General features: G+C 45.9%; 115 protein-coding genes, 7 tRNA genes, 3 rRNA genes and 2 pseudogenes (1 of these 127 running past the window's edge). 95 read left to right on the forward strand and 32 right to left on the reverse strand.

Features of this window, described 5'->3' with window-relative positions; genetic code table 11:
• Window positions 1-391: 391 nt before the first annotated feature.
• Window positions 392-859, reverse strand: coding sequence for a hypothetical protein (locus ICN44_RS06585; protein ID WP_216263240.1), 468 nt, complete (start codon window positions 857-859; stop codon window positions 392-394).
• Between the two features lie 173 nt (window positions 860-1032).
• Here ICN44_RS06585 and ICN44_RS06590 point away from each other — a divergent pair, with 173 nt between their 5' ends.
• On the forward strand, window positions 1033-1515 hold the full coding sequence (locus ICN44_RS06590) for a hypothetical protein (protein WP_216263241.1): 483 nt from the start codon (window positions 1033-1035) through the stop codon (window positions 1513-1515).
• Here ICN44_RS06590 and ICN44_RS06595 read toward each other — a convergent pair.
• The 3 genes from ICN44_RS06595 to ICN44_RS06605 all read right to left on the reverse strand — a co-directional run bounded on the left by ICN44_RS06595 (window position 1505) and on the right by ICN44_RS06605 (window position 2552).
• Window positions 1505-1813 carry a hypothetical protein gene (locus tag ICN44_RS06595; RefSeq protein WP_216263242.1) on the reverse strand — a complete coding sequence of 103 codons (309 nt, stop codon included), beginning with the start codon at window positions 1811-1813 and terminating at the stop codon, window positions 1505-1507. The genes ICN44_RS06590 and ICN44_RS06595 overlap by 11 nt on opposite strands.
• 11 nt (window positions 1814-1824) lie before the next feature.
• Complete coding sequence (locus ICN44_RS06600; RefSeq protein WP_216263243.1) at window positions 1825-2157, reverse strand: hypothetical protein; 333 nt, start codon at window positions 2155-2157, stop codon at window positions 1825-1827.
• 98 nt (window positions 2158-2255) lie between these two features.
• The gene (locus ICN44_RS06605; protein ID WP_216263244.1) at window positions 2256-2552 is read right to left on the reverse strand and encodes a hypothetical protein; all 297 of its coding nucleotides are present in this window, start codon (window positions 2550-2552) and stop codon (window positions 2256-2258) included.
• 690 nt (window positions 2553-3242) lie between these two features.
• Between ICN44_RS06605 and ICN44_RS06610 the strand changes: the two genes are divergently transcribed.
• Window positions 3243-3680, forward strand: coding sequence for a DUF6641 family protein (locus ICN44_RS06610; protein ID WP_216263245.1), 438 nt, complete (start codon window positions 3243-3245; stop codon window positions 3678-3680).
• A 114-nt stretch (window positions 3681-3794) separates the two neighbouring features.
• Entirely contained in the window at window positions 3795-4250 is a 456-nt protein-coding gene (locus ICN44_RS06615; protein ID WP_215284318.1) for a hypothetical protein, read from the forward strand.
• A 223-nt stretch (window positions 4251-4473) separates the two neighbouring features.
• On the opposite strand, the gene ICN44_RS06620 is transcribed toward ICN44_RS06615, so the two are convergent.
• Genes ICN44_RS06620 through def form a run of 7 tightly spaced genes read right to left on the reverse strand, consistent with a single transcriptional unit; the run spans window position 4474 to window position 11753 of the window.
• Window positions 4474-5157, reverse strand: coding sequence for a response regulator (locus tag ICN44_RS06620; RefSeq protein WP_216263246.1), 684 nt, complete (start codon window positions 5155-5157; stop codon window positions 4474-4476).
• Window positions 5158-5159: 2 nt separating this feature from the next.
• Window positions 5160-7469 (reverse strand): ATP-binding protein, encoded by a 2310-nt coding sequence (locus tag ICN44_RS06625; RefSeq protein WP_216263247.1) that lies wholly within the window; start codon window positions 7467-7469, stop codon window positions 5160-5162.
• Window positions 7466-8047 (reverse strand): DUF4390 domain-containing protein, encoded by a 582-nt coding sequence (locus ICN44_RS06630; protein WP_255537473.1) that lies wholly within the window; start codon window positions 8045-8047, stop codon window positions 7466-7468. The genes ICN44_RS06625 and ICN44_RS06630 overlap by 4 nt, the downstream gene beginning before the upstream one ends.
• Window positions 8044-9360, reverse strand: a complete 1317-nt coding sequence (gene rsmB, locus ICN44_RS06635) for a 16S rRNA (cytosine(967)-C(5))-methyltransferase RsmB (protein WP_216263248.1) — start codon at window positions 9358-9360, stop codon at window positions 8044-8046. The genes ICN44_RS06630 and rsmB overlap by 4 nt, the downstream gene beginning before the upstream one ends.
• 1 nt (window position 9361) lies before the next feature.
• Window positions 9362-10228 (reverse strand): zinc metalloprotease HtpX, encoded by an 867-nt coding sequence (htpX, locus tag ICN44_RS06640; RefSeq protein WP_216263249.1) that lies wholly within the window; start codon window positions 10226-10228, stop codon window positions 9362-9364.
• Window positions 10229-10230: 2 nt separating this feature from the next.
• Window positions 10231-11229, reverse strand: a complete 999-nt coding sequence (gene fmt, locus ICN44_RS06645) for a methionyl-tRNA formyltransferase (protein WP_216263250.1) — start codon at window positions 11227-11229, stop codon at window positions 10231-10233.
• 8 nt (window positions 11230-11237) lie between these two features.
• Entirely contained in the window at window positions 11238-11753 is a 516-nt protein-coding gene (gene def, locus ICN44_RS06650) for a peptide deformylase (protein ID WP_216263251.1), read from the reverse strand.
• A gap of 71 nt (window positions 11754-11824) precedes the next feature.
• Here def and dprA point away from each other — a divergent pair, with 71 nt between their 5' ends.
• Both dprA and ICN44_RS06660 read left to right on the forward strand, forming a co-directional pair.
• Entirely contained in the window at window positions 11825-12499 is a 675-nt protein-coding gene (dprA, locus tag ICN44_RS06655; RefSeq protein ID WP_216263252.1) for a DNA-processing protein DprA, read from the forward strand.
• 221 nt (window positions 12500-12720) lie between these two features.
• Complete coding sequence (locus ICN44_RS06660) at window positions 12721-15393, forward strand: DNA topoisomerase III (protein WP_216263253.1); 2673 nt, start codon at window positions 12721-12723, stop codon at window positions 15391-15393.
• Window positions 15394-15452: 59 nt separating this feature from the next.
• Here the strand turns inward: ICN44_RS06660 and mnmC are convergent.
• From mnmC to rpmH, 7 genes and pseudogenes are all read right to left on the reverse strand, one after another.
• Window positions 15453-16454: pseudogene (gene mnmC / locus ICN44_RS12330) on the reverse strand (FAD-dependent 5-carboxymethylaminomethyl-2-thiouridine(34) oxidoreductase MnmC); the annotation flags it as partial.
• 48 nt (window positions 16455-16502) lie between these two features.
• Window positions 16503-18368 carry a phosphoenolpyruvate carboxykinase (GTP) gene (locus ICN44_RS06665; RefSeq protein WP_216263254.1) on the reverse strand — a complete coding sequence of 622 codons (1866 nt, stop codon included), beginning with the start codon at window positions 18366-18368 and terminating at the stop codon, window positions 16503-16505.
• A 90-nt stretch (window positions 18369-18458) separates the two neighbouring features.
• Window positions 18459-19820, reverse strand: a complete 1362-nt coding sequence (gene mnmE / locus ICN44_RS06670) for a tRNA uridine-5-carboxymethylaminomethyl(34) synthesis GTPase MnmE (protein ID WP_216263463.1) — start codon at window positions 19818-19820, stop codon at window positions 18459-18461.
• Window positions 19821-19863: 43 nt separating this feature from the next.
• Window positions 19864-21537, reverse strand: a complete 1674-nt coding sequence (gene yidC, locus ICN44_RS06675) for a membrane protein insertase YidC (protein ID WP_216263255.1) — start codon at window positions 21535-21537, stop codon at window positions 19864-19866.
• Window positions 21538-21543: 6 nt separating this feature from the next.
• Window positions 21544-21786 (reverse strand): membrane protein insertion efficiency factor YidD, encoded by a 243-nt coding sequence (yidD, locus tag ICN44_RS06680; protein ID WP_216263256.1) that lies wholly within the window; start codon window positions 21784-21786, stop codon window positions 21544-21546.
• Window positions 21787-22104: a ribonuclease P protein component gene (rnpA, locus tag ICN44_RS06685; protein WP_255537474.1), complete on the reverse strand. Its 318-nt coding sequence runs from the start codon at window positions 22102-22104 to the stop codon at window positions 21787-21789. It abuts the gene before it with no gap.
• 8 nt (window positions 22105-22112) lie between these two features.
• Complete coding sequence (rpmH, locus tag ICN44_RS06690; RefSeq protein ID WP_011903922.1) at window positions 22113-22247, reverse strand: 50S ribosomal protein L34; 135 nt, start codon at window positions 22245-22247, stop codon at window positions 22113-22115.
• A gap of 222 nt (window positions 22248-22469) precedes the next feature.
• Here rpmH and dnaA point away from each other — a divergent pair, with 222 nt between their 5' ends.
• The 26 genes from dnaA to priA all read left to right on the forward strand — a co-directional run bounded on the left by dnaA (window position 22470) and on the right by priA (window position 49121).
• Window positions 22470-23897, forward strand: coding sequence for a chromosomal replication initiator protein DnaA (gene dnaA / locus ICN44_RS06695; protein WP_255537475.1), 1428 nt, complete (start codon window positions 22470-22472; stop codon window positions 23895-23897).
• 264 nt (window positions 23898-24161) lie between these two features.
• The gene (gene dnaN, locus ICN44_RS06700) at window positions 24162-25277 is read left to right on the forward strand and encodes a DNA polymerase III subunit beta (RefSeq protein WP_216263257.1); all 1116 of its coding nucleotides are present in this window, start codon (window positions 24162-24164) and stop codon (window positions 25275-25277) included.
• 11 nt (window positions 25278-25288) lie between these two features.
• Complete coding sequence (gyrB, locus tag ICN44_RS06705) at window positions 25289-27787, forward strand: DNA topoisomerase (ATP-hydrolyzing) subunit B (RefSeq protein ID WP_216263258.1); 2499 nt, start codon at window positions 25289-25291, stop codon at window positions 27785-27787.
• Between the two features lie 3 nt (window positions 27788-27790).
• The gene (locus tag ICN44_RS06710) at window positions 27791-28285 is read left to right on the forward strand and encodes an SET domain-containing protein (RefSeq protein WP_215358805.1); all 495 of its coding nucleotides are present in this window, start codon (window positions 27791-27793) and stop codon (window positions 28283-28285) included.
• A gap of 11 nt (window positions 28286-28296) precedes the next feature.
• On the forward strand, window positions 28297-28512 hold the full coding sequence (locus tag ICN44_RS06715; protein ID WP_216263259.1) for a DUF3717 domain-containing protein: 216 nt from the start codon (window positions 28297-28299) through the stop codon (window positions 28510-28512).
• Between the two features lie 105 nt (window positions 28513-28617).
• Window positions 28618-29385 (forward strand): ABC transporter ATP-binding protein, encoded by a 768-nt coding sequence (locus ICN44_RS06720; RefSeq protein ID WP_216263260.1) that lies wholly within the window; start codon window positions 28618-28620, stop codon window positions 29383-29385.
• A complete protein-coding gene (locus ICN44_RS06725) occupies window positions 29382-30086 on the forward strand; it encodes an ABC transporter ATP-binding protein (protein WP_216263261.1) in 705 nt (234 codons plus the stop codon). The genes ICN44_RS06720 and ICN44_RS06725 overlap by 4 nt, the downstream gene beginning before the upstream one ends.
• A gap of 22 nt (window positions 30087-30108) precedes the next feature.
• Window positions 30109-31332 (forward strand): ABC transporter substrate-binding protein, encoded by a 1224-nt coding sequence (locus ICN44_RS06730; RefSeq protein WP_216263262.1) that lies wholly within the window; start codon window positions 30109-30111, stop codon window positions 31330-31332.
• Between the two features lie 18 nt (window positions 31333-31350).
• Window positions 31351-32271, forward strand: a complete 921-nt coding sequence (locus ICN44_RS06735) for a branched-chain amino acid ABC transporter permease (protein ID WP_216263263.1) — start codon at window positions 31351-31353, stop codon at window positions 32269-32271.
• Between the two features lie 2 nt (window positions 32272-32273).
• Window positions 32274-33203: a branched-chain amino acid ABC transporter permease gene (locus tag ICN44_RS06740; RefSeq protein ID WP_215358811.1), complete on the forward strand. Its 930-nt coding sequence runs from the start codon at window positions 32274-32276 to the stop codon at window positions 33201-33203.
• 115 nt (window positions 33204-33318) lie between these two features.
• Window positions 33319-34056 (forward strand): TSUP family transporter, encoded by a 738-nt coding sequence (locus ICN44_RS06745; RefSeq protein ID WP_216263264.1) that lies wholly within the window; start codon window positions 33319-33321, stop codon window positions 34054-34056.
• Window positions 34057-34162: 106 nt separating this feature from the next.
• Window positions 34163-36085: a tRNA uridine-5-carboxymethylaminomethyl(34) synthesis enzyme MnmG gene (mnmG, locus tag ICN44_RS06750; RefSeq protein ID WP_216263265.1), complete on the forward strand. Its 1923-nt coding sequence runs from the start codon at window positions 34163-34165 to the stop codon at window positions 36083-36085.
• Window positions 36078-36746, forward strand: a complete 669-nt coding sequence (gene rsmG, locus ICN44_RS06755) for a 16S rRNA (guanine(527)-N(7))-methyltransferase RsmG (protein ID WP_216263266.1) — start codon at window positions 36078-36080, stop codon at window positions 36744-36746. The genes mnmG and rsmG overlap by 8 nt, the downstream gene beginning before the upstream one ends.
• Window positions 36747-36764: 18 nt before the next feature.
• On the forward strand, window positions 36765-37535 hold the full coding sequence (locus tag ICN44_RS06760) for a ParA family protein (protein WP_216263267.1): 771 nt from the start codon (window positions 36765-36767) through the stop codon (window positions 37533-37535).
• A 24-nt stretch (window positions 37536-37559) separates the two neighbouring features.
• Entirely contained in the window at window positions 37560-38453 is an 894-nt protein-coding gene (locus ICN44_RS06765; protein ID WP_216263268.1) for a ParB/RepB/Spo0J family partition protein, read from the forward strand.
• Window positions 38440-38934: an ATP synthase subunit I gene (locus ICN44_RS06770; protein ID WP_216263269.1), complete on the forward strand. Its 495-nt coding sequence runs from the start codon at window positions 38440-38442 to the stop codon at window positions 38932-38934. Before ICN44_RS06765 ends, ICN44_RS06770 begins: the two co-directional genes overlap by 14 nt.
• 34 nt (window positions 38935-38968) lie before the next feature.
• The gene (gene atpB / locus ICN44_RS06775) at window positions 38969-39859 is read left to right on the forward strand and encodes a F0F1 ATP synthase subunit A (RefSeq protein ID WP_216154285.1); all 891 of its coding nucleotides are present in this window, start codon (window positions 38969-38971) and stop codon (window positions 39857-39859) included.
• 42 nt (window positions 39860-39901) lie between these two features.
• Window positions 39902-40168, forward strand: coding sequence for a F0F1 ATP synthase subunit C (atpE, locus tag ICN44_RS06780; RefSeq protein WP_028818346.1), 267 nt, complete (start codon window positions 39902-39904; stop codon window positions 40166-40168).
• Window positions 40169-40231: 63 nt separating this feature from the next.
• Entirely contained in the window at window positions 40232-40702 is a 471-nt protein-coding gene (locus tag ICN44_RS06785; protein ID WP_216263270.1) for a F0F1 ATP synthase subunit B, read from the forward strand.
• 1 nt (window position 40703) lies between these two features.
• A complete protein-coding gene (locus tag ICN44_RS06790; protein WP_216263271.1) occupies window positions 40704-41240 on the forward strand; it encodes a F0F1 ATP synthase subunit delta in 537 nt (178 codons plus the stop codon).
• A gap of 45 nt (window positions 41241-41285) precedes the next feature.
• The gene (atpA, locus tag ICN44_RS06795; RefSeq protein ID WP_072582050.1) at window positions 41286-42827 is read left to right on the forward strand and encodes a F0F1 ATP synthase subunit alpha; all 1542 of its coding nucleotides are present in this window, start codon (window positions 41286-41288) and stop codon (window positions 42825-42827) included.
• 17 nt (window positions 42828-42844) lie between these two features.
• On the forward strand, window positions 42845-43714 hold the full coding sequence (atpG, locus tag ICN44_RS06800; protein ID WP_216263272.1) for a F0F1 ATP synthase subunit gamma: 870 nt from the start codon (window positions 42845-42847) through the stop codon (window positions 43712-43714).
• A gap of 55 nt (window positions 43715-43769) precedes the next feature.
• Window positions 43770-45170 carry a F0F1 ATP synthase subunit beta gene (atpD, locus tag ICN44_RS06805; RefSeq protein ID WP_216263273.1) on the forward strand — a complete coding sequence of 467 codons (1401 nt, stop codon included), beginning with the start codon at window positions 43770-43772 and terminating at the stop codon, window positions 45168-45170.
• Window positions 45171-45191: 21 nt separating this feature from the next.
• Entirely contained in the window at window positions 45192-45608 is a 417-nt protein-coding gene (locus ICN44_RS06810; protein ID WP_215299186.1) for a F0F1 ATP synthase subunit epsilon, read from the forward strand.
• A gap of 6 nt (window positions 45609-45614) precedes the next feature.
• Complete coding sequence (gene hemE / locus ICN44_RS06815) at window positions 45615-46736, forward strand: uroporphyrinogen decarboxylase (protein ID WP_216263274.1); 1122 nt, start codon at window positions 45615-45617, stop codon at window positions 46734-46736.
• Between the two features lie 264 nt (window positions 46737-47000).
• Window positions 47001-49121 (forward strand): primosomal protein N', encoded by a 2121-nt coding sequence (gene priA, locus ICN44_RS06820; RefSeq protein WP_216263275.1) that lies wholly within the window; start codon window positions 47001-47003, stop codon window positions 49119-49121.
• Window positions 49122-49134: 13 nt separating this feature from the next.
• Here priA and gcvH read toward each other — a convergent pair whose 3' ends face one another.
• Entirely contained in the window at window positions 49135-49527 is a 393-nt protein-coding gene (gene gcvH, locus ICN44_RS06825) for a glycine cleavage system protein GcvH (protein WP_255537477.1), read from the reverse strand.
• A 79-nt stretch (window positions 49528-49606) separates the two neighbouring features.
• On the opposite strand from gcvH, the gene ICN44_RS06830 reads away from it, so the two are divergent.
• Window positions 49607-50251 carry an MBL fold metallo-hydrolase gene (locus tag ICN44_RS06830; RefSeq protein ID WP_216860480.1) on the forward strand — a complete coding sequence of 215 codons (645 nt, stop codon included), beginning with the start codon at window positions 49607-49609 and terminating at the stop codon, window positions 50249-50251.
• Between the two features lie 36 nt (window positions 50252-50287).
• On the opposite strand, the gene ICN44_RS06835 is transcribed toward ICN44_RS06830, so the two are convergent.
• From ICN44_RS06835 to ICN44_RS06845, 3 genes are all read right to left on the reverse strand, one after another.
• Window positions 50288-50473, reverse strand: a complete 186-nt coding sequence (locus tag ICN44_RS06835; RefSeq protein WP_041396810.1) for a hypothetical protein — start codon at window positions 50471-50473, stop codon at window positions 50288-50290.
• Window positions 50474-50513: 40 nt separating this feature from the next.
• The gene (locus ICN44_RS06840; RefSeq protein ID WP_370624881.1) at window positions 50514-51656 is read right to left on the reverse strand and encodes a fatty acid desaturase; all 1143 of its coding nucleotides are present in this window, start codon (window positions 51654-51656) and stop codon (window positions 50514-50516) included.
• An 82-nt stretch (window positions 51657-51738) separates the two neighbouring features.
• Window positions 51739-51814, reverse strand: a tRNA-Arg gene (locus ICN44_RS06845).
• Between the two features lie 104 nt (window positions 51815-51918).
• Between ICN44_RS06845 and ICN44_RS06850 the strand changes: the two genes are divergently transcribed.
• On the forward strand, window positions 51919-52146 hold the full coding sequence (locus ICN44_RS06850; protein WP_255537478.1) for a hypothetical protein: 228 nt from the start codon (window positions 51919-51921) through the stop codon (window positions 52144-52146).
• Between the two features lie 52 nt (window positions 52147-52198).
• Here ICN44_RS06850 and rsmI read toward each other — a convergent pair whose 3' ends face one another.
• Window positions 52199-53092, reverse strand: coding sequence for a 16S rRNA (cytidine(1402)-2'-O)-methyltransferase (gene rsmI, locus ICN44_RS06855; protein ID WP_216263277.1), 894 nt, complete (start codon window positions 53090-53092; stop codon window positions 52199-52201).
• 104 nt (window positions 53093-53196) lie between these two features.
• On the opposite strand from rsmI, the gene ICN44_RS06860 reads away from it, so the two are divergent.
• The 3 genes from ICN44_RS06860 to ICN44_RS06870 are packed head-to-tail and all read left to right on the forward strand — an operon-like array spanning window position 53197 to window position 54856.
• A complete protein-coding gene (locus ICN44_RS06860; protein WP_216263278.1) occupies window positions 53197-53799 on the forward strand; it encodes a phosphoheptose isomerase in 603 nt (200 codons plus the stop codon).
• 34 nt (window positions 53800-53833) lie between these two features.
• Entirely contained in the window at window positions 53834-54484 is a 651-nt protein-coding gene (locus ICN44_RS06865; RefSeq protein ID WP_216263279.1) for a BON domain-containing protein, read from the forward strand.
• 18 nt (window positions 54485-54502) lie between these two features.
• Window positions 54503-54856: a c-type cytochrome gene (locus tag ICN44_RS06870; protein WP_216263280.1), complete on the forward strand. Its 354-nt coding sequence runs from the start codon at window positions 54503-54505 to the stop codon at window positions 54854-54856.
• 9 nt (window positions 54857-54865) lie between these two features.
• Here ICN44_RS06870 and ICN44_RS06875 read toward each other — a convergent pair whose 3' ends face one another.
• Window positions 54866-55522: a GNAT family N-acetyltransferase gene (locus ICN44_RS06875; protein WP_216263281.1), complete on the reverse strand. Its 657-nt coding sequence runs from the start codon at window positions 55520-55522 to the stop codon at window positions 54866-54868.
• A gap of 483 nt (window positions 55523-56005) precedes the next feature.
• On the opposite strand from ICN44_RS06875, the gene ICN44_RS06880 reads away from it, so the two are divergent.
• From ICN44_RS06880 to dsbD, 53 genes and pseudogenes are all read left to right on the forward strand, one after another.
• Window positions 56006-57538: ribosomal RNA gene (locus ICN44_RS06880) — 16S ribosomal RNA — on the forward strand.
• Window positions 57539-57596: 58 nt separating this feature from the next.
• Window positions 57597-57673, forward strand: a tRNA-Ile gene (locus ICN44_RS06885).
• A 30-nt stretch (window positions 57674-57703) separates the two neighbouring features.
• A tRNA-Ala gene (locus tag ICN44_RS06890) sits at window positions 57704-57779 on the forward strand.
• Between the two features lie 267 nt (window positions 57780-58046).
• Window positions 58047-60920: ribosomal RNA gene (locus ICN44_RS06895) — 23S ribosomal RNA — on the forward strand.
• Window positions 60921-61026: 106 nt separating this feature from the next.
• A 5S ribosomal RNA gene (gene rrf, locus ICN44_RS06900) occupies window positions 61027-61140 on the forward strand.
• The 16S, 23S and 5S rRNA genes sit together here with 5 tRNA genes alongside, the layout of an rRNA operon.
• 105 nt (window positions 61141-61245) lie before the next feature.
• Window positions 61246-61330, forward strand: a tRNA-Tyr gene (locus ICN44_RS06905).
• A gap of 5 nt (window positions 61331-61335) precedes the next feature.
• A tRNA-Gly gene (locus tag ICN44_RS06910) sits at window positions 61336-61409 on the forward strand.
• A 21-nt stretch (window positions 61410-61430) separates the two neighbouring features.
• Window positions 61431-61505, forward strand: a tRNA-Thr gene (locus tag ICN44_RS06915).
• Between the two features lie 64 nt (window positions 61506-61569).
• Entirely contained in the window at window positions 61570-62760 is a 1191-nt protein-coding gene (gene tuf, locus ICN44_RS06920; RefSeq protein WP_071464430.1) for an elongation factor Tu, read from the forward strand.
• A 27-nt stretch (window positions 62761-62787) separates the two neighbouring features.
• Window positions 62788-62863: transfer RNA gene (locus ICN44_RS06925), tRNA-Trp, on the forward strand.
• A gap of 20 nt (window positions 62864-62883) precedes the next feature.
• The gene (gene secE, locus ICN44_RS06930; protein ID WP_215321267.1) at window positions 62884-63261 is read left to right on the forward strand and encodes a preprotein translocase subunit SecE; all 378 of its coding nucleotides are present in this window, start codon (window positions 62884-62886) and stop codon (window positions 63259-63261) included.
• Window positions 63262-63268: 7 nt separating this feature from the next.
• The gene (nusG, locus tag ICN44_RS06935; RefSeq protein ID WP_216263282.1) at window positions 63269-63841 is read left to right on the forward strand and encodes a transcription termination/antitermination protein NusG; all 573 of its coding nucleotides are present in this window, start codon (window positions 63269-63271) and stop codon (window positions 63839-63841) included.
• A gap of 162 nt (window positions 63842-64003) precedes the next feature.
• The gene (gene rplK, locus ICN44_RS06940) at window positions 64004-64435 is read left to right on the forward strand and encodes a 50S ribosomal protein L11 (RefSeq protein ID WP_068320088.1); all 432 of its coding nucleotides are present in this window, start codon (window positions 64004-64006) and stop codon (window positions 64433-64435) included.
• Between the two features lie 2 nt (window positions 64436-64437).
• A complete protein-coding gene (gene rplA, locus ICN44_RS06945; RefSeq protein WP_071464433.1) occupies window positions 64438-65139 on the forward strand; it encodes a 50S ribosomal protein L1 in 702 nt (233 codons plus the stop codon).
• Between the two features lie 238 nt (window positions 65140-65377).
• A pseudogene (rplJ, locus tag ICN44_RS06950) lies at window positions 65378-65890 on the forward strand (50S ribosomal protein L10); the annotation flags it as partial.
• 165 nt (window positions 65891-66055) lie between these two features.
• Window positions 66056-66430 carry a 50S ribosomal protein L7/L12 gene (rplL, locus tag ICN44_RS06955; protein WP_011901893.1) on the forward strand — a complete coding sequence of 125 codons (375 nt, stop codon included), beginning with the start codon at window positions 66056-66058 and terminating at the stop codon, window positions 66428-66430.
• Window positions 66431-66656: 226 nt separating this feature from the next.
• Complete coding sequence (gene rpoB / locus ICN44_RS06960; RefSeq protein WP_216263284.1) at window positions 66657-70757, forward strand: DNA-directed RNA polymerase subunit beta; 4101 nt, start codon at window positions 66657-66659, stop codon at window positions 70755-70757.
• 1 nt (window position 70758) lies between these two features.
• On the forward strand, window positions 70759-75021 hold the full coding sequence (rpoC, locus tag ICN44_RS06965; protein ID WP_215362448.1) for a DNA-directed RNA polymerase subunit beta': 4263 nt from the start codon (window positions 70759-70761) through the stop codon (window positions 75019-75021).
• Between the two features lie 177 nt (window positions 75022-75198).
• Window positions 75199-75579: a 30S ribosomal protein S12 gene (gene rpsL / locus ICN44_RS06970; RefSeq protein ID WP_072582063.1), complete on the forward strand. Its 381-nt coding sequence runs from the start codon at window positions 75199-75201 to the stop codon at window positions 75577-75579.
• 161 nt (window positions 75580-75740) lie between these two features.
• Window positions 75741-76211 (forward strand): 30S ribosomal protein S7, encoded by a 471-nt coding sequence (rpsG, locus tag ICN44_RS06975; RefSeq protein ID WP_011901897.1) that lies wholly within the window; start codon window positions 75741-75743, stop codon window positions 76209-76211.
• A gap of 27 nt (window positions 76212-76238) precedes the next feature.
• A complete protein-coding gene (gene fusA, locus ICN44_RS06980) occupies window positions 76239-78341 on the forward strand; it encodes an elongation factor G (protein WP_072582064.1) in 2103 nt (700 codons plus the stop codon).
• Window positions 78342-78391: 50 nt separating this feature from the next.
• Window positions 78392-79582, forward strand: a complete 1191-nt coding sequence (gene tuf, locus ICN44_RS06985; RefSeq protein WP_071464430.1) for an elongation factor Tu — start codon at window positions 78392-78394, stop codon at window positions 79580-79582.
• Window positions 79583-79716: 134 nt separating this feature from the next.
• The gene (gene rpsJ / locus ICN44_RS06990) at window positions 79717-80028 is read left to right on the forward strand and encodes a 30S ribosomal protein S10 (protein WP_011901899.1); all 312 of its coding nucleotides are present in this window, start codon (window positions 79717-79719) and stop codon (window positions 80026-80028) included.
• A gap of 196 nt (window positions 80029-80224) precedes the next feature.
• On the forward strand, window positions 80225-80881 hold the full coding sequence (gene rplC, locus ICN44_RS06995) for a 50S ribosomal protein L3 (protein WP_072582122.1): 657 nt from the start codon (window positions 80225-80227) through the stop codon (window positions 80879-80881).
• 11 nt (window positions 80882-80892) lie between these two features.
• Window positions 80893-81513, forward strand: a complete 621-nt coding sequence (gene rplD, locus ICN44_RS07000) for a 50S ribosomal protein L4 (RefSeq protein ID WP_011901901.1) — start codon at window positions 80893-80895, stop codon at window positions 81511-81513.
• Window positions 81510-81824 (forward strand): 50S ribosomal protein L23, encoded by a 315-nt coding sequence (rplW, locus tag ICN44_RS07005; protein ID WP_072582065.1) that lies wholly within the window; start codon window positions 81510-81512, stop codon window positions 81822-81824. The genes rplD and rplW overlap by 4 nt, the downstream gene beginning before the upstream one ends.
• Before the next feature lie 2 nt (window positions 81825-81826).
• Window positions 81827-82657, forward strand: coding sequence for a 50S ribosomal protein L2 (gene rplB, locus ICN44_RS07010; protein ID WP_216263285.1), 831 nt, complete (start codon window positions 81827-81829; stop codon window positions 82655-82657).
• A 20-nt stretch (window positions 82658-82677) separates the two neighbouring features.
• Window positions 82678-82956, forward strand: a complete 279-nt coding sequence (rpsS, locus tag ICN44_RS07015) for a 30S ribosomal protein S19 (protein WP_046329379.1) — start codon at window positions 82678-82680, stop codon at window positions 82954-82956.
• A 7-nt stretch (window positions 82957-82963) separates the two neighbouring features.
• A complete protein-coding gene (rplV, locus tag ICN44_RS07020) occupies window positions 82964-83296 on the forward strand; it encodes a 50S ribosomal protein L22 (RefSeq protein ID WP_202816811.1) in 333 nt (110 codons plus the stop codon).
• A gap of 8 nt (window positions 83297-83304) precedes the next feature.
• Window positions 83305-84132 carry a 30S ribosomal protein S3 gene (rpsC, locus tag ICN44_RS07025; RefSeq protein WP_216263286.1) on the forward strand — a complete coding sequence of 276 codons (828 nt, stop codon included), beginning with the start codon at window positions 83305-83307 and terminating at the stop codon, window positions 84130-84132.
• Between the two features lie 2 nt (window positions 84133-84134).
• Window positions 84135-84548 carry a 50S ribosomal protein L16 gene (gene rplP, locus ICN44_RS07030; RefSeq protein ID WP_011901907.1) on the forward strand — a complete coding sequence of 138 codons (414 nt, stop codon included), beginning with the start codon at window positions 84135-84137 and terminating at the stop codon, window positions 84546-84548.
• A gap of 14 nt (window positions 84549-84562) precedes the next feature.
• On the forward strand, window positions 84563-84757 hold the full coding sequence (gene rpmC / locus ICN44_RS07035; protein ID WP_068320118.1) for a 50S ribosomal protein L29: 195 nt from the start codon (window positions 84563-84565) through the stop codon (window positions 84755-84757).
• Window positions 84758-84769: 12 nt separating this feature from the next.
• Window positions 84770-85039, forward strand: coding sequence for a 30S ribosomal protein S17 (rpsQ, locus tag ICN44_RS07040; protein WP_216263287.1), 270 nt, complete (start codon window positions 84770-84772; stop codon window positions 85037-85039).
• A 183-nt stretch (window positions 85040-85222) separates the two neighbouring features.
• Window positions 85223-85591 (forward strand): 50S ribosomal protein L14, encoded by a 369-nt coding sequence (gene rplN / locus ICN44_RS07045; RefSeq protein ID WP_072582069.1) that lies wholly within the window; start codon window positions 85223-85225, stop codon window positions 85589-85591.
• Window positions 85592-85600: 9 nt separating this feature from the next.
• Window positions 85601-85909 (forward strand): 50S ribosomal protein L24, encoded by a 309-nt coding sequence (gene rplX / locus ICN44_RS07050; protein WP_011901911.1) that lies wholly within the window; start codon window positions 85601-85603, stop codon window positions 85907-85909.
• 16 nt (window positions 85910-85925) lie between these two features.
• Window positions 85926-86468 carry a 50S ribosomal protein L5 gene (gene rplE, locus ICN44_RS07055; protein ID WP_046329383.1) on the forward strand — a complete coding sequence of 181 codons (543 nt, stop codon included), beginning with the start codon at window positions 85926-85928 and terminating at the stop codon, window positions 86466-86468.
• A 9-nt stretch (window positions 86469-86477) separates the two neighbouring features.
• Complete coding sequence (rpsN, locus tag ICN44_RS07060; RefSeq protein ID WP_011901913.1) at window positions 86478-86783, forward strand: 30S ribosomal protein S14; 306 nt, start codon at window positions 86478-86480, stop codon at window positions 86781-86783.
• Window positions 86784-86807: 24 nt separating this feature from the next.
• Window positions 86808-87203 carry a 30S ribosomal protein S8 gene (gene rpsH / locus ICN44_RS07065; protein WP_011901914.1) on the forward strand — a complete coding sequence of 132 codons (396 nt, stop codon included), beginning with the start codon at window positions 86808-86810 and terminating at the stop codon, window positions 87201-87203.
• 10 nt (window positions 87204-87213) lie between these two features.
• A complete protein-coding gene (gene rplF / locus ICN44_RS07070; protein WP_215358832.1) occupies window positions 87214-87747 on the forward strand; it encodes a 50S ribosomal protein L6 in 534 nt (177 codons plus the stop codon).
• Between the two features lie 13 nt (window positions 87748-87760).
• Window positions 87761-88114 carry a 50S ribosomal protein L18 gene (gene rplR / locus ICN44_RS07075; RefSeq protein WP_046329386.1) on the forward strand — a complete coding sequence of 118 codons (354 nt, stop codon included), beginning with the start codon at window positions 87761-87763 and terminating at the stop codon, window positions 88112-88114.
• Window positions 88115-88132: 18 nt separating this feature from the next.
• Window positions 88133-88651, forward strand: a complete 519-nt coding sequence (rpsE, locus tag ICN44_RS07080) for a 30S ribosomal protein S5 (RefSeq protein WP_011901917.1) — start codon at window positions 88133-88135, stop codon at window positions 88649-88651.
• 24 nt (window positions 88652-88675) lie between these two features.
• Window positions 88676-88864, forward strand: coding sequence for a 50S ribosomal protein L30 (gene rpmD / locus ICN44_RS07085; RefSeq protein ID WP_046329387.1), 189 nt, complete (start codon window positions 88676-88678; stop codon window positions 88862-88864).
• A 27-nt stretch (window positions 88865-88891) separates the two neighbouring features.
• Complete coding sequence (rplO, locus tag ICN44_RS07090) at window positions 88892-89332, forward strand: 50S ribosomal protein L15 (protein WP_071464448.1); 441 nt, start codon at window positions 88892-88894, stop codon at window positions 89330-89332.
• A gap of 17 nt (window positions 89333-89349) precedes the next feature.
• The gene (gene secY, locus ICN44_RS07095; RefSeq protein WP_216263288.1) at window positions 89350-90687 is read left to right on the forward strand and encodes a preprotein translocase subunit SecY; all 1338 of its coding nucleotides are present in this window, start codon (window positions 89350-89352) and stop codon (window positions 90685-90687) included.
• A 4-nt stretch (window positions 90688-90691) separates the two neighbouring features.
• Window positions 90692-90910 (forward strand): translation initiation factor IF-1, encoded by a 219-nt coding sequence (infA, locus tag ICN44_RS07100; protein ID WP_068320132.1) that lies wholly within the window; start codon window positions 90692-90694, stop codon window positions 90908-90910.
• A gap of 35 nt (window positions 90911-90945) precedes the next feature.
• Window positions 90946-91062: a 50S ribosomal protein L36 gene (gene rpmJ / locus ICN44_RS07105; RefSeq protein ID WP_012357167.1), complete on the forward strand. Its 117-nt coding sequence runs from the start codon at window positions 90946-90948 to the stop codon at window positions 91060-91062.
• 24 nt (window positions 91063-91086) lie between these two features.
• Entirely contained in the window at window positions 91087-91452 is a 366-nt protein-coding gene (rpsM, locus tag ICN44_RS07110) for a 30S ribosomal protein S13 (RefSeq protein WP_071464450.1), read from the forward strand.
• A gap of 18 nt (window positions 91453-91470) precedes the next feature.
• A complete protein-coding gene (gene rpsK / locus ICN44_RS07115; RefSeq protein WP_011901923.1) occupies window positions 91471-91878 on the forward strand; it encodes a 30S ribosomal protein S11 in 408 nt (135 codons plus the stop codon).
• Between the two features lie 118 nt (window positions 91879-91996).
• On the forward strand, window positions 91997-92620 hold the full coding sequence (rpsD, locus tag ICN44_RS07120; protein ID WP_011901924.1) for a 30S ribosomal protein S4: 624 nt from the start codon (window positions 91997-91999) through the stop codon (window positions 92618-92620).
• 23 nt (window positions 92621-92643) lie between these two features.
• The gene (rpoA, locus tag ICN44_RS07125; RefSeq protein ID WP_215321281.1) at window positions 92644-93624 is read left to right on the forward strand and encodes a DNA-directed RNA polymerase subunit alpha; all 981 of its coding nucleotides are present in this window, start codon (window positions 92644-92646) and stop codon (window positions 93622-93624) included.
• Window positions 93625-93640: 16 nt separating this feature from the next.
• Window positions 93641-94033 carry a 50S ribosomal protein L17 gene (gene rplQ, locus ICN44_RS07130; RefSeq protein WP_072582073.1) on the forward strand — a complete coding sequence of 131 codons (393 nt, stop codon included), beginning with the start codon at window positions 93641-93643 and terminating at the stop codon, window positions 94031-94033.
• Between the two features lie 69 nt (window positions 94034-94102).
• Window positions 94103-94453 carry a divalent-cation tolerance protein CutA gene (gene cutA / locus ICN44_RS07135; protein WP_216263289.1) on the forward strand — a complete coding sequence of 117 codons (351 nt, stop codon included), beginning with the start codon at window positions 94103-94105 and terminating at the stop codon, window positions 94451-94453.
• The gene (gene dsbD, locus ICN44_RS07140; RefSeq protein WP_216263290.1) at window positions 94450-96129 is read left to right on the forward strand and encodes a protein-disulfide reductase DsbD; all 1680 of its coding nucleotides are present in this window, start codon (window positions 94450-94452) and stop codon (window positions 96127-96129) included. The genes cutA and dsbD overlap by 4 nt, the downstream gene beginning before the upstream one ends.
• A 17-nt stretch (window positions 96130-96146) precedes the next feature.
• Here dsbD and hemB read toward each other — a convergent pair whose 3' ends face one another.
• Both hemB and yihA read right to left on the reverse strand, forming a co-directional pair.
• Window positions 96147-97181 (reverse strand): porphobilinogen synthase, encoded by a 1035-nt coding sequence (hemB, locus tag ICN44_RS07145; protein ID WP_216263291.1) that lies wholly within the window; start codon window positions 97179-97181, stop codon window positions 96147-96149.
• Window positions 97159-97824 carry a ribosome biogenesis GTP-binding protein YihA/YsxC gene (gene yihA / locus ICN44_RS07150; RefSeq protein ID WP_216263292.1) on the reverse strand — a complete coding sequence of 222 codons (666 nt, stop codon included), beginning with the start codon at window positions 97822-97824 and terminating at the stop codon, window positions 97159-97161. The genes hemB and yihA overlap by 23 nt, the downstream gene beginning before the upstream one ends.
• A 114-nt stretch (window positions 97825-97938) precedes the next feature.
• Between yihA and ICN44_RS07155 the strand changes: the two genes are divergently transcribed.
• Window positions 97939-98664, forward strand: a complete 726-nt coding sequence (locus ICN44_RS07155; protein ID WP_216263293.1) for a cytochrome c — start codon at window positions 97939-97941, stop codon at window positions 98662-98664.
• A 72-nt stretch (window positions 98665-98736) separates the two neighbouring features.
• On the opposite strand, the gene lysA is transcribed toward ICN44_RS07155, so the two are convergent.
• Together lysA and ICN44_RS12415 are read right to left on the reverse strand one after the other, a co-directional pair.
• A complete protein-coding gene (lysA, locus tag ICN44_RS07160; protein ID WP_216263294.1) occupies window positions 98737-100035 on the reverse strand; it encodes a diaminopimelate decarboxylase in 1299 nt (432 codons plus the stop codon).
• A complete protein-coding gene (locus ICN44_RS12415) occupies window positions 100035-100226 on the reverse strand; it encodes a lipoprotein (protein ID WP_215358843.1) in 192 nt (63 codons plus the stop codon). The genes lysA and ICN44_RS12415 overlap by 1 nt, the downstream gene beginning before the upstream one ends.
• A 2-nt stretch (window positions 100227-100228) precedes the next feature.
• Here ICN44_RS12415 and cyaY point away from each other — a divergent pair, with 2 nt between their 5' ends.
• A complete protein-coding gene (gene cyaY, locus ICN44_RS07170) occupies window positions 100229-100651 on the forward strand; it encodes an iron donor protein CyaY (RefSeq protein ID WP_255537479.1) in 423 nt (140 codons plus the stop codon).
• Here the strand turns inward: cyaY and aroB are convergent.
• Genes aroB through ICN44_RS07190 form a run of 4 tightly spaced genes read right to left on the reverse strand, consistent with a single transcriptional unit; the run spans window position 100648 to window position 104130 of the window.
• Entirely contained in the window at window positions 100648-101730 is a 1083-nt protein-coding gene (gene aroB, locus ICN44_RS07175; RefSeq protein ID WP_255537519.1) for a 3-dehydroquinate synthase, read from the reverse strand. The genes cyaY and aroB overlap by 4 nt on opposite strands.
• 16 nt (window positions 101731-101746) lie before the next feature.
• A complete protein-coding gene (locus ICN44_RS07180; protein WP_215321288.1) occupies window positions 101747-102271 on the reverse strand; it encodes a shikimate kinase in 525 nt (174 codons plus the stop codon).
• A gap of 12 nt (window positions 102272-102283) precedes the next feature.
• On the reverse strand, window positions 102284-103405 hold the full coding sequence (locus ICN44_RS07185; protein ID WP_255537480.1) for a secretin and TonB N-terminal domain-containing protein: 1122 nt from the start codon (window positions 103403-103405) through the stop codon (window positions 102284-102286).
• Window positions 103402-104130 (reverse strand): hypothetical protein, encoded by a 729-nt coding sequence (locus tag ICN44_RS07190; protein ID WP_216263296.1) that lies wholly within the window; start codon window positions 104128-104130, stop codon window positions 103402-103404. The genes ICN44_RS07185 and ICN44_RS07190 overlap by 4 nt, the downstream gene beginning before the upstream one ends.
• 105 nt (window positions 104131-104235) lie before the next feature.
• On the opposite strand from ICN44_RS07190, the gene ICN44_RS07195 reads away from it, so the two are divergent.
• The 4 genes from ICN44_RS07195 to ICN44_RS07210 form a co-directional block, all read left to right on the forward strand.
• On the forward strand, window positions 104236-106572 hold the full coding sequence (locus tag ICN44_RS07195) for a penicillin-binding protein 1A (RefSeq protein ID WP_216263297.1): 2337 nt from the start codon (window positions 104236-104238) through the stop codon (window positions 106570-106572).
• A 12-nt stretch (window positions 106573-106584) separates the two neighbouring features.
• Window positions 106585-107289, forward strand: a complete 705-nt coding sequence (locus ICN44_RS07200; RefSeq protein WP_216263298.1) for a transposase — start codon at window positions 106585-106587, stop codon at window positions 107287-107289.
• A 194-nt stretch (window positions 107290-107483) separates the two neighbouring features.
• Window positions 107484-112229, forward strand: a complete 4746-nt coding sequence (locus tag ICN44_RS07205) for a glutamate synthase-related protein (protein WP_216263299.1) — start codon at window positions 107484-107486, stop codon at window positions 112227-112229.
• Between the two features lie 47 nt (window positions 112230-112276).
• Window positions 112277-113489, forward strand: partial view of a glutamate synthase subunit beta gene (locus tag ICN44_RS07210; protein WP_216263300.1) — the 5' portion only. Its footprint extends 251 nt past the window's final position; only the first 1213 of its 1464 coding nucleotides appear in the window; it begins with the start codon at window positions 112277-112279; its stop codon lies beyond the right edge, outside the window.

Raw genomic sequence — 113489 nt, forward strand, 5'->3', positions numbered from 1 at the left:
TCAAAATCCCAACGATTTGGGTCTCTGTAAATCGTGACTTCTTCATATTGATTCTCCTGTTGTAAATACTGCCATAAACAACAGAAAACTCAACTTTTTAAATGTACGAATCTAAGGGGATACTACACAGTATGTTTTCTTGTATTTGGTTTGGGCAACCGAAAAAGGAAATAGCAAGAGTCCTTCAATTTCAAAGACTTAGTAGAAAAATATAATTTATCGTGACTTATCTTATATTTATTCGTGGCAGAAAAGCCACGACGTATTTAAAAGCCCTGTAAGCGTCTATTTAAGTGACGCTACTACTTGGGCATTCACTTCTGGCATTGCGCCGCTTATACGAAGGTTTTGATGCTAAATCAGATAAGGTTCTCAACCACGCTGATGGGTTTTAGTATTTTACGTAAAACATTAAACGGATAATCACAAAACAAAAAAGTGTTAATCCAAGTATTGTGCCAAACAAATTGGCATAGAAAACATCAGCTTTTTGACTGCTTGCCTTGTAATTTATTTGTTTGCGCAAAAAATCTTTGAAGCTAATTATTCCTAAACTTACTGGCATTAATAGTTCTTTATAAACTGTTACTGCAGTTACCAAAACAGCAAGCCTGATAGCAATATTTAAGACAAGCTCATACTTATCTTGAGTTCCTAAGAGCCACGTGATGGAGGACATAAAAATTAAAAATAAAAAAATTATGCATGTTACTTTTAAATTTTTTTTGATAGAAGTAGCTACTAATTTTTCATTTTTCTCATCCCTATCGAGCGTTGGAAATTTATTTCCACAACTGGGGCAAATTTCAGCCTCTTCGGAGCAAGGGTTATTACATTCTTTGCAAGGTGATAAAGGCATTTCTTACTCCTTAATTTTTAACATTACCGCTTTAATAGTTGCATCAGTAAATCCTTTTCATGCAAGACTAACATTGTGCCCATATTAACGATTAGATAGCCACATAGCCTGAAAAATGTGACTATTATTTATATTAATATAATTGTAATAACTTTAAATTAAGAAAGAGTTGTATGAAAGATAATCTCATGGCGTGGTTGGGTGCCATTCTGTTTTTTGTAATTTTAGGGGCTGTTAATTCTTTATTAGGGCCTTTGTTTGCTCTCCTGAGTATTGTAATTTTACCGGCTGTTACTTTTCTAATACTCTTAAGAAGAAATAGTAAATCCAAAGAAGAGTTTTATGAGGACTTAAGATATACGGTGAGAAAAATATCTAATTTTATGAAAAGTTTGCCGGAAGCTTTTTACTCGCAGGCACTTGGATGTTGTATTCTTGCAATCGGCGCTTTCTTTTATTTAGTAACTTGGGATACTGAAAATTTAATTAATAATAGTAGCGTAGATGCTTTTACAAAGTTACTTTTACTCAATTATAAAACTCACGTGCAATTTTTTTTAGGAATTGTTTTTTTAGTGCTATATGGTATCCACACCATAATTAAGAAGCTTAATGAAATTTTAAAAAAGTGCAATGAGGGCGATATCAAGAATTAGGAAGGGGCAAAATGGGTGAAAAGATAAATTTTAAAAAATAAACTTCGCCAACAGTGGCAAGCATAACAAATATGATGCCAACAAAAGCCCCCAAAAGCCCGGTGCTTTCCTCAGAGCCAGGTTGGTTAATATCAAACCTAGAATCTTTTATTACTAAATTTATTACTTTGGGCATAATTTTAAGATTCCAACCAAACAAAATAAACATACAAATAAAAAATCCAATAATTCCAAATAAAGGCAGATGGCTGGTAACGTCTAAATCTAAAATTTTGTTTAGTATTTCTCTCACCGTCAATTCATTCCCCTTTATTTTTTAACATTACCGCTAAAACAATGACTAATTATAAATCCATATTCACTGGGCTTTATATCTTGTCTCGTAAATACTAAACAATTATTTTTTTTATCTCGCCCTTTATCCCAAAAGGCGCAACCATAGCTTTGAATAAACTTACCGCCGTGCTTTTTATCGTAGGTTATACCTTTACATACCTCGGTAACGTCTTCAAAGTCTTCCCACGTAATAGTTGTTCGATTTGTGAATTTATGCTTATTGTCAATATAAAATTCAGGATTTTCCCCCGCCATTGCTAACAGAGAAAAATTTACAGTAACAATTATCAGGAAGATTTTTTTCATAAAAATCATTTTAAAACCTCTATTTTCTTTGCCCGCGAAAAATTGTAGTCAGTTACTTACAGAAACGCGGGCTTGATTTTTTACCTATACCCCCACCCTTACCAGCCCTTTACTGTAGGCGCTTGAGGAGCTTGCCTTGGAAAATTTAAATTTGTATTGGGCGGAGTTGTTATTGGCGCTGTGACTGTGCCAGTGTAATTTCCCTGGGGGCTGTAAAAATTAGTTTGTCCGCTATCCACTTGGGACGAGCCTTGAAGTTGTCCAGTAACGTTATAGACATTAGTTACTCCACTTGGCGAAGTTTGTGAGTAGCCCTTGTATGCCCCATTGCTGTTATATATTGCCTGTGCGAATACATTCCCAGTGAAAAACAAAAGTACATAAGCAAGCTTCATAAGTGTCCCTTTAATAGACGCACTTTCATTCTAATAGCATTAAGTATGAAGGCGAACTACATTCGCCTGTGTTTCGCTTGTGCTCACACATTTCTTTCTTCTTTATTGATTTTCTCCAGATTCAACCTACACTGAGCCTTAAGCAACAGGCTCAGTAATAGGAAAGGACTTTCTCCGAGTTCTTTACTACTCCACTTAGGGCACAACCAAATTGGTAAGGGCGGTTTCGCTGTCTCCTTTTATGTGCGGCTGTAAAACGCAACAATGACAAAAGCAATAAGTGGCTACCTTTGTCTTGTTTGAAAGTTGCTGTGTAAGCAGGGCTTTTTCGTGACTTAATGTCTCTATGCTGAATATTCTCGTGTCAATTGGCAAGCAACTCCAATGGCGTCCTGTAAAGGATAGTGACAACAAGTCTCTGCTACTTTTCAGAATTTCCGTCCCTATGAACACGGCTGACTAGGTTTAGGGTGACATAACAATGGAGTGTCACAGCTCACTTAAGTAGTAATTAATGGCAACACAGAACTTTTCTTTGTCCTGCTGTCAAAGTTATTTAGCTAAACCTAATAAAAGAATGCTAAATGTGGCAAGAATTATTAGGTTTAAACAGGTATTGGCAAAAAGAGGTTGTCCAAACCAAAACTCCGAAATTACTGTGTGAGTACTCAACACACAAAGGAGAATGACATGAGTACATTAAACAGTTTGAAATTCACAACAGCTAAGCGTCCAACCTCATTGCCGCCTATTCAACATAGACGCAATAAGCTAAGCAAAAAACTTTGGGAGCAAATGCAACTTGCCAAGGCACAGCAGAATGGAGAAACGTTTCATACCAAACGCTTTAAAACCGTACGCGACATTGACGGCGCTAGTAAAACTATTGAAATGCAAAAAATGGTACGTCCTTGGTGGTTTATTGCTGAGAGTGGAAAAGTTTGTCTTAACATTAAATACGGCACGAAAGTTTTAGAAATACAAAAAGGGAAACCTAGTGTAGAAATTTCAAATCCAGCAGAGTTGTTAACTGTTTTAGAAGTTATCAAACGTGCAGTAGAGGCGGGAGAAATGGATAGTCAAATTGAATTGGCTAGTGGCGCAGTCCGTGCGAGGTTTGGCAAGTGATTGAAATGGGGCTAATACTTTTAATAGTGTTAGCCCTTTTTCTTTTTGAAGAGTAAGCGTCTATTAAATGGACGCTTTAGTTGTCTCTCGCTAAATATAAGAAAAGGAGACAGTATGAAAATTCGTGAAATTGCAAACGCACAAGAGCAAATAGGGCTATTGAAATTAATAATGGATAAAACGTGGGAGGCTCTTGCTACCCAAGCACGTCAGCAAAGCCAACAGAAGGCTTCTACCAAGCCCCCAGCAACTAAAGCACGTACCCCCAAGCCTACCCACGTACCCCAACCCAAAAAACTCCCAGCACGAGCTAACCCCCAGCAACTAAAACAGCTACCCCTACAACAAAAGCCAATAGCCCCTAGAGCCCAGCCAGCTAAGGCTTCCACGCTAGGCAGGGCTTTGCCAACAACCCAAAGAGCGTCTTACGGCGCAAAAGACGTGTTTATTCCGCAGAGAAGTAGCGCACTAGAAAAAGAGAAGGAAGGTGACGACGCGCATAGTAAAAATACTATGGGGCAGAATGTAAACTACGTTTCAAATAAATTGCATAACGGAAATATTTTTTAGGGCTGTCCTACACTTTGTGCCACGCTAAAAAACAACCGCGCTACAAGCTCCATGTGCGGTGAAGAAACAACGGCAGTAGGTTTTTTTTCAATCCTCTGCTCTACCGACTGAGCTACCAGGCCAAGACTTGGAATTATAACGAATTGGCTTGGATCATCTTCAAATTTGCTTAGTAGCCCGTGATTTCTGGGTTTTGTGGTATTTGCCCTTATTGGGTGGTCGCCTAGCTCTCGCCCTTATTGCGCGAGGTATCTATTCCCAAGGCCTTCAGTTTGCGATACAAATGGGTTCGCTCTAGACCTGTGTACTCTGAAATCTTGGTCATACTGCCGCCCATGATTTGCATTTGATGTTCAAAATACGCCTTCTCAAACAAATCTCTTGCCTCCCTCAAAGGAAGATCAAAGTACGTTTTTGCAATCCCACTAATGTATTCGCCCTCAACAGCTGGGGCAGCCGATTCGGAAACCACCTGCTTTGGCGTGACAACGGAGTTGGCGCTCGACTGAACGGCTCTCACCTGTTCTGGCTCTACATATTTAGGAGAACTCTCCAGGGCCTTGCTAACCGTCTTTAAAAGCTTTTGTAGAGCAATCGGTTTTTCTAAAAAATTGAGTGCGCCAATACGAGTGGCCTCAACTGCAGTGTCAATCGTTGCGTGCCCAGACATCATTACTACTGGCATCGTGAGCTGGCCAGTATTGGACCACTCCTTTAACAATGTAATGCCATCGGTATCGGGCATCCAAATGTCTAACAAGACTAAGTCAGGGCGCATTTGTTCGCGAATAGTGCGCGCCTGTACCGCGCTTTCTGCAGCGTACACAGTATGGCCTTCATCAGTGAGAATCTCATTGAGAAGCTCACGAATTCCCATCTCGTCATCAACAACCAAAATACTAGCCATGCTTATGCTGCCTCTTTTGCTAGATTCATAAACAATATTGACACTTTCGCACCAACCACTTCTTCACCCTGCATGCGGTTCCGAATTTCAATTTTGGCCGAGTGATCATCAATGATTTTCTTCACTACCGCCAAACCCAGACCCGTGCCTTTGCTCTTTGTTGTGACGTAAGGTTCAAAGGCTCTTGCCAATATCTTAGCTGGAAATCCAACACCACAATCACTTATTGTTAATCGCACAGCATTTTGAGCTATGCCATTATGCTCACCATAAGGGACCAACTCTGTCTTAACCTCTACCGGGCTGGCGGGATTGGGCCCTTCAAGGGTGGCGTCTTGCGCATTTTGTAGCAAGTTATGGATTACCTGTCTTAGTTGTGTGGGATCCCCCATGATCTCTGGGCAATGAGGATCCAACTGCGTGCGCAATGGACTGCCCTCGTATAGACCCAAAATTTCAGAGGTGAGCGTATTGATGGAAACGGGCTTGAGTTGTGGGGTTGGCGTCTTCGCAAAATCCCTAAAATCATTCACCATTTCTTTCATAGCTTGCACCTGACCAATGATGGTTTCAGTGCTGCGATTAATCATTTCCTCTTGCTCTGGGCTCAACTTGCCTGCAAGCTTATGCTGCAATCTTTCTGCGGAAAGCTGAATAGGCGTTAGAGGGTTTTTAATTTCGTGAGCAAGGCGTCTAGCAACTTCACTCCAAGCGATAGATCTTTGTGCGCTCACCACATCAGTAATGTCATCAAAAACAACCATGCGTAAATCGCCAGTTAGCTCTGTGCCACGCACGAACAGGGTCACACCTAATTCATTTTCAAATTCATTTGTAGTGTGTAGTTGAATTTGTTTTTGCCAAACGGGCGCATTAGTTGGCGCGGTCTTTTGTTCCGCATCTCCCTCGCCCAGAACTGCGAGCTTCATAGTAGAAAAGCCTTCTTTGATGGCTCCTTCAAACTCCAATAGGGCCGGGCTAATGCCAAGGGGCTTTCCATCTAGTAGAGTAAGGTCCTGACCAAAAATACGATCTGCGCCCGCATTACTAGAAACAACGTTGTAGTTTTTATCGAAAATGCATACACCCGCAGTAAGACTGCCCAATACGCGCTCTAAGAATGCCTTGGACTCTTGCAAAGAAGTGCGGGTGTCAGCCAGCTGCCTGGTCATGACGTTAAATTGCCGCGTAAGCATGCCAAGCTCATCACCAGTATCAAGTTCTGGTTTTGGTGACAAATCTCCCTGCGCAACTGCCTGGGTACCCCTCAGCAGCATTAGGAGAGGGCGTGCAAGCTGCCTACCTAACATCAGCGCCAAAGTAATGGCTACGAAAACTGCAAAGAAAAGGGTAAGCGTTAATGTGCCCACAAACATCTTACGAAGGCCAGTGCGCCCCAACGCTTTCTCTTGATACTCACTATATGCAGACTCCACAGCAAAAATGTTTTTTGCCAACGGGGTTGGTATGTAGCGTACTAGCTGTAAAAAATATTTGTCTTCAGTATCTTTGCCAGAATCTACTTTGTTGTGAACAGATTTTTTTCGTATAACAGGAACAATGGCTCTGATTCGATAGCCACGTTGACCGCCTTCCACTTCAATTTGGTCTAAAAAGGTCATGCCCTTCTTGCTAAACGCTTCTGCAACCACGTCGGCACTAGGCGCAGGAAAGTATTTTTTAGGCTTTAGCTCGCTAGTGAAAATCAAATTGCGTTGCATATTGAAGAGGTCGACCTCTTGAATGCCAAATTGATTACGAATTTTCATCACTGTTGCAGCCACCTGCTCAGCGGAGGTACCCGATGGAATTTGAACGATCTGCTCGGCAATGAAATTACCCTCACCCAAAATTTCTTCTTGGGCTACTCGCAAAGTAACGCGTCCCAACTCTAAACCGGAGTTCAGTGCCGTCTCCACTTTGACGTCAAACCAAGTCTCAATGCTGCGGGACACAAACTGTAATGAAACGCCATACAAAATTAAGCCCGGAACAATTCCGACTAAAGCAAAAATCATTGCCAACTTTGCAATCAAGCGCGTGCCAAAGTGGCCGCGATACCAGCGCACGGCGATAACAGCCACCAAAATCAAAATAACCAGAGTTAAGCAAATCCCAATGACTACATTGGCTGCATAGAGCCAAATAAAGTAGTTATCAAAAAATTCTGTATTGGATGAGGCAATCGCCAATAAAACTAAAAGTAATAAAGCAAAGGCGCCGATCACACCAATCGTGATCGGAATGATTTTTTTACTCCAAGCTTTGGAAGTAAAAAAGCCTGGGTCTAGCATGGCCGCTATCGATCTCATCGCTTAATTAAATTAGGGCCATTAGGAGAAAATGGGAATCGATACCAATCGCTTGACACATTCCAGTCGCGGTTATTGAGTGCGTTTACTTGAAATGGTTTTGGTAGTTTACTAAGATCCAAGCTCATTCGCATGCTGGCTGTATAAGATTTACTGGTATCTAGTTGAGCGCCTTCAATGACTCGCCACCCACCAATACTCCCCACTGCCTGCAATGCCTCTGGCATAGTTTTGGCAGAAAAGGTAAAGCCCTCTGAAGCAATTCGGTACTGCTGCGTCAATGGCTGATAAGAAAGACGGGTCTGCCTTTGCACAAGCACAGATTTTTCATCAAACCAATACCAACGCGATCGCATTAAATCAAACTCCGTTTGGAAATACAGAACAACGCCTTTTTGCACTGCGTCTTCTAGTCCGGGAGATAGCTCAATCTGAAAAGTGGCATTGAGAAGCCAGTCGTTATCCGCCTTCTCCAACTCAAAGGATTTAATTTTGATTCCTTCGGCGCTAACGGTTGTTGAAAAAATACCCAACACCATCAATAACAAAAAGAGTAATTGTTTAATTCTTCGGCTCATGGCCCATTTTTCTTAAACAAAGCATAGTAAAAACCGTCGTTTAGCTCACCTGGCAAAATCTGGCCTGGAGCGGCTAATCGTACCGCATTGGAGTGCTGCTCAGCAAACCAAACAGCCTGCTCCTCGCCCTCCTCAGGAAATATCGAGCAAGTGACGTACAAAAGGATGCCCTCCACTTGGAGCATCTTCCACGCTTGATTCAAAATGGCTCGCTGTCTTTCTTGCAGCGCCCGGATATCTGCTTCGCGCCTTAAAAATGGAATATCAGGATGTCGCGACACTATTCCAGAAGCTGAGCAGGGGGCATCAAGCAGAATCTTGTCAAAACGAACGCCATCCCACCAAGCCGCCTTGGAAGCATCGCCGCGTAACACGCAGACTTTGTCAGATTGCAAACGAAGGCGGTCTAGGTTGCCGCCAATTTTTCCAATGCGCTCGCCGTCTAACTCTAGGGCGCGCATTTCACAATCTGCAAGCTCCAATAGATGCGCAGTTTTCCCACCGGGAGCAGCACAGGCATCTAATACCAACTCTCTATCCTGGGGGTTTAATAAGATCGCGGCCAGTTGTGCGCCTGCATCTTGCACAGACACAGCACCAGTATAAAAACCTGGCAAGTCTGACACGGGAACCGCTTCAGGCAACAAGAGAGCGGAAGGCAACTTAACACCAACCAATTCATCTATTGGTATTGATAAAATTCCGGCCTCAGATAATAAGGATTGATATTGCTCACGCGTATATTGCCTTTGATTTACACGCAAAATTAATGGTGCGCGCTTGGCCTGTTGAAACAAAATGGATTGCCATGCTTTGGAGTAATTGCGCTTGAGGTTTGCTCGCCACCAAGCAGGTACATACATTGGAATTGGATCAGGCGGAAAATGCTTCTCACCCTCTGGCGGATGCACTACAAGACTTACCTTGCGTAATACCGCATTCACTAAACCTTTGGCATACATGGTTTCGTCATATTCGCCACAGGCTTTCACTGCCTGATCCACAATCGTGTGGGCTGGATAGCCCTTGCTCTCCGTTGGATCTTGTAAAAATAAGGCAATCGCGACACTGAGCAAATGATCTACTTCAGGAGGCGGAGTCTTTGGAATAAATTGCTTGATGAATTCATGAGAGCGCACCCATTTGCGGAGCGCATCAAAGCTCAGACTCTGAACGATTGGGCGTTCATATGCTTCCAGCTGATCCAGAACTTCTGTAAGCGATCTTCCGCTCATGACCTCGCTTACCGCTTGTGCAGCAATCGTGATTGCTTCAGAGAGCGGGAGACTGCGTGGTGTTTTTTGATCAGTCAAATTAATTTGCTCCGGGATATACCCCGTTTTTAGCCATACTCATTAAACGTGCCACCCGCTCTTCAGTTGGTGGGTGGGTTGAAAATAGTTGCGCAAGACCGCCAGCACTCAAGGGGTTAAGAATCATCATCTGCGCTGTTTCAGGATGCTGTTCAACCGCTTGAAACGGAATGCCTTGCGCGTAGTTATGAATTTTTTCTAGTGCCTGCGCTAGTGCCTCAGGATCAGCACTTATTTCGGCGCCACCGCGATCAGCTTCGTATTCTCTTGCGCGAGAAATACTCATTTGAATCAAGCTTGCTGCGATCGGGGCCAAAATTGCCACCATCAAGCTGGCTATTGGATTATTGGGTCTACCCTCAGAATCGCGCCCACCAAAGAACATGGCAAAGTTAGCCAATGCAGAAATGGCTCCCGCCATAGTGGCGGCAATAGTCGAAATCAAAATATCACGATGGCGAACGTGGGCAAGCTCATGCGCCATCACACCCCGTAGTTCACGATTTGAGAGAATTTTCAGAATGCCTGTTGTTGCGGCAACCGAAGCATGGTCTGGATTGCGCCCTGTTGCGAAAGCATTAGGAGCATCTTCATTAATTAAAAATACTTTAGGCATCGGCAAGCCAGCCTTCTCCGACAACTCTTTAACGAGTCCGTAAAACTGGGGGGCAGATCTTTCATCAATCTGTTGAGCATTAGTCATCTTCAGAACCATGGTGTCGGAAAACCAATAGCTGAAAAAATTCATTCCAACAGCCAGCACCAAAGCCATCAACATGCCCTGTTCGCCGCCCAACATACCGCCAACCACAATAAAGAGTGCCGTAATTGCTGCCATCAAAACAGCAGTCTTTGCAAAATTAAACATTTCTACTCCTTTGTTTGAAAGCACAACAATTTTTCACCAACAACAATCGGCTGCAAGCACGTTTTGGCATCTATTTTTTTACCGCCCGATTTTTGCATCTCTAAGACCTCAAGCACCTCTTCACCACACTGTATATATGCGCCCTTATTACTAAAACCAAGCACCTCGCCCGCTCTACCGATGGCGCTTACAGATTTTGGGTCTGCAAGTCTTGAATTCCAAAACTTCACAGCCAGTCCATTGAGATTGCTACTTGCCCCTGGGAAGGGATTAAGGGCCCTAATGCGCAGATCAATTTCTTTGGCAGTGAGAGTCCAATCGATCTCCGCCTCACTCTTCAGTATTTTTTCAGCATAGGTAATGCCATCTTTTTCTTGAGGTACTCGAGATAAATCTTTGCCTTGCTCTAAAGTATTTAAAACATCCACTATCAATTTTGCGCCAAGATCTGCTAAGCGATCATGTAAGCTTGCGCTCGTTTCATCACGAGCAATTTCAAGATCAGCAACCAAAACAGTATCTCCGGTATCCAAGCCGACATCCATTTGCATAATGCAAACGCCCGTTTTGGCATCGCCTGCTTCAATTGCTCGCTGAATTGGTGCTGCACCACGCCAGCGCGGTAACAGAGAGGCATGAATATTAAAGCTGCCGTGTCTTCCTGCTCTCTCGCTTATATCTAAAATCTCTTGGGGCAAGATCAAGCCATAGGCCACCACCACCATGGCATCAAAATCAATGGAGGATAAGCGCTCATTAGCAGCTGCAGCTTGAGCTCGCTTTTGCGGATCTGCACTAGTGAGCCGCAACGTCTCTGGTTGGAGCACGGGAATATTTTTTTGCAAAGCAAACTCTTTAACTGGGCTTGCCTGAAGGTGCATGCCCCTGCCGGCACGGCGATCGGGCTGCGTTAAAGCCAAAACAATTTCATGACCAGCATCGTAAATTGCGCGCATCGCTTGCGCAGCAAACTCAGGAGTTCCAGCAAAGACGATTTTCATTCGGGCGCTTAGCGCTGACCTACTAATTCTTTTGCGCGCTTCTTCATTTTTTGTGAGATACGAGTTCTTTTAAGTATGGATAAATACTCAACAAACACCTTGCCTTGCAAATGGTCTAACTCATGCTGCAAACAAACTGCCAATAAACCATCAGCCTCTAGTTCGAATTCTTTACCGTCAACATCTAAAGCCTTCACTCGAATCTCGGATGGTCTTTCAACTTCGTCATAAAACTCGGGAACAGATAAACAACCCTCACGCCAAGATTTTGTTTCAGAGCTTGCCCAAACAATTTCTGGGTTGATAAAAACCATTAATTCGTTTTGTCCATCAGACACGTCAATCACCACGATGCGCTCATGAATATCTACCTGCGTCGCAGCTAAGCCAACGCCGGGAGCTTCATACATAGTATCTGCCATATCGGCGACAATTTTTTTAATGCGAGCGTCCACTTGCTCCACCGGTTTAGCAACCTTGTGCAAGCGTGGGTCTGGGTAACAAAGAACGGATAACAAAGCCATATAGGAATTATCCAACAGAGCTATCAGTCTGTCCTGATTGCCGCAATTCCCCCAAAGAACAAAATTGATTTATGCAAACATCACCAGTACCTAATGCCGTTCTCCAAATCGATCGTCAGAGCCATCATTACCCAAGTCGCCTCCGTGATTTATATGATCCCCCAGGGTGTCTTTATATATATGGAAACATTCATCTTCTGAAAAGACCCATGATTGCGATCGTAGGCTCAAGAAACGCCAGCCCTGAAGGTTTAAAAAATGCATGTCTGTTTGCTCAAGCATTATCGAAAGCGGGCGCCTTGATCGTTTCTGGCCTAGCAAGGGGGGTCGACAGTGCCGCCCACCGAGCCGCCATTGAGCTTGGACCCAATCATTACACTGCGGCAATATTAGGAACCGGCATAGATGTCGTCTACCCCCGGCAAAATATTGGACTATCTCAAGCCATTAGCCAGCAGGGAGTATTGGTGTCTGAGCTCCCTCTGGGGTCGGGACCGAAAGCATGGCACTTTCCTAGAAGAAATCGCATTATTGCCGCTTTAGCGCTTGGTGTCGTTGTAATAGAGGCGGCGGAAAAGTCAGGCTCCCTCATCACTGCACGCCTGGCCGCAGACCTTGGAAGAGAGGTTTTTGCCCTCCCTGGGCCCATCCAAAGCACAAATTCTGCCGGCTGTCATTTGCTTATTCAGCAAGGCGCAAAACTAGCCTTTAGACCGGATGATGTTCTGGAAGAGCTTTGTTTTTAAGCAAAATATCATTTAAACAGCCTAAAAAGGGGTTTTTATCTTAAAACCGGGGGTATCGACCCTCCCAAAACTGGCCAAAAATAGCGGTTTTTGGACTTTTCCCAATTTATCGGTTAATAATAAAAAAGGGGTGTGCAATTGGCTAAGTCCGGTTTTGGTATAAATTGGCCATCCGTTTTACCCCAAAAACATCATTTCTAGCTCAAATTTAGGCATAACGCGTGGCAACTAAAGCAACTACCAAAAAAAGCAGCCCAAAGACTACCGCCGGGGATCACCCTAAGGCGCTCATCATTGCAGAGAAGCCTTCTGTTGCCAATGACATTGCTAAGGCCTTGGGCGGCTTTACAAAGTATGAAGATTATTTTGAGAGCGATGAATTCCTAATCTCTTCCGCGGTTGGGCATTTATTAGAAATTGCTGCCCCCGAAGAATTTGACGTAAAACGCGGCAAATGGTCATTTGCCAACTTGCCGGTGGTGCCGCCATATTTTGATTTACGTCCGATTGCAAAAACTGAGTCACGCCTCAAGGTTTTACAAAAGCTCATTAAGCGCAAAGACGTTACTGCCCTCATTAATGCTTGTGACGCGGGACGCGAGGGCGAGTTAATTTTCCGCCTAATTGCGCAACACGCAAAGGCATCGCAATCTATTCAGCGCTTATGGTTGCAATCGATGACTCCAGCCGCCATTCGCGAAGGCTTTACCAACTTACGCAGCGATGAAGATATGAAGCCTCTTGCTGATGCGGCTCGTTGTCGCTCAGAGGCAGACTGGTTGGTTGGCATTAATGGCACGCGCGCAATGACTGCCTTTAATAGCAAGAGCGGCGGCTTCTTCTTAACGACTGTAGGTCGTGTGCAAACTCCAACGCTTTCTATTGTGGTGGAGCGCGAAGAGCTCATTCGCAAGTTCATCTCTAAAGATTACTGGGAAGTGAAGGCTGAATTTATCGCTGCTGCTGGCGTGTATGAAGGCCGCTGGTTTGACCCTAAATTCAAAAAGGATGCTGCCGAGCCCGACGCACGTGAGAACCGCCTATGGAGTGAGGCTGCAGCTCAAAGTATTGTGGCTGCATGCCGCGGCAAAAAAGCAAGTGTGACTGAAGAAGCCAAGCCTGCTACACAGCTTGCTCCTCAGCTATTTGATTTAACTAGCTTGCAACGTGAAGCAAACGCGCGTTTTGGATTCTCTGCAAAAAATACATTAGGTCTTGCACAGGCTTTATATGAGCGCCACAAAGTATTAACCTATCCACGCACCGACGCAAAAGCGCTTCCTGAAGACTACCTCGATACCGTTAAACAAACCATGGAGAACCTTGCTGAGCATTCGCAAGAATATCGTGCTTTTGCTAAACAAATTTTGAAGGGTGACCCAAAGGATCCCAAGGCCAAGGCTGGCTATGGTTGGGTAAAGCCAAACAAACGAATTTTTGATAACTCTAAAATTTCTGATCACTTTGCGATCATCCCAACATTAGAAACGCCTAAAACTTTAAGCGAGCCCGAAGCCAAGCTCTACGACTTGGTTGTGCGTCGTTTCTTGGCCGTGTTTTATCCTGCCGCAGAGTTCCGAGTGACCACACGCATTTCCGAGGCGTCCGGACACCACTTTAAAACCGAAGGTCGTGTGCTTGTAAACCCTGGTTGGCTAACGGTTTACGGCAAATCCAATCAAGCAGACGATGAACTCGTTCCCGTCCAAGAGGGTGAGGCCGTACAAACTGAGTCTATTGCAGCTGTGCCATTGAAAACCAAGCCGCCAGCACGCTATACAGAAGCAACCTTACTCTCTGCAATGGAAAGTGCGGGTAAGTGGGTTGATGATGATGACATGCGCGAAGCGATGGCTGAAAAGGGATTGGGTACACCAGCAACTAGAGCTGCCATCATCGAAGGCCTGCTGGCTGAAAAATACATGGTGCGCGAAGCTCGTGAGATGATTCCAACTGCAAAAGCCTTCCAACTAATGACTTTGTTGCGCGGCTTAGATGTTGAAGAGTTAACTCGCCCTGATCTCACTGGTAGCTGGGAGAACAAACTTTCTCTCATCGAGCAGGGCAAGATGAATCGCGATACTTTCATGCAAGAGATCGCGCAAATGACTCAGCGCATCGTCAAGCGTGCTAAAGAATACGATAGCGATACCATTCCAGGCGACTACGCTACCATGACCACGCCATGCCCACACTGTAAGGGTCCGGTAAAGGAAAACTATCGACGTTTTGCCTGTGAAAAGTGCGGCTTTACGATTAGCAAAACACCTGGTGGGCGCGCATTTGAATATCCTGAAGTTGAAGAGTTGTTGCGTGAAAAAATCATCGGACCTCTGCAAGGTTTCCGCAGCAAAATGGGGCGTCCATTTGCCGCAATTATTAAATTAAGCGAAATTCCAGAGGATGACAAAGATTATCCAAATGCGGGTTTCAAACTTGAGTTTGATTTTGGCAACACGCAAGATGATGAGACTGAAGCCGTCGATTTCACGGGCCGTCTAGCGCTAGGCGTTTGTCCAAAGTGTTCGGGCGCAGTATATGAAGATGGCATGCGTTACGTTTGTGAAAACAATACTGGCCCCAATAAATCATGTGATTTCAAAACCGGAAAAGTAGTTCTACAACAAGAGGTCTCGCCAGAACAGGTTCAGAAGTTGCTGAAAGAGGGCAAAACAGATCTTCTAACTAACTTTAAGTCAAACCGCACTGGCCGTGGCTTTAAGGCCTATTTAGCGCTAGATTCTGCCGGCAAAATTGGTTTTGAATTTGAGGCTAAAGCGCCTAAGGCTGAAGGCGCCGCTCCCGCAAAGAAACGAGCGGGCGCAAGTGCAGCGACTAAGTCTGCAGCAAAACCTAAGCGCGCAAGCAAAGCAAAGTCATCCTCTAGCAGTTGAGCTGTAATCAGCTTAGCCGCTAGAGCGGACCACAAAATTCCTCTCGAGCCCAAGGCAGTAGCTAAAAATATTCCTGGGCGCTGAGGAAGTGCGCCGATGATTGGTAAACGATCGCCGGCGACACAACGAATGCCCACAAACTCTCCAGACTTCATTAACGAAGAAAGATTACCTTCTTCGTAATCCACTAAGCGCTTAGCCTGCTCACGATTGAAGTCATCACTGCTTTCTCTTGGTGAGAGTTCATCCTCTCCCTCATCGAAACTAGATCCAACAATCCATTGATAACTGCCATCATCAAGTCGCTTGGCTGGCAAACAATATCCATCTCCAGAGATGCCAACCTGAGGTAATTTTTTGATCCAAGGGTCATCTTTCCGAACCGTGAAAATGCTCAACTGGCCGCGCACAGGCCTTAAGGGCAAACGAATACCGATACTATTCATAAGATCTTTTGCTTCCATGGCGCAGGCCACTACAACTTGATTTGCTGTCACAATCAGATTGTTTGAGGCATCAAATAAATGCCACTGATTCCTGAGCTCTTCTAAGCGCGCGATGCGCGTGTTCCACACACAAGTTAATCGCCGTTGTTCGTGTAACAACTCCTTGCTTGTTTCATGCAAATTTAAACCGGCGCCACGCGGCAACCAAATACCGCTTTGTTCAACTCCACAAAACTGTTTAGCCTCTTGAGCATCCATTGCAATGGCCATGTCTTCATCAAGATTCAATGAATGGAGATGCTCTTCTGTTGCAGCTCGATCAAAAGTTTTATCTTTTTTGGTCGGCTGAAATATCCCGTGTTGCCGCCACACATTTTTCCAGCGCGCTTCTGCTAGTAGAAATGCAAGGCGCGTTAAACGCAATAAACGGGGAGACCCTTTGCCAATATGCGGATGTGCGATGGCGTAAGCATGGCTTGAACAAGCAGTGGCTGGGGATGGTGCGGCGTCAATAATACAAACTGCTTGGCCGCGCTCAAGCAACTCATTTGCAATGGTTGCCCCACAAATGCCTGCCCCAATCACCACTATTTCATGGTGTTGGGGTTTGGTCATTGATTAAGTCTTGATAAAACGCTTGATATTGCTAAAGGCTTATGAAGCTTAAGCATTCAGGCGTTGTTCGATCTTGGAGCGAGTTTCTTTCATCTCTTTTGGCAAGCGATCGCCAAGATGCTCGAACAATTCTGTGTGCAGCTTAAGCTCATTCTTCCAATCATCAATTCCAACGGTGATCGCTTTAGTGAACTTTTCTGCGGAATAGTCGAGGCCACCCCAATGCATATCGCTGTACTCTGGGGTAATACCAAACGGAGTTTCTTTGCCGCTTGCCTTACCTTCTGCGCGGCCCAAAATCCAAGAAAGAACGCGCATGTTTTCACCGAAGCCTGGCCATACAAACTTGCCATTCTCGTCTTTGCGAAACCAATTCACGCAGTAGATCTTAGGCAATACTGCGCCTTCGGCTTCAAGCTTTTTGCCAATATTGAGCCAATGTTGGAAATAGTCGCTCATGTTGTAACCGGCAAATGCAATCATTGCGAATGGGTCACGACGTACAACGCCGATTTGACCCGTAATTGCTGCGGTAGTTTCAGAGCCCAATGTTGCAGCCATGTAAACGCCTTCAACCCAATCGCGCGCCTCGCTAACCAAAGGCACGGTATTTGAACGGCGGCCGCCAAACAAGAATGCATCAATAGGAACGCCTGCAGGATCATCCCAGTTTGGATCAACCGCTGGGTTGTTAGTTGCTGCAACAGTAAAGCGTGAGTTTGGGTGCGCGGCTTTACGGCCAGCAGCGCCGTCAGCCGGGGTCCAATCCTTACCTTGCCAGTCGATCAAGTGTGCTGGTGGAGTTTCTGTCAAACCTTCCCACCAAACATCACCGTCATCAGTCAAACCAACGTTTGTGAAGATCACATCTTGATTGAGGGAGTCGATACAGTTTTGGTTTGTTTGGCGATTTGTTCCAGGAGCAACGCCAAAGTAGCCAGACTCTGGGTTAATCGCAAACAAACGGGTTTTGCCAGTAACAGCATCTTTGCGTGGCTTGATCCAAGCAATGTCATCACCAATAGTGGTTACTTTCCAACCCTCAAATCCTTTTGGAGGAATCATCATGGAGAAGTTGGTTTTGCCACATGCAGAAGGGAATGCAGCTGCAATGTGATATTTCTTACCCTCAGGTGAAGTTACGCCCAAGATCAACATGTGCTCGGCCAACCAACCTTGATCGCGACCCATATTGGAGGCGATGCGCAATGCAAAACATTTTTTACCTAACAATGCATTGCCGCCGTAGCCTGAACCGAAAGACCAAATCTCACGTGTTTCTGGGTAATGAACAATGTATTTGTTTTTGTTGTTTGGCCATGCAACGTCTTTTTCACCAGCAGCCAAAGGCTTGCCCACAGTGTGAATACAAGGAACAAACTCGCCGTCAGCACCAAGCTGATCGATTACCGCTTTACCCATGCGAGTCATCAACTTCATGTTGATCGCAACATAAGGGCTATCAGATAACTCGACACCAATGTGTGCGATTGGTGAACCAATTGGTCCCATAGAGAAGGGCACTACATACATGGTTCTACCGCGCATACAACCATCAAACAATGGATTCAATGTTGCACGCATTTCGCTTGGCTCTACCCAATTGTTGGTTGGACCAGCATCTTCTTTCTTTGCTGAGCAGATAAAGGTGCGATCTTCGACACGCGCCACATCCTCAGGATCAGACAAAGCTAAAAATGAGTTTTTACGCTTAGCAGGGTTAAGGCGCTTAAATACACCAGCACTCACCAATAACTCGCACAATTCGTCGTATTCAGCTTGTGAGCCATCACACCAACGAATGGCGTCAGGCTTGGTAAGAGCTGCCACTTCGCCAACCCACTCAATTAGACGCTTGTTTTTTACGTAAGCCGGCGCATTCACATTAATCTGGCCGCTAGTAGTTGAAGTCATATGTTTCCCTATGAAAATTAAATTTTTTAATCCGACGATTTTAACATTTCGGTCACATTTGCTCTGTGGGCTAGACACAGCACAAACCCTTTACTTGCCAATACAGAATTGGCTGAAGATTTTTCCCAAAAGGTCGTCTGGAAGAAGTTTTCCGGTAATTTCACCCAAGTGTCTTTGGGCCAAAGAGAGCTCTTCTGCAAATAATTCGAGAGAATTATTGCCATTTGCAGCGAATTCTTCTGATTTTTCAATATGTTCGGCAGCGCGCTCTATACAGTCTAAATGCCTTCTGCGTGCCAAAATGGCACCCTCCTGGGGTCCAGCCCAGCCCACAAGCTCCAAAATCCTCTGTTTTAGCGCCTCAATTCCCTCTCCAGTTTTGGCGGAAATCAGCAAAGCTTCACTGGGCGCAGTTTTTGATGATTCTTGGAGCAAATCAGCCTTATTGACAAACTCAAGCACAGCGCATTTAGGTGGTAATTCCCTCAAAATCTGGGCTTTTAGGTCGTCCTGTTGGGCGCCCGACTGAGCATCAGTCAAAAAAATGACTATGTCTGCCAAACGAATGGCATCCCAGGATCTTTCAATGCCTTTTGCCTCTACAACATCGGTTGTTTCGCGCAGACCAGCTGTATCAATAATATGCATAGGCACACCGTCAATGGTGATGCTTTCTTTAACCCGGTCTCTGGTTGTCCCGGCAATGGGGGTAACAATGGCTACCTCTTCGCCGGCCAAGCGATTAAGCAAAGAGCTTTTCCCCACATTGGGCGCTCCAGCCAAAACCAGCTGAATCCCGTCACGCAAGATTTTTCCCTGTTTAGCGCCAGCACGTAAAGCTTTTAACTTTTCTTTAACGGCGGTTAAGCGCTGGCGCGCCTGAGCATTTTCTAGAAACTCAATTTCTTCCTCTGGGAAATCTAAAGTCGACTCAACTAAAATCCTGAGTTGAGTAATTTCTTCAATGAGATTATTGATGTCGTCAGAAAAAGCACCCTGCAAAGAACGAGCTGCGCCGCGAACAGCAGCCTCGCTTTGCGCGTCAATTAAATCTGCAATAGCCTCAGCCTGGGTTAAATCAATTTTGTTGTTGAGATAGGCACGCAGGGTAAATTCGCCCGGCTCTGCAATGACAAGTCCCTCGGCTTTGCCCAACTCTAAACAGCGTTTCATCACCAACTCAAGAAGTTGTGGGCCACCATGGCACTGAAGCTCTAAAACATCTTCGCCCGTAAAAGAAGCTGGTCCAACGAAATGAATTGCAATAAGCTGATCAATGGCTTGGCCACTCTCATCGCAGAGTGTTAATAGATTTGCTTGTCTTGGAGAAAGGGTTTTTTGAAACAGTGCGCTCGACATAGCGCTCAAATTTTTTCCGCTGATGCGAATAACCCCGACACCCGCCTTGCCCGGCGCTGTTGCAACAGCAATGATGGGCACTTTTCTTGTCATCATTGCTGTCTATTTATTGCAAGCGAGTTATGCCGCGCTCAAATTACTTAGCGGGCTTTTTTCCAAACATCTGGTTAATCTGCCACTGTTGAGCAATCGATAGAAGGTTATTAGTAACCCAATATAAAACCAAGCCCGCAGGGAAGAAAAAGAACATGATTGAAAAGACGATCGGCATGTACATCATCACCTTCGCCTGAATTGGATCTGGAGGCGTTGGGTTCAGTTTGGTTTGCACAAACATCGAGATGGCCATGATGATTGGCAAAATGTAGTACGGGTCAGGGACTGAGAGGTCATGAATCCACAAAACCCATGGTGCGCCACGCATCTCAACCGATGACAATAGTACCCAATACAAAGAAATGAACACGGGAATCTGAATGACAACCGGCAAACATCCACCCAACGGATTAATCTTTTCCTTGCGATACATCTCCATCATGGCTTGGTTGAGCTTCTGTGGTTCGCCCTTGTACTGCTCCTTCATCGCTACCAGGCGTGGTTGCACTTCTTTCATGCGAGCCATCGATTTGTAACTTGCAGCAGACAGGGGGAAGAACACCAACTTAATTAAGATGGTCAACAGAATGATTGACCAACCCCAGTTACCAACATAACCATGAATTTTTTCTAACAGCCAGAAAATAGGCTTAGCGATGATGGTCAGATAACCGTAGTCCTTAAGCAACTCAAAGCCTGGAGCAATCGTCTCCAGAACCTTTTCTTCTTGAGGTCCCACAAATAATCTGGCTTTTTCTACAACAGTTGCTCCTGGGGCAACAACACCTAAGGGTGTTTGCATACCAATTCGATATAGGCCGTTGTCTATTCTTCCAGCATAAATATCCCGCGCATCTTTGTCGCCTGGAATCCAGGCGCTCGCAAAGTAATGCTGAACCATGGCGATCCAAGCTGGCTCACCAGCAGCAACTTGCGTTGGAATGGTAATTTTGTTTTTATCAATTGCCGAGAACTCCAGCTTATTAAATTTTTCTTTGTCTGTATAAGCCGCAGGTCCAGTAAAGGTGCTGGCTGAGAAGGCGCCACCAAATGGGCCGATTTTTTGTTCTTGCGAAGCATCGCGCACAATTTCTGTGTAAAGGACAAGGGGGTTTGGGTTGTTTGTTGTCTGTGTAACGCGATGGCCAACATCTACAACATAACTGCCAGGATTTAGGATGAATGTTTTTTCAAGTTTGACGCCGTTGCGTTCGCTAGCTAATACTGCAAACGGCCTACCCGAACCATCTTTTCCTGACTGTATTAATTTAAAGGTACTTGTGTGATTTGGAAGGTCGTTATTGTTTAAAGAAATTAAACCAGACCGTGCAAAGTATTTGTGTGTTGGTGTGTATTGAAAAAGCTCTACTGGATTTTTCTCAGCAGTTAATTCTTTTAATAACTTAGCATCAATTACATTCGCTCCGCTGGCACTAATTTCCAATGCCAGCACATCATTTTGGAGTGTGAACTTTTCTGCGCCTTCTATGGTGCCGCCACTAAGCACTGGCGTTACGGCAACAGCCGGCGCGCCTGCAGCTTGCATGGGGACATCAACCTTGCCTCCTATTGTGGTCTTGTCAGCCGCAACCGGGGAGCTCGCTGGGGCGCCACCAAACAAGGATGGCTTACCTTCATGAACCTGCCAATTGTTGTAGAGCATGAGACCCGACATCGAGAATACTGCCCAAAGAATTGTTTTTTTAAAGTCCATTTACATTCACTTAAGTTGGTGTTTTGTATCTTTTACAGCAGGATCATAACCGCCGTGTGACAACGGGTTGCAGCGCAAAAGACGCCACGCCGTTAGGCCAAAGCTTTTAATAAATCCGTAATGACTAAAGCAGTCACATGCATATTGCGAACAGCTGGGCACATACTTGCAGTGCATACCTAAATATGGACTTAAGGCGAATTGATATATTTTTACCAACTTAATTGCCGCATTATTTAAGGCGCGCACCTAAAGCAGCCCCGAAATTTGAGAGCGCAAAATTTCTTTTTCTTTTTTTCTGAGTCTGCCCCGGGTTTCGCGACCGATTGGTTTTTTGAGCTTGACCACAACATCTTTGTTTAATGTGTTGGCTTGAGCCGTCCAAACCAATTCGCGAATCATCCGCTTTAGGCGGTTTCGATCAACCGCTCTTTTGGCCAACTTCTTTGCTACCGCAACCCCCAAGTCAGGCTTGAGGCCCTCTTGAGTGGATGCAATATACATACCCCAGTACAAACTTGTCTTGGGGCGTGCTTTAAGTAATTCAGAAATCCTTGCGCTATTCAATGGCTAAGTTACACAGCCAAACGCTTGCGGCCTTTTGCACGACGAGCATTTAAAACTGCGCGTCCGCTTTTGGTTTTCATGCGAATACGGAAGCCGTGTGTACGCTTGCGACGAGTTACTGAGGGTTGGTAAGTTCTTTTCATGTTCGATCCCTGGAAAACCAAGTATTTTCCTTGTTGCAGAGCAAAAGGTCAATCAATCTTAATGAATATGTAGGTGTTTTTCTCTATTTTTAGTCAAATTTCTCTTAAATCATTAATTTAAATAGAGATTTTTATATTGTTCACAAGTTATCCACAGCTTTTCCACGTTTTTGTTGCTTGTGGATAACTTTGGAGCATCGCTACAATGGATCCTCCAAAAATATGAGCAACCTACACAATCCCCCCGCCTTGAATTCAATTAGCCCACTGGGGTTCTGGGATGATGCTATCGGCATTTTATCTCGCGAACTGTCGCCCCAACAGTTTAAAACGTGGATTCAGCCTCTTACCTTATTGTCTTTTGTTGAAAGTGATGACTCACTAACAATTGGAGCTCCCAACCGATTTAAGTTGGACTGGACCAAAAAAACGTTTGCCGACCGATTCCAAGAGTTGGCCTCCCAGTATTTTGGGCGCCCCATTAATGTCAGTTTTACGCTTTCTGTCGAGGGTGGCGCAACCAATACCGCACCCCCAGTATCGATAGAAGAGCCCACAGAAAAAAATGTTTTTGTGGAGATCCCGGAACCAAGCATATCGGTAGAAGAGAGTGCTTTTGAGATTGAAGATCATTCGAAACTCAATCCAAATCTTACTTTTGAAACGTTTGTTACTGGTAAAGCCAATCAACTTGCTAGGGCTGCGTCTATTCAGGTGGCGCACAACCCTGGAACCTCTTACAACCCCATGTTCTTATATGGTGGAGTAGGCCTGGGTAAGACCCATTTAATTCACGCGATTGGTAATCACCTTTTAAAAGAGAAGCCAAGCGCCCGTATTCGCTATATCCACGCCGAACAGTATGTTTCAGATGTGGTCCGCGCATACCAACAAAAGGCGTTTGACCGCTTTAAGCGCTACTACCACTCCTTAGATCTCTTACTTATTGATGACATTCAGTTTTTTAGCGGCAAATCCAGGACTCAGGAAGAGTTTTTCTACGCTTTTGAGGCCTTATTAAGCAACAAAGCCCAAGTCATTATTACTAGTGATACCTACCCCAAGGAAATGGCGGGTATTGATGATCGCCTTATTTCCCGTTTTGATTCCGGGCTAACGGTTGCCATTGAGCCGCCGGAACTAGAAATGCGTGTCGCTATTTTAATGAAAAAGGCCATTAGTGAAGGCATCCCCATGAGTGAGGATGTTGCATTCTTTGTGGCAAAACACCTACGCTCAAACGTTCGTGAGCTAGAGGGGGCTTTGAGAAAGATTTTGGCGTTTGTTCGCTTCCACGGTCGCGAGGTCACGATTGAGGTTGCTAGAACAGCACTAAAAGACCTGCTTTCCATCCAAAATCGTCAAATTTCTGTTGAAAACATTCAAAAGGCGGTTGCTGATTTCTATAGCATCAAGGTTGCAGACATGTATTCCAAAAGGCGTCCAGCTAATATTGCTCGCCCCCGTCAAATTGCAATGTTTATGGCTAAAGAATTGACACAAAAAAGTTTGCCGGAGATTGGTGAATTATTTGGCGGTAGGGACCACACAACCGTCCTTCACGCCGTTCGCAAGATTGCAGATGAGCGAGCCCATGATGGCCAGTTAAACCATGAGATTCATGTTATTGAGCAAACCTTAAAGGCGTAGTTTTTTGCTTGTGGATAAGGTTGTGGACAACCCTAGTGATAAGTTTGGGGATTGGATGTGGATAAATTGTGGAAAGGTTCAGCTTCATGCAAAAATAGGGTATTGATAAAAAGTTATCCCCTTTTTATGCAGTGCTTATACAAGAGTTTTCCACAGGTTTTTTAGTCTTCAATTTGTTGTTTTTTAAGAGGTTTTTGACTTATCCACGGAATTTCGAACCCTTATTACTATTACTACTAAGATATATACAAGGATTTAAAAGCAATGCAACTCGTTAACACTTCTCGCGATAGCCTACTAAAACCACTTCAGGTTGTTAGTGGAATTGTTGAACGCAGACACACACTGCCAATTTTGGTAAATCTCTTATTTAAAAAGGTTGGAGAAAAGGTTTCATTCATCTCCACTGATATTGAAATTCAAATTACAACAAACGCTAATTTTGGTGTTGGTACTGAGGATGTAACAACCACCGTTGCCGCTAGAAAACTTTTAGATATTTTGCGTGCATTGCCAGAGGGTCCAGTATCTTTAAATCTTAAAGATAACAAGATGGTTGTACAAAGCGGCAAAAGCCGCTTCTCTTTACAAACACTTTCTGCAACTGAGTTTCCGGTGATGCAAAGTGTGGGTGAGGTAACTGCTGCTTGGAAGATGTCACAAAAGACTTTCCGTCAACTCATAAGCCAAGTGCATTTTTCAATGGCTCAGCAAGATATTCGTTATTACTTAAATGGGATGCTGTTGGTAATTGAGGGTAAAGAGGTAGTTGCAGTGGCAACAGATGGTCACCGCCTTGCTTACTCTCAGGTTGAGCTAGCAGATGCCCCCTCAGGCTCTGGTCAAAAACAAGAAATCATTATTCCTCGCAAAACAATTTTAGAGTGCCAGCACTTGCTTGAAGATTCTGATGAGTCCTTGGAAATTAGTTTGACAACTAATCAGGTGAAGTTTTCATTTGGGGATATTGAGTTAATCTCAAAATTAGTTGAAGGTAAGTTCCCAGACTTTCAAAGAGTGATTCCGAAGGGTCATAAAAACTCACTCGTAGTTGGTCGTGAAACTCTTCAATCAGCACTTCAACGTGCCGCTATTTTGACAACAGACAAATTTAAAGGTGTTCGTTTTTCATTATCCCCAAACCGCATCACAATTCAATCAACCAACGCTGAGCAAGAAGAGGCTCAAGAAGAAATTGAGACTGAGTATTCTGGTGATGCGGTAGAGATTGGATTTAACGTTAGCTACTTGTTGGATGTTTTATCAAACCTAAAGAGCGAAAAGATTCAAATTAGCTTGGGTGATGCAAATAGCAGTGCTGTGATTACTCTGCCTGGCTCAGAGAGCTTTAAGTATGTTGTGATGCCAATGCGTATTTAACTTAGAAAAAAATGACTGAAGAAAAAAAGGTAGTAGAGCAGTACGGCGCTGCATCGATTCAAATCTTAGAGGGTCTTGAGGCTGTTCGTAAACGGCCTGGTATGTACATCGGTGACACATCCGATGGTACAGGTCTGCATCACCTTGTATTTGAGGTTTTGGATAACTCCATTGATGAAGCTTTAGCAGGTTATTGTTCTGAAATCACAGTAGTTATTCAAACTGATAACTCTATTTCTATTGTCGATAATGGTCGTGGTGTCCCAACAGGGATTAAATACGACGATAAGCATGAGCCGAAACGCAGTGCTGCTGAAATCGTTATGACCGAGCTGCATGCAGGTGGTAAGTTCGATCAAAACAGTTACAAAGTTTCTGGCGGTCTACATGGTGTGGGTGTTAGTTGCGTAAATGCGCTATCTAAATGGTTGAAGTTAACCATCCGGCGTGACGGCAAAGCGCATTACATGGAGTTTGCGCGCGGCGTTATTCAAAATCGCAATGTTGTTGATGAGAATGGGGTTTTAGTTTCTCCAATTACCGTTACTGGTGACACGGAGCTTTCAGGAACTGAAGTTCACTTTTTGGCCGACGAAACAATCTTTGGAAACGTTGAGTTTCATTATGAAATTTTAGTTAAGCGTATTCGCGAACTTTCATTCTTAAACAACGGTGTTCACATTAAACTGATTGATCAACGCACCGGTCAAGAAGAAGACTTTGCATTCTCTGGTGGTGTTAAAGGCTTTGTTGAGTACATCAACCAAACTAAAAACGTACTGCACCCCAATATTTTTTATGCTGAGGGTAATCGCCCTTCAGACTTAGGCGGTCAAATTACTGCTGAAGTATCTATGCAGTGGAATGACAGTTTTAGTGAGCAAGTACTTTGTTTTACTAATAACATTCCACAACGGGATGGTGGAACACACTTGACCGGTTTGCGTGCTGCAATGACGCGAGTCATTAATAAATACATTGATGAGCATGAAGTTGCTAAGAAAGCAAAAGTAGAAATTTCTGGTGATGACATGCGCGAGGGTTTGGCCTGTGTTTTATCAGTAAAGGTCCCAGAACCAAAATTCTCTAGTCAAACAAAAGACAAATTGGTTTCCAGTGAGGTGCGTGGCCCAGTAGAAGAAATTGTTGCAGAAGCTTTGAGTGCTTACTTGCAAGAGCGGCCAGCAGATGCCAAAATTTTGTGTGGCAAGATTGTTGATGCAGCCCGTGCCCGCGAAGCGGCGCGTAAAGCTCGCGACATGACTAGACGCAAAGGCGTATTAGACGGCCTTGGCTTGCCTGGTAAGTTGGCTGACTGCCAAGAGAAAGACCCAACCAAATCCGAACTCTTCATTGTTGAGGGCGATTCCGCGGGCGGCTCTGCAAAACAGGGGCGCGATCGTCGCTTCCAAGCCATTCTTCCTTTAAAAGGAAAAATCCTCAACGTTGAAAAAGCACGCTTTGATAAAATGCTTGCGAGCCAAGAGGTGGTTACTTTAATTACCGTTCTGGGCACCGGCATCGGTATCGAAGAATATAAAGCAGACAAACTGCGTTATCACCGCATCATTATCATGACCGACGCGGACGTGGACGGCAGCCACATTCGCACTCTGCTTTTAACCTTCTTTTATAGACAGATGCCTGAGTTGATCGAGCGTGGCCATATCTATATCGCTCAACCACCACTTTACAAGGTAAAGTTTGGTAAGAACGAGCAGTACATTAAAGACGACAACGAGCTAAATCAGTTGTTGTTAAAAATTGCACTTGAAACAGCATCCCTACAAACACCATCAGGCGAAATTATTGAGGGTGAGGCGCTCAATGAGTTGGCAAAACACTACCAAGTGATTCAGTCGATCGTTGACCGCTTGTCTCGAACCATTGATGAAGATGCTTTGCGTGCAATTGCCTCAGGAACACCATTAAATCTGGACACAGAAAAATCAGCAAATGAGTCTGCTGATCGTTTAAGGCAAGCGCTTGCGGATTCTTTGAACCCTTTAGCTTTGCCACCAGAAGTTATTGTTCAAAAAGAAGACCGTACTGAGCGCTTCCGCTTGTTGTTATCGCGCCGTATTCATGGAAATCTGAAGTTGTCTTCCATTAACTCGGACTTTGTTCATGGTGATGATTACCAAAGCCTTGCAAATGCTGCAGCTGTTTTATCGGGCAAGGTTGTGGCGGGCTCCAAGGTTCGTCGTGGCGACCCTGACAAAAACCAAAAAGAACAAACTATTGGCGACTTTAGGGCCGCCTTTGCTTGGTTATTGTCTGAGGCAGAGCGCGTATTGAGTCGTCAGCGCTATAAAGGTCTTGGCGAGATGAATCCATCACAGTTGTGGGAAACCACCATGGATGCAAGCTCTAGAACACTCTTGCAGGTAAGGATTGAAGATGCAATTGCTGCGGACCAAGTCTTTACTACACTCATGGGGGATGAGGTTGAGCCTCGTCGCGCATTTATTGAAAAAAATGCCCTTATTGCCCGCAACCTAGACGTTTAATTTATGACAGCCAAAAAATTAAAACCACCCAAAGTGGACCGATCCTCTATTGTTGTGAAGTCTTCCCCCATTCATGGAAAAGGGGTCTTTGTTGCTAAGCCCATTAAAAAGGGTCAGGCAATTATTGAATACAAGGGCGAGCGCATCAGCTGGAAGCTTGCAGAGAAGCGCCACCCCCACGACCCTAAAGATCCTAATCACACCTTTTACTTTTCATTGGAAGATGGTCGTGTGATTGATGCGAAATATGGTGGGAATGCTGCCCGCTGGATCAACCATTCATGTAAGCCAATTTGCGAAACCCGGGAAGATAGTTTTGATGGTGAGCCCCGCGTGTTCATTTATGCAAAGCGCGCCCTCAAGGTTGGTGAAGAGTTGTTTTATGACTACTCGCTTGACATTGAGGGCAAGATTACTAAGCAAATGAAAAAAGATTACGAATGCCGTTGTGGTGCAAAAAAATGCCGCGGCACTATGCTTGCAACCAAAGATAAGTAAAAATAATTTTCATGTTGTTTGTAACAATCCAAGAGTTAGAGGCTGCCATCAATTACTGGCGCAGCCAGTCCCCATCAGAGGGTGATGAGTTGCGACTCTGCCCTGAAGCCTCGGCCCTAGCGAAACCATATGCGCTAATGATTGTGCAGGGCGCCCAAAGGATTCCTGTGGACGTCTTGGATGAATTGGCTCGTTTAGCAATTCAGAAATTTCAAAAAATCTCTTAAGTTTTGTTCTGTTGCGCACCCTAATTGTTTAGGGTTATTGCTATATAAACCCAAGCCATCTTCGGGTATTCTCGTATTCTTGCTCCCAAGTAGGGGGTAGAGGGCATGACATTGCAAGAAACAATATTAAAAACAATTGGACTGGGGAAATCCTTTAAGGGGTTTTCTGCGGTCACCGATGTGAACCTAGATGTCGCTCGGGGAACTATTCACGCTTTGATTGGGCCCAATGGAGCTGGCAAAACAACCTGCTTCAATTTGCTGACTAAGTTTTTAGAGCCCAGCAGCGGCCAAATCTTATTCAATGGCTTTGACATCACCAAAGAGGCCCCAGCACAAATTGCGAGAAGGGGCATTATTCGCTCCTTTCAGATTTCCGCTGTTTTTCCACATTTAACGGTTATAGAAAATGTTCGTGTTGCACTGCAGCGAGGGTTGGGAACCGAGTTTCACTTCTGGAAGTCTGGAAACTCTTTAAATGTGCTTAATGAGCGCGCTTTAGAGCTTCTACATGAGGTTGGCTTGGAAGACTTTGCCAACAAGGAAACGCTCAACCTAGCTTATGGCCGTAAAAGAGCGCTTGAAATTGCAACAACTTTAGCTATGGAGCCGGAGTTAATGCTTTTGGATGAGCCCACCCAGGGAATGGGGCATGAAGATGTTGAGCGCGTAACAGAATTGATTGATCGTGTAGCCAAGGGCCGCACTATTCTGATGGTTGAACACAATATGAAGGTGGTTTCTTCAATTGCAGATCGTATTACCGTTTTACAGCGTGGCTCCGTGCTAGCTGAGGGTTCTTATCATGAGGTTTCAAGCAACCCACTAGTTGTTGAGGCTTATATGGGTAGCCATGGGGGAGACAACCTATGAGCACCATGGCGCTAGAGGTTAAAAATTTAGAGTCTTGGTATGGCGAATCTCACATTTTGCATGGCGTGAATTTTGCTGTGCGTGATGGCGAGGTTGTTACCTTGCTGGGAAGAAATGGCGCCGGTCGAAGCACTATTCTGAAGACCATCTTAGGTTTAACTAGCAAAAGAACTGGTTCTGTAGATGTGTATGGGGCGGAAACTATCTCCATGCCCACTTATAAGATTGCTCGTTTGGGGGTTGGTTTTTGCCCAGAGGAAAGAGGAATTTTTGCTAGCTTGAGTACAGAGGAAAACCTTTTGCTTTTGCCGGAGATTGCGCCTGGCGGCATGGGTTTGGATGAGATTTATGAAATGTTTCCAAACCTCTATGAAAGAAAAAATAGCCCCGGCACCCGCTTATCTGGTGGCGAGCAGCAAATGCTAGCGATGGCGCGAATTTTGAGAACCGGTGCAAAGTTATTGTTGTTGGATGAGATTACTGAGGGGTTGGCGCCCGTGATTGTGCAAAAGCTTGGAGAAGTTGTTACCAGCTTGCGCAACAAAGGCTTCACGATTGTGTTGGTTGAGCAAAACTTCCGCTTTGCTGCACCCTTGGCTGATCGTCATTATGTGGTTGAGCACGGAAATGTGGTTGAGGTGGTGCAACAAAGCGAGCTTGCAGAAAAAGCAACTTTATTAAATGAGTATCTTGGTGTTTAGTGGATTTCTATAGGAGACGGTAATGAAGTTAAAGCAAATAACCGCATGTCTGGTTGCGGCGACCATATTTGGTTCAAACCCAGCATTTGCACAAAGTGGATCTAAGGTAAGTGGTGACGTTGTAAAGATTGGTGTATTAACCGACCTTTCATCAACCTATTCTGATTTGGCTGGCCCTGGTGCAGTGATTGCTGCAAAAATGGCAATTGCTGATTTTTCCAAAGACGGTACTGTAATTGGAAAAAAGATTGAACTTGTTAGTGCTGATCACCAAAACAAGGCTGATATTGCAGCAAACAAAGCGCGCGAATGGTACGACAAAGACGGCGTGGATGTGATTGTTGAATTAGTTTCAACCAACGTTGCCTTGGCTGTGATGGAAGTGGCAGAGCAAAAGAACAAGATCACTTTGGTTTCTGGCGCAGGCTCCTTAACTATTACCAATGAAAAATGTACGCCAAACAATGTGCATTGGGCTTATGACACATATGCACTATCTAATGGCACAGGTAAGGCAGTTGTAAAACAGGGTAAAAAGAATTGGTACTTTATTACTGCCGACTATGCTTTCGGTGCTGCTCTTGAGAAAGATGCGACGGCTGTTGTGACTGCTAATGGCGGTAAAGTTTTGGGCACTAGCAAACACCCTTTCCCTAATAGCGATTTCTCTTCATACCTTTTAAAGGCGCAAGCTAGTGGTGCGGACGTAGTTGCTTTGGCAAATGCTGGTCAAGATACTATCAACACCGTTAAGCAAGCCTCTGAGTTTGGTATCAACAAAAAACAAACGGTTGTTCCTTTGTTGATGTTTATCTCCGACGTGCATTCTTTGGGCCTGCCTGCCGCACAAGGCATGTACCTTACAGAAGGATTCTATTGGGACAAGGATGACAAGACCCGCGCATTCTCCAAACGCTTTATTTTGCAACACAAGCGTATGCCAACCATGGTTCAAGCCGGTGTTTACTCATCCGTTCTTGCTTATTTGAATGCGGTTCAAAAAGCTGGCACAGACGATACACAGGCTGTAATGAAGGCGCTTAAATCAACCAACATCGATGACGGCCTCTTCAAAGGCAAGATTCGTGCGGATGGCAAGTTTGAGCATGACATGTATTTGTTGGAAGTGAAGAAACCGGCTGACTCTAAGAGCCCGTGGGATTACTACAATGTGCGCGCGACGATTCCTGCTGCTGAAGCAACTTTGCCGCTTTCGCAATCAAAGTGCAAGTTAGTTAATAAGTAAGAAATTTAGAAATCAAGAATGTTTGAACTTCTCGGAATTACCCCTCAAGGGCTGGTAGCCCAGCTCTTGGTGGGGCTTATTAATGGCTCGTTCTACGCCATATTGAGTTTGGGATTGGCCATTATTTTTGGCCTTCTCAACATCATTAATTTTGCACATGGCGCTCAGTACACTATGGGCGCTTTTATTGCTTGGATTGGTTTAACCCAGATTAGCCAATGGCTTGGCTTCCCTGACCTATCTATTAATTATTGGTTTGCTCTTATTGTTGTGCCATTGGTTTTGGCGGGATTTGGCTTAATTCTGGAGCGCACGATGTTGCGCCGCCTGTACCACCTTGATCACCTATATGGTTTGTTGCTGACTTTTGGTTTGGCACTCATTATTGAGGGCATGTTCCGTCATTGGTACGGCATCTCTGGAGAGAGTTATCCAGCCCCAGAGATATTGCAGGGGGCAATCCCGTTAGAGTCGCTTGGCATCATCTTGCCAAAGTATCGCGTATGGGTTGTGGTGATTTCTATGACGGTATGTTTCTCAACCTGGTATGTGATTGAGAGAACAAAGTTGGGCGCCTATTTGCGCGCTGGAACCGAAAACCCTAAATTACTACAAGCCTTTGGTATCAATGTCCCGCTGATGATTTCTTTGGCCTACGCCTATGGCGTTGGTCTAGCAGGTTTTGCTGGTGTATTAGCAGCCCCCATTTTCCAGGTGAACCCGTTGATGGGTTCCAACCTCATCATTGTTGTGTTTGCGGTGGTGGTGATTGGTGGCATGGGCTCGATTATGGGTGCCATCCTTAGTGGTTTGGGCTTGGGTCTGGTTGAGGGTCTGACTAAGGTCTTTTATCCAGAGGCCTCCGGCGTTGTGATTTTTGTGATCATGGCAATTGTTCTTTTGATTCGTCCTGCTGGACTGTTTGGGCGGGAGAAATAAGCATGAATCCAAAAACAAAATTGCTTTACGGCATCTTGGTTTTAATTGCCCTGTTATTGCCGTTCCAAGATTTTATTTATCTCGTGTTTGCAATGAAGGTGTTGTGTTTTGCTCTTTTTGCATGCGCATTTAATTTGCTTTTGGGTTTTACTGGGCTTCTATCTTTTGGTCACGCAGCATTTTTTGGAACTGCCGCTTACATTACCGCTTACTTCTGCAAAGAGGCGGGCCTCTCCCCTGAGTTAGGAGTTGTGTTGGGCGTTGTTGGCTCTGGTGTTCTGGGATTCTTAATTGGATCGTTGGCTATTCGCAGACAAGGTATTTACTTTGCGATGGTGACTTTGGCCCTTTCGCAAATGGTTTACTTTTTAGCTGTTCAGCTTCCATTTACAGGCGGTGAAGATGGAATACAGGGCGTCCCGCGCGGCATGTTATTTGGCTTGATTGACCTAAAAGATGACGTTGCAATGTATTACTTTGTTTTAGCAGTTTTTTTATTTGGCTTTGCCGTCATCATGCGCGCAGTGCACTCCCCGTTTGGTCAGGTTCTTAAGGCAATTCGTGAGAATGAGCCTCGTGCAATTTCCTTGGGTTATGACGTTGATCGTTTTAAGTTGATGTCTTTTGTGCTTTCCGCCGCATTATCTGGTTTGGCTGGATCCATGAAATCTTTGGTGTTCCAGTTGGCAACACTGACCGATGTTCACTGGCACATGTCCGGCGAGGTTGTGTTGATGACTTTGCTTGGTGGCATGGGAACCATTCTGGGCCCAGTGGTTGGCGCAGGAATTGTGGTTGGTTTGCAAAACTACCTTGCCAACATTGGCTCATGGAGCACAATTGCAACCGGCTTCATTTTTGTCATTTGTGTTTTAGCATTTCGTCGTGGCGTTGTTGGCGAGATTGCTGCGTACTATAAAAACAAAAACTGAGTTTTTGTTTTTCCTTTTATTATTTGATTTTTAGTGCGGCGCTCTCGCCGCACTCATTTAATTAAAAGAGACTCTCATCGAATTTTCAATTTTCATATGGCCATTGCTTTTGGCAATGGCTTTCTTTGCTGGGCTGGTTGATGCTGTAGCCGGAGGCGGCGGCTTGATTCAGGTGCCGGCCCTTTTTGCTACTTACCCCAATGTTCCGCCTGCAACTTTGCTGGCGACGAATAAGGTTGCCGCGGTTGGCGGGACCTTTAATGCAGCGCGTAAATTTTTGGGCCATGTTTCTTTACCTTGGGCAATTGTTTTGCCAGCAATCGTTGCAGGTTTTGTTGGCTCTCTTTTGGGTGCAAATGCAGTGAGCAATTTTCCAGCGGAGCCGTTGCGTAAAGCTTTGCCGTTTGTTTTGTTATTTCTGTTGCTCTACACCTGGTTTCAGCCCTCGCTTGGAGAGGCCCACTTACCGAAAATTCTTGGGCGCTTTCAACAGATCAAGGGCGTTGCTCTTGGTTTAACAATTGGTTTTTATGACGGCTTTTTTGGTCCCGGCACCGGCAGTTTTTTGTTGTTTGGTTTCGTGCGTTTTTTTGGTTTTGATTTTCTTCATGCGTCTGCGGCAACGAAATTGGTAAATGTAGCAACAAACTTAGCGGCTATTTTGATGTTGGCTAGCCTTGGTCAAATTAATTGGCCTCTTGGGTTTGCAATGATGATTGCTAATGTTGTTGGTAGTCAGTTTGGCAGTCGATTGGCAATTAAGCATGGCAGCGCCTTTGTCAGAAAGGCCTTTTTGGTCATTGTTAGTGTGCTGATATTGAAGTCAGCCTGGAATGCTTATTTCATTAATTAAATCAATTACTTAGAAAACTGCCCATTGTTTTTCTAGGAATTTTTAATCTTTTGTTTCACGTGAAACAAACAAAATGCTATGATCATCGCCCTATCTGAGGCAAATCATGCGTTATTCCAAAAGTTTCGATGTCATTGTGGTTGGAGGCGGTCACGCTGGGACCGAGGCCGCGCTTGCGTCGGCGCGCATGGGATGTGACACCCTATTAATTACCCATAGCATTGAAAACCTGGGCGCCATGAGCTGCAATCCTTCCATCGGCGGGATTGGTAAGGGTCATCTAGTAAAAGAAATTGATGCCATGGGCGGCGCAATGGCCGCGGCTACCGATGAGGCTGGCATTCAGTTTCGTATCTTGAATTCTAGTAAGGGCCCTGCTGTTCGAGCCACTCGCGCTCAGGGTGACCGAGTTCTATATAAGGCCGCCATTCGTCGCCGTCTAGAAAATCAATCTAATTTAAGCATCTTCCAGGCCGCAGTGGATGATTTATTAGTCAAGGGTGATCAGGTCCAGGGCGTTTTTACCCAAATGGGCTTGGAGTTTGAGTCTAAAAAAGTGGTCCTGACGGCAGGTACTTTCTTAGATGGAAAGATTCATGTTGGTTTAAATAACTATGCCGGTGGGCGTGCTGGAGATCCTGCCGCAGTTTCCTTATCAGCTAGATTAAAAGAGTTGGAGCTTCCACAGGGAAGATTGAAGACTGGTACCCCACCTCGCATTGATGGTCGAACAATCGACTTTTCAGTCATGCTTGAGCAGCCTGGAGACTTGGATCCTGTACCAGTGTTTTCTTATTTGGGGCGACCAGAGCAGCACCCCAAGCAGGTTCCTTGCTGGATTTCCCATACAAATGAAAAGACTCACGACATTATTCGAGGCGGTTTAGATCGTTCACCGATGTATACCGGCGTAATTGAAGGGGTTGGCCCTCGCTACTGCCCTTCAATTGAGGACAAGATTCATCGTTTTGCCTCCAGAAATAGCCACCAGATCTTTTTGGAGCCAGAGGGCCTAACAACTAACGAGTTTTACCCTAATGGGATTTCTACCAGCTTACCTTTTGATGTTCAGTGGGACTTAGTCCGCAGTATTCGGGGTATGGAGTCTGCGGTGATTGTCCGCCCTGGCTACGCAATTGAGTACGACTTCTTTGATCCACGCCAATTGCGCCATAGCCTTGAGACAAGGGCTATTGGCGGCCTTTATTTCGCTGGCCAGATTAATGGGACTACGGGCTATGAAGAGGCTGCAGCGCAGGGTATGCTGGCTGGAATCAATGCTGGCTTGGCAGCGAAAGGCAGAGAGCCCTGGCTTCCAAAACGCAGCGAATCCTATATTGGCGTTTTAGTTGACGATCTAATTACCCGTGGGGTTCAGGAGCCGTACCGCATGTTTACAAGCCGAGCAGAATATCGCCTGAGCTTGCGCGAAGACAATGCAGATATGCGCTTAACCACAATTGGGCGCGAGCTTGGATTGGTGGACGACTATCGTTGGGAGGTATTTTGCAGAAAACAGGAGGCTGTTTCACGTGAAACATCTCGCTTGCAAGATATTTGGGTTGGGCCAAAACATGAGGCTGCCCCCCTAGTTTCTCAGTTGCTGGGTCAAGACCTGTCCCATGAATGCAACTTAACCGAGTTATTGAGGCGCCCAGGGGTTACTTATGAGGCTATTACTGCTTTGGGTGGCGGAATGTGGGCTCCTGAAACTTTAGATGAGGATCTTGGCTTGGCGTCTCAAATTAGCGATCAGGTAGAAATTTCAGTTAAATACCAGGGTTACATTGATCGTCAGGCGACAGAAATTGCTCGTCAAGAGCACAACGAATCTTTCCCCCTATCAGAGTCGTTAGATTATTCTCAGGTTGTTGGCTTATCTAAAGAGGTCCAGCAAAAGCTGAATTTGCATAAACCCGAAACATTGGGTCAGGCTGGCCGGATTTCAGGGGTCACGCCTGCAGCTCTTTCGCTTTTATTAGTGCATCTTAAAAAAGGCTTGGGCCGCACTCAAGAAACTCATGAGTGAGGGGTTGCTTGCCTTGGGGATTGAGGATCTTGGGCTGGAATTAAGCCCAAGCAATATCGCCGATTTAGAGCTGTTTTTGCAAGAAATGGGACGCTGGAACCGGGTGCATAATCTCACGGCAATTGAGGGTGAGAAAGATTCTATTCGACTGCATCTGATTGATTCTATTGCAGTTTTGCCAGTATTGAAACGCTTCTTAAAGGGCCCATCTCCTAAGATTGCCGACCTTGGTTCAGGGGGCGGGTTGCCGGCCATTCCAATTGCTATTGTTCAGCCAGATTGGCGCCTTTCATTGATTGAAGCAATTCGGAAGAAGACGGCTTTTTTGCAGCATGTGCGCGGAAAACTCAAACTGAAAAACATTGAGGTGCTCTGTGAGAGGGTGGAAGATGCTGCAATGCAACAACCAGCACAATTTGATGCAGTCATTTCTCGGGCATTTACAAATCTCGCACGTTTTTTAGAGCTGTCATTGCCCTTCTTAAAGCCCGATGGCTTGGTATTTGCAATGAAGGCCAAGCGCGCTGACGACGAAATGAAAGATGTTTCCATGGACCATTGGTGCTTAGTTGCCGATGAGCCCCTTCATATCCCTAATTTAGCGGTGGAGCGACGCCTTTTGGTGCTGGCCCCCGTGAGAAAATCCACCCTCACCTCTTAAGTAAACCCAAAAGTAGCCATGGCAAAAATTTTCTGTATTGCAAATCAAAAAGGTGGTGTTGGTAAGACCACTACCGCCGTTAATTTAGCAGCGGGTTTAGCAGGACTACAGCAGCGCGTTTTGTTGGTTGACCTTGATCCTCAGGGTAATGCCACTATGGGCTCAGGAGTAGAGAAAGCAGACTTAAACGCAAGCATATATCAGGTATTAATTGGTATGACATCAGTTAAAGAATGTGTGCAGCGTTGCGAAAGCTCCGGGTATGACGTATTGCCGGCTAATCGTGATTTAGCGGGCGCTGAAATTGAATTGGTAGATCTAGATTTACGCGAAGCACGTTTGAAAGATGCTCTTTCTCAAGTAGCGAACGATTACGACTTTATTTTGATTGATTGCCCACCCGCTTTGTCCTTACTTACGCTCAACGGATTGTGTGCAGCAAATGGTGTGATTGTGCCAATGCAATGCGAATACTTTGCGTTAGAGGGTTTGTCCGATTTGGTAAACACCATCAAACAAGTGCATGCAAATTTGAATCCCGACTTAGTCATCATTGGTTTATTGCGTGTCATGTTTGATGCGCGCATGACTTTGCAACAACAAGTTTCCGATCAGCTGCTTGAGCACTTCGGCGACAAAGTATTTAAGACCATTATTCCGCGTAATGTACGTCTTGCTGAAGCCCCGTCTTACGGGCTTCCTGGGGTGGCTTTCGATAAATCATCACGTGGCGCAAAAGCCTATTTAGATTTTGGTGCCGAGATGGTTGAGCGCATCAAGCACATGTAATTTTTAGAAAGAACAATAAAGATCATGGTTGCCATTAAGAAAAAAGGTTTAGGTAGAGGTCTTGAAGCTTTGCTTGGAGAAAAGACGCAGCAAGCAAATCCTTCCACCGAAATTAATCGTTTGCCATTAACAGCTTTGCAGGCAGGCAAATATCAGCCGCGTCAAAAAATGGAAGCCGGTGCTTTGCAAGAGTTGGCAGAAAGTATTCGCGAGCAAGGTGTTATGCAGCCACTTTTGGTTCGTCTAGTAGCTCCTGGCAAATACGAAATCATTGCTGGCGAAAGACGCTTTCGTGCGGCAACAATTGCGGGCTTAAAAGAGGTTCCCGTTTTAGTCTCTGACGCTGATGATCAGGCTGCGGCAGCAATGGCCTTGGTGGAAAACATGCAGCGAGAGGATTTGAATCCTCTCGAAGAATCACAGGGTTTAGCTAGGTTGATTGAGGAGTTTGGTTTTACTCATGAGCAGGCTGCCAAGGCTGTAGGAAAGTCTCGTAGCGCCATCACCAATCTACTGCGCCTTACTCAGCTAGCTAAGCCTGTGCAAGCCATGCTGTTGGCCGGCGACATCGATATGGGGCATGCCCGTGCGCTTTTGCCGTTACCAGGCGCAAGTCAGGTTGCCCTAGCTCAAAGAATTTCTGCTCAAGGCCTGTCTGTCCGTGAGGCAGAGCGCATGACTGCGGCTTTGGTGATTGCTGGTGGTCAGATTGGTGACAAAAAGTCTAAAAATAAGTCTGGGAATAAGTCCCCGAGTGCGGACCCAGACATGCAGCGTTTAACTCAGGAAATAGCTGACTTAATCGGATTAAGCACTGAATTTAAGCTTAAAGGGAGTGGCGGAGAGCTCAGAATTCGCTTTAGCCAATTTGATGAGCTTGATTCCTTATTAAAAAAGTTGGGTATTGGTTTTGAATAAAGTGCGCCCTATTAAAGCGGTTGAATGGAACGATCAAGATGAGGATTCATTCAAGGCGCTCAGTAAGGCCGAGATGGATGCTTTGCGAAAGGCAAAGCCTAAGAACTTTACTTCAATCAATGGATGGCTCGTTGTTACAAGTCAGGCGGTGCTTACCCTGATTATTGCTAGTTTTTGTTATTTTTTTTCTGAGTCGGCAGAAAGAGTCGTTTATACTTACTCGGCTTTAGTGGGTGGCTTGATTGGGTTTTTGCCCTCCGTGTTGTTTTTGGTGCGCTTAGAAGCCGCGAAAAAGAATGTAAAATCGAGCCCCGGTGGATATTTAGCAGCAGTGGTTTCTGGCGAATTTTTAAAAATCCTAGCAACCATTCTCCTGTTTATTGGCTTTGCCCTAAAGCAACCTGATTTGAAATGGATTCCATTGCTTGTCACCTATTTAGCTACGCTTAAGTGTTATTTGTTAGCGTGGTTTTGGAGGTAACAAGTGGTAAATATAGATAAGGACAAGTTCAGAGATGTCTAGCGAAGTCAACGCAGCAGCAGAGGTAGCCCATCATGTGGCTAGCGAACCGCTTACACCTACTGCTTATATTGCTGAGCACTTACAAAACCTGAATAACATTGGTGGGGCGCAAACCTCTGTCATTGATTTCAGTGTTATTAACTTAGATACTATCTTTTGGACCTCTTTAATGGGGTTGATCACCGTTTTTCTCTTGGTTCTTGCTGCTCGCAGAGCATCCCCTGGAGTTCCAGGACGCTTTCAGTGTTTAGTGGAAATGCTGGTTGAGATGGTTGATAACCAAACTAAGAGTATTGTTCATGGCGACCGCACTTTCATTGCACCGCTAGCGCTATTCGTTTTTTGCTGGATCATTCTCCTAAATACTTTGGATTTAGTGCCAGTAGATTGGATCTTTGGCGTAAATCAATTTATTGGCAGTTTTGGCGTTCACGTTCCGCACCACAAGATCGTACCTACTACCGATCTAAATGCCACTTTCGGCTTATCGTTCTCAGTTCTACTACTAGTGTTCTTCTATAGCTTCAAAGTTAAGGGCCTAGGCGGATTTTTGCACGAGTTGGTTTCTGCACCTTTCGGCGCAAAGTGGTACTTGGCACCTTTCAACTTGGTTTTAAACATTATCGAATACATTGCTAAGGGCGTTTCCTTGGGGATGCGACTTTTCGGAAATATGTACGCAGGTGAGCTACTCTTTTTGCTCATCGCCCTCTTGGGAAGTATGTGGACCTTTAACTTAGATTTGTACATGCTTGGCTTTGTTGGTAACGTTATTGCTGGCTCAGCTTGGGCGATATTCCACATCTTAGTTATTTTGTTACAAGCATTTATTTTCATGATGTTGACCTTGGTTTACATTGGGCAAGCCCATAGTCACCATTAACTTTTTTATTTTTAACCTCACCTTCAATACTTAGGAGTAAACATGCAAGCATTCTTAGCCAACATTCAAGGACTAACCGCTATCGGTATTGGCCTCATCATCGGCCTCGGCGCATTAGGAGCCTGTTTGGGCATTGGCCTAATGGGTGGTAAGTTCATTGAGGGCGCCGCCCGTCAACCAGAATTGATCAATGAACTACAAACCAAAATGTTCCTTTTGGCTGGTTTGATCGACGCTGCGTTCTTGATCGGCGTTGGTGTTGCAATGTTGTTTGCTTTCGCAAACCCACTGCTCGCAGTTATTAAGTAATTGTTCTGGCGTGGATGACCAACGGGTCATCCAACTGTTCTCAACAATACTGAAAGGAATATCGTGAATCTGAACGCGACCCTATTCGCGCAAATGATCGTTTTCTTCGTCTTATGGTGGGTTGTTGCACGCTTCGTGTGGCCTCCGCTGGTTAAGGCGTTAGATGAGCGTTCAAGCAAAATTGCTGATGGATTAGCCTCTGCCGAGCGTGGTAAAGAAGCGCTCGCATTGGCAAGCAATGAAGCTGAGCAAGAATTAACTAAAGCACGCCAAGAAGGTGTTCAACGCGTTGCCGAAGCTGAAAAACGTGCACAAATGTCAGCCGAAGAAATTCGCGCTAACGCACAAGCCGAAGCTGCTCGAATCATTTCTCAAGCGCAACAAGACGCAGCCCAGCAAGTTACTCGTGCCCGCGAAGTTCTGCGTGCTGAAGTGGCTGTTCTCGCTGTTAAAGGCGCCGAGCAAATTTTGCGTCGCGAAGTTGATGCAAAAGCGCATGGCCAATTACTTGACCAACTAAAGGCAGAACTTTGATATGGCTGAATTAGCCACCATTGCACGTCCTTACGCGGAAGCACTTTTTCAAAGTGCTAAGCCGGCTGAGCTTGCAGGCTGTTTGGAGCAATTAAATGAATTGGCTCAGCTTGCTGCTTTGCCAGAAGTTGCTGCCCTATCAAACAACCCAAAAGTATCCGCTGATGATTTAAGCAAGTTACTTTCTGGCATGGTGAAAACTAAGCTCGACCCTAAGGTTGCTAGCTTTTTAAATCTTGTGAATCAAAACCACCGCTTAGCAGCTGTTCCTGAAATTGCTCATCAATTTGAAGCAATGAAGAATAAAAGCGAAGGCGCTGCAGAAGTAAATATTACTAGCGCATTCCCTTTAGAGGGTTCTGCGTTAAATGATTTGTTGTCAAGTTTGAAGAAGCGCTTTGGGGGTAAAGAATTGCGCCCAACTATCCAAATTGATCCAACATTGATTGGCGGAGTTCGCATTCAAGTTGGCGACGAAGTAATGGATAGTTCAGTTAAGGCTCAGTTAGCTCAAATGCAAGCAAGTCTTGGCGCATAAGTGAACCCTATTAAGAACATACGAAATAAGACCCAGGAGTAAGTAATGCAACTCAACCCTTCCGAGATCAGCGAGCTGATCAAAAGCCGAATTAGCGAATTGGGCGTTGACTCCCAAGTTCGCAACGAAGGCACTGTAATTTCAGTGACCGACGGTATTTGCCGCGTACATGGCTTGTCAGGCGTTATGCAGGGCGAAATGTTGGAATTTCCTAACAACACTATCGGCCTCGCATTAAACCTTGAGCGTGATTCTGTTGGCGCCGTAGTGTTGGGTGAGTACACCCACATTAAAGAAGGCGATCCAGTGAAATGTACTGGCCGCATTTTGGAAGTTCCAGTTGGCCCAGAGTTGCTCGGCCGCGTAGTAAACGCACTTGGTCAGCCTATTGATGGCAAAGGCCCAATCAATACGAAGTTAACTGACTTTATCGAAAAAGTTGCTCCAGGCGTTATCGCACGTCAATCCGTTAGCCAGCCAGTTCAAACTGGTTTGAAGGCGATTGACGCGATGGTTCCCATTGGCCGTGGTCAGCGTGAGTTGATCATTGGCGACCGACAAACTGGTAAGACTGCAGTTGCGGTTGATGCGATCATTAACCAAAAAGGTAAAGGCGTTTATTGCGTTTACGTGGCGATCGGTCAAAAAGCTTCCACTATTGCTAACGTTGTTCGCAAGCTCACAGAATTGGGCGCGATGGAGTACACCGTTGTTGTTGCAGCGAGTGCTTCTGAGTCTGCAGCGATGCAGTATCTCTCTGCTTACGCAGGATGCACCATGGGCGAATACTTCCGCGATCGTGGCGAAGATGCTTTGATTGTTTACGATGACTTAACTAAGCAAGCAGTTGCTTACCGTCAAATTTCCTTGTTGCTGCGCCGCCCACCAGGCCGTGAAGCTTATCCTGGCGACGTGTTCTACCTCCACTCACGCTTACTCGAGCGCGCTGCTCGTGTAAATGCTGAGTATGTTGAGAAGTTCACCAATGGCGCCGTTAAAGGTAAGACTGGTTCATTGACTGCATTGCCAATCATTGAAACTCAAGCTGGTGACGTTTCTGCATTCGTTCCAACCAACGTGATTTCGATTACTGACGGCCAGATCTTCTTGGAAACGGACTTGTTCAACGCTGGCGTGCGTCCTGCGATTAACGCCGGTATTTCTGTTTCCCGCGTTGGTGGTGCTGCACAAACTAAAGTGATTAAGAAATTGTCTGGCGGTATTCGTACCGACTTAGCGCAATATCGTGAATTGGCTGCATTTGCTCAGTTCGCATCTGACCTTGACGAAGCAACCCGCAAGCAGCTCGAGCGTGGTCGTCGCGTTACTGAATTGTGTAAGCAAGCTCAATACAAGCCACTCCAAGTTTGGGAAATGGCCGCTTCACTTTATGCTGTTAATAACGGCTACTTCGATGATCTCGAAGTGAAGAATGTATTGCCATTCGAAAAAGGTTTGCAAGATCATTTGAAATCTAAATTCGCTGACTTAGTTGCGCGTATTGAAGAAACCAAAGATTTGAGCAAAGATGACGAAGCTGCATTGCGCGCTGCCATTGAGGATTACAAGCGTTCTGCCTCTTTCTAAGAGGGCTCGCATAAATCATGGCAAGCACAAAAGAGATACGATCTAAGATCAAGAGCGTGCAAAACACGCGCAAGATCACGAAGGCAATGGAAATGGTCGCCGCATCCAAGATGCGTCGCGCCCAGGAGCGTATGCGTAATGCGCGCCCCTATGCTGAAAAAATTCGTGAGATTGTCGCCAACCTTTCTAAAGCAAATCCAGAGTTTCGCCCTGCTTACATGGTGACTCGTGAAGTGAAGAAAGTTGGCACGATTTTGGTTACAACAGACAAAGGCTTATGCGGCGGTTTAAATACCAACGTCTTGCGTTTGATTGCTAACCAAGTGCGCGATTTGCAAGACAAGAATGTTGAGATTGCCTACACCGCGATTGGTTCAAAAGGCCTGCAATTTTTGAATCGCTCAAAAGCAAAATTGATTTCTCAAACAATCCAAATTGGTGACACACCACATATGGATGTTTTGATTGGTGCAATTGTTGCCCAATTAGAGGCGTTTGAGCGTGGCGAGATTGATGCTGTTTATTTGGCATATACCCGCTTTGTAAATGCAATGAAACAAGAGCCTGTATTGGAAAAACTTTTGCCTTTAGAGTCAGAAGCTTTGACTCCACAAGAGAAAACAGGCAATTCTTGGGATTACATCTACGAACCTGACGCAGAGTCTATTTTGAATGGTCTGCTTAAGCGTTACGTTGAAGCAATGATTTATCAGGCGGTTGCTGAAAACATGGCTTCAGAACAATCTGCACGCATGGTCTCAATGAAGGCCGCTTCAGATAATGCGAAGAATGTAATCGGCGAATTGCAATTGGAATACAACAAGACACGACAGGCTGCTATTACTAAAGAGTTGTCAGAAATTGTTGGCGGAGCGGCTGCGGTTTAAGTGGTCGGCGTTTAGGAATACGAAAGAATTCAGGAATTAAAAGCGGAGAAATGCGATGAGTAACGGAAATATCGTGCAATGTATCGGTCCAGTGGTGGACATTCAGTTCCCACGCGACAAAATGCCAAACATTTATGATGCGTTGACATTAGTTGATAGCGGTGAAAAATCATTTGCTGAAAAAGGTTTGACCTTTGAAGTTCAGCAACAAATTGGTGACGGCGTAGTTCGCGCTATTGCCATGGGTGCAAGCGATGGTTTGCGTCGTGGTATGGAAGTGAAATCTACTGGCGGCCCAATTTCTGTGCCTGTTGGCCCAGCAACACTCGGCCGCATTATGGACGTTTTAGGTCGCCCAATTGATGACGCAGGTCCGATTGCAACTGAAGAGCGTCGCGCTATTCACCAGCCAGCACCTAAGTTTGATGAGCTTTCACCTTCTGTGGACTTGTTAGAAACCGGTATTAAGGTTATTGACTTAGTTTGCCCGTTTGCTAAAGGCGGTAAGGTAGGCTTGTTCGGTGGTGCGGGTGTTGGTAAGACCGTGAACATGATGGAATTGATTAACAACATCGCTAAGCAACACTCAGGTTTATCGGTGTTTGCCGGTGTTGGTGAGCGTACTCGTGAAGGTAATGACTTCTACCACGAGATGAAAGAATCTAACGTTATCGACAAAGTGGCGATGGTGTTTGGCCAGATGAACGAGCCTCCTGGCAACCGTTTGCGCGTTGCGTTAACTGGTTTGACAATGGCTGAAGCTTTCCGTGACGAAGGCCGTGACATTTTGTTCTTCGTTGACAATATTTATCGTTACACATTGGCCGGTACCGAAGTTTCTGCGTTGCTCGGCCGTATGCCTTCTGCTGTGGGTTACCAACCTACATTGGCTGAAGAGATGGGTAAATTGCAAGAGCGTATTACTTCTACCAAGACTGGTTCTGTTACCTCTATTCAGGCCGTTTACGTTCCTGCGGATGACTTGACCGATCCATCACCAGCTACAACCTTCTTGCACCTAGACTCCACAGTTGTGTTGTCACGTGATATCGCTGCATTAGGTATTTACCCAGCGGTTGATCCATTGGATTCAACCAGCCGTCAGCTAGACCCACAAGTGGTTGGCCAAGAGCACTATGAAGTTGCTCGTGATGTTCAGATGACATTGCAGCGTTACAAAGAATTGCGCGACATTATTGCAATTCTGGGTATGGACGAGTTGTCACCAGAAGATAAGTTGTCAGTATCACGTGCTCGTAAGATTCAACGTTTCTTGTCCCAACCTTTCCACGTTGCTGAAGTGTTTACTGGCTCACCAGGCAAATATGTTCCATTGAAAGAAACTATTCGTGGTTTCAAAATGATCTGCAGCGGTGAATTGGACCACTTGCCAGAACAAGCGTTTTATATGGTGGGTTCAATTGATGAAGCCATCGAGAAAGCCAAGAAGCTTTAATCGAACTCATCTAGGGAAATTATGTCAACCATACGCGTCGATGTAGTAAGTGCCGAGCAATCTATTTTCAGTGGGGAAGCCAAGTTTGTTGCGCTCCCTGGTGAGAGTGGCGAGCTCGGTATTTTGCGCGGCCACACTCCTTTGATTACACGTATTCGTCCAGGATCAGTTCGTATTGAAAAAGCTGATGGTGATGAAGAGTTTGTATTCGTGGCAGGTGGCTATTTAGAAGTTCAGCCAGACCACGTTACCGTATTAGCAGACACTGCTATTCGCGGCCATGATCTTGATGAAGCTAAAGCAACTGAGGCCAAGAAACGGGCAGAAGAAGCAATGCAGAACCGTGGCACAGACTTTGATTTGGCTTTAGCCCAATCTGAGTTTGCAATGGCAGCTGCGCAGTTGGCTGCAATTGCGCGTTTTCGTCGTAAAAAGTAATGGCCTGTGAGCTCTTTACTATCAAATGATCGTTTTTTGAAGGCCTGCTTGGGCGAAGCGGTTGATCAAACACCGCTTTGGCTCATGCGACAAGCCGGCCGATATTTACCTGAATACAATGCCACTCGCGCGAAGGCAGGTAGCTTTCTAGGGCTTGCAAAAAGTCCAAACTATGCAACTGAAGTAACCCTTCAGCCATTGGATAGATATCCTTTGGATGCAGCTATTTTGTTCTCTGATATCTTGACCATACCGGATGCAATGGGTCTGGGTCTTAAATTTACGACTGGCGAAGGCCCAAGCTTTGATCACCCTCTTCGCACTGAAGAAGCGGTAAAAAAATTACGTGTTGCTGATATGGATCAGCTGAAATATGTCTTTGATGCAGTATCAGAAATTCGTAAAGCACTGATACAAGATGGCAAGCAACGTGTACCCTTGATTGGTTTCTCCGGAAGTCCATGGACTCTAGCCTGCTATATGATTGACGGCTCGAGCTCAGATGACTTCCGTCATGCCAAAACCATGATGTTTAATCGTCCCGATTTACTGCAACATATATTGGACATCAATGTTCAATCTGTTGCTGCTTACCTTATTGAGCAACTTAAGGCAGGGGCACAAGCGCTGATGATTTTTGATACCTGGGGTGGAATGCTCCCTGATGGCTGGTATCAAACAATGTCTTTGGCAGCAATGAAAAATGTAATCGCTTTATTGCCCCGTGAGCATGAGGGCAGAAAAATTCCTGTCATCATGTTTACCAAAGGTGGTGCGATATGGTTAGATGATATGGCGCAGGTGGGTGCCGACGTGATCGCTCTTGATTGGACGATATCCCTGAGTCGCGCTAGAAAACAATTGCTATCTCTGAATAAGCCTCTGGCAATTCAGGGCAACTTAGACCCACTCATTCTGTTTTCAGAGCCAGCGCAGATTGCCAAACAGGCAAGCATGCTCCTAGACGATCTAGCGAGCGCTCCAGCGCTAAAACCAGGCTTACATCCATTGGATGGACACGTATTTAATTTGGGCCATGGCATCTCTCAATTTACGCCTCCCGAAAGTGTGACGGCCTTGGCAGAAACCGTCATTGCTCACTCCAAGGCTCTCCGGTCAAGCCAATAAAATAAGTAACTGCTAACTTCCATTAAAGATTTTGGACAAAAGTTATGCACAGTTTTGCTTAAAAACGATAATTCAGTGAGATTGAGAATAATGATGAAAATTCACTTTCGAATATCTCTATAAGTTGTTGATTTATATGTTAAATAACTAAAATGCTTTAAAAGGGTGCAGAAACCAAAAGCTGATAAATTAGCTGATAAATCAGAATCCCCTGATGATATCCACAGACTTATCCACAAGCAAAATAGAGGTTGGAAGTAAATCATGTCCCTTCCAATCGTAGTTCAAGTTGTTGTTGACAAGCCTCTTGCCCAGGGCTTTGACTACTTGTGGGATAGGGATCTACTTGGGGGTCTACCGGAGGTGGGCTCGATAGTCGAGGTTCCTTTTGGGCGCAGCCTGCTTGTGGGAATGGTAATCAAGGTAAGCGCTTACTCTGATTATGAAATTGGCAAGTTAAAAGCGGTTACCAGAGTCGCCCCACTCCCCCCTTTAGATTTGGCAGTCTTAAGGCTAATGAATTTTGCAAGCCATTACTACATTCATTCTCTTGGCGAAACCATCATTCCCACCATTCCACAAATGTGGAAAAAGCCAGACGATTGGGAAAAGATTCCCAAGAAGTTGGTCGCGGACCAGGTAAAGAAAAAAAGTGAGCCCGAATCTGGCGAAGGATTTATTGACGAAAGAAATTTAAACGACGGACAAAAACAGGCGCTAGAAAAGTTGCGAGCCTGCTTTTCTAAAGAATTCAAAGCAATTCTTTTGCAAGGACAAACCGGCAGTGGCAAGACGGCTGTATTTTTAAATTGGTTGAGTGGAGTTTTGGAAGACACAAGCGCACAAGTGTTGCTGCTAGTGCCAGAGATTAATTTAACGCCACAACTAGAGCGCAGGGTACGGGCCTATTTTCCGGATAAAAAAATGGTTGTACTACACAGCGGTGTAAGTGAAAAAGTAAGGGGTATAGCCTGGTATGAGGCTATGACCGGTAAAGCCCAAATTATTTTAGGAACACGATTAGCTGCGTTAACTCCCCTACCCAATTTGCGCGCTATTGTTGTGGATGAAGAGCATGACCCATCATATAAACAGCAAGATGGCATACGCTATTCGGCACGTGATCTAGCAGTTTGGCGTGCCCATGATCTTAAAATACCAATCTTGCTTGCATCTGCCACCCCGTCTCTTGAAACTTGGATGGCTGCCAAGGCAGGCCGTTATGAATATATTCGCTTAGATCAGCGCGCCCAGGGCGCTAGCTTACCGCAAGTGCACTTGGTAAATACACGAGATCCACAGGCGCAATTTAGTCCAGGCGATTTAGAAAGACCCAAATCAAAAAGTTTAATTACTAAGACACTTGCTAATGCTGTTAGTAAAAATCTGGAAAATAAACAGCAAAGCCTCGTGCTCATTAATCGACGTGGTTATGCGCCGGTCCTCAGTTGTGGCGCCTGTTCGTGGCTATCTAAATGTGAGCAATGTAGCTCTTACATGGTTCTGCATAAAGCAGGCGCCCTTGGCAGGAAGTCAGTTTTAAGTTGCCATCACTGCGGCTTGGTCAAATCAATTCCAAGTCATTGTCCGGACTGCGGTAATGCCGACTTGAAGACCTTGGGACAAGGAACTCAAAAGATTGAAGATGCTATTGAGGAGATGTGGCCGGCTGCAAGAGTTCTGCGAGTCGATACAGACTCCAGCAGAAAGAGTAAGGGTGCTGAAGAGCTCTTTCAGGAAATTCACGAAGGCAATGTCGATATCGTTGTTGGGACCCAGATGATTGCCAAGGGGCATGATTACCAAAATATTGGCTTAGTTGCTGTACTGGATGCAGATAGTAGATTGTTCTCTCAAGACTTTAGGGCGGCAGAGCGATTATTTGCCCAGTTAGTTCAGGTTGCAGGACGGGCTGGGCGATCCAATAAGGATGGTGAAGTAGGTGGTGCTATTTATATTGAAACGCAGTTTCCGGAGTCTGCTGTTTTTCAGTTTTTACTGCGCCATGACGTAGATGGGTTTTTAAGCTTTACGGCCAATGAAAGAAAAGAAGCGGGCTTGCCGCCATTTGCCTACCAGGCCCTTATTCATGCTGAGGCTAAAAGTTTAGATAAAGCAATTCAGTTTTTGAGCGGTTTAAAAGGATATTTAAAGTCTCGGGGCCACATAAATAAAGGCCTCAGAGTCTATGATCCAGTACCAAAGGCAATGATGCGCGTAGCGGGCTCGGAGCGCGCCCAACTTCTGGTGGAGTCTGATGACCGTAAAAACCTGCAAGAAATCTTAGAGGCGATGGATCTTTATTTTCGAGAGAACTCTCAGGGACGCATTAGTAAAGAAGGGCGCATTCGTTGGTTAATTGAGCGCGACCCCATTTCAATCTGATTGATTTCAGATATCAGGCGCCAGGGCCCGCGTTATATATTTCTGGGGTCAGGAGTTGATTGAGTTCTTTGTTAAGAATTTCATCGGAGGCGGGTTTGATTTTGAATAACCAAACACCGTATGGATTTTCATTAACGATTTCAGGCGATGTATCTACCTCTTCATTGAGCGCAACAATCTCCCCGCTTATGGGTGCATGAATATCACTAGCCGCCTTCACTGACTCAATCACAGCAATAGCCTCACCCTGCCTTACTTGTTGTCCAAGTTTTGGGGCTTGAAAGAACATCACATCACCAAGCGCTTCTTGCGCATGATTGCTAATGCCAACCCACACTAAACCGTCATTTTCCTGATCGGCCCATTCGTGAGTTTCTGCAAATTTAAATGTATCTTGGCTATTCATTGTTTTATCCTTTAGGGGCATTTTATGCCGACTCCCCTAAACTAGCTTTCCCCAGTGATTCACTTAACTACTTGTACGTATGCCAATTAAATTAGGAATTGTTCCAGTTACGCCCTATGAGCAAAATTGCTCAATCCTAGTTTGCCAAGAGACTGGCGATGCAGCCGTGATTGATCCAGGTGGTGATATTGAAAAGATTCTCGAGGGCGTTCAACAGATGGGTGGCAGGGTCAAAAAGATATTGCTGACGCATGGACATTTAGATCACTGCGCTGCCGCTAAAGACTTGGCTGATCAGCTTGGTGTGCCTATTGAGGGCCCACATGAGGAAGAGCGTTTTTGGATTGATCAGCTGCCAGAACAAACAGTGCGCTTTGGTTTTGGGCATGCCAAAGTTTTTGAGCCTGATCGTTGGTTAAATAATGGCGATCATGTGCAGGTTGGCAATATTGATCTTGAGGTATTTCATTGCCCAGGGCATACGCCTGGCCACGTTGTATTTTTTGACAAAGAAGATCGTCTTGCAATTGTGGGCGATGTTTTATTCGCGGGCTCAATTGGAAGAACTGATTTTCCTCGTGGCAATCATGCGGATTTAATTAATGCGATTAAAACGAAATTGTGGCCCTTAGGCGATGATGTGCAGTTTGTTCCCGGTCATGGACCAATGTCGACATTTGGCCAAGAACGCAAAACCAATCCTTATGTGGGAGATGGTGCGTAGCTAGCGAATTTAGCTATTTGAACTACAAGTGAGTAATTAGGTTTTTGCTGAACCGGTACGATGTGTACGGTTGTAGAGGCAGCTTGCGCAAATCCAACGTTGTTTGCGATTGCTTGTCGGAATCCATGTGCCACCCTCAAGTCGTTTTTCACGGCTGCAAGAAGAGCAAAATTTCAGGCTCTGGGAGGTTTCTTGGGTAGCTGCTGGAGTCGATGTAGTCATGGGCAATCCGGGTAAGGCAAATCTTATACAGAGATCTATTTTACCCGTTTTGTCCCGCTGGGGCTGGGGTTAGCACAACCCGGACCGAATCGGCCGTTTTGTTGCCGTCAAAATCTAACCAGGCCTTGTTTTCAAAGTCATAGAGCTTGCACTTGCGCGCAGTATCAAAATACCAGCTCCAAGAGAACTTTTGCACAAAAATACGGTCAGGAAGGATCGTTTCTAGGGTCTGTTGGGCCTCTGGCAGGCGATAAAGGGGTACGCTCATGTCCACATGGTGCGCAGTGTGCTCCATGATGTGGTGCATCAATTTGCCCCAAATCCAGTTAAAAGTCAGGTGAACGGTTGTGGATACAAACGGCTGGGCGCGTAACCACTCCGATTTCTTGTCATACCAAGAGACTTTTGGATGGGTATGGTGCACGTAAACCACAAATCCAATCATGCCGTTCCAGAACAAGAATGGCACTGCAAAGCCAGTGATCAAGCCAATCCAAATAGATTGCCCAGTAGCAATGGCTCCAGCAATTAAGCAGCCAATCCAAACGATTGCAAATGCGGTAACAAGCAAATTGTCTTTTAAGAAAATAGGACGATCACCAGGCTTGTTTTTTGCATTTGGGAAGTACTCTCGTCTCCACCAAATTTCAATGAGGTAATAAAAAACAGGACCCCAGCCGCTACGGTAAAGGCGCTCTAGAGCCTTACGCAATGGGGGAAGCGCGTCGTATTCTGATTTTGATAGGGGTGCCCATACAAAGTCAAAACCCTTTAGATTGGTTTGGCCGTGATGCACAACGTTATGACCAACATCCCACAAGCTATATGGTGTGAGAGATGGCAAGAACGCAATACGACCTAACACTTTGTTCAGTTCGCGATTGGGCGTGTAACTTTGATGGCAAGCATCGTGACCCAATATGAAGATGCGACCTGTTACAAAACCGGCAATCAAACCAAAAACAATTTTGAGCAACACGCTCTCTACGAAGATTGTTCCTGCGATACAGCCTAGCCAAAGGAAGGCATCGATTGCTAGGAGCATGATTGCGCGCCCAGTTTCTCCTTGTGCCATCGGGATTAGCCAGCTTCGAATGATTTTTCGATGCGGTAATGGCGCCTCTGGGTGCAAAGGATTAGTTAAGGAAGGCTCTGAAAGGGCGGTATTTAGATGTGTAGACACGATAAGAATCAATAAGTTAGGTGCAAATGATAGCGGTTTTCGCAATTTCACGCATGATGTAGGTCAAAAACCCCTTGATTTCTGGCGCGCCCGGCAGGAATCGAACCTGCGACCCTTGGCTTCGGAGGCCAATACTCTATCCACTGAGCTACGGGCGCTAGTGGAAAAACTGGTTACCCCTCTATTGTAAGTGTCTATAACCCTTCTCTCTAGTTATAATCTCGACAAAACAACCCTAAAACCCGTCAAACGATAAATTCTTATGAGCAATGAGCACGGAAGTCTAATTAAGTCCCCAAAACAACTCATCATCATGGTGTTCGCAAGTTTTTTCGTGCCACTCATCATCATTTTGTTGTTAATGGTGTTTGTGAACAATGGCAAGCGCGCAGATTCATCTGCGTCAGCTGAACAAATTATTAAGCCAGTAGCGCAACTCAATTTTAAAGATGCTAGCGAGCCTGCGGCTCCTGCTACTAGCGCCAAATAAGTCTTTAGCGCATATTTAAAAGCTGGCCTTGTGCCAGCTTTTTTATTTCCATTTATTCACTCTTTGCATCTAAGGCAACTTGGTAGGCTTCTTTTTTTGTGAGGCCTAATGTTTGCGAAAGAACGGCAGCAATTTCTTTGCTCCCCATATAAGGGCTCAGTGCATTAGCCCACAACAAGAGAGTTGAATGCTCCGGAGTCTCATCGCTATTGGCTGACCGCCCTGCAACCACGATGACAAATTCACCCTTAAGGCTCTCTGCTGCCTCCAGCCAGTGAGTAATGTCTTGCGCTTGAAGTGGCACAAGTTGCTCAAATTTTTTGGTTAACTCACGGCAGACTAAAAGCTGACGATCAGCCTCTAAATTTTTTGCAAGCAATGCAAGCGTTTCTTTAATGTGGTGCGGAGACTCGAAAAAGATACTTGCCTTTTTGCTGGTGGAGATATCCTGCAGCAGAGCATCACGCTCTTTAGTTTTATTGGGCCAAAAACCTAAAAACTGAAAGCGCCCTTCCGAGTAATGCATCACTGAGCCGGCCGCCGAGATGGCGCTTGATACAGCGCTTGCGCCCGGAATGGGAATTACTCTGAGTCCTGCTTTTTGAACCTCATTTACCAGTCTTGCACCTGGGTCTGAGACTCCTGGGGTGCCAGCATCTGAAATATAAGCCCAGCGCTCATTGTTCAACAGGTGTTGTATGACTGTTTGAGCGCCGCCAATTTCATTGTGTTCGTGCAACGCTAAACATTTTTTATGAATGCCAAATTGTTGGAGTAATGCCGCACTATGTCTAGTGTCTTCACAAGCAATCCCATCGACTGAATTGAGAACATGCAGGGCGCGTAATGTAATGTCACCCAAATTGCCGATAGGTGTCGCAACCATATACAGAGCCCCTACAGGCAAATCCTGCTGCTTTAAGAAATCGAAAGAGCTAAGTTCCATGGGGGCTGCCTGCAAAAAGTTAAACAATTAGTAAGAGGATACGTTGCTTTTGGGATAAGCTGATTGCTACTGAAATTAGGACATCTTTGGCGCATAATATTGTTATGGAAAAAGATATCAACGAACGTTTGCGTCTACGTGCCTCCCAGCATTTTCTGGACAGCATTGCCGTAAAACAAGAGGCTGAAAAACTGCTCCCCGAATCTGTTGCTAGGGGTGTACTGGCGATGGTCGATTGTTTGCGTGCCGGCGGTAAGATCATGGCCTGTGGCAATGGCGGTTCTGCCGCTGATGCGCAGCACTTTGCAGCAGAGCTCGTTGGTCGTTTTGAAAGAGAGCGCCAAGAGTTGGCTGCAATTGCTTTGACGACCGACACTTCAATTCTTACGGCTATTGGAAATGACTATAGCTACGATGAGATTTTTAGCAAGCAAGTTCGCGGTCTTGGGAAAAAAGGTGACGTTCTGTTAGGCATATCAACCTCAGGGAATTCGAAGAACGTGATTAAAGCCATGGAGGCCGCCAAAAAACTTGGCATCAAAATTATTGCATTCACTGGCAATGGTGGCGGGAAGATAGCTCAGCTATTAGATAAAGATGATATTCACTTGTGCGCACCATCAACGCGAACTGCGCGCATTCAAGAAACGCATTTAGTTTTGCTTCATGCTTTATGCGATGGCGTAGATCATGTTTTGCTTGATTAAAAATTATTGATAGCTCAAATTAGAAAACATATCCATGAAAATTTTTTCCACGTTTAAATTACTAATTGCTTTACTCATAGCCGCGCAGTTAACTGCGTGTGGTGTGTTGGCTGTTGGTGGTGTTGCAGCTGGAGCAACAGTGCTCGCTGATCGCCGTACGCCAGCTGTGCAAGCGATTGATAAAGGCATTGAGTTAGAGGCAGAAAATGCGCTAGCAAAACGCTTTGGTGATAACGCACACATTAACGTGACTTCGTTTAATCAAAAAGTTCTGCTCACTGGCGAAGTGAAGGATGCTGATATTAAGGATGAGGCAGGCGCTTATGCCAAGGCAATGAAAAATGCGCGAGCTGTGTTTAATGAATTGGTTATTGGACCAAACAGTAGCTACACATCACGTGTAAACGATTCTTATCTCGAATCTAAGATCAAAACACAAATGGTCTTTACAGATCAGTTACCGTCAAACTCTATGGTTATAGTTGCAGAAGGTAGCAGCGTTTATCTTATGGGCATCTTGACGCAAAGTGAGGCTGACCTTGCTAAGAAAATTGCGAGCAACACAAATGGCGTAAAAGATGTTTACGTTTACTTTGACATCATTTCTCAAGAAGAAAAAGTTCGTTTAGAAAAGCAAGGCAAAGCAGATCAAACTCAACCTACTAGCCCTCCAAAATTTCAATAATATTTTCGTAGGTTGGTGATGCTAAAAAAGCGAGCGATTGTAAAAATAGTTTGTTTATTTACAGTGCCCGCTTATTTCTTGCCTACTGCGCAGGCGAATATTCAAGACGAGAATGCATTCGCACTTGCAAAACAAAATGCTTGCTTAGGCTGCCATGCAATCAATAAAAAAATTGTTGGCCCTAGTTTTCAAGCGGTGGCAGAAAAATATAAGAGCGACCCCAATGCTCAACCATTTTTAAAAAATAAAATTGCTAAAGGAGGTTCTGGTTCTTGGGGCGTTGTACCTATGCCAGCCAACTCAAAATTGAGTGATGCGGATTTATCTACATTAACTAGTTGGATATTGCGTGGCGCACCCAACAAAAACTAAGGTTAGAAGTTAAGGCGTTAGACCGGGTCTTCCTAAGAGCCACCACCAGGCTTGATTAGAGCGTTTGAGGTTTTCTTTTAGGGCGTAGTCCATGCCAGCCCACTGTGCATTGGCAGCCTCTTCCACAATAGTTGCGGGATTTGCTGGAGGCAACTTAAGGCAAGCATCAGCATCGCCATAGGCGTATTCAACAGTCATTCCTGCCTTTTGAGCCAAATGCATCATAGCTTTGTTATTGGCAAGACAATGAACGTAAAGGGTTTCAATGTTGGTATTGCGTGAGTGAACGGCTGAGCGCTGTAACAGTGCTGTGCCCAGCCCTTGGGAGCGCCCTTCTGGTAGGACAGACACACCAAATTCAGCAGCTCGTGCCTCGCCCTTGCGCTCAGGCAAATAGGCTAGATGGGCCATGCCAACTAGCTCTAGGTCTAAATTGAAAACACCAAAAATGACGTCCCGATTGAAATCGAGGCTCTCAACATAGTGACGAATCACCTCATCGGGGGTCTGAGTACCAAACCGTAGTCGTCTATCTTCATCATTTAGTTGCAATAAATGATTCAGTATTTCTTCTCTATATCCGGCGTGAAGTTCGCGAACAGGTACAGCCTGCCTAGCCGAATAAGGGCTTGAAGGCAAGTGACTACTCGCATGTTTATTGATCATAGCTTTATCTTAGCAGGAATGGGGGAAAGTTTCAGGGTTTTCCCTAGGTTTGTTGGAAATACGCCAAATAAGCATCAAAAAACAGCGTAATTTTTGGGTGGACTAGGCCTAAACCCCTAAAAATTAGGAAAATTTCAAAAAAAGTTGAATTTTTTTTCGAAATCTAACCCATTGTTTTAATTAGCTATATTTTTGAGGTAAGAAAAAACTTAGCCTTTTTTAAGTAAAAGAGTACGAAAGGTGTTGACGACCCTGAAAAAGTGGGATATAGTCTCATCTCTCTGCTGGATGTTATTTGAAACAAGTAACAAGCCAGCCCTCTTTAAAAATTAGTCAACCGATAATTGTGGGTACTAAGTGAAAGCATCCAGTCCTTCGGGACAGATGTAAATAAATAGTACTCATAGACAGTAAAAAGATTTGGTTTTATTACCAAGTCAATTTCTTGAATGAGTGCGACGATCCGCAAGGATCACAGGAATTGAACTGAAGAGTTTGATCCTGGCTCAGATTGAACGCTGGCGGCATGCCTTACACATGCAAGTCGAACGGCAGCACGGGTGCTTGCACCTGGTGGCGAGTGGCGAACGGGTGAGTAATACATCGGAACGTACCTTATCGTGGGGGATAACGCAGCGAAAGCTGTGCTAATACCGCATACGCCCTGAGGGGGAAAGCGGGGGATCGAAAGACCTCGCGCGATTAGAGCGGCCGATGCCTGATTAGCTTGTTGGTGGGGTAAAAGCCCACCAAGGCGACGATCAGTAGCTGGTCTGAGAGGACGATCAGCCACACTGGGACTGAGACACGGCCCAGACTCCTACGGGAGGCAGCAGTGGGGAATTTTGGACAATGGGGGAAACCCTGATCCAGCAATGCCGCGTGAGTGAAGAAGGCCTTCGGGTTGTAAAGCTCTTTTGTCAGGGAAGAAACACCGGCTCTAACACAGTCCGGGAATGACGGTACCTGAAGAATAAGCACCGGCTAACTACGTGCCAGCAGCCGCGGTAATACGTAGGGTGCGAGCGTTAATCGGAATTACTGGGCGTAAAGCGTGCGCAGGCGGTTATACAAGACAGGCGTGAAATCCCCGGGCTTAACCTGGGAATGGCGCCTGTGACTGTATAGCTAGAGTGTGTCAGAGGGGGGTAGAATTCCACGTGTAGCAGTGAAATGCGTAGATATGTGGAGGAATACCAATGGCGAAGGCAGCCCCCTGGGATAACACTGACGCTCATGCACGAAAGCGTGGGGAGCAAACAGGATTAGATACCCTGGTAGTCCACGCCCTAAACGATGCTGACTAGTTGTTCGGGATTTACATCCTGAGTAACGTAGCTAACGCGTGAAGTCAGCCGCCTGGGGAGTACGGTCGCAAGATTAAAACTCAAAGGAATTGACGGGGACCCGCACAAGCGGTGGATGATGTGGATTAATTCGATGCAACGCGAAAAACCTTACCTACCCTTGACATGTCACTAACGAAGTAGAGATACATTAGGTGCTCGTAAGAGAAAGTGAACACAGGTGCTGCATGGCTGTCGTCAGCTCGTGTCGTGAGATGTTGGGTTAAGTCCCGCAACGAGCGCAACCCTTGTCTTTAGTTGCTACGCAAGAGCACTCTAAAGAGACTGCCGGTGACAAACCGGAGGAAGGTGGGGATGACGTCAAGTCCTCATGGCCCTTATGGGTAGGGCTTCACACGTCATACAATGGTGCATACAGAGGGTTGCCAACCCGCGAGGGGGAGCTAATCTCAGAAAATGCATCGTAGTCCGGATCGTAGTCTGCAACTCGACTACGTGAAGCTGGAATCGCTAGTAATCGCGGATCAGAATGTCGCGGTGAATACGTTCCCGGGTCTTGTACACACCGCCCGTCATACCATGGGAGTGGGTTTTGCCAGAAGCCGTTAGCCTAACCGCAAGGAGGGCGACTGCCACGGCAGGGTTCATGACTGGGGTAAAGTCGTAACAAGGTAGCCGTATCGGAAGGTGCGGCTGGATCACCTCCTTTCTAGAGAAAAGATGCTGAATCCTAGTGCCCACACTTATCGGTTGACAATAAAAGCCACGGGTCTGTAGCTCAGCTGGTTAGAGCACTGTGTTGATAACGCAGGGGTCGTAGGTTCAAGTCCTACCAGACCCACCACCAGCCAGAAACAAGACTTAGTGGGACGTTGGGGGATTAGCTCAGCTGGGAGAGCACCTGCTTTGCAAGCAGGGGGTCGTCGGTTCGATCCCGTCATCCTCCACCATCATCTAAATGTCAAAACTAAGCGATTTAACGATTGTTTAGTTTTGCCATTTATGGCTGTTCTTTAAAAATTTGAGTAAGCAAAGTGTCAAATGTTTCTTTGAGAGGACATTTGACAATGTAATAAGGGTAAAGATTGAATCATCAATCAGTAATACAAACGAGTTTTACCAAGTTCTTAACAAAGTACTTACAGTTTGGATTACGGCAAACATGTCAGAAGTAGAAGTAAACCTGTAACAGGTACTAGCAATGGTGCTCGTTATAGGATCAAGTGAATAAGTGCACATGATGGATGCCTTGGCGATTACAGGCGACGAAAGACGTTATAACCTGCGATAAGCCCCGGGGAGCTGGTAAATAAGCTTTGATCCGGGGATTTCTGAATGGGGAAACCCACCACTTTTGTGGTATCCATACCTGAATACATAGGGTATGAGAAGCGAACCTTGTGAACTGAAACATCTAAGTAGCAAGAGGAAAAGACATCAACCGAGATTCCCAGAGTAGTGGCGAGCGAAATGGGAAGAGCCTTCTAGTGATATCTCAGTAATTAACAGAATGGAATGGAAAGTCCAACAATAAAGGGTGATAGTCCCGTATGTGAAAATTATTGAGTGGTACTAGGCTAGAGACAAGTAGGGCGGGACACGTGAAATCCTGTCTGAATATGGGGGGACCATCCTCCAAGGCTAAATACTCGTAATCGACCGATAGTGAACAAGTACCGTGAGGGAAAGGCGAAAAGAACCCCGGGAGGGGAGTGAAATAGATCCTGAAATTGTGTGCATACAAACAGTAGGAGCCTCGTAAGGGGTGACTGCGTACCTTTTGTATAATGGGTCAGCGACTTACATTCAGTAGCAAGCTTAACCGAATAGGGAAGGCGTAGCGAAAGCGAGTCCGAATAGGGCGCTAGTTGCTGGGTGTAGACCCGAAACCAGTTGATCTATCCATGGCCAGGTTGAAGGTGCGGTAACACGTACTGGAGGACCGAACCCACTAACGTTGAAAAGTTAGGGGATGAGCTGTGGATAGGGGTGAAAGGCTAAACAAAACTGGAAATAGCTGGTTCTCTCCGAAAACTATTTAGGTAGTGCCTCGTGTATCACTGTAGGGGGTAGAGCACTGTCATGGTAGTGGGGTCCATTGCGGATTACTGCGCCATAGCAAACTCCGAATACCTACAAGTGCAAGCACGGGAGACAGACATCGGGTGCTAACGTCCGGTGTCAAGAGGGAAACAACCCAGACCGCCAGCTAAGGTCCCTAATATATGCTAAGTGGGAAACGAAGTGGGAAGGCTAAAACAGTCAGGAGGTTGGCTTAGAAGCAGCCATCCTTTAAAGAAAGCGTAATAGCTCACTGATCGAGTCGTCCTGCGCGGAAGATGTAACGGGGCTAAGCATATAACCGAAGCTGCGGATCACAGTAATGTGATGGTAGGAGAGCGTTCTGTAAGCCTGTGAAGGTGTCTTGTAAAGGATGCTGGAGGTATCAGAAGTGCGAATGCTGACATGAGTAGCGATAAAGGGGGTGAAAAGCCCCCTCGCCGTAAGCCCAAGGTTTCCTGTTCAACGTTCATCGGAACAGGGTGAGTCGGCCCCTAAGGCGAGGCAGAGATGCGTAGCTGATGGGAACAAGGTTAATATTCCTTGACCATTGTTAGATGCGATGGGGGGACGGATCGCGGAAAGTTGTCCGGGTGTTGGAAGTCCCGGTTCTTGCGTTGGAGATGGCTATTAGGTAAATCCGGTAGCGTAATTCAAGGGCGTGAGACGAGCGAATTTATTCGCGAAGCAATTGGAAGTGGTTCCAAGAAAAGCCTCTAAGCTTCAGTCTAACAAGACCGTACCGCAAACCGACACAGGTGGGCGAGATGAGTATTCTAAGGCGCTTGAGAGAACTCAGGAGAAGGAACTCGGCAAATTTGTACCGTAACTTCGGGATAAGGTACGCCCTGGTAGTTTGACCCTGTACAAGGGGAGGACGAAAGGGTTGCAATAAAAAGGTGGCTGCGACTGTTTAATAAAAACACAGCACTCTGCAAACACGAAAGTGGACGTATAGGGTGTGACGCCTGCCCGGTGCTGGAAGATTAAATGATGGGGTGCAAGCTCTTGATTGAAGTCCCAGTAAACGGCGGCCGTAACTATAACGGTCCTAAGGTAGCGAAATTCCTTGTCGGGTAAGTTCCGACCTGCACGAATGGCGTAACGATGGCCACACTGTCTCCTCCTGAGACTCAGCGAAGTTGAAATGTTTGTGATGATGCAATCTACCCGTGGCTAGACGGAAAGACCCCATGAACCTTTACTGTAGCTTTGCATTGGACTTTGAATCGGTCTGTGTAGGATAGGTGGGAGGCGATGATAACAGGATGCTAGTTCTGTTGGAGCCAACCTTGAAATACCACCCTGATTTATTTGAGGTTCTAACCTTGGCCCGTTATCCGGGTCGGGAACAGTGCATGGTAGGCAGTTTGACTGGGGCGGTCTCCTCCCAAAGTGTAACGGAGGAGTACGAAGGTACGCTTGGTACGGTCGGACATCGTACCTAAAGTGCAATGGCAAAAGCGTGCTTAACTGCGAGACCGACAAGTCGAGCAGGTGCGAAAGCAGGTCATAGTGATCCGGTGGTTCTGTATGGAAGGGCCATCGCTCAACGGATAAAAGGTACTCTGGGGATAACAGGCTGATACCGCCCAAGAGTTCATATCGACGGCGGTGTTTGGCACCTCGATGTCGGCTCATCTCATCCTGGGGCTGTAGCCGGTCCCAAGGGTATGGCTGTTCGCCATTTAAAGAGGTACGTGAGCTGGGTTTAAAACGTCGTGAGACAGTTTGGTCCCTATCTGCCATGGGCGTTGGAGATTTGACGGGGGCTGCTCCTAGTACGAGAGGACCGGAGTGGACATTCCGCTGGTGTACCTGTTGTTTCGCCAGAAGCATCGCAGGGTAGCTATGAATGGAAGAGATAACCGCTGAAAGCATCTAAGCGGGAAACTTGCCTGAAGATGAGATCTCCCGTAGGTTTAACCTACATAAAGGGTCGTTGAAGACCACAACGTTGATAGGTCGGGTGTGGAAGTGCAGTAATGCATTAAGCTAACCGATACTAATTGCCCGTTAGGCTTGATCCTATAACCAGCACTATTGTGTTGGATGTTTGCCAGATTTAATCTGCATCCTTATTACATGCTTACTCAAATAGAGTTGTTGATTTAATCAGCAACTCGACCCTCTACGCCCGGTGACCATAGCAAGTTGGAACCACTCCTTCCCATCCCGAACAGGACAGTGAAACGACTTTACGCCGATGATAGTGCGGATTACCCGTGTGAAAGTAGGTAACTGCCGGGCACCAATGCGACGCCCAGACCCTCTTAGGTCTGGGCGTTTTTACTTGTGCAAAGCGTTTAGAGATATTGACAGAAACTCCATTTGGAGTCAAAATGTTGGGTTCGCGGAGGGGTGTCCGAGCGGCTAAAGGAGGCAGACTGTAAATCTGTTGGCTATGCCTACGTAGGTTCGAATCCTACCCCCTCCACCAGATGTGCGGGATTAGTTTAATGGTAAAACAGCAGATTTCCAATCTTCGGTCAAGAGTTCGATTCTCTTATCCCGCTCCAGAATTTGTTGCATTAGATTTCGCCCATGTGGCTCAGTGGTAGAGCACTCCCTTGGTAAGGGAGAGGTCGGCAGTTCGATCCTGCCCATGGGCACCATGTTTGATTTTATTAATTGTGTATTTCGTGTTTGGTTTAAGAGTTAACTAAAGGCAGATTAAAAATGGCAAAAGAAAAATTCGAGCGGACAAAACCGCACGTAAACGTAGGCACTATCGGTCACGTTGACCACGGTAAAACGACATTGACAGCAGCAATTGCAACCGTGCTTTCTAAAGCATTCGGTGGCGAAGCTAAAGCATACGATCAGATCGATGCTGCTCCTGAAGAAAAAGCACGTGGTATTACGATTAATACTGCGCACGTTGAGTACGAGACTGCAAACCGTCACTACGCACACGTTGATTGCCCAGGACATGCTGACTACGTGAAGAACATGATTACGGGTGCTGCTCAGATGGACGGCGCAATTTTAGTTTGCTCTGCTGCTGACGGCCCAATGCCACAAACACGTGAGCACATCCTTTTGGCACGCCAAGTGGGCGTTCCTTACATCGTGGTGTTCCTCAACAAGTGCGACATGGTTGACGATGCTGAATTGTTAGAACTCGTTGAAATGGAAGTTCGTGAGCTTTTATCGAAGTACAACTTCCCTGGCGATGACACACCAATCATCCAAGGTTCTGCCAAGTTAGCCCTTGAAGGCGACGAAGGCCCATTGGGTAAAGAAGCCATCATGAAATTGGCTGAAGCATTAGATACTTACATCCCAACTCCAGAGCGTGCTGTTGACGGCGCGTTCTTGATGCCAGTAGAAGACGTGTTCTCTATCTCCGGTCGCGGTACTGTTGTAACCGGTCGTATCGAGCGCGGTATCGTTAAAGTAGGTGAAGAGATTGAAATCATCGGTATCAAGCCAACACTCAAGACCACTTGTACTGGTGTTGAAATGTTCCGCAAATTGCTCGACCAAGGTCAAGCAGGCGATAACGTTGGTATCTTGTTACGCGGTACAAAACGTGAAGAAGTTGAGCGCGGCCAAGTATTGGCTAAGCCAGGTTCAATCACCCCACATACTCACTTTACAGCCGAGGTTTACATCTTGGGTAAAGATGAAGGTGGTCGTCATACACCATTCTTTAACAACTATCGTCCACAGTTTTACTTCCGTACAACGGACGTAACGGGTTCAATCGAGTTGCCAAAAGACAAAGAAATGGTCATGCCTGGCGATAACGTCACGATTACCGTAAAACTCATCGCTCCAATCGCGATGGAAGAAGGTTTACGTTTTGCGATCCGTGAAGGTGGCCGTACTGTTGGCGCCGGCGTGGTTGCAAAGATTTTGGCTTAAGTAGTAAGTTTTAATTAGTTTTTATAAAGGGGTGTAGCTCAATTGGCAGAGCGTTGGTCTCCAAAACCAAAGGTTGGGGGTTCGATGCCCTCCGCCCCTGCCACGATTTGAACTGAAAGCAATATGTCTCATCAAACAGCAAGTCATACTGAAGAAAAAAGCGGCTGGGTCTCTGGACTCGCTGCTTTAGTCGTCGTTGCAGCGCTAGTCTTGTACTACACGCTGGTAGATCAATCTATGTTGATTCGTCTCGCTGTTTTGTTTGGCGGTATTGCTGCTGCAGTTTTGATTGTGGCGATTTCACCAGATGGGCGCCGCTTTATCGCCTACGCAAAAGATTCTTGGTATGAAGTAAAAAAGGTTGTTTGGCCAACTCGTAAAGAGACCACCCAAATGACTCTAGTCGTATTTGGCTTTGTTCTGATCATGTCCTTGTTTTTGTGGATTGCAGACAAATTGATTGAATGGCTAGTTTTTTCAGTCTTTTTGGGCTGGAAGTGAGTAAAAAATGATTGATTCTGAAGTAGCTACTAATCCACAAGCTACCGGCAATATGCGCTGGTATGTCATTCATGCTTATTCCGGAATGGAAAAAAGCGTGAAAAGAGGCCTTGAAGAGCGCATTGCTCGTTCTGGAATGCCTGAGAAATTTGGCCGTATTTTGGTCCCTTCCGAAGAGGTTGTGGAGATCAAGTCCGGCACCAAGTCAGTTTCTGAGCGTCGTTTCTTCCCAGGATATGTTCTGATTGAGATGGAAATGACCGATGAGAGCTGGCATTTGGTGAAAAATACGCCAAAAGTGACCGGTTTCGTTGGTGGTGTTCGTAACCGCCCAAGCCCGATTTCTACAGCCGAAGTAGCCAAAATCATGGATCAAATGCAGGCTGGGGTGGATAAACCTAAGCCTAAGACCCTATTTGAGGTTGGCGAGATCGTACGCGTTAAAGAAGGTCCATTTATTGATTTCAACGGAAACATCGAAGAAGTCAATTATGAGAAGTCAAGATTGCGCGTTTCTGTTACAATTTTTGGCCGCGGTACCCCAGTTGAGCTGGAGTTCGGCCAAGTAGAAAAGATGTAAAAACAAGGACTTAGTCCTGTTTTGCAGTAGCGGTAAGTTTGAAGTGGTTATTTAGTTTTTGTATTTAACCGAGGAGCGGAGCTAGAAAGCCAAAAACTAGCGAAGCGTTTACTCAACAGCGGTCTCTCCTTATGAGGTTAGGCGCGCTTTTAGGAGCAACACATGGCAAAGAAGATTATTGGCTTTATTAAGCTGCAGATCCCTGCAGGTAAAGCAAATCCATCACCACCCGTAGGTCCAGCATTGGGTCAACGCGGCCTTAATATTATGGAATTCTGTAAGGCGTTCAATGCTCAAACTCAGAGCATGGAACCAGGTCTTCCAATTCCAGTCGTGATTACAGCGTTTGCTGATAAGAGCTTCACATTCATTATGAAGACTCCTCCAGCAACCATCATGATTAAGAAGGCTGCGAAGATTGAAAAAGGATCACCACGTCCTCATACCGATAAAGTGGGTTCAATTACTCGTGCTCAAGCGGAAGAAATCGCTAAAGCAAAAATGCCAGATTTGACAGCAGCCGATATGGACGCAGCTGTTAGAACAATCGCTGGTAGCGCCCGTTCCATGGGCATCACTGTGGAAGGTCTCTAATCATGACTAAATTATCTAAACGTGTAAAAGCTATTCAATCTAAAGTTGATCGCAATAAATTCTATTCATTAGATGACGCATTGAACCTCGTTAAAGAGTGTGCAACTGCTAAGTTTGATGAGTCAATCGACGTTGCAGTTCAGTTAGGTATTGATGCTAAGAAATCTGACCAAGTTGTGCGTGGCGCAGTAGTGCTCCCAGCTGGTACAGGTAAGCATGTTCGTGTGGCTGTTTTTGCTCAAGGCGAGAAGGCTGAACAAGCTAAAGCCGCTGGTGCAGAAATCGTTGGCATGGAAGAGCTTGCTGAACAAATTAAAGGCGGCAAAATTGATTTCGATATTTTGATCGCATCCCCAGACACAATGAAAATTGTTGGTACTTTAGGTCAAGTATTGGGCCCACGTGGTTTGATGCCGAATCCAAAAGTTGGAACAGTAACTCCTGACGTTGCTACTGCAGTTAAAAATGCAAAAGCTGGTCAAGTTCAGTTCCGTGTGGACAAAGCCGGTATCGTGCACGCAAGCATTGGCCGTCGTTCATTCGAGCCAACTGCATTGAAGTCCAACTTGCTCGCATTGCTCGAGGCTTTGAATAAAGCAAAGCCACCTGCATCTAAGGGTATTTATTTAAAGAAGGTTGCCGTAAGCAGCACCATGGGTGCAGGCGTACGCGTAGACCAAGCATCGTTACAGGCAGCAGCTTAATTAGCCTGTAACAAAAAAGAACTTTGGGTCGACTCCCGCTCTTTGGGTGAGAGTCGAACATCAAAGACCGTTGGTGAATGAGTTTGCTTTTATAGAGATGAATTCTTAATCGTTACGAAAGTAATAGCCAGCGCAGATGGCGACCCTGAAAAGATTTTCACAAGAACTTTGTGAACAAATGATCAGACGCTGGTGTGTAACCCCAACTGGAAACAGTTGGTTTTTTAGGAGTTAAACCGTGCCTTTGAATGTACAAGACAAAAAAGCGATTGTTGCTGATGTCGGCGCTCAATTGGCTGGAGCCCAAACTGTCGTGCTCGCTGAATACCGTGGTATTCCAGTAGAGCAGTTGACAAAGCTACGTGCTAGCGCACGTGACCAAGGTGTATATCTTCGCGTTTTGAAGAACACATTGGCACGCCGTGCTGCACAAGGCACTCAGTTTGAGCCTCTTGCTGATTCGATGGTTGGCCCCTTGATTTACGGCATCTCTGCTGATCCTATTGCTTCGGCAAAAGTATTGCAGAACTTTGCTAAGACTCAAGACAAGCTAGTCATTACTGCTGGCTTATATAACGGCAAGTTGTTGGACGTAGCGGGTGTTAAATCCCTCGCGTCTATTCCAAGCCGCGACGAGTTGTTATCTCAGTTGTTGGGTGTGATGTTGGCCCCAGTTTCTGCGATGGCTCGCGTATTGGGTGCAGTAGCAGCACAAAAGGCAGAAGGAGCACCTGCTCCTGTTGCAGCACCGGTAACAGAAGTAGCAGCAGCCCCAGCAGAAGTAGTTGCTGAAGCCGCCGCTCCAGAAGCAAGTGCTGAGCCTGCAGCCGCAGCCCCAGAAGCTGGAACAGAAACACCTGAAACCCCTGCCGCTGAATAAGCGACAGATTAACTATTTAAGTATTAGGAGCTAAAAATGGCGATTACTAAAGAAGAAATCATTGATGCAGTAGGTAGCATGTCCGTTATGGATTTGAACGACTTGGTTAAAGCGTTCGAAGAGAAATTTGGCGTTTCAGCTGCAGCGATGGCTGTTGCTGGTCCTGCTGGTGCAGCTGGCGGCGCTGCTGCTGAAGAGCAAACAGAATTCACTGTTAACTTGCTCGAAGCTGGCGCAAACAAGGTTTCAGTAATTAAGGCAGTTCGCGAAATTACTGGTCTTGGCTTGAAAGAAGCTAAGGACTTGGTTGACGGTGCACCGAAGCCAATCAAAGAAGCTGTTGATAAGAAGACGGCTGAAGAAGCTAAGAAGAAGCTTGAAGAAGCTGGCGCTAAAGCAGAACTCAAGTAATGCATACAATGCTGGCGCCTCTCAAAAAGGGGCGTTAGCCATGTTGGGTTTGACCTCTAGAGGTCAAACCCGATTTCATTTCTGATTGAAATCGGGTTTGCCTTCTGATACGACTGCAGAATGCAAGTTTGGTCGGACACTAGATCTATCGGTTTAGTGTTGTCCGCCAGTGATTGGTAGTGGCCAATCGCCAAATCTTTGTACAGTCGCTGAATTCGGAGATGAAATGAACTATAGCTTCACCGAACGCAAGCGAGTCCGTAAAAGCTTTGCTAAGCGAGTAAACAACCACCAGGTTCCGTACCTGATCGCAACGCAGCTGGAATCCTACGCTAAATTTTTACAGGCTGAAAAGCCAGCAATGTCTCGTCTTACTGAGGGACTTCAAGCTGCCTTTACATCAGCATTCCCAATTGTGTCTAACAACGGCTATGCACGTATGGAATACGTGTCTTACCAGTTATCACAGCCACCGTTTGACGTTAAAGAATGTCAACAACGTGGTTACACATACCACTCAGCCTTACGCGCAAAAGTTCGCTTGATTATTTATGATCGCGAAGCGCCTACTAAGGTTAAAGAGGTAAAAGAGAGCGAAGTCTACATGGGTGAAATTCCACTCATGACAGAAAACGGCTCTTTTGTGATCAATGGTACTGAGCGCGTCATCGTTTCTCAGTTACACCGTTCCCCAGGCGTGTTCTTCGAACACGATAAGGGTAAAACACATAGCTCAGGTAAGTTGCTGTTCTCAGCACGCATCATTCCTTACCGTGGTTCATGGCTCGATTTCGAGTTTGATCCAAAAGACATTCTCTATTTCCGCGTTGACCGTCGTCGTAAGATGCCTGTCACCATTTTGCTCAAAGCAATTGGTTTAAACAACGAACAGATTCTTGCTAACTTCTTTAACTTTGATCATTTCTCATTGACTGCTAACGGCGGCTCAATGGAATTTGTGCCAGAGCGTTTGCGTGGTCAGCTAGCTAATTTTGATGTGCTTGATAAAAATGGCGTTGTCGTCATTCAAAAAGACAAGCGTATCAATGCAAAGCATATTCGCGAACTCGAAGCTGCTAAAACAAAAACAATCGCTGTACCAGACGACTATTTAATTGGTCGTGTAGTGGCACGTAATATTGTTGATCCAGATTCTGGTGAAATCTTAGCTTACGCTAATGATGAAATCACTGAAGAGTTGTTGGCTACATTGCGCGATGCAGGCATCAAGCAATTGGAAACCATCTACACGAATGATTTAGATTCTGGTGCATACATTTCACAGACATTGCGTACTGATGAAACTGCTGATCAGATGGCTGCTCGTATTGCCATTTATCGCATGATGCGTCCTGGTGAGCCACCAACAGAAGATGCCGTTGAAGCTTTATTCCAGCGCTTGTTCTATAACGAAGATACTTACGATTTGTCACGCGTTGGTCGTATGAAGGTCAACAGCCGTTTGAACCGTCCAGAAATGGAAGGTCCAATGGTTCTGTCAAACGAAGATATTCTCGACACCATTAAGTCTCTTGTAGATTTGCGTAATGGCAAAGGCGAAGTAGACGATATCGATCACTTAGGTAATCGTCGTGTACGTTGCGTTGGTGAGTTGGCTGAAAACCAATTCCGTGCTGGTTTGTCACGTGTCGAGCGTGCGGTTAAAGAGCGTCTCGGCCAAGCCGAAACAGAAAACCTCATGCCGCATGACTTGATTAACAGCAAGCCAATTTCTTCTGCGATTCGTGAGTTCTTCGGTTCTTCACAGTTATCCCAGTTTATGGACCAAACCAACCCACTCTCAGAGATCACGCACAAGCGTCGTATTTCTGCATTGGGACCTGGTGGTTTGACACGCGAGCGCGCAGGCTTTGAAGTGCGTGACGTGCATCCAACCCACTATGGACGTGTTTGCCCAATCGAAACTCCAGAAGGACCAAACATTGGTTTAATCAACTCACTCGCGTTATTTGCGCGTTTGAATGAGCACGGTTTCTTAGAAACCCCATACCGTAAAGTTTCCAATAGCAAGGTAAGCGACGAAGTGGTTTACCTCTCTGCGATTGAGGAAGCAAAGTATGTGATTGCTCAGGCAAACGCAACAATCGACAAGAGCGGTAAGTTGGCCGACGAATTGGTTTCTGCTCGTGAAGCTGGCGAGACCATGATGGTTAGCCCAGAGCGCATCGATTTCATCGACGTTGCTCCGAGCCAGATCGTTTCTGCTGCTGCTTCACTTGTTCCATTTTTAGAGCACGATGATGCGAACCGTGCGTTGATGGGTGCAAACATGCAGCGTCAAGCAGTTCCCTGCTTGCGTCCAGATAAGCCATTGGTTGGCACAGGTTTAGAGCGTATTGTTGCGGTCGACTCCGGTACGGTTATTTTGGCGTCCCGCGGCGGTATCGTTGATTATGTTGACGCAAACCGTGTCGTGATTCGTGTAAACGATGATGAGACAGCTGCTGGTGAAGTTGGTGTGGATATTTACAACCTCATCAAGTACACCCGCTCAAACCAAAACACTAACATTAACCAACGTCCAATCGTTCAGGCTGGTGATCGTGTTGTCCGCGGCGACGTAGTTGCTGATGGCGCATCTACCGATTTGGGTGAATTGGCTTTGGGTCAAAACATGACTGTGGCATTTATGCCATGGAACGGTTACAACTTTGAAGATTCAATCTTGATCTCTGAAAAAGTTGTTGCTGATGATCGCTATACCTCTATTCATATTGAAGAGTTGTCGGTTGTTGCTCGTGACACCAAGCTTGGTTCAGAAGAAATTACTCGCGATATCTCCAATTTGGCAGAGTCACAACTCTCGCGTTTGGATGAGAGCGGTATTGTTTACATCGGTGCTGAAGTTGAGGCTGGTGACGTATTGGTTGGTAAAGTAACTCCAAAGGGTGAGACCACTCTCACCCCTGAAGAGAAGCTCCTCCGTGCGATCTTCGGTGAAAAAGCATCTGATGTTAAAGATACTTCTTTGCGCGTTCCATCTGGAATGATCGGTACCGTTATTGATGTTCAAGTCTTCACCCGTGAAGGTATTGAGCGCGATGCACGTGCACAGTCAATTATCCAAGAAGAATTACAACGCTATCGTTTGGACTTAAACGACCAGTTGCGTATTGTTGAGGGCGATGCCTTCATGCGTTTAGAAAAGCTGTTGATTGGCAAAGTTGCCAACGGCGGCCCTAAGAAATTAGCTAAAGGCACCAAGATCGACAAGGAATACCTTGCTGATTTGGATAAATACCATTGGTTTGATGTTCGTCCTGCAGATGAAGAAGTTGCCTCACAAGTTGAAGCGATTAAATCTTCTATCGAAGCAAAACGTAAACAGTTTGACGAAGCTTTTGAAGAGAAGCGTACCAAGCTTACCCAGGGCGATGATCTGCAACCTGGCGTAACGAAGATGGTTAAGGTGTATTTAGCTGTTAAGCGTCGCTTGCAGCCTGGTGACAAGATGGCCGGTCGTCACGGTAACAAGGGCGTGGTTTCTAAAATCGCCCCAGCTGAAGACATGCCATTTATGGCTGACGGACGCCCTGTTGACATCGTCTTGAATCCATTGGGCGTTCCTTCCCGTATGAACGTTGGTCAGATCTTGGAAACCCACTTAGGTTGGGCGGCTCAAGGTATTGGTAAGCGTATCGACGAGATGGTTCGTGAACATGCTAAGCAAACCGAATTACGTAAGTTCTTCAAACAGCTTTACAACGAAACGGGCCGCATTGAAGATATCGACAACTTCACTGATGAGCAGATCAATGTTTTGGCCGAGAATCTTCGCCAAGGCTTGCCATTTGCTACTCCAGTGTTTGACGGTGCTACTGAAGCTGAAATCGGCCGCATGCTCGAGTTGGCGTATCCAGAAGAGGTTGCTAAATCTTTGAAGATGACTCCTTCACGTCAGCAAATGATTTTGTGCGACGGTCGAACTGGCGATCAATTTGAGCGTCCAGTAACCGTTGGCGTAATGCACGTCTTGAAACTCCACCATTTGGTCGACGACAAGATGCACGCACGTTCAACCGGACCTTACTCTTTAGTAACGCAACAGCCATTGGGCGGTAAAGCTCAGTTCGGTGGTCAGCGCTTTGGTGAGATGGAAGTCTGGGCCCTCGAAGCATACGGTGCTTCATATGTCTTGCAGGAAATGCTGACAGTGAAGTCCGATGACGTCGCAGGCCGTACCAAGGTTTACGAAAACATCGTCAAGGGCGAGCACACGATTGATGCTGGCATGCCCGAATCCTTCAACGTGCTGGTAAAAGAAATCCGTTCGTTGGGTATTGACATTGACATGGAGCGCAACTGATATGAAAGCATTGCTCGATTTATTTAAGCAAACGCAGGGCGAAGAGCAGTTTGATGTCATCAAAATTGGTCTCGCATCTCCTGAGAAAATTCGCTCATGGTCTTTTGGTGAAGTACGCAAACCAGAAACCATCAACTACCGGACTTTTAAGCCCGAGCGTGATGGTTTGTTCTGCGCCAAAATTTTTGGGCCAACCAAAGACTACGAGTGCTTATGCGGTAAGTACAAGCGTTTAAAGTTCCGTGGCGTTATCTGCGAGAAATGTGGCGTTGAAGTTACTCTCGCTAAGGTACGTCGTGAGCGCATGGGCCACATTGAGTTAGCAGCCCCTGTAGCGCACATTTGGTTCTTGAAGTCTTTGCCATCCCGTTTGGGCATGGTTCTCGATATGACATTGCGGGATATCGAACGCGTTCTTTACTTTGAAGCATATGTAGTAGTTGATCCTGGTATGACTCCTGAAGGCGCGATGAAGCGCGGTCAGATCATGTCTGAAGATGAGTACATTGCTAAGACCGAAGAGTATGGTGACGGTGCATTTACCGCCATCATGGGCGCTGAAGGTATTCGTGATCTCTTGCGTTCGATTGATATCGATCGTGAAGTAGAGACTATTCGTGCTGACTTAAAAGCCACTGGTAGCGATGCCAAGATCAAGAAATACGCAAAGCGCTTAAAAGTGCTTGAGGCGTTCCAGACTTCAGGCATTAAGCCTGACTGGATGATCATGGAAGTGTTGCCGGTATTGCCACCTGAATTGCGCCCATTGGTGCCATTGGATGGCGGTCGCTTTGCTACTTCTGATTTGAACGACCTCTATCGTCGCGTGATCAACCGTAACAACCGTTTGAAGCGTTTGTTAGAGTTGCGCGCACCAGAGATCATCGTTCGTAACGAAAAGCGCATGTTGCAAGAAGCGGTTGACTCATTGCTCGACAACGGTCGTCGCGGTAAGGCTATGACTGGCGCTAACAAGCGTCCTCTCAAGTCCTTGGCTGAGATGATTAAAGGTAAGAGCGGTCGTTTCCGTCAAAACTTGTTGGGTAAACGTGTTGACTACTCTGGTCGTTCAGTCATCGTGGTTGGCCCTACATTGAAATTGCATCAGTGCGGCTTACCAAAATTGATGGCCTTGGAATTGTTCAAGCCATTCATTTTCAACAAGCTTGAGACTTTAGGAATTGCAACCACCATTAAGGCTGCGAAGAAAGAAGTTGAAAGCCAGACTCCAATCGTTTGGGACATTCTCGAAGAAGTGATTCGTGAGCATCCAATCATGTTGAACCGTGCGCCTACATTGCACCGTCTCGGTATTCAGGCTTTCGAGCCAATGCTGATTGAAGGTAAAGCAATCCAATTGCACCCATTAGTCTGCGCGGCATTTAACGCCGACTTTGACGGTGACCAAATGGCGGTTCACGTTCCTTTGTCGCTTGAAGCGCAAATGGAGGCACGTACATTGATGTTGGCTTCGAACAACGTATTGTTCCCAGCTAACGGCGAACCATCTATCGTTCCTTCACAGGACGTGGTGTTGGGTCTGTATTACGCTACACGTGACAAGATCAACGGTAAGGGTGAAGGCATGGTCTTCGCTAACATTACTGAAGTAGTTCGCGCATACGAAGCGGGTCAAGTTGAATTGGCTTCTCGTGTTGCTGTCCGTATTACTGAGTTTGAGATCGTGGACAAGAAGGCAGAGGGCGACGCCCGTTTTGCTGAAAAGACCAAGATCTATCAAACCTCAGTTGGCCGTGCCATCTTGTCTGAGATTTTACCGAAGGGTATGTCTTTCGAGGAAATTAACAAACCTTTGAAGAAAAAAGAAATCTCACGTTTGATCAACACTTCATTCCGTAAGTGCGGTTTGCGTGAAACAGTGATTTTTGCTGACCGCCTCTTGCAGTCTGGTTTCCGTTTGGCAACCAACGCTGGTATCTCAGTTGCGATCGACGATATGTTGATCCCAACTTCTAAAGAGCGCATCATCACTGAGGCATCTGCCAAGGTTAAAGAGTATGACAAGCAGTTCATGTCAGGTCTCGTAACCAATCAAGAGCGTTATAACAACGTGGTTGATATTTGGGGTGCTGCAGGTGACCAAGTCGGTAAAGCGATGATGGATGAGTTGTCACACGTTGACGTACTCGACCGTAACGGTAAGACCGTTCGTCAAGAATCCTTTAACTCCATCTACATGATGGCGGATTCTGGTGCGCGTGGATCTGCAGCGCAGATTCGTCAGTTGGCTGGTATGCGTGGTTTGATGGCAAAGCCTGATGGCTCGATCATTGAAACCCCAATTACTGCAAACTTCCGTGAAGGCTTGAACGTGTTGCAGTACTTCATTTCAACCCACGGTGCTCGTAAAGGTCTGGCTGATACAGCGTTGAAGACGGCGAACTCTGGTTACTTGACGCGTCGTTTGTGCGACGTTACTCAAGATCTTGTGGTAATCGAAGATGATTGCGGCGCAACCAATGGTGTAACCATGAAGGCGCTGGTTGAAGGCGGCGAAATTATCGAAGCATTGCGTGACCGTATTTTGGGTCGTGTATGTATCGGTGACATCGTTCACCCTGACACACAAGAAGTCATTGTTCCGAACGACACATTGCTCGATGAAGATCACGTTGATCAAATCGTTGCATTGGGTATCGACGAAGTTAAAGTTCGCACAGTATTGTCTTGCTTAACTCGCTTTGGTTTGTGCGCGAAGTGCTACGGACGTGATCTAGGTCGCGGTGGTTTGGTGAACGTTGGTGAAGCAGTTGGCGTGATTGCTGCTCAGTCCATCGGTGAGCCAGGCACACAGTTGACTATGCGTACCTTCCACATCGGTGGCGCAGCCTCACGTGCCTTGGTTGCAAGCAATATTGAAGCCAAATCTAATGGTGCTTTGAAGTTCTCCGGCACGATGCGCGTTGTTAAGAACGCGAAGGGCGAGCAGATCGTGATTTCACGTTCTGGCGAAGCCTTGATCGTTGATGAGAACGGTCGTGAGCGCGAGCGTCATAAAGTTCCATACGGTGCAACTCTCTTGCTGAAAGAAGATGCAGCTGTTAAGGCTGGCGCAAGCTTGGCGACATGGGATCCGTTAACACGTCCGATTATTTCTGAGTACGCTGGTATCGCCCGCTTCGACAACGTTGAAGAAGGCGTTACTGTTGCTAAGCAGGTTGACGAAGTTACTGGCCTCTCCACTTTGGTGGTAATTGACGGTAAGCGTCGTTCTGCAGCAAGCAAAGGCGTTCGCCCAATGATCAACTTAGTTGATGACAAGGGTAACGAAGTCATGATCGCTGGTACTGATCACCCGGTAAACATTGGTCTCCAAGTGGGCGCTTTGATTACTGTTAAAGATGGCCAGAAAGTCGAAGTTGGTGAAGTATTGGCGCGTATTCCAATCGAATCACAGAAGACTCGCGACATTACCGGTGGTTTGCCACGCGTTGCTGAATTGTTCGAAGCGCGTTCACCTAAAGATGCAGCTGTCTTGGCGAAAGTGACTGGAACAGTTTCCTTCGGTAAAGAAACCAAAGGTAAACAGCGTTTGGTGATTACCGATATGGACGGCGAAGCCAATGAATTCTTGATTCCTAAAGAGAAGCAAGTTCTCGTTCATGACGGTCAAGTTGTGAACAAGGGCGAGATGATTGTGGAAGGCCCTGCTGATCCACATGACATCTTGACTCTCAGGGGTATTGAAGAGTTGGCGATCTACATCGTTGATGAAGTTCAAGACGTTTACCGTTTGCAAGGCGTGAAGATTAACGACAAGCACATTGAAGTGATCGTGCGTCAAATGTTGCGTCGTGTGCAGATCACTGATGGCGGCGATACGGCTTACATCACTGGTGAGCAAGTTGAGCGTTCAAAACTGTATGACGCTAACGATTTAGTGATTGCCGCAGGTAAGCGCCCAGCTCAGTTCGAAAACGTGCTGTTGGGTATTACTAAAGCATCCTTGTCGACCGACAGCTTCATTTCAGCGGCTTCTTTCCAAGAAACCACCCGAGTATTGACCGAAGCCGCAATTATGGGCAAGACCGATACACTCCGTGGCCTCAAGGAAAACGTCATTATTGGTCGTCTGATCCCTGCTGGTACCGGATTGTCTTATCGCCGTGCACGCAAGGTCAGAGAGCAATTCGAGCGTGATCGCGCTCAAATGATTGCCGCCGAAGAGGAAGCAATGGCCAATATGCCTGTAGAAATTGAGGCTGAAGTCGTTGCTCCTGCTGGGGAGGCTGATCCGAGCTAATTTGGTATTTCTGGCCAGAAATGGCCAGTTTTTTCCCCATTTGGTTGACGGAAAAGGCTGGCCAAGCTAGAATGCTGAGTTCTACTGATTCAGAAGAGGGTCTTTTTGACCTAGAAATTCTCTAAGTCATTGATTTTCTTGAAGAAAGCAACAAAGAAGTACTAACCGAGCTATTTTATGCCAACAATTAATCAATTAATACGTAAGCCAAGATCCAGGCTAATCGTTAAAAGCAAGAGCCCTGCACTGGAAAACAGTCCGCAGCGCCGTGGTGTTTGTACACGTGTGTACACCACTACTCCTAAAAAGCCTAACTCTGCGCTGCGTAAAGTAGCCAAAGTTCGCTTAACCAATGGTTTTGAAGTGATTTCATACATTGGTGGTGAAGGCCATAACCTCCAGGAACACTCAGTAGTGTTAATCCGTGGTGGTCGTGTAAAGGATTTGCCAGGTGTTCGTTACCACATCGTTCGTGGCTCACTTGACTTGCAAGGTGTTAAAGACCGTAAGCAGTCACGTTCCAAGTACGGTGCTAAGCGCGCTAAGAAATCTGCTTAATCTTTCAATAGATTTTTGCTGAAGTATTTGTAGTAAGTCTTCGTTTGTCAGACTTAAAAGACAAGTAAGTGGTTGTTCCGTCTAAGAATCTTCTTAGATAGTAGGGCAACCGGAGCGGGTGATCCATGTGGGTCGCCCCTAACTGAACTGAAGGAGTAGTTATGCCACGTCGTCGTGAAGTTCCCAAACGGGAAATTTTGCCGGATCCAAAATTCGGTAATGTAGAAGTAGCTAAATTCATGAACGTCCTCATGTTGGACGGCAAGAAATCGGTTGCAGAGCGTATCGTTTACGGTGCCTTTGATCACATCGAGAAAAAAGCAAACAAAGAACCACTCGAAATTTTCTCAACAGCTATGGGCAACGTTAAGCCAATGGTTGAGGTGAAGAGCCGTCGTGTTGGTGGCGCTAACTACCAGGTTCCTGTTGAAGTTCGCCCATCACGCCGTTCTGCTTTGGCAATGCGCTGGGTGCGCGAAGCCGCTAAAAAGCGCGGTGAGAAATCTATGGCTCAACGTTTGGCCAACGAATTATTGGAAGCTGCAGAAGGTCGCGGCGGAGCAATGAAGAAGCGTGAAGAAGTTCACCGTATGGCAGAAGCTAACAAAGCTTTCTCACATTTCCGCTTCTAATCAAATAGTAAAGAAAAGGCACCAACAGTGGCACGTAAAACCCCCATCGACAGATATCGCAATATTGGTATCTCTGCGCACATTGACGCAGGCAAGACAACAACTACAGAGCGCGTTTTGTTCTACACCGGTGTTAATCATAAAATTGGTGAAGTACATGATGGCGCTGCAACCATGGACTGGATGGAACAAGAGCAAGAGCGTGGTATCACGATTACTTCTGCTGCTACTACAACATTCTGGAAGGGTATGGCAGGTAACTTCCCAGAGCACCGCATCAATATTATTGATACCCCAGGACACGTAGACTTCACTATTGAAGTCGAGCGTTCAATGCGCGTTTTGGATGGTGCTTGTATGGTTTACTGTGCGGTAGGTGGTGTGCAGCCACAATCTGAAACTGTTTGGCGTCAAGCTAACAAGTATCAAGTTCCCCGTTTAGCTTTTGTAAACAAGATGGACCGCACTGGCGCGAACTTCTTTAAGGTCTATGACCAGATGAAGTTACGCCTTAAAGCAAACCCTATCTTGATCCAGATTCCTATTGGTGCTGAAGAAAACTTCAAGGGCGTTGTGGACTTGGTAAAAATGAAGGCTATCTATTGGGATGAGGCTTCACAAGGCACTAAGTTTAGCTACGAAGAGATTCCTGCTGAATTAAAAGCATCTGCAGATGAGTGGCGCGAAAAGATGGTTGAAGCCGCCGCTGAAAGTTCAGAAGAGTTGATGGAGAAGTATCTCGGTGGCGAAGAGTTAACCGAAGAAGAAATCAAAAAAGCGTTGCGTCAACGTACGATTGCTAATGAAATCATTCCAATGATGTGCGGAACTGCGTTCAAAAACAAAGGCGTTCAGGCAATGTTGGATGCGGTAGTTGAGTTATTGCCATCCCCATTAGACGTTCCACCAGTTCCTTGTGAATTGGAAGACGGTACCCCAACAACACGTAAAGCTGACGATGCTGAGAAATTCTCTGCATTGGCATTTAAGATCATGACTGACCCATTTGTTGGCCAGCTCATCTTCTTCCGCGTTTACTCAGGCGTAATGAAATCTGGCGACACAATCTACAACCCAATCAAGGGTAAGAAAGAGCGTGTTGGACGTTTGTTGCAGATGCATGCAAACCAACGTGAAGAAATTAAAGAAGTTTACGCAGGCGATATCGCTGCAGCAGTTGGTCTAAAAGACGCAACTACGGGCGAAACTCTATGTGATCCAGATAGCATCGTGATTTTGGAGCGCATGGTATTCCCAGAGCCAGTGATCTCACAAGCTGTTGAGCCAAAAACTAAGCCTGACCAAGAAAAAATGGGCCTTGCTTTGAACCGCTTGGCACAAGAAGATCCTTCTTTCCGCGTTAAAACGGATGAAGAGTCTGGCCAGACAATTATTTCTGGAATGGGCGAGCTCCATTTGGAAATTTTGGTTGACCGTATGCGCCGTGAATTTGGTGTTGAAGCCACTGTTGGTAAGCCACAAGTTGCCTATCGCGAAACCATTCGCAAAGTTTGCGAAGAAATCGAAGGTAAGTTTGTTAAGCAGTCTGGTGGTCGCGGTCAATACGGTCACGTTGTATTGAAGCTAGAGCCACAAGAGCCAGGCAAAGGTTTTGAATTCATTGACGCTATTAAGGGTGGTGTTGTTCCACGCGAATACATTCCTGCAGTAGAAAAAGGAATTCGCGAAACATTGAACTCCGGTATTTTGGCTGGTTATCCAGTTGTTGATATCAAAGCAACATTGTTCTTTGGTTCATACCATGACGTTGACTCTAACGAAAACGCATTTAAGATGGCAGGCTCAATGGCTTTCAAGGACGGTATGCGTAAAGCAGCACCAGTGTTACTTGAGCCAATGATGGCTGTTGAAGTAGAAACACCAGAAGATTTCATGGGTAACGTAATGGGTGATCTCTCATCCCGTCGCGGTATTTTGCAAGGTATGGATGACATTCCAGGCGGCGGCAAGATCGTTCGTGCTGAAGTGCCGTTGGCAGAGATGTTTGGTTACTCAACAGGCTTGCGCTCGTTGACCCAAGGTCGCGCTACCTACACCATGGAATTTAAGCATTATTCCGAAGCACCGAAGAACGTTGCTGAAGCAGTTATGGCTGCTAAAGCGAAGTAATTTATCCACATTAATTTTGAATATTGACTAGCTAAAGAAGGCAGACAAAAATGGCAAAAGAAAAATTCGAGCGGACAAAACCGCACGTAAACGTAGGCACTATCGGTCACGTTGACCACGGTAAAACGACATTGACAGCAGCAATTGCAACCGTGCTTTCTAAAGCATTCGGTGGCGAAGCTAAAGCATACGATCAGATCGATGCTGCTCCTGAAGAAAAAGCACGTGGTATTACGATTAATACTGCGCACGTTGAGTACGAGACTGCAAACCGTCACTACGCACACGTTGATTGCCCAGGACATGCTGACTACGTGAAGAACATGATTACGGGTGCTGCTCAGATGGACGGCGCAATTTTAGTTTGCTCTGCTGCTGACGGCCCAATGCCACAAACACGTGAGCACATCCTTTTGGCACGCCAAGTGGGCGTTCCTTACATCGTGGTGTTCCTCAACAAGTGCGACATGGTTGACGATGCTGAATTGTTAGAACTCGTTGAAATGGAAGTTCGTGAGCTTTTATCGAAGTACAACTTCCCTGGCGATGACACACCAATCATCCAAGGTTCTGCCAAGTTAGCCCTTGAAGGCGACGAAGGCCCATTGGGTAAAGAAGCCATCATGAAATTGGCTGAAGCATTAGATACTTACATCCCAACTCCAGAGCGTGCTGTTGACGGCGCGTTCTTGATGCCAGTAGAAGACGTGTTCTCTATCTCCGGTCGCGGTACTGTTGTAACCGGTCGTATCGAGCGCGGTATCGTTAAAGTAGGTGAAGAGATTGAAATCATCGGTATCAAGCCAACACTCAAGACCACTTGTACTGGTGTTGAAATGTTCCGCAAATTGCTCGACCAAGGTCAAGCAGGCGATAACGTTGGTATCTTGTTACGCGGTACAAAACGTGAAGAAGTTGAGCGCGGCCAAGTATTGGCTAAGCCAGGTTCAATCACCCCACATACTCACTTTACAGCCGAGGTTTACATCTTGGGTAAAGATGAAGGTGGTCGTCATACACCATTCTTTAACAACTATCGTCCACAGTTTTACTTCCGTACAACGGACGTAACGGGTTCAATCGAGTTGCCAAAAGACAAAGAAATGGTCATGCCTGGCGATAACGTCACGATTACCGTAAAACTCATCGCTCCAATCGCGATGGAAGAAGGTTTACGTTTTGCGATCCGTGAAGGTGGCCGTACTGTTGGCGCCGGCGTGGTTGCAAAGATTTTGGCTTAAGTAGTAAGTTAGAAATAAAGCAGTAGAAGTAAAAATATTTAGCGGTTTGCTAACCGGTGACATCAGTGCTGCTGATGTCACCGAGCTCTTTAGATGTATAACGTGGCAGCACCACAACGCTCTTTGGAATTAATATGCAAAACCAAAAAATTCGTATTCGCCTTAAAGCATTTGATTACCGTTTGATCGACCAGTCTGCAGCTGAAATCGTTGATACAGCTAAGCGCACTGGTGCAGTTGTTAAGGGTCCAGTACCTTTGCCAACCCGTATTGAGCGTTTTGATATCTTGCGTTCACCACACGTGAACAAGACATCCCGTGATCAGTTAGAGATCCGTACCCATCTGCGTTTGATGGATATCGTTGATCCTACAGAGAAAACTGTAGATGCTTTGATGAAATTAGACCTACCAGCAGGTGTGGACGTCGAAATTAAGTTGCAGTAATTTGTTGTTTCCAGTCTTTTTGCTTGTCAAGACTGGGTTTTCGGGATAGAATCTAAGGCTTCACTCAATTATTTGGGCGAAAATCTTAGTTTTATCAGCACTAAAACGTTGTAAGTTATTGATTTAGAAGTATTTTTACTTGTAAATCACTTAAATTAATTTTGCCGACCAATCGAAGTCGGCGTGGAGCATGAATATGAGCTTAGGCTTAATCGGCCGCAAGGTCGGCATGACCCGTCTATTTACGGACGAAGGGGATTCAATCCCTGTAACTGTAATTGACGTGAGCGACAACAGAATCGCTCAAATCAAGACCCAGGCAACTGATGGCTATGATGCTATCCAGTTAGCACATGGCACACGTAGAGCTACTCGCGTTACTAAAGCAATGGCTGGTCACTTCGCCAAAGCTGGTGTGATGGCTGGTAATGGTCTCAACGAATTTCAATTAGACGCAGCAAAAATCGCAGAAATGACACCAGGACAAGTTATTCCTGCTGACACTGCATTTACTGCTGGTCAAAAAGTGGACGTGCAAGGTGTGTCTATCGGTAAGGGCTACGCAGGTACCATCAAGCGTTATCACTTTGCTTCTGGTCGTGCATCCCACGGTAACTCACGTTCACATAACGTACCAGGCTCAATCGGTATGGCGCAAGATCCAGGTCGTGTTTTCCCTGGTAAGCGTATGACCGGTCACTTGGGTGACGTTACACGTACAGTTCAAAATTTAGTCATCGCACGCATTGATTCAGAGCGTAATCTGATCATGGTTAAAGGCGCCATTCCAGGTGCCCCAGGCGGTAAAGTTATTGTTACTCCAGCGGTTAAAACACCGTTGAAGAAGAAATAAGGAGAGCGAATATGGAACTTAAGCTTCTCCAAGACAACGGTACTTTAGGCGCAGGCGTACAAGCTTCACCAGAAGTATTCGAACGTGAATATAACGAAGCATTGGTACACCAAGTTGTAGTGGCTTATCAAGCTAATGCACGTAGCGGTAACCGTGCACAAAAAGACCGTGAGCAAGTTAAGCACACAACCAAGAAACCTTGGCGTCAAAAAGGTACTGGTCGTGCACGTGCTGGTATGAGCTCTTCCCCGCTGTGGCGTGGAGGTGGCCGTATATTCCCGAATTCTCCAGAAGAGAATTTCAGCCAAAAAGTAAACAAGAAAATGTACCGCGCTGGTATGAGATCTATTTTGTCTCAGTTAGCCCGTGAAGGTCGTTTGAATGTTGTTGATCAATTTTCTCTTGACGCTCCAAAGACTAAAGTTTTAGCTGACAAAGTTAAAGCAATGGGTTTGGATTCAGTCTTGATTATTGTTGATCAGGTTAGCGAGAATTTGTACTTGGCATCACGTAACTTGCATAAAGTTGCTGTATGTGAGCCACAGCACGCTGATCCATTAGCTTTGGTCCAATACAAAAAAGTATTGGTTAGCAAAGCTGCGATCGCAAAAATTGAGGAGTTGCTGAAATGAGCCAAGTCCGTAAAAATGATCACAATCTAATGAGGGTTCTGCTTGGACCGGTTATCTCTGAAAAAGCCACTATGGTTGCAGAGAAAAACGAACAAGTAGTTTTCCAAGTAGCTCGCGACGCAAACAAGCTCGATGTAAAACAAGCGGTTGAATTGCTCTTCAAAGTGCAAGTTGACTCTGTTCAGATCGTGAATCAAAAGGGTAAGCCTAAGCGCTATGGCCGTTTTGAAGGTCGTCGTGACCACACTAAGAAGGCCTACGTAAGCTTGAAGCCAGGTCAAGAAATTAACTTTGAAGCGGAGGCGAATTAATCATGCCTTTGATGAAGACAAAACCGACCTCACCAGGTCGTCGTTCAATGGTCAAGGTGGTCAATCCTGACCTGCATAAAGGTAAACCTTTTGCAGCGTTGGTGGAGCCACAATTCCAAAAAGCGGGTCGTAACAATAATGGTCACATCACTACCCGTCATAAGGGTGGTGGTCATAAGCATCACTATCGTGTTGTTGATTTCAAACGCAATGACAAAGATGGTATTCCAGCAAAAGTTGAACGCTTGGAATACGATCCAAACCGTAGTGCAAATATTGCATTGATCGTGTTTGCCGATGGTGAGCGTCGCTACATTCTGGCAGCTAAAGGAATGTCTGTTGGCCAGGCCTTGATGACTGGTTCAGAAGCCCCAATCAAGTCTGGTAACAACTTGCCAATTCGTAACATTCCTGTTGGTAGCACAATTCACTGTGTAGAAATCATGCCAGGTAAGGGTGCTCAAGTTGCCCGTTCCGCTGGTGGTTCAGCAGTATTGTTAGCACGTGAAGGCGTATACGCTCAAGTGCGTTTGCGCTCCGGTGAAGTTCGCCGTGTTCTGATTGACTGCCGCGCAACTATTGGTGAAGTTGGTAACGAAGAGCACAGCCTGCGTGTTATCGGTAAAGCTGGTGCAAATCGCTGGCGTGGTATTCGCCCAACCGTTCGCGGTGTGGCAATGAACCCAGTAGATCACCCACATGGTGGTGGTGAAGGTAAAACTGGCGAAGGCCGTGTACCAGTATCTCCATGGGGCACTCCAACCAAAGGTTATCGTACACGTCGTAACAAGCGTACAACATCGATGATCGTTCAACGTCGTCAAAAGCGTTAAGCGATTAAGGAAAAATAGATATGACACGTTCAGCTAAAAAAGGCCCATTTTGCGAAGCCAGCTTGGTAAACAAGGTTGAAGTCGCACAAGCCAACAAAGACAAAAAGCCGATCAAAACTTGGTCACGCCGTTCAACAATCCTCCCAGACTTTATTGGTCTGACGATTGCTGTGCATAACGGTCGTCAACACGTTCCGGTTTATGTATCAGAAAACATGGTGGGTCATAAGTTAGGCGAATTTGCCTTGACCCGTACTTTCAAAGGTCACGCTGCTGACAAGAAAGTAACGAAGAAGTAAGGGGATGATGATGGAAGTTAAAGCTATTCACAAGAGCGCCCGCATTTCTGCGCAAAAGACACGTTTGGTCGCAGACCAAATTCGTGGTTTGCCAATTGCACGCGCATTAAACATTTTGAATTTCAGCCCTAAGAAAGCTGCCTTCATTGTGAAAAAAGTGGTTGAGTCTGCAGTGGCCAACGCTGAACACAATAAAGGTGCTGATATTGATGAGCTCAAGGTTTCAACAATTATTGTTGATAAAGGTACTTCCTTGAAGCGCTTCACAGCGCGCGCTAAGGGCCGTGGTAATCAAATTGAAAAACAAACATGTCACATTACCGTGACCTTGAGTAACTAAGGAAAGATATGGGACAAAAGATAAACCCAACCGGATTCCGACTCGCGGTAACGAAGAATTGGACATCACGTTGGTATGCAAACAATACTGACTTCGCGAAGATGTTGAAAGAGGACGTAGATGTCCGCATCTATCTCAAGAAGAAGTTGAAGAATGCATCCGTAAGTAAGGTTGTGATTGAGCGTCCTGCAAAGAATGCCCGCATTACTATCTATAGCTCACGTCCAGGCGTTGTAATCGGTAAAAAAGGCGAAGATATTGAAGTGCTCCGCCGCGAATTGCAAAAGCGTATGGGTGTTCCAGTCCACGTAAACATTGAAGAAATTCGTAAGCCAGAAGTTGACGCGCAATTAATTGCTGACTCAATTACTCAGCAGCTCGAAAAACGTATCATGTTCCGTCGTGCGATGAAGCGTGCAATGCAAAATGCAATGCGTCTTGGCGCACAAGGCATCAAGATCATGTCATCAGGTCGTTTAAATGGCGCTGAGATTGCTCGTCGCGAATGGTATCGCGAAGGTCGCGTTCCACTTCATACATTGAAGGCTGATATTGATTACGCAACATCAGAAGCTGAAACTACATACGGCATTATTGGTGTAAAAGTTTGGGTATACAAAGGCGACACATTGGGTCGTGGTGCAGAAGCTCAAGCAGCTGCTCCATCCGCTGAACCAGCTGCCGAAGAAAAGAAAACTCGTCGTGCCCCAAGCAAGACAGCTGCTCGTAAACCAGCCGCTGGCACAGACAAGCCATTAGTTGCTGCTAAGCCAGCAGTAAAGCGTGTGCGTAAGGTTGAAACACCTGCCGCAGATACGCAGAAGTCAGGAGAGTAAGCATGCTACAACCAAAGCGTCGCAAGTATCGTAAGGAACAAAAAGGTCGTAACACTGGCGTGGCAACACGTGGTAGTTCCGTAGCCTTTGGTGACTTTGGATTGAAGGCCGTTGGCCGTGGTCGTTTGACTGCTCGTCAAATCGAGTCAGCACGTCGTGCAATGACTCGTCACATTAAACGTGGTGGCCGTATTTGGATTCGCATTTTCCCAGATAAGCCAATTTCACAAAAACCTGCTGAAGTACGTATGGGTAACGGTAAAGGTAATCCAGAGTACTACGTAGCTGAAATTCAACCAGGCAAAGTGCTCTACGAGATGGACGGTGTTGATGAGCAATTGGCGCGCGAAGCTTTCAAGCTTGCTGCTGCTAAGTTGCCTTTACAGACCACTTTCGTGATTCGCCACTTAGGTTGATCGGGATAGAGATTATGAAAAATACAGAATTAGCTTCAAAAGATCTGAACGCTTTGAATGCAGAGTTAACCGAGTTACTCAAGACCGGTTTCAAGCTCCGCATGCAAAAAGGCACTCAGCAACTCACAAATACCAGCCAATTGGGTAAAAATAAGCGCGACATCGCTCGTGTGAAGACTTTTATCGCCCAAAAGACTGCACAGAAATAAGGAAAAAGGGATATGACAGAACTATCTAAACCCTTACGCCGCACACTCGTGGGCCGTGTTGTTAGTGACAAAATGCAAAAAACTGTGACGGTATTGGTTGAGCGTCAAGTTAAGCATCCAGTGATTGGTAAGTATGTTGGCCAGTCCAAAAAGTACCATGCTCATGACGAAGCTGGCACATACAAGATGGGTGATACCGTTGAAATTGCTGAATCTAAGCCAATTTCACGCACTAAATCTTGGGTTGTGACCCGTTTAGTACAGGAATCAAAGGGTATTTAAAGAAATATTGGGGATTTTGGCGAACTTTCTTGCCAAATCCCTTTTTTACGTAGTAGAATAGAAGGCTTCTCTGGTTTTATTGGAGAAGCAGTGTTTTTCATTAATTCCGGGTTTTAACTTTCGTTAAAGCCCATAGACGGAACCAAGACTGTTTGCCTTTGGCCAATAAGTTGGGGATTAGAAATGATACAAACCGAAAGTAGATTACAGGTTGCCGATAACACAGGCGCCAGTGAAGTGTTGTGCATCAAGGTATTGGGCGGCTCTAAGCGTCGTTACGCCAGTATCGGTGATGTCATCAAAGTCAGCGTTAAGTCTGCTGCTCCACGTGGCCGTGTTAAAAAAGGTGACATTTATAACGCCGTAGTAGTGAGAACTGCTAAGGGTGTTCGCCGTCCAGATGGTTCATTGATTAAGTTCGATGGCAACGCTGCGGTATTGCTCAACGCTAAGTTAGAGCCAATTGGCACACGTATCTTTGGACCAGTGACGCGCGAGTTGCGTACTGAAAAGTTCATGAAGATCGTTTCTCTCGCCCCCGAAGTTATTTAAGAGGCTGATATGAAAAAGATTCGTAAAGGTGATTCCGTAGTTCTGTTGACTGGCCGTGATAAGGGCAAGCAAGGAACTGTTACAGCCGTTCTCGAGAACAAGTTAGTGATCGAAGGCGTAAACATTTATAAAAAGAGCGTTAAGCCAAATCCAGCAGCCGGCGTTACTGGCGGCATGATTGACAAGACGATGCCTGTTCACATTTCTAATGTGGCAGTGGTTGACGGTAACGGCAAACCATCACGTGTTGGTATCAAACTCGTTGATGGCAAAAAGCAACGTTTCCTCAAAACCACTGGCGCAACTTTAAGCGCATAAGGGGAACGGAGAAATTATGAGCACACGTTTTCAAGAACACTATCAAGCTAAAGTTGTTGCAGATTTAATCGCCAAGTTTGGCTACAAGTCTGTAATGGAAGTTCCACGTATCACCAAAGTTACCCTGAACATGGGCTTGGGTGATGCAGTGAACGACAAGAAAATTATCGAAAATGCAGTTGGCGATTTAACTAAAGTTGCGGGCCAAAAGCCAGTTGTAACTAAAGCCAAAAAAGCGATTGCAGGTTTCAAAATTCGTCAAGGTTACCCAATCGGTGCCATGGTTACATTGCGTGGTGCACGCATGTACGAATTCTTGGATCGTTTCGTTACTGTTGCATTGCCACGCGTACGCGACTTCCGCGGTATTTCTGGTAAAGCATTTGATGGCCGTGGTAACTACAACATCGGCGTTAAAGAACAGATCATTTTCCCTGAAATCGAATACGACAAAATTGATGCCCTTCGTGGTCTCAATATCAGTATTACGACGACTGCTAAAACCGACGAAGAAGCAAAAGCTTTGTTGGCAGCATTCAAATTCCCTTTCCGCAATTAAGAGGCTAACGTGGCAAAACTATCCCTAATTGAGCGCGAGAATAAGCGCGCAAAAACTGTAGAGAAGTACGCTGTAAAGCGTGCCGAACTCAAAGCGATCATTGCTGATCAATCACGCAGCGATGAAGAGCGCTATGAAGCTCGCTTAAAACTACAGGCACTTCCACGTAACGCAAGCCCGATTCGTCAAAGAAATCGTTGTTCATTAACCGGTCGACCACGTGGCACATTCCGTAAATTCGGTTTGGCTCGTAGCAAGATTCGTGAAATCGCCTTCCGTGGCGAAATCCCCGGTTTAACCAAGGCCAGCTGGTAAGCGGCGAAAGAATTAGGAGAACTCATGAGTATCAGCGATCCAATCGCCGACATGTTGACAAGGATCCGCAATGCGCAAGCAGTGCAGAAACCCGTAGTCTTGATGCCGTCGTCAAAAGTAAAAGTAGCCATCGCAAAAGTTTTGCAAGATGAAGGCTATATCGAAAGTTTCGAAATCAAAGGTGAAGCAGCTAAGCCAGTGCTCCACATCGATCTCAAATACTATGCAGGCCGTCCTGTTATTGAGCGTATTGACCGTGTATCAACACCAAGTCTGCGTATCTATAAAGGCCGCCATGACATTCCAGAAGTAATGAATGGCTTGGGCATCGCAATTATTTCAACCCCTCAAGGCGTAATGACAGACCGTAAAGCACGTGCAACAGGCGTGGGCGGCGAAGTTATTTGCTACGTAGCTTAAGGAGCGAAATATGTCCCGCGTAGGTAAATCACCAATTACAGTCCCTAAGGGCGCTGAGATCAGCATCAACGGTGCAAACGTGACTGTTAAGGGCCCATTGGGCACTTTGACACACAACTTGCATCCTTCTGTTGGTTTGAAACAAGAAGATGGCGTATTGACAGTTGTTTTAAATAACAACTCACCAGAAGCTGGTGCACAGTCAGGTACAGCCCGTGCTTTGGTTAACAACATGGTTGTTGGCGTAACTGCTGGCTTTGAGCGCAAGCTCAGCTTGGTAGGCGTTGGTTATCGTGCTGCTGCTCAAGGTGAAACATTGAAGTTGCAGTTAGGTTTCTCACACGACATTATTTACAACCTGCCAAAGGGTGTGAAGGCTGAGACTCCAACTCAAACTGAAATCATTATCAAAGGTTCCAACAAGCAGCAAGTTGGCCAGGTCGCAGCTGAAGTTCGCGCTTACCGTTCACCAGAGCCATACAAAGGCAAAGGCGTTCGCTACGTGGATGAGGTTGTGCATCTGAAAGAAACTAAGAAGAAGTAAGCGAGATTAGAAAATGAATAAAGACGAATCCAGACAAAGACGCGCTAGGCAGACTCGTATTCGCATTGCCGAAGCATTGGCAAATCGCTTAACAGTTATCCGTAGCAATACTCATATTTCTGCTCAGGTTTATAGCCCATGCGGAACCAAAGTTGTAGCAGCTGCTTCAACAATGGAAAAAGATTTGCGCCAAGCGATCAAAAATGGCGGCAACGCTGAAGCGGCAAAACAAATCGGCAAATTAGTTGCTGAGCGTGCTGTTAAGGCAGGCATTGTTGATGTTGCATTTGATCGTTCCGGTCATCGTTACCACGGCCGTATTAAGGCCTTAGCTGAAGCTGCGCGTGAAGCCGGCCTGAAGTTCTAATAGGGTTTAGGAAAAAACATGGCAAAAATGCAAACTAAGATGCAAAACGAAGAGCGTGATGATGGTCTTCGCGAGAAGATGATCGCTGTTAATCGTGTAACTAAAGTGGTTAAGGGTGGTCGTATTCTCGGCTTCGCTGCACTCACTGTAGTTGGCGATGGCGATGGCCGCATCGGCATGGGTAAAGGCAAATCAAAAGAAGTTCCAGTTGCTGTTCAAAAAGCAATGGATGAAGCTCGTCGCAAGATGATCAAAGTCACTTTGCGTAAAGGTACTTTGCAGCACACTGTTACTGGTCAACATGGCGCGTCACGCGTTTTGATTTCTCCAGCTAAAGACGGTACTGGAATTATTGCTGGCGGCCCAATGCGCGCAATTTTCGACGTAATGGGTGTAACTAACGTGGTTGCTAAGTCACTTGGCTCTACAAACCCATACAACTTGGTTCGTGCAACCATTGATGGTTTGAGCAAGATGAGTACTCCTGCTGAGATTGCTGCTAAGCGCGGTAAGTCAGTTGAAGAGATTCTCGGCTAAGACCAAAAGATTAGGAATCTACAAATGACAACAACTAACTCCAAAGTCAAACTGCAATTAGTACGCAGCTTGATCGGTACACGCGAAAGCCACCGTGCAACTGTACGAGGCTTAGGCCTTCGTCGTATCAATTCAGTTTCTGAATTGGAAGACACTCCAGCTGTTCGCGGCATGATTAATAAAGTTTCTTATCTAGTTAAAGTCGTTGGCTAATAACTAGCAAGTAAATAGGCGAAGAATATGCAACTCAACACAATTAAACCTGCTGAAGGCTCCAAGAAAAACCGTCGTCGCGTTGGTCGCGGTATTGGTTCTGGTCTTGGTAAAACTGCTGGCCGTGGTCACAAAGGTCAAAAATCCCGTTCTGGTGGTTTCCACAAGGTTGGATTTGAAGGCGGTCAGATGCCTATGTATCGTCGTTTGCCAAAACGCGGTTTCGTGTCTTTGACACGTCGTCACGTTGGTCAAATTACATTGAACGATTTAGCAAAAATCAATTTGCCAGAAGTGGACTTATTGGTATTGAAGGCACACGGCTTTGCTGGTGAGCAAATCAATGCAGTTAAGGTTATCAAGACTGGTGAGCTCAAGATTGCTGTAACCCTCAAGGGTATTACAGCAACTGCCGGCGCAAAAGCAGCTATCGAAGCAGCTGGCGGCAAATTGGTTGAATTGGTTTAATAGGTCTTTTAGTAGATATGGCATTAGCACCTACCAATAACGCAAGCACTGCAGCAACAGGTGGCAAGTTTGGCGAATTACGCCAACGCTTAGTTTTCCTGGTGTTGGCTTTGCTCGTGTTCCGTTTGGGTGCTCATATTCCAGTCCCTGGAATCGATCCAGACCAGCTGGCACAGTTATTCTCTGGTCAAAAAGATGGCATCTTGGGAATGTTCAACTTGTTCTCTGGTGGCGCCTTATCTCGCTTTACTGTATTTGCTTTGGGAATCATGCCGTACATTTCTGCATCGATCATCATGCAGTTAATGACGATTGTTGTGCCTTCTCTAGAGTCTTTGAAAAAAGAAGGCCAAGCAGGTCAACGCAAGATTACTCAGTACACGCGCTACGGCACTGTGTTCTTGGCAACATTCCAAGCGTTGGGTATTTCAGTTGCTTTGCAGGCTCAACCAGGATTAGTTATTAACCCAGGCTTGATGTTTGAATTGAATACAGTAGTTACTTTGGTAACAGGCACAATGTTCTTAATGTGGTTGGGTGAGCAAATTACTGAGCGTGGCTTGGGTAACGGCATCTCCATCATTATTTTTGGCGGTATTGTTTCTGGTTTGCCAAATGCATTGGCAAGCTTGTTAGAGTTGGTGCGTACTGGCTCAATGAATATTATTTCTGCTCTCTTGATCGTTGTGATCGTAGTAGCGGTAACTTATTTTGTGGTGTTTGTAGAGCGCGGTCAGCGCCGGATCTTGGTGAACTACGCTAAGCGTCAAGTGGGTAACAAGATTTATGGTGGCCAATCTTCTTATTTCCCATTGAAGTTAAACATGGCAGGTGTTATTCCTCCGATTTTTGCTTCATCGATTATTTTGTTCCCTGCGACGATTGCTGGCTGGTTTACATCAGGCGAGCCAACCAATATGTTCAGCAGAATTATTAAAGACTTAGCAGCGACTTTAGCTCCTGGTCAACCTGTGTACACCATTTTGTACGCAGCAGCGATTATTTTCTTCTGTTTCTTCTATACCGCATTGGTATTTAACAGCCGTGAAACTGCTGAGAACTTGAAGAAGAGTGGCGCATTTGTTCCGGGTATTCGTCCGGGCGACCAAACAGCGCGTTACATCGATAAGATCTTGGTGCGCTTAACTTTGGCTGGTGCAATTTATATGGTTCTGGTTTGCTTGTTGCCAGAATTCTTAGTATTGAAGTACAACGTACCGTTCTATTTCGGTGGTACTTCATTGTTAATTATTGTTGTTGTTGCAATGGATTTCATGGCTCAAGTCCAGTCATTCGTGATGCAACAGCAGTACGGCTCTTTGATGAAGAAAGCCAACTTTAAGATGGGCTCTTAACTGAATGTCTAAAGACGATGTAATTCAGATGGCGGGAGAGGTTGTAGAGAATTTGCCGAACGCGATGTTTCGCGTGAAGCTGGAAAACGGACATGTGGTTCTAGGGCACATTTCCGGAAAGATGCGGATGCACTACATCCGTATTTTGCCGGGAGACAAGGTGACGGTGGAGATGACTCCTTACGACCTAACGCGCGCCAGAATCATTTTCCGTGCGAAGTAAAGATTAAGAAGTACCAATTTTTTTAGAGGTGAGTTATGAAAGTTTTAGCATCCGTTAAGTGTATTTGCAGAAATTGCAAGATCATTAAGCGCAAACGCGTTGTTCGCGTGATCTGTTCTTCAGACGCACGTCATAAGCAGCGTCAAGGCTGATCTGGTTAATTAAGAGGAAATCTCATGGCACGTATCGCTGGGGTAAACATCCCAAATCATCAACATACTGTTATCGGTTTAACAGCTATTTTTGGCATTGGCACAACTCGTGCTAACAAAATTTGTCAAACCACAGGTGTTGCAATCAATAAAAAAGTTAAAGATCTTACTGACGCTGACTTGGAAAAGTTACGTGATGAAGTAGGTAAGTTCATCACTGAAGGTGACCTTCGTCGCGAAGTAACTATGAGCATCAAGCGTTTGATGGACTTAGGTTGCTACCGTGGCGTACGTCATCGTAAGGGCTTGCCTGTACGTGGTCAACGTACTAAGACAAACGCTCGTACCCGTAAGGGCCCGCGTAAGTCTGGCGTGCAACTGAAGAAATAATCAAGAAAGTTTATTGACATGGCAAAACAACAATCCGCTTCCGCCGCTTCACAGCGCGCTCGTAAGAAGGTTAAAAAGAACGTTGCTGACGGTATTGCACACGTTCACGCTTCTTTTAATAACACCATTATTACGATCACTGATCGTCAAGGAAATGCGCTTTCATGGGCAACTTCTGGCGGCCAGGGTTTCAAGGGCTCACGTAAATCAACACCTTTTGCTGCTCAGGTAGCTGCAGAAGTTGCTGGTAAAGCTGCCGTTGAATGCGGTATCAAGAACTTGGAAGTTCAGATCAAAGGCCCAGGCCCAGGTCGTGAATCAGCAGTTCGTGCATTGAACTCATTGGGCATCAAGATCACTGAGATTCAAGACGTAACTCCAGTTCCACATAATGGTTGCCGCCCTCCTAAGCGTCGTCGTATTTAAGCTTGGAAGTTGGCAGTACAACAGTTTCAGTAGTTTTTTATTAAAGCCCACTGTTCGCCTGATTTAAAGGGCGAACTCACCGCCGGTCGTAAGACTGCGGCCAAGAAAGGAAAGCATCGTGGCACGTTACTTAGGGCCTAAGGCCAAATTAGCACGTCGGGAAGGTACCGACTTATTTTTAAAGAGCGCTCGTCGCGCCCTGTCAGACAAGTGCAAGTTAGATACTAAGCCTGGTCAACATGGCCGTACATCTGGCTCAAGAACATCTGATTACGGTAATCAATTGCGTGAAAAGCAAAAGGTTAAGCGTATCTATGGCGTATTAGAGCGTCAATTCCGTCGTTACTTCGCAGAAGCTGAGCGTCGTAAGGGCAACACTGGCGAAACATTGCTCCAGTTGCTTGAGTCACGTTTAGACAACGTGGTGTATCGCATGGGCTTTGGTTCTACACGCGCTGAAGCACGTCAGTTGGTTTCTCACTGTGCAATTTTGCTCAATGGTAGCCCTGTCAATATTCCATCTATTCAGGTTAAACCTGGTGATGTTGTTGCCATTCGTGAAAAAGCGAAGAAGCAAGCCCGTATTACCGAATCACTCAATTTGGTTGGACAAATGGCAGCTGTTACTTGGGTTTCGGTTGATGCAGCTAAGCTCGAGGGAACATTTAAGCAAGTGCCTGACCGCGAAGATATTAGCGGTGAAATTAATGAAAGTTTGATCGTTGAATTGTATTCACGCTAATTAGGCACTCTCAAGGAAAAAATATGCAAACAAATTTGCTCAAGCCAAAGATTATTTCTGTTGAAGCGCTTACCGCCAACCAAGCTAAGGTTGTTATGGAGCCGTTCGAGCGTGGCTATGGCCACACACTCGGAAATGCATTACGTCGCGTACTCTTGTCCTCGATGGTTGGTTATGCGCCAACTGAAGTAGCTATTGCCGGTGTTGTTCATGAGTACTCCACATTGGATGGAGTTCAAGAGGACGTAGTAAACCTCTTGTTGAACCTCAAAGGCATTGTATTTAAGTTGCAGTCACGTGATGAAGTTACTATCAATTTGCGTAAAGAAGGCCCAGGCGTTGTTACAGCAAAAGATATTGATTTGCCACATGATGTAGAAATCATGAACCCTGATCATGTGATCGCTCACTTGTCAGCTGGTGGTAAGTTGGACATGCAGATCAAGGTTGAAAAAGGCCGTGGTTATGTACCTGGTAACGTTCGTCAGTACAGCGACGAAGCTACTAAAATCATTGGTCGTATTGTGTTGGATGCCTCATTCAGCCCTGTAAGCCGTGTTAGTTATGCTGTTGAGTCTGCTCGTGTTGAGCAACGTACCGACCTCGATCGTTTAGTAATGACGATTGAAACAAACGGTGTGTTGTCTCCTGAGGAGGCAATTCGTCAAGCAGCTAGCATCTTGGTTGACCAATTAGTTGTATTCGCGGCTCTTGAGAGCAGCGAAGTTTCTGGTGATTTAGCACCAAGCCGCTCATCAATGGTTGATCCAATGTTGATGCGTCCAGTTGATGATCTCGAGCTCACAGTTCGCTCTGCAAACTGCTTGAAGGCTGAGAACATTTACTACATCGGTGACTTGATTCAACGTACTGAGAATGAATTGTTGAAGACGCCTAATCTGGGTCGCAAATCTTTGAATGAAATCAAAGATGTATTGGCTGCTCGTGGCTTAAGTCTTGGCATGAAACTCGAAAGCTGGCCTCCAGCCAACCTCGAGAAATAATTAGAAAGGAAGCATCATGCGTCACGGAAACGGCTTACGCAAACTTAACAGAACATCATCACATCGCTTAGCGATGCTGCGCAACATGTCCAATTCACTTTTGGAGCACGAAGTCATTAAAACGACTTTGCCAAAAGCAAAAGAATTGCGCATGGTTGTTGAGCCCTTGATTACCTTAGGTAAAAAAGATAACTTAGCAAACCGTCGCTTAGCATTCAATCGCACACGTGATCGCGATATCGTAGCTAAACTCTTCACAGAGCTTGGCCCACGTTACGCAACACGTCCAGGCGGCTACCTTCGCATTTTGAAGTTTGGCTTCCGTCATGGCGACAATGCACCAATGGCTTTGGTTGAGTTGGTAGATCGCCCAGAAGTTGAAGAAACAGCAGTAACTGAAGAGGCTTAAGTCTCGGTGTTACGGTAAAAAGCCAGGCTTCGGTCTGGCTTTTTTCATTTATCAGGTTATAAATACAAAATGTCTGAAAACTCCCCAGCCAATTCCAGCAAGCTTTTGGTGGTGCTAACGAGTCTTCCTAATCTGGAGGTTGCCACAGGCTTGGCACGGTCCTTGGTAGAGAAGCATTTAGCTGCTTGTGTGCAGCTGACGGATGGCATTCATTCGATTTATCGCTGGGAGGGCAAAGTTTGCGAGGAGCAAGAAGTATTGCTTTCTGCAAAAACGACTGAATCAAAGTGGCCTGAGATTTCAGCCTTTATTCAAAGCGCGCATCCTTATGACTTACCAGAAATATTAGCCTTTTCTCCAGAGCAATATGAAAAGCAATACGGCAAGTGGGTTCAGTCTGAGGTACATTCAAAGCCATGAGAATGCATTCCTTTGTAGCAAAGATCTTCGCCCTATTTTTATTCCTGTCCGCGCAAGTTTTTGCTGCGCCGGATTTCTTGCCCCCAGAGAAAGCGTTCCGAGTGGAGGCTACTTGGTTAGAAAATTCCAATCAAGTGGAGTTGGAATTTTTGCCTGCTAAAGGCTATTACATCTACCAAGAATCTTTAAAGTTCCAGGCGGGGACGCAGGCCGAGAAGCTAAGTAATATAAGGCCTTCATTGCCAGCGGGTGTGGTGAAGTTTGATGAAACCTTTCAGAAAAAATTACAAGTTTATAAAGAGCCTTTCTTAGTATTTTTAGATGTGAAGCCTGCCGATGGCAAGCCGATCCATGCAGTAGTAACACTGCAAGGTTGCGCGGAGGCAGGCATTTGCTATCCACCCATGACCCTGAAATTTTTACTCGCCGGCCCCGGAGTTAAAGCAGCTCCGATTCCAGATTCTTTAGATGGTATGCCTTTATCAAGCCCCCAGGCTAGTGGTGAATTCAGTTTGGCTGATTTATGGCGTGAGCGTGATGACGTCAATGCTATTGCTCGCTTTTTAGAAAGCACTTCAACTACTTATTTATTTCTAGCTTTCTTTGTATTGGGGCTTGCGCTCGCTTTTACACCCTGCGTCCTTCCCATGTTGCCTATTTTGTCGAGCGTTATCTTTGGCACTCAAGACGGTAAGGCTGTAACCAAGGGGCGTGCCAGTATCTTAGCGCTGGCCTATGTCTTGGGTATGGCATTGGTATACGCCTTGGCAGGAGTGCTTATGGCGGCCCTTGGCGGGAGCGTACAGCGGGCTTTGCAGAGTCCCCTCGCATTAGCTGCTTTTGCCCTATTACTTTTAGCCCTTTCAGGAAGTTTGTTTGGTTTATATGACCTTCGGTTACCGCAATCATGGCATCACCATGTAGATCGGTTGGCAGGGCGTCAAAAGGGCGGCAATGTATTTGGTGCTTTTGCTTTGGGGGGTATTTCTACTTTAGTGGCCAGCCCCTGTATTACTGCGCCCCTAGCGGGCGTTTTGGCCTTTATTGCGCAAACCGGCTCGTTGAGCCTGGGCGCAGGACTCCTTTTTATAATGGCCTTAGGAATGGGTCTGCCACTATTCTTTATTGCGATTGAGGCCCGTATTCTGATTCCATCCACGGGTATTTGGATGGTCTATTTGCAGCGTACCTTGGGAGTTCTTCTGGTCGCCACGGCAGCATGGATTGCCTCGCCATTACTCCAGAAAAATGATGTTGCGGGAACTGCAAAATTAGTCAATGGCCAGAGTATTCATCAAGTAGGTGATTTATCTTTTGTGGTGATTCATTCGCCTGCAGAGTTAGATGCGCAACTAAGCAAAGCCAAGGAAGAGAAGAAAGTGGTTCTCCTAGATTTTTATGCAGACTGGTGTATTAGCTGTAAGGAGATGGAAGTAAATACCTTTAAAAATCCAGAGGTAAGTAAAGAGCTAAAACAGTTTGTCTTATTGCAGGCAGACGTTACTGCAAATAGCTCTGAGAACCAGGCATTACTTAAGCGCTTTGGCTTATTTGGTCCGCCAGGAATTCTGATCTTCAATCAAAACTCAGAAGAGCTAAAAGACCAACGTGTGATTGGCTATATGCCACCCCAGCGTTTTATTGAGCGATTAAAACAAGCAGCAAGCACTCAATAAAAAATCAAATTCGTTTTTTATTTGCCTGCTGCGTTTGTTTTAAGTAGGCGTGCTGCTTCGAGTGCAAAGTAAGTCAAAACACCATCAGCACCTGCGCGTTTAAATGCGAGCAGCGATTCCATCATCACAGCATCGTGATCTAGCCAGCCATTTTGTGCAGCAGCCTTGAGCATGGCATATTCACCGCTTACTTGATAGGCATAAGTGGGGTAGTCAAACTCTTCGCGGACGCGACGCACGATATCCAAATAAGGCATGCCAGGCTTCACCATGACCATATCTGCACCTTCGCTGATATCGAGAGCAACCTCCCGCAAAGCCTCGTCGCTGTTGGCGCAATCCATTTGATATGTTTTTTTATCGGCTTTACCTAGGTTTTTTGCAGAACCAACTGCATCTCTAAAGGGGCCATAAAAAGCAGAAGCATATTTAGCTGAGTAAGCCATGATTCGGGTGTGAATTAAATTCTTTTGCTCGAGTGCTTCACGAATTTTTCCAATGCGCCCATCCATCATGTCTGATGGCGCAACGATATCAACACCAGCTTCTGCTTGTGCAATCGCTTGCTGAACTAAGATCGCAGTCGTTTCATCATTCAGAATACGACCTTGCTCATCGAGCACGCCATCTTGACCATGGCTTGTATATGGATCAAGCGCTACATCGGTCATGATGCCTAAATTGGGGAAACGTTTTTTGAGTTCGCGAACTGCTGAAGGAATCAGCCCTTTTGGATTAAAGGCTTCCTTACCATCGGGCGTTTTTAATCCGCTATCGATTACTGGAAAAAGCGCAAGTACCGGAACGCCTAAATCTACACATTCTTGAGCAACCGGCATGAGTAGGTCTAATGAAAGACGATTAACACCGGGCATAGAGGCAACTGCTTCAGATTTGCCTTGACCTTCAAGTAAAAAGACGGGGTAGATTAAATCATTCGCCGAAACGCTGTTCTCTTGCATAAGGCGACGTGACCAATCATCACGACGCATGCGGCGAGGACGATGTCCAGGAAAATTAAGCAATGAATTAGTTGGTGATTTCATCTTCATGAGTTTCTGCTTCAAATAGCCATTTAATAATTAAATTATCTGCCTCTTCAAGGCCAATCCGTTTGGTGCTTGAAAATAATTGTGCCGTAAGTTGCTTAGAGTCACCAGTTCCATCCGGTAGGGCTGGGTCATATTGCTGCAGTCGCTTAGTGACCGCCTCAAGCGCATGCTTACACTCGCTTTTATTCAATTTGTCGCACTTACTCAGCAAAACATGAATTGGCTTGCCGGTAGGGACAAACCACTGAATCATTTGCTCATCCAGGTCGGTTATTCCGCGTCTAGAGTCCACAATCAGGATCATGCCTACTAACTGCTCCCGCTCTTGCAGGTAGTCGCTTAGAAGGGCATTCCAGTGGTATTTGGTCTCGTGATTGACTGCTGCATAGCCATAGCCTGGTAAGTCAACCAAATAAGCTAGCAGGTCATCTTTTGCAAAAACACCGAAATAGTTGATATGTTGGGTGCGTCCAGGCGTTTTACTGGCAAAAGCCAGCCTTTTTTGGTTGCAAAGGATGTTAAGGGCGCTAGATTTCCCCGCATTTGAGCGGCCAGCGAAGGCCACTTCTCGCAGCGGAGTGGCAGGCAGGCAATGGGTCTCATTGACTGTGGTGGCGAATCGGGATTGAAAGAGTTTAGACATGTCCAGAAGCTATTGTAAAATCACGCAAAATCATGAAATATCTCATGGTGTTGGGTAAAAGTTTATAAATGCAGGGCCCAAACACTTTTAGGAATTTTTGCCAAGGTAAACATAATGCGTCAAACCTCTCAAATCTCCAAATTAACTGGCTTACGGGCTGGTTTTGCGGCTCTCTCCATTTTCGCTCTGATCGGCGTATCCGGTACAGTTTTTGCTACTGATGCCGCTCCTATGGCAGCTGCTCCAGAAGCTAAAGCAGAAGTTCCAGGTAAGCCTAAGGTTGATCCAGCTGCCGGTGAAGCGCTGTATTCAAATGGCGATGCAACTCGTGGCGTAACTGCCTGTATCACTTGCCATGGCCCTAAAGGGCAAAGTGCGATTGGTACATGGCCAAAGCTTTCCGCTCAGCATGCTGCGTACCTCACAAAGCAGTTGAAAAACTTTAAAGAAGGCACTCGCGCAAATCCAATCATGATGGGTATGGCAGCCACCTTGACTCAGCAAGATATGCAAAATATTTCCGCTTTTTTAGCTAAGCAGCCAATCTCCCAGGGTGTTGCTCAAGATAAAGAAACAATCGCATTAGGCCAAAGTATTTATCGTGGTGGTATTGCAGCAAAAGGCGTTCCAGCTTGTGCTGCCTGCCACAGCCCAACAGGCGCTGGTATTCCTGCTCAGTACCCACTCCTTGGCGGTCAATGGGCTGAATACAATAATGCCCAGTTGCTAGCTTTCCGTGAAGGCGTGCGCACCAACAGTAGCCAAATGACAACGATTGCTTCAAAGCTTTCGGATAAAGAAATGAAAGCGGTAGCTGATTACATCGCAGGTTTGCATTAATAAGCCAAAGTATTAAAACAAAACCCCGCTACTTCAGCGGGGTTTTTTATTCTCTAAAACTTTTACAGATTATTAATTTGGCAAAACTGTTTCCGATGAAAACAAGTCGGCAGTTTTTTCACGGGCACGAATTACGTAAGCATTTTTTCCGTCAACCATAATCTCTGCAGGTTTAGGGCGTGTGTTGTAGTTGGATGCCATTACAAAACCATAAGCGCCAGCAGACAGAATAGCCAGAAGGTCACCTTCTTCTACAGCGAGATGACGATCCCTTCCCAGCCAGTCGCCAGATTCGCAAACAGGGCCAACGATGTCGTAGGTTAAGGCTTTTGTTGCTTTCATTTGTACTGGCACTATTCCATGATGTGCTTCATATAGGGCGGGGCGCATCAGTTCGGTCATTGCTGCATCAACAATGCAGAAGTTCTTTTCAGCGCCAGGCTTTAAATACTCCACGGTGGTTAGTAGCACGCCAGCATTGCCAACCAATGACCTGCCTGGCTCAAGCACAACGTCTAGGTGACCAAAACCACGCTCAGCCACTCGATTCAACAAGGTGTTCGTAAATTCAGTAATGTCTGGCGGAGTTTCATCGCTATAAGAAATGCCAAGACCACCACCGAGATCGAGATGGTGTATCACAATACCTTCCTTCTTTAATTGCGCAACAAGATCTAAGACTTTATCCAGGGCATCTAAATAGGGGGCAGTAGTAGTGATCTGTGAGCCAATATGACAATCAATTCCGACTACATCTATTTGAGAAAGTTGTGATGCTTCATGATAGGTTTTTAAAACCTCGTGATATGCGATGCCAAATTTATTACCCTTAAGTCCAGTGGAAATATAGGGATGGGTTTGCGCATCTACATCAGGATTAACGCGCAAAGAAATTGGGGCGCGGCAGTTGAGTTCAGTGGCTACGCGATTAATTTTGTGTAGTTCCGCAATCGATTCCACATTGATACATTTGACGCCAGCCTTGAGGGCAGTGGCAATCTCGGCGGCAGATTTACCTACGCCAGCAAATACTAAGCTCTTTGGGTCTGCGCCAATTGCTAATGCACGAGCCAACTCGCCGCCGCTTACTAAATCAAACCCGGCCCCCAGTTTTTTAAAGCAATCAATCACCGCTAAATTGCTATTGGCTTTCATGGCATAGTGCACGCGGGCACGACGTTTACCATTGCTATCAACGCATGCCTTGTCGTAGCCTTGGTAGGCTTCAGTCAATGCTTTTCTACTATAGATATACAGCGGCGTACCAAATTCTTTTGCTAAATCTGCAAGTGGAATTTCTTCGGCATACCAATTGCCATCGCGTTCAGTAAACCCAGATAACTTAGGAAGGGGAATTGCTTTGCTTGTCATTACTTGGCCGATGAAGAATTGCTTGGGCTAGCGGAGGTTTGAGGTGGGTACAGCTTGCCTTTAGGTTCCGGCTCTGTAGGAGCTGGGGGAACTGGTGGCACATTTGGCATATATAGAGGTCCCCTTACCCCACACCCAACAAGGGATATTAGAAGGCTAAAGCAGAGGGTTCTATTAAGAATCGCTATCATGAATGTCTCTAAAACGAATGATTGAATATAGCATGCAGGACTCCGGTATGAATCCAAATAATCCAGGCGTAGAAACCATCGATGACAAGCAGTTTTACCAGCTGGGAAGTAATTTATTGCATTCCATAGAAGTGGCATTGGAGACTGCGGACGAAGCCTTAGACCTCGACCTGGATATTGAACGCCAAGGCGGGAACGTGATCAATATTCGTTTTAAGGATAAAAGTGTCATCGTGATCAATACCCAACCACCTTTGCATGAGATTTGGGTCGCTGCCAAATCAGGCGGATATCACTACCGCTGGGCTGGCACGTTGGCACAACCCTTGTGGCTCGATACCAAAACAGGGAAAGAACTATTAAGCGACTTGACTGAGTTTGCGAGCGCTCAGGCTGGTCAAGCAGTCAAAATGAGTTTGATTTAAGCTGCGCCAGTAGCGCTTAAAGTTTCAATCACTTGGGCATCATCTACGCTTTTAATCTGGGCTTTACCAATTTTTTCTAAAACAACGTAACGGATCTGCCCACCCTCAGTTTTTTTATCAACTTGCATGAGCTCCATATAGCGCCCCGCACCAAACTTTGGCGGTGTAATAGGTAAATTCATAGATTGGATGATTTTGGTGAGGCGCTGAACATCAGCGTCGCTAATGTAATTGAGTCGACGCGATAGATCTGCTCCCATCACCATGCCGCATCCAACAGCTTCACCATGTAACCATTCCCCGTAGCCCATGCCCGCTTCAATTGCGTGACCAAAGGTATGACCAAAATTGAGGGTGGCACGGATACCGCCCTCCCTTTCATCTGCAGAAACCACGGCAGATTTAATTTCACAAGAGCGTAAGACCGCGTGGCCCATTGCTCCTGTATCGCAGGCTAGCAGCGGCGTAGCATTGGATTCAATCCAGTCTAAGAATTGGGCATCTGCAATAGCACCATGCTTTACAACTTCAGCAAGACCAGCAGACAGCTCTCTCGGAGGTAGAGTCTTTAAGGTATTTAGATCGGCAATCACAGCGGCCGGCTGATTAAAGGCGCCAATCATATTTTTACCTAGCGGATGGTTGATGCCAGTTTTACCGCCAACGGAAGAATCTACCTGTGCAAGCAAGGTAGTGGGAACTTGGATAAAGCGGATTCCACGCATAAAGCTGGCTGCCGCAAATCCAGTCATATCGCCAATAACGCCACCACCTAGGGCAACCAACATGGTGTGGCGATCAGCACCAAACTTTAAAAGGTCATCAAAAATCAACTGCAGATTTTTCCAGTCTTTATATGACTCGCCATCAGGTAGAACAATTGTTCTAACAGGCTTCCCAAAAGTGCTGAGCGTTTTAGTCAGGCGCTCGGCATAGAGAGGAGCAACCGTAGTGTTACTTACGATGTAAATAGAGCTTGCTTTTTCACAGGCCTTAAATAAGCTTGCTTGATCAATCAGATCTTTGCCAATATAAATTGGGTAACTGCGATTGCCAAGATCAACTTTAAGTGTTTTCATCATAGTGCCAATGTATTTAAGCGGAAAGTTCAAGCTGCATGATTAAGGTGTTGACTAGTTGATTAACGCTGGGCTTACCAGTCTCAATCACATGGTCAGCGATTTCACGATACAGAGGATCGCGAACGGCATATAAGTTTTCTAAAATCTTTTTGGCATCCCCATTTTTTAGTAAGGGGCGACCCTCCCCACCTTTGGTACGATGCCAAAGTTCAATTGGGTTTGCGTGAAGATAAATCACGGTGCCACCTTCACTTAATGCCTGTCGATTTTCTGGTGAGAGAACAGCGCCACCGCCGGTTGCCAAAATAATATCTTGCTCGGCAGTGATTTCACGGATGGCTTGCGCTTCTCTTTTGCGAAACCCTTCTTCGCCTTCCATTTCAAAAATGACCGGAATTTTTACGCCACAGCGCTCTTCAATGACATGGTCGGCATCTAGAAAGCGACGACCTAATTTTTTTGCCAAGACTTTACCGACGGTCGACTTCCCAGCGCCCATGAGACCGATTAGAAAGATATTGTTTGTCGAGGAGTTCACCCTCCGATTCTATTAGGGTTTGTCGAGAACGGTCGGAGTTAAAAAGACAAGTAGCTCGGTTTTATCTTGTAATTTGGATTTGTGGCGAAAAAAATGACCAATGAGGGGTATATCGCCCAAGAGCGGGATTTTGACTTCGTCTTCCCGTTCGGTAGTTTGGAAAATACCACCAATGATGGCTGTCCCGCCGTTTTCAACGGTGACCTCTGAGCTCAGGCTTTTGGTGTCAATGGCATATCCCTGTTCTGTTTTCATACCTACCGTGTCCTTATTAATGCCCACTAGCATTGATATCTTTCCGTCTGGATGGATTTTTGGCAAAACCTCTAGGCGAAGGTTTGCCTTTCTAAATTGCAACTTGCTGCCATTTTGATTCGAGGTTTGATAGGGTAGTTCTGTGCCTTGCTCAATGGTTGCCTTCACTTGGTCGCCAGTCATGATGCGTGGGTTTGAAAGAATCTTTCCCTGACCTTCAGACTCAAGCGCAGAAAGTTCTGCCTGCAAAATGCGGCTTCCATTTCTGGAGACTAAGGTTGCCGCCATGGTTGCTGGATTAAAACCACTCAAACCAGCGCCACCCAGATCCATGCTGCCAATCAATTTTTGATCTGTTTTATCTCCGACACCATTAGCTTGATATCCCAGCTTGACCCCTAGCTCACGAGCAAAGCGTTCATCAGCCTCAACTATTCGGGCTTCTATGAGGATTTGCCTTGGACTATTAATGTGGTCTCCACCAAAAGGAAGGGCGGCGTCTTCACGTCGGAATTTCTGAAAGGCTTGGATTTCTGCATGGGGTCCAATCCAATAGATTTCTCCGTTGCGCACCAGTCTTAAGCCGCGGCTCGCCAGAATGGAGTGAAGGGCTGTTTGCCAGGGGGTATTTCTAAGGTCTATAGAGACCCTCCCCTTAATGGATTCACTTAATAAAAAATTGGTATTACCCAATTTCGCCATAGTTTCTAAAAGTTCAGTTAATTCAATATCAGTAAATTGCAGGCTAATAGGGATCAGGAAATGATTTTGTGAAGGCGTATTACCCATTGCGGTATTGCTCGATAAAAGCATCAATACAGCTAACCAAGAGGTTATCAGTTTGAAGTATTTCTGGGGGTTATTTAGACTGAGCTTCATTCGCTTTTTGAAGCCTTCAGAACCACAGATTTGCCTTGGGGATGCATTAGGGTCACTAGTGATTTTTCGATAGAACTTAGGCGCCATTCCCCTAAAACCTGCGCCCCCTTCTCAAAGGCAAGATGGCTTTTCCCTGTATGAAAATAGGCTTGCTGGGTATTGCCCATTTGGGATGTTCCAAGGTAGCGCCAGCGGCGTAGCTCCGACTCATGGGTTGGAGCTTGCGGCCTGTTGGGAGCTCTTGTTTCTGCCTTTCTTTCCTTTAAAGAGTGAATACTTACTTCTATTTCATCAATTGCTAGATATAGCTCATCCTGATCTTGATTAATTTGATCACGCATTAATAGCATCTCCTTTTTCAATTCAGAGATCTGTTGTTGGGATGCCTCCAAAGCATCTTGGGATTGCTTATTCAGCGAGGTGTAGGCTACAAAAAATACAATAGCTGCTGCCAACAAGACGCCAATCAAGGCGATTGGAAGTGCAATTCCTTGGAGCGAATTTCTGATCTGAATAGGACTTAAAGGCTCCGGGAAGAGATTGTTTCTGCCTTGGTTTGGAGCTCTAGACGGCGTGCTTTGTTGGGGAGGTGGTTTACGGATTCCATGGGGGTCGGGGATGGCTGGATCATCGCCAAGATCACTCAGAATTTCATCAAAAGATTGGCTGGAAATATGGCGTGCGGGCATGCCCATATTCTTCTGTTTTGGGTGCTGAAAATCCATCAGCCTAGATTGAACCCACCGTCAGAAATCAGATCTTATCTACAAGCGATACAAGGATTTTGGAGGTTTTAGGGGAATTGTCTAAGCACCCTATAATTTGAACATATGGCCTTACCTCCAAAAGACAAGCCGCCGCTGAATCAGCGTCCCATTCGTCCATCCGATAGACGCCCTCGGAATTCACGAGTTGAGCCTGGCTTGCAGCGCAAGACTTCTAGTAATCCACTCGTAAAGGCTTTACTGATCATCAGCGTAGTCTTTGCTTTGGTAATCACGCTATTGATGGGTTATGCGTTCTTGGTCGCAAAACCCAATCTTCCGAAGATCTCTGCTTTAACGGATTACAACCCCAAGACTCCTCTGCGTATTTACACAGCAGACAAAGTGTTGATTGGTGAGTTTGGCGAGGAGCGCCGCAAGGTCATTCCTTTAAACGAAATACCGATGAGTATGCGCAACGCCGTATTAGCAATTGAGGATGACCGCTTCTATTCTCACGGTGGCGTCGACTATGTTGGAATTTTGCGGGCAGCAGTAACCAATTTACGCGGACACCTTTCGCAAGGTGCGTCCACTATCACCATGCAGGTGGCTCGCAACTTCTTTCTCAGCAATGAAAAAACCTTTAGCCGAAAAATTTATGAGGTTCTCCTGGCCTGGGAGATTGAGTCTCAATTAACCAAAGACAAAATCTTGGAAATCTATATGAACCAGATTTTCTTAGGTCAAAGAGCATTTGGATTCTCTAGTGCCGCACAAATTTATTTTGGAAAAGAGCTCAAGGACATCACAATTGCAGAATCAGCGATGTTGGCTGGCCTGCCAAAGGCGCCATCAGCCTATAACCCAGTGAGCAATTTCCGCCGCGCCAAGATTCGTCAAGAGTACATTCTTCAGCGCATGCGTGATCTGGGTTACATCACGCCAGAGGAATACCAAAAAGCGATGATTGAAGAATTACATATTCGCGGCCTAGGTAATGAGTTTGCAGTTCGTGCTGACTTCCCCGCTGAAATGGTTCGTCAATTACTCTTCACGCAGTATGGTGAGGCAATCTATTCTCAGGGGATCGACGTCTACACGACTATCTTGAAGGCCGATCAAGATGCTGCTTATAAAGCAGTCCGACGTGGAATTTTTGAATACGATTTACGGCATGCTTATCGTGGACCAGAGGGTTTTATCGATCTTCCTGAAGACTCTGTGAAACGCCAGCGCGCGATTGATGAGGCATTGCTTGCTTATCCACAGTTAGATGATTTGCAGTCTGGCATTGTGCTTGATGTAAAGCCAAAAGAAATGCAAGTCATGATTTCAACCGGAGACACCATCACTATTAAAGGTGAAGGCATGAAGTTGGCGGCTGCCTCTATTACTGATAGTGCTCAGCCCAAAAAACGCTTACGCCCAGGCGCTATAGTGCGTTTGTTATCTGATGGGGGAGTTTGGAAGTTGGCTCAACTTCCGCAAGTTGAAGCTGCTTTTGTCTCCATGAATGCAGAGACAGGTGCAATTCTGTCTTTAGTAGGCGGCTTTGATTTCCGTCGTAATCAATTCAATCACGTGACGCAAGCTTTGCGTCAGCCTGGTTCCTCATTCAAACCATTTATCTATGCTGCTGCAATTGAAAAAGGCTTTACCCCAAGTACGATGGTGAACGATGCACCTTTATCCATTGGCAGCATGGAGACTGGTAGTCAGGCCTGGGAGCCAAAAAACTACGATGGTAAATACGACGGCATGATGCGCTTGCGCAATGCCTTGGCAAAATCAAAGAACTTAGTATCGGTTCGCATTATCCGTGCTATTGGCCCCTCTTATGCGCAGGAATATATTCAGCGTTTTGGCTTTGAACCAGAAAAGCATCCCCCTTACTTAACAATGGCTTTGGGCGCGGGTTCTGTAACCCCGTTGCAGATGGCCTCTGCTTATAGTGTGTTTGCCAATGGTGGTTATCGTGTAGATCCATTCTTGATTGACAAGATGGTGGACTCTAAAGGCGCCGTCATGTTCGAAGCAAAGCCTACGCATGCGGGCGAAGATGCGCCTCGTGTACTGGATGCACGCACTGCATTTGTGATGGACAGCATGCTGCAAGAAGTAACCAAGACGGGTACCGCAGCCTCAGCGCGTGGTAAGTTGGGACGCAGCGACATTGCAGGTAAAACAGGCACAACGAACGATTCGCACGATGCCTGGTTTGCTGGCTATAACCCTAAAGTAGTTGCGATTGCATGGATTGGCTTTGATAAGCCTGCGAGTTTGGGCGATCGAGAGACTGGTGGCGGACTTGCTTTGCCAATGTGGATTTCTTATATGGCGACTGCGTTAAAAGATAGCCCTCAGATCTCCCGCGAAGTGCCAAGCGGCGTAACGCAAGTTGATGGCGACTGGTTTATCCCGGACTTCTCTACTAACGGCGGTGTGCGCGAACTGCAATAGTTCGTTTTCAACATGGCACGGCAAGCTCGCACAGTAATACCAGGCCAAGCAATGCATGTGATGGTCCGCGGCAATAATCGTGAAACTATTTTCTTTGCCGATGAAGATCGTCGCACTTATCTAGAGTGGCTGCGTGAAGCTGCTAGGCAGTTTGGTTGTGCTGTACATGCGTTTGCTTTAATGCCCAACCATGTGCATTTACTTATGACTCCCCAAAGTGAAGATTCGCTTGCGAAAACAATGCAGTCTCTAGGCCGCCGTTATGCCCAATACTTCAATCAACAGCACCGCCGCTCTGGAACTATTTGGGAGGGGCGCTATCGCTCGTCTTTGATTGACCCAGATTATTTTTTACGCTGCCAGCGTTATATAGAGCTCAATCCGGTGAGATCTGGTTATGAATCTCATCCCCAAAGCTCTACATGGACTAGTTTTGCAACCCACATTGGTGGCAATGCGGAGCCTTGGTTGGTAGATCATCAGCATTTTTGGAGGTTGGGTAATACCCCTTTTGAGAGGCAGATGAGCTGGTCGAACTTTGTAAAAGAGGGCGCGCCCCACTGGGAAGACCGCCAAATCACAGAATCTCTATTGCGATCCAAGCCTTGGGTCAGTGATATTTATGCCAAAAAGCTCTTTAAAGATGCTCCGGAGCTTGCATTAATTCGCCACCGTGGGCGTCCTAGAAAATTTAATATATTAAATTCAAGCACTTAGGTAATTAATAGTTTCCCTATACCCCAAATAGGGTATTGAGAATTACGACTCTGTCCCCATATATAGAATTCATATTGGTGCGACATCAAAATAAATGGGACAGACTCATTTTATTTCTATTGCATCGGTATGGGTATTCACCTATATTGGATCCTCCAAAAGTAATTAGGCCTTTGTCGCCCCTCGGAAATACTATGACTACAAAATTAAATACAGATCTTCGCCCTATCGCTCAGGGTTTATATGACCCTAGTAATGAGCATGACGCTTGCGGCGTAGGATTCGTTGCACATATCAAAGGTAAGAAATCTCATGAGATCGTTTCTCAGGGTTTACAGATCCTTGAGAATTTAGATCACCGGGGAGCAGTTGGTGCTGATCCGTTAATGGGCGATGGCGCTGGTATCTTGATTCAGATCCCAGATACTTTGTATCGCGAAGAAATGGCTAAGCAAGGCGTGACTTTGCCACCATTAGGTGAGTATGGCGTTGGCATGATTTTCTTGCCGAAAGAGCATGCTTCCCGTTTGGCATGCGAACAGGAATTAGAGCGCACTGTGCGCTTAGAGGGCCAAGTTGTTTTAGGTTGGAGAGATGTTCCAGTAGATGTGAAATTGCCGATGTCTCCAACAGTACAAATGACAGAGCCATTTATCCGTCAAATTTTTATTGGCCGTGGCCGCGACATCATGACAACGGATGCGCTAGAGCGTAAGTTGTATGTGATTCGCAAAACAGCAAGTCATGCAATTCAAGATTTGCATTTAAAGCACGGTAAAGAATATTTCGTTGCATCAATGTCCGCTAGAACCATTGTTTACAAGGGTTTGCTGTTAGCCAATCAAGTGGGCGCTTATTACCAAGACTTGCAAGACAAGCGCACTGTATCCGCGCTTGCTTTGGTGCATCAGCGTTTCTCCACCAACACTTTCCCTGCGTGGGAATTGGCGCATCCGTATCGCATGATTGCGCACAATGGTGAGATCAACACTGTTAAGGGTAACGTCAATTGGGTCAATGCACGCGAGGGTGCGATTAGCTCCCCAGTGCTTGGTGATGACCTACAAAAACTCTGGCCATTAATTTATCCAGGTCAGTCAGACACTGCGTGTTTTGATAACTGTCTAGAGTTGCTGGTGATGTCTGGCTACCCATTAGCTCAAGCCATGATGATGATGATTCCTGAGGCATGGGAACAGCACGCATTGATGGATGACAATCGCCGTGCTTTCTACGAATACCACGCAGCCATGATGGAGCCATGGGATGGACCTGCGGCGATGGCATTTACTGATGGTCGTCAAATTGGCGCAACCTTGGACCGCAACGGTTTGCGTCCAGCACGTTATTACGTAACTGATGATGATTTGGTCATCATGGGTTCTGAAGCTGGTGTATTGCCAATTCCTGAGAGCAAGATCGTTCAAAAATGGCGTTTGCAGCCAGGCAAGATGTTCATGATCGACATGGAGCAAGGTCGCATCATTGATGACATTGAATTAAAGGATGCGGTATCTAAAGCTAAGCCATATAAGAGTTGGATCGATGCAGTTCGTGTGAAGCTTGATGAGGTTGATGCTAGCAAGGCAGACTTAATTGATGAGAAAACGACTATTCGTCCAGCAGCTAAATTATTAGACCGTCAACAGGCATTTGGTTATACGCAAGAAGACATCAAATTCTTGATGGCTCCAATGGCCATGAATGGTGAAGAGGCTATTGGTTCAATGGGTAATGACAGCCCATTGGCTGTTCTTTCTAATAAGGACAAGCCTCTCTATAACTACTTTAAGCAATTATTTGCGCAGGTGACCAATCCTCCAATCGACTCGATTCGCGAGAATATGGTGATGTCCTTAGTTTCTTTCATTGGGCCTAAGCCTAATTTATTAGATACCAATAACATCAACCCTCCAATGCGTCTAGAAGTGAGTCAGCCAATTTTGGATTTTGATGACATCACCAAGATTCGTCACATTGGTCACTACACTAACGGCAAGTTCCGCTCTTACGAATTGGATATTTGCTATCCAGCGTCATGGGGCAAAGCTGGCATTGAGGCTCGCTTGGCATCTTTGTGTGCTGAGGCTGCAGATGCCGTACGTTCTGGCTACAACATTTTGATCGTGAGCGATCGTCAAGTTGATGAGAAGCATGTCGCCATTCCGGCTTTGCTGGCAACTTCTGCTATTCATCAGCATTTGGTGCAAAAAGGTTTGCGTACCAGCGTTGGCTTAGTGGTTGAAACTGGCAGCGCACGTGAGACTCATCACTTTGCACTCTTGGCTGGTTATGGTGCAGAAGCCATTCATCCATACCTCGCCATGGAAACTTTAGCTGAAATGGCTAAAGGATTGTCTGGAGACTTATCTGCAGAAAAAGCTGTGAAGAACTTTGTAAAAGCAGTCGGTAAGGGTCTACAAAAGGTCATGTCCAAAATGGGCATCTCCACTTACATGTCCTATACCGGCTCACAGATTTTTGAAGCGATTGGTTTAAATCACGACATCATTGATCAGTACTTCAAAGGTACTCCATCAAACGTCGGCGGTATCGGCGTATTTGAGGTGGCTGAAGAAGCTTTACGTATGCACACAGCTGCATTTGGTAACGATCCAGTTTTAACCAATATGCTTGATGCTGGTGGTGAATATGCTTTCCGTATTCGTGGTGAGAATCATATGTGGACTCCAGACACGATTGCGAAGTTACAGCACTCCACACGCATTGGTGCTGAGAAGGGCTATCAGACTTATAAAGAGTACGCCAACATCATCAATGATCAAACCAAGCGTCAAATGACTTTGCGTGGTTTGTTTGAATTCAAGCTCGATCCAGCAAAAGCGATTCCATTGGATGAAGTGGAATCTGCAAAAGAAATCGTTAAACGTTTTGCAACGGGCGCGATGTCCTTGGGTTCTATCTCTACAGAAGCACACGCTACTTTGGCCATTGCTATGAACCGTATCGGCGGTAAGTCCAATACTGGTGAGGGTGGCGAAGATCCAAATCGTTATGTGAATGAACTCAAAGGCATCCCAATCAAGAAGGGCGAGACTTTAGCCAGCATCTTGGGTAGCGATGTGGTTGAGGCCAATATTCCATTATTGGATGGCGACTCATTGCGCTCCAAAATTAAGCAGGTTGCTTCTGGTCGTTTTGGCGTGACTACAGAGTATTTACGTTCTGCCGATCAGATTCAGATCAAAATGGCCCAAGGCGCTAAGCCTGGGGAAGGTGGTCAGTTGCCTGGTGGAAAAGTATCCGATTACATTGGTAAGTTGCGTTTCTCTGTGCCGGGTGTAGGTTTGATTTCTCCCCCTCCGCATCATGATATTTATTCGATTGAGGATATTGCTCAACTGATTCATGACTTGAAGAACGTTAATCCAAAGGCTGACGTTTCTGTGAAGTTGGTATCTGAAGTGGGCGTTGGAACTATTGCTGCTGGTGTGGCAAAAGCTAAGGCAGACCACGTTGTGATCGCTGGTCATGATGGCGGTACTGGTGCATCTCCACTGTCTTCAATCAAGCACGCCGGCTCCCCATGGGAACTCGGCTTGGCTGAAACACAGCAAACATTGGTTCTCAATGGTTTGCGCAGCCGTATTCGTGTTCAGGCTGATGGTCAGATGAAAACAGGCCGTGACGTAGTGATTGGCGCTTTGTTAGGCGCAGACGAGTTTGGTTTTGCAACAGCTCCATTGGTAGTTGAGGGTTGCATCATGATGCGTAAATGTCATTTGAATACCTGCCCAGTTGGTGTTGCAACTCAAGATCCTGAACTGCGTAAAAAATTCTCCGGCAAGCCTGAGCATGTGGTGAACTTCTTTTTCTTTATCGCTGAAGAAGCTCGCGAGATCATGGCACAACTCGGCATTCGCAAGTTTGACGACTTAATTGGTCGTGTTGATTTGTTAGATACCCGTAAAGGCATTGAAAACTGGAAAGTGCACGGTTTAGATTTCAGCAAGATATTTGCTGAACCACAAGTAGCAAGCGAAGTTCCACGTTACCAAGTATTAACTCAAGATCACGGCCTAGCTAGTGCACTTGATAACATCTTGATCGAGAAGAGTGAGCCTGCATTAGAGCGTGGCGAGAAGGTTTCCTTCATTGTTCCGGTGAAGAACGTGAACCGTACTGTAGGCGCAATGCTCTCTGGAGAAGTTGCCCAGCGTTATGGTCACGCAGGCTTGCCGGATGACACGATACACATTCAATTAAATGGCACGGCTGGTCAAAGCTTTGCAGCCTTCTTGTCACGGGGAATCACATTAGACTTAGTTGGCGACGGTAATGACTATGTTGGTAAAGGTTTGTCTGGTGGACGTGTGATTGTTCGTGCTCCTCATGAGTTCCGTGGCGATACCGCTAAGAACATCATCGTTGGCAATACCGTTCTTTATGGGGCAATTGCTGGCGAATCCTTCTTTAATGGCGTAGCTGGGGAGCGTTTCGCAGTTCGTAACTCTGGCGCTACAACGGTTGTTGAGGGTACTGGCGACCATGGTTGTGAGTACATGACTGGTGGAACAGTGGTTGTATTAGGCGCGACAGGCCGTAACTTTGCTGCAGGCATGAGCGGCGGCATTGCTTATGTTTACGACGAGGATGGCTTGTTCGATAAGCGTTGTAACACCAGCATGGCAACACTAGAAAAAGTGCTGCCTTCTGCTGAGCAAATTGCCAAGATGCCGAAGTCCGAATGGCATGCTCCTATCGATGTAAAAGATGGTGGCGAGCGCTTGACTGATGAGCAAATTTTGAAGGGCTTGATTGAGCGTCATTTCCGTCACACTGGCTCTGAGCGTGCTAAAGCGCTCTTGGCTGATTGGGAAAATGCTCGTGGTCGTTTTGTGAAAGTTCTCCCTACTGAGTACAAGCGTGCTCTTGGTGAATTGTGGGAAAAAGCTCAGAACAAAACTGTTACGGCATAAGCCACTTAATTAATAAAGATATTAAGAAAAGATACTAAGGATTCGATATGGGTAAGGTCACTGGATTTATGGAGTTTGAGCGCGTCGGTGAGACGTACGAAGCACCGGTTAAACGCCTCCATCATTACAAAGAGTTTGTGGCGGCATTAACCGATGAAGAGGCGAAGATTCAAGGCGCACGTTGTATGGATTGCGGCATCCCATTTTGTAATAACGGCTGCCCAGTGAATAACATCATTCCTGACTTCAATGACTTGGTATTTCAGAATGACTGGAAGAATGCATTAGATGTTTTACAGTCAACCAATAACTTCCCAGAATTTACTGGTCGTATTTGCCCAGCACCTTGCGAAGCTGCTTGTACTTTAGGGATCAATAGCACTGCAGTCGGTATCAAGTCTATTGAGCACGCCATTATTGATAAAGGCTGGGAAAGTGGTTGGGTTAAGCCTCAGCCACCTAAGACCAAGACAGGTAAGAAGATAGCAGTAGTTGGTGGTGGCCCAGCGGGTATGGCGGCTGCACAGCAATTGGCTCGCGTTGGTCATGACGTCACTGTATTTGAAAAGAATGATCGTGTTGGTGGCTTACTGCGTTACGGTATTCCTGATTTCAAAATGGAAAAATGGTTGATTGATCGTCGCGTAGAGCAGATGCAGGCTGAAGGCGTCAAATTTGAGACTGGTGTTTTCGTTGGTAAAGAGGCGATTGGTGCCGAAGTAAAAAATTACTCCACTAAGACAGTTTCTCCCGAGCAGCTGATGAAGGACTTTGATGCGGTAGTGATCACTGGTGGTGCAGAGCAGCCACGTGATTTACCGGTTCCAGGTCGTGAGTTGGCTGGCGTGCACTATGCTTTGGAATTCCTGATTCCGCAAAACAAAGAAAATGCTGGCGATTTCAAAAATGAAATTCGTGCAACTGATAAACATGTAGTTGTTATTGGCGGTGGTGACACAGGTTCAGATTGCGTTGGCACTTCAAATCGTCACGGCGCAACCAAGATTACTCAGTTTGAATTGCTCCCGCAGCCTCCAGAGTTAGAGAACAAGCCTTTGGTATGGCCATATTGGCCTACTAAGTTGCGCACCTCCTCTTCTCATGAAGAAGGCTGTGATCGCGACTGGTCTGTTGGAACTAAGCGTTTTGAAGGTAAAAACGGCAAAGTTGAGAAGCTGATTGGTGTTCGTCTGGAGTGGAAAGACGGCAAGATGGCAGAAGTACCAAACTCAGAATTCGAAATTAAGGCAGATTTAGTAC

The sequence above is a fragment of the Polynucleobacter sp. JS-Fieb-80-E5 genome (assembly GCF_018882015.1).
In the GTDB taxonomy this organism is placed as follows: domain Bacteria; phylum Pseudomonadota; class Gammaproteobacteria; order Burkholderiales; family Burkholderiaceae; genus Polynucleobacter.

Bases quoted from the DNA above. Each gene is read 5' to 3' on its own strand.
- ICN44_RS06585 (WP_216263240.1), bottom strand. From the start codon at position 859: ATGCCTTTATCACCTTGCAAAGAATGTAATAACCCTTGCTCCGAAGAG.
- ICN44_RS06590 (WP_216263241.1), top strand. From the start codon at position 1,033: ATGAAAGATAATCTCATGGCGTGGTTGGGTGCCATTCTGTTTTTTGTA.
- ICN44_RS06600 (WP_216263243.1), bottom strand. From the start codon at position 2,157: ATGAAAAAAATCTTCCTGATAATTGTTACTGTAAATTTTTCTCTGTTA.
- ICN44_RS06605 (WP_216263244.1), bottom strand. From the start codon at position 2,552: ATGAAGCTTGCTTATGTACTTTTGTTTTTCACTGGGAATGTATTCGCA.
- ICN44_RS06610 (WP_216263245.1), top strand. From the start codon at position 3,243: ATGAGTACATTAAACAGTTTGAAATTCACAACAGCTAAGCGTCCAACC.
- ICN44_RS06615 (WP_215284318.1), top strand. From the start codon at position 3,795: ATGAAAATTCGTGAAATTGCAAACGCACAAGAGCAAATAGGGCTATTG.
- ICN44_RS06620 (WP_216263246.1), bottom strand. From the start codon at position 5,157: ATGGCTAGTATTTTGGTTGTTGATGACGAGATGGGAATTCGTGAGCTT.
- ICN44_RS06625 (WP_216263247.1), bottom strand. From the start codon at position 7,469: ATGAGATCGATAGCGGCCATGCTAGACCCAGGCTTTTTTACTTCCAAA.
- ICN44_RS06630 (WP_255537473.1), bottom strand. From the start codon at position 8,047: ATGAGCCGAAGAATTAAACAATTACTCTTTTTGTTATTGATGGTGTTG.
- htpX (WP_216263249.1), bottom strand. From the start codon at position 10,228: ATGTTTAATTTTGCAAAGACTGCTGTTTTGATGGCAGCAATTACGGCA.
- fmt (WP_216263250.1), bottom strand. From the start codon at position 11,229: ATGAAAATCGTCTTTGCTGGAACTCCTGAGTTTGCTGCGCAAGCGATG.
- def (WP_216263251.1), bottom strand. From the start codon at position 11,753: ATGGCTTTGTTATCCGTTCTTTGTTACCCAGACCCACGCTTGCACAAG.
- dprA (WP_216263252.1), top strand. From the start codon at position 11,825: ATGCAAACATCACCAGTACCTAATGCCGTTCTCCAAATCGATCGTCAG.
- ICN44_RS06665 (WP_216263254.1), bottom strand. From the start codon at position 18,368: ATGACTTCAACTACTAGCGGCCAGATTAATGTGAATGCGCCGGCTTAC.
- mnmE (WP_216263463.1), bottom strand. From the start codon at position 19,820: ATGACAAGAAAAGTGCCCATCATTGCTGTTGCAACAGCGCCGGGCAAG.
- yidC (WP_216263255.1), bottom strand. From the start codon at position 21,537: ATGGACTTTAAAAAAACAATTCTTTGGGCAGTATTCTCGATGTCGGGT.
- rpmH (WP_011903922.1), bottom strand. From the start codon at position 22,247: ATGAAAAGAACTTACCAACCCTCAGTAACTCGTCGCAAGCGTACACAC.
- dnaA (WP_255537475.1), top strand. From the start codon at position 22,470: ATGAGCAACCTACACAATCCCCCCGCCTTGAATTCAATTAGCCCACTG.
- dnaN (WP_216263257.1), top strand. From the start codon at position 24,162: ATGCAACTCGTTAACACTTCTCGCGATAGCCTACTAAAACCACTTCAG.
- gyrB (WP_216263258.1), top strand. From the start codon at position 25,289: ATGACTGAAGAAAAAAAGGTAGTAGAGCAGTACGGCGCTGCATCGATT.
- ICN44_RS06710 (WP_215358805.1), top strand. From the start codon at position 27,791: ATGACAGCCAAAAAATTAAAACCACCCAAAGTGGACCGATCCTCTATT.
- ICN44_RS06715 (WP_216263259.1), top strand. From the start codon at position 28,297: ATGTTGTTTGTAACAATCCAAGAGTTAGAGGCTGCCATCAATTACTGG.
- ICN44_RS06720 (WP_216263260.1), top strand. From the start codon at position 28,618: ATGACATTGCAAGAAACAATATTAAAAACAATTGGACTGGGGAAATCC.
- ICN44_RS06725 (WP_216263261.1), top strand. From the start codon at position 29,382: ATGAGCACCATGGCGCTAGAGGTTAAAAATTTAGAGTCTTGGTATGGC.
- ICN44_RS06730 (WP_216263262.1), top strand. From the start codon at position 30,109: ATGAAGTTAAAGCAAATAACCGCATGTCTGGTTGCGGCGACCATATTT.
- ICN44_RS06735 (WP_216263263.1), top strand. From the start codon at position 31,351: ATGTTTGAACTTCTCGGAATTACCCCTCAAGGGCTGGTAGCCCAGCTC.
- ICN44_RS06740 (WP_215358811.1), top strand. From the start codon at position 32,274: ATGAATCCAAAAACAAAATTGCTTTACGGCATCTTGGTTTTAATTGCC.
- ICN44_RS06745 (WP_216263264.1), top strand. From the start codon at position 33,319: ATGGCTTTCTTTGCTGGGCTGGTTGATGCTGTAGCCGGAGGCGGCGGC.
- mnmG (WP_216263265.1), top strand. From the start codon at position 34,163: ATGCGTTATTCCAAAAGTTTCGATGTCATTGTGGTTGGAGGCGGTCAC.
- rsmG (WP_216263266.1), top strand. From the start codon at position 36,078: ATGAGTGAGGGGTTGCTTGCCTTGGGGATTGAGGATCTTGGGCTGGAA.
- ICN44_RS06760 (WP_216263267.1), top strand. From the start codon at position 36,765: ATGGCAAAAATTTTCTGTATTGCAAATCAAAAAGGTGGTGTTGGTAAG.
- ICN44_RS06765 (WP_216263268.1), top strand. From the start codon at position 37,560: ATGGTTGCCATTAAGAAAAAAGGTTTAGGTAGAGGTCTTGAAGCTTTG.
- atpB (WP_216154285.1), top strand. From the start codon at position 38,969: ATGTCTAGCGAAGTCAACGCAGCAGCAGAGGTAGCCCATCATGTGGCT.
- atpE (WP_028818346.1), top strand. From the start codon at position 39,902: ATGCAAGCATTCTTAGCCAACATTCAAGGACTAACCGCTATCGGTATT.
- ICN44_RS06790 (WP_216263271.1), top strand. From the start codon at position 40,704: ATGGCTGAATTAGCCACCATTGCACGTCCTTACGCGGAAGCACTTTTT.
- atpA (WP_072582050.1), top strand. From the start codon at position 41,286: ATGCAACTCAACCCTTCCGAGATCAGCGAGCTGATCAAAAGCCGAATT.
- atpG (WP_216263272.1), top strand. From the start codon at position 42,845: ATGGCAAGCACAAAAGAGATACGATCTAAGATCAAGAGCGTGCAAAAC.
- atpD (WP_216263273.1), top strand. From the start codon at position 43,770: ATGAGTAACGGAAATATCGTGCAATGTATCGGTCCAGTGGTGGACATT.
- ICN44_RS06810 (WP_215299186.1), top strand. From the start codon at position 45,192: ATGTCAACCATACGCGTCGATGTAGTAAGTGCCGAGCAATCTATTTTC.
- priA (WP_216263275.1), top strand. From the start codon at position 47,001: ATGTCCCTTCCAATCGTAGTTCAAGTTGTTGTTGACAAGCCTCTTGCC.
- gcvH (WP_255537477.1), bottom strand. From the start codon at position 49,527: ATGAATAGCCAAGATACATTTAAATTTGCAGAAACTCACGAATGGGCC.
- ICN44_RS06830 (WP_216860480.1), top strand. From the start codon at position 49,607: ATGCCAATTAAATTAGGAATTGTTCCAGTTACGCCCTATGAGCAAAAT.
- ICN44_RS06835 (WP_041396810.1), bottom strand. From the start codon at position 50,473: ATGACTACATCGACTCCAGCAGCTACCCAAGAAACCTCCCAGAGCCTG.
- ICN44_RS06850 (WP_255537478.1), top strand. From the start codon at position 51,919: ATGAGCAATGAGCACGGAAGTCTAATTAAGTCCCCAAAACAACTCATC.
- rsmI (WP_216263277.1), bottom strand. From the start codon at position 53,092: ATGGAACTTAGCTCTTTCGATTTCTTAAAGCAGCAGGATTTGCCTGTA.
- ICN44_RS06860 (WP_216263278.1), top strand. From the start codon at position 53,197: ATGGAAAAAGATATCAACGAACGTTTGCGTCTACGTGCCTCCCAGCAT.
- ICN44_RS06865 (WP_216263279.1), top strand. From the start codon at position 53,834: ATGAAAATTTTTTCCACGTTTAAATTACTAATTGCTTTACTCATAGCC.
- ICN44_RS06870 (WP_216263280.1), top strand. From the start codon at position 54,503: ATGCTAAAAAAGCGAGCGATTGTAAAAATAGTTTGTTTATTTACAGTG.
- ICN44_RS06875 (WP_216263281.1), bottom strand. From the start codon at position 55,522: ATGATCAATAAACATGCGAGTAGTCACTTGCCTTCAAGCCCTTATTCG.
- tuf (WP_071464430.1), top strand. From the start codon at position 61,570: ATGGCAAAAGAAAAATTCGAGCGGACAAAACCGCACGTAAACGTAGGC.
- secE (WP_215321267.1), top strand. From the start codon at position 62,884: ATGTCTCATCAAACAGCAAGTCATACTGAAGAAAAAAGCGGCTGGGTC.
- nusG (WP_216263282.1), top strand. From the start codon at position 63,269: ATGATTGATTCTGAAGTAGCTACTAATCCACAAGCTACCGGCAATATG.
- rplK (WP_068320088.1), top strand. From the start codon at position 64,004: ATGGCAAAGAAGATTATTGGCTTTATTAAGCTGCAGATCCCTGCAGGT.
- rplA (WP_071464433.1), top strand. From the start codon at position 64,438: ATGACTAAATTATCTAAACGTGTAAAAGCTATTCAATCTAAAGTTGAT.
- rplL (WP_011901893.1), top strand. From the start codon at position 66,056: ATGGCGATTACTAAAGAAGAAATCATTGATGCAGTAGGTAGCATGTCC.
- rpoB (WP_216263284.1), top strand. From the start codon at position 66,657: ATGAACTATAGCTTCACCGAACGCAAGCGAGTCCGTAAAAGCTTTGCT.
- rpoC (WP_215362448.1), top strand. From the start codon at position 70,759: ATGAAAGCATTGCTCGATTTATTTAAGCAAACGCAGGGCGAAGAGCAG.
- rpsL (WP_072582063.1), top strand. From the start codon at position 75,199: ATGCCAACAATTAATCAATTAATACGTAAGCCAAGATCCAGGCTAATC.
- rpsG (WP_011901897.1), top strand. From the start codon at position 75,741: ATGCCACGTCGTCGTGAAGTTCCCAAACGGGAAATTTTGCCGGATCCA.
- tuf (WP_071464430.1), top strand. From the start codon at position 78,392: ATGGCAAAAGAAAAATTCGAGCGGACAAAACCGCACGTAAACGTAGGC.
- rpsJ (WP_011901899.1), top strand. From the start codon at position 79,717: ATGCAAAACCAAAAAATTCGTATTCGCCTTAAAGCATTTGATTACCGT.
- rplC (WP_072582122.1), top strand. From the start codon at position 80,225: ATGAGCTTAGGCTTAATCGGCCGCAAGGTCGGCATGACCCGTCTATTT.
- rplD (WP_011901901.1), top strand. From the start codon at position 80,893: ATGGAACTTAAGCTTCTCCAAGACAACGGTACTTTAGGCGCAGGCGTA.
- rplW (WP_072582065.1), top strand. From the start codon at position 81,510: ATGAGCCAAGTCCGTAAAAATGATCACAATCTAATGAGGGTTCTGCTT.
- rplB (WP_216263285.1), top strand. From the start codon at position 81,827: ATGCCTTTGATGAAGACAAAACCGACCTCACCAGGTCGTCGTTCAATG.
- rpsS (WP_046329379.1), top strand. From the start codon at position 82,678: ATGACACGTTCAGCTAAAAAAGGCCCATTTTGCGAAGCCAGCTTGGTA.
- rplV (WP_202816811.1), top strand. From the start codon at position 82,964: ATGATGGAAGTTAAAGCTATTCACAAGAGCGCCCGCATTTCTGCGCAA.
- rpsC (WP_216263286.1), top strand. From the start codon at position 83,305: ATGGGACAAAAGATAAACCCAACCGGATTCCGACTCGCGGTAACGAAG.
- rplP (WP_011901907.1), top strand. From the start codon at position 84,135: ATGCTACAACCAAAGCGTCGCAAGTATCGTAAGGAACAAAAAGGTCGT.
- rpmC (WP_068320118.1), top strand. From the start codon at position 84,563: ATGAAAAATACAGAATTAGCTTCAAAAGATCTGAACGCTTTGAATGCA.
- rpsQ (WP_216263287.1), top strand. From the start codon at position 84,770: ATGACAGAACTATCTAAACCCTTACGCCGCACACTCGTGGGCCGTGTT.
- rplN (WP_072582069.1), top strand. From the start codon at position 85,223: ATGATACAAACCGAAAGTAGATTACAGGTTGCCGATAACACAGGCGCC.
- rplX (WP_011901911.1), top strand. From the start codon at position 85,601: ATGAAAAAGATTCGTAAAGGTGATTCCGTAGTTCTGTTGACTGGCCGT.
- rplE (WP_046329383.1), top strand. From the start codon at position 85,926: ATGAGCACACGTTTTCAAGAACACTATCAAGCTAAAGTTGTTGCAGAT.
- rpsH (WP_011901914.1), top strand. From the start codon at position 86,808: ATGAGTATCAGCGATCCAATCGCCGACATGTTGACAAGGATCCGCAAT.
- rplF (WP_215358832.1), top strand. From the start codon at position 87,214: ATGTCCCGCGTAGGTAAATCACCAATTACAGTCCCTAAGGGCGCTGAG.
- rplR (WP_046329386.1), top strand. From the start codon at position 87,761: ATGAATAAAGACGAATCCAGACAAAGACGCGCTAGGCAGACTCGTATT.
- rpsE (WP_011901917.1), top strand. From the start codon at position 88,133: ATGGCAAAAATGCAAACTAAGATGCAAAACGAAGAGCGTGATGATGGT.
- rpmD (WP_046329387.1), top strand. From the start codon at position 88,676: ATGACAACAACTAACTCCAAAGTCAAACTGCAATTAGTACGCAGCTTG.
- rplO (WP_071464448.1), top strand. From the start codon at position 88,892: ATGCAACTCAACACAATTAAACCTGCTGAAGGCTCCAAGAAAAACCGT.
- secY (WP_216263288.1), top strand. From the start codon at position 89,350: ATGGCATTAGCACCTACCAATAACGCAAGCACTGCAGCAACAGGTGGC.
- infA (WP_068320132.1), top strand. From the start codon at position 90,692: ATGTCTAAAGACGATGTAATTCAGATGGCGGGAGAGGTTGTAGAGAAT.
- rpmJ (WP_012357167.1), top strand. From the start codon at position 90,946: ATGAAAGTTTTAGCATCCGTTAAGTGTATTTGCAGAAATTGCAAGATC.
- rpsM (WP_071464450.1), top strand. From the start codon at position 91,087: ATGGCACGTATCGCTGGGGTAAACATCCCAAATCATCAACATACTGTT.
- rpsK (WP_011901923.1), top strand. From the start codon at position 91,471: ATGGCAAAACAACAATCCGCTTCCGCCGCTTCACAGCGCGCTCGTAAG.
- rpoA (WP_215321281.1), top strand. From the start codon at position 92,644: ATGCAAACAAATTTGCTCAAGCCAAAGATTATTTCTGTTGAAGCGCTT.
- rplQ (WP_072582073.1), top strand. From the start codon at position 93,641: ATGCGTCACGGAAACGGCTTACGCAAACTTAACAGAACATCATCACAT.
- cutA (WP_216263289.1), top strand. From the start codon at position 94,103: ATGTCTGAAAACTCCCCAGCCAATTCCAGCAAGCTTTTGGTGGTGCTA.
- dsbD (WP_216263290.1), top strand. From the start codon at position 94,450: ATGAGAATGCATTCCTTTGTAGCAAAGATCTTCGCCCTATTTTTATTC.
- hemB (WP_216263291.1), bottom strand. From the start codon at position 97,181: ATGAAGATGAAATCACCAACTAATTCATTGCTTAATTTTCCTGGACAT.
- yihA (WP_216263292.1), bottom strand. From the start codon at position 97,824: ATGTCTAAACTCTTTCAATCCCGATTCGCCACCACAGTCAATGAGACC.
- ICN44_RS07155 (WP_216263293.1), top strand. From the start codon at position 97,939: ATGCGTCAAACCTCTCAAATCTCCAAATTAACTGGCTTACGGGCTGGT.
- lysA (WP_216263294.1), bottom strand. From the start codon at position 100,035: ATGACAAGCAAAGCAATTCCCCTTCCTAAGTTATCTGGGTTTACTGAA.
- ICN44_RS12415 (WP_215358843.1), bottom strand. From the start codon at position 100,226: ATGATAGCGATTCTTAATAGAACCCTCTGCTTTAGCCTTCTAATATCC.
- cyaY (WP_255537479.1), top strand. From the start codon at position 100,229: ATGTCTCTAAAACGAATGATTGAATATAGCATGCAGGACTCCGGTATG.
- aroB (WP_255537519.1), bottom strand. From the start codon at position 101,730: ATGAAAACACTTAAAGTTGATCTTGGCAATCGCAGTTACCCAATTTAT.
- ICN44_RS07185 (WP_255537480.1), bottom strand. From the start codon at position 103,405: ATGAAGCTCAGTCTAAATAACCCCCAGAAATACTTCAAACTGATAACC.
- ICN44_RS07190 (WP_216263296.1), bottom strand. From the start codon at position 104,130: ATGGATTTTCAGCACCCAAAACAGAAGAATATGGGCATGCCCGCACGC.
- ICN44_RS07195 (WP_216263297.1), top strand. From the start codon at position 104,236: ATGGCCTTACCTCCAAAAGACAAGCCGCCGCTGAATCAGCGTCCCATT.
- ICN44_RS07200 (WP_216263298.1), top strand. From the start codon at position 106,585: ATGGCACGGCAAGCTCGCACAGTAATACCAGGCCAAGCAATGCATGTG.
- ICN44_RS07205 (WP_216263299.1), top strand. From the start codon at position 107,484: ATGACTACAAAATTAAATACAGATCTTCGCCCTATCGCTCAGGGTTTA.